General features: G+C 61.5%; 85 protein-coding genes and 1 pseudogene (1 of these 86 cut by a window edge). 43 read left to right on the plus strand and 43 right to left on the minus strand.

What is annotated here, in order from left to right; translation table 11 throughout:
* Both nadC and EC912_RS10475 read left to right on the plus strand, forming a co-directional pair.
* A protein-coding gene (gene nadC, locus EC912_RS10470) for a carboxylating nicotinate-nucleotide diphosphorylase (RefSeq protein WP_132143660.1) crosses the window boundary here: on the plus strand, nt 1-872 show its 3' portion. 4 nt of this gene lie to the left of the window's left edge; the window shows 872 of its 876 coding nt (coding positions 5-876); its start codon lies beyond the left edge, outside the window; its stop codon occupies nt 870-872.
* A gap of 49 nt (nt 873-921) precedes the next feature.
* Entirely contained in the window at nt 922-1329 is a 408-nt protein-coding gene (locus tag EC912_RS10475; RefSeq protein WP_132143662.1) for a DUF3301 domain-containing protein, read from the plus strand.
* A 265-nt stretch (nt 1330-1594) separates the two neighbouring features.
* On the opposite strand, the gene EC912_RS10480 is transcribed toward EC912_RS10475, so the two are convergent.
* The 5 genes from EC912_RS10480 to petA all read right to left on the minus strand — a co-directional run bounded on the left by EC912_RS10480 (nt 1595) and on the right by petA (nt 5518).
* Nucleotides 1595-2020, minus strand: coding sequence for a ClpXP protease specificity-enhancing factor (locus tag EC912_RS10480; RefSeq protein ID WP_132143879.1), 426 nt, complete (start codon nt 2018-2020; stop codon nt 1595-1597).
* 162 nt (nt 2021-2182) lie between these two features.
* Complete coding sequence (locus tag EC912_RS10485; protein WP_132143664.1) at nt 2183-2809, minus strand: glutathione S-transferase N-terminal domain-containing protein; 627 nt, start codon at nt 2807-2809, stop codon at nt 2183-2185.
* Nucleotides 2810-2878: 69 nt separating this feature from the next.
* Nucleotides 2879-3625, minus strand: coding sequence for a cytochrome c1 (locus EC912_RS10490; RefSeq protein WP_132143666.1), 747 nt, complete (start codon nt 3623-3625; stop codon nt 2879-2881).
* On the minus strand, nt 3618-4919 hold the full coding sequence (locus EC912_RS10495; RefSeq protein WP_132143668.1) for a cytochrome b: 1302 nt from the start codon (nt 4917-4919) through the stop codon (nt 3618-3620). Before EC912_RS10495 ends, EC912_RS10490 begins: the two co-directional genes overlap by 8 nt.
* The gene (gene petA, locus EC912_RS10500) at nt 4919-5518 is read right to left on the minus strand and encodes a ubiquinol-cytochrome c reductase iron-sulfur subunit (RefSeq protein ID WP_132143670.1); all 600 of its coding nucleotides are present in this window, start codon (nt 5516-5518) and stop codon (nt 4919-4921) included. Before petA ends, EC912_RS10495 begins: the two co-directional genes overlap by 1 nt.
* A 197-nt stretch (nt 5519-5715) precedes the next feature.
* Here petA and EC912_RS10505 point away from each other — a divergent pair, with 197 nt between their 5' ends.
* Nucleotides 5716-6885, plus strand: coding sequence for a S1C family serine protease (locus tag EC912_RS10505; RefSeq protein ID WP_132143881.1), 1170 nt, complete (start codon nt 5716-5718; stop codon nt 6883-6885).
* A gap of 182 nt (nt 6886-7067) precedes the next feature.
* Here EC912_RS10505 and EC912_RS10510 read toward each other — a convergent pair whose 3' ends face one another.
* Nucleotides 7068-8093 (minus strand): lytic transglycosylase domain-containing protein, encoded by a 1026-nt coding sequence (locus tag EC912_RS10510; protein WP_243649222.1) that lies wholly within the window; start codon nt 8091-8093, stop codon nt 7068-7070.
* Nucleotides 8094-8365: 272 nt separating this feature from the next.
* Here EC912_RS10510 and miaB point away from each other — a divergent pair, with 272 nt between their 5' ends.
* The 4 genes from miaB to ybeY are packed head-to-tail and all read left to right on the plus strand — an operon-like array spanning nt 8366 to nt 11653.
* On the plus strand, nt 8366-9718 hold the full coding sequence (gene miaB / locus EC912_RS10515) for a tRNA (N6-isopentenyl adenosine(37)-C2)-methylthiotransferase MiaB (protein ID WP_132143672.1): 1353 nt from the start codon (nt 8366-8368) through the stop codon (nt 9716-9718).
* Nucleotides 9715-10209 (plus strand): GNAT family N-acetyltransferase, encoded by a 495-nt coding sequence (locus EC912_RS10520; RefSeq protein WP_132143674.1) that lies wholly within the window; start codon nt 9715-9717, stop codon nt 10207-10209. Before miaB ends, EC912_RS10520 begins: the two co-directional genes overlap by 4 nt.
* Nucleotides 10206-11192 (plus strand): PhoH family protein, encoded by a 987-nt coding sequence (locus tag EC912_RS10525; RefSeq protein ID WP_132143676.1) that lies wholly within the window; start codon nt 10206-10208, stop codon nt 11190-11192. The genes EC912_RS10520 and EC912_RS10525 overlap by 4 nt, the downstream gene beginning before the upstream one ends.
* Nucleotides 11189-11653 (plus strand): rRNA maturation RNase YbeY, encoded by a 465-nt coding sequence (gene ybeY, locus EC912_RS10530; protein ID WP_132143678.1) that lies wholly within the window; start codon nt 11189-11191, stop codon nt 11651-11653. The genes EC912_RS10525 and ybeY overlap by 4 nt, the downstream gene beginning before the upstream one ends.
* An 86-nt stretch (nt 11654-11739) precedes the next feature.
* Here the strand turns inward: ybeY and EC912_RS10535 are convergent, their stop codons facing one another.
* On the minus strand, nt 11740-12525 hold the full coding sequence (locus EC912_RS10535; protein ID WP_207906815.1) for a class I SAM-dependent methyltransferase: 786 nt from the start codon (nt 12523-12525) through the stop codon (nt 11740-11742).
* 377 nt (nt 12526-12902) lie between these two features.
* Here EC912_RS10535 and EC912_RS10540 point away from each other — a divergent pair, with 377 nt between their 5' ends.
* The 5 genes from EC912_RS10540 to EC912_RS10560 all read left to right on the plus strand — a co-directional run bounded on the left by EC912_RS10540 (nt 12903) and on the right by EC912_RS10560 (nt 18033).
* Nucleotides 12903-13754, plus strand: coding sequence for an HlyC/CorC family transporter (locus tag EC912_RS10540; protein WP_132143680.1), 852 nt, complete (start codon nt 12903-12905; stop codon nt 13752-13754).
* Between the two features lie 11 nt (nt 13755-13765).
* A complete protein-coding gene (locus EC912_RS10545) occupies nt 13766-14965 on the plus strand; it encodes a DUF4105 domain-containing protein (RefSeq protein WP_132143682.1) in 1200 nt (399 codons plus the stop codon).
* Between the two features lie 54 nt (nt 14966-15019).
* The gene (locus EC912_RS10550; RefSeq protein WP_243649223.1) at nt 15020-16039 is read left to right on the plus strand and encodes a magnesium and cobalt transport protein CorA; all 1020 of its coding nucleotides are present in this window, start codon (nt 15020-15022) and stop codon (nt 16037-16039) included.
* Nucleotides 16040-16289: 250 nt separating this feature from the next.
* A complete protein-coding gene (locus tag EC912_RS10555) occupies nt 16290-17198 on the plus strand; it encodes a methylglyoxal synthase (protein WP_132143684.1) in 909 nt (302 codons plus the stop codon).
* Nucleotides 17199-17778: 580 nt separating this feature from the next.
* A complete protein-coding gene (locus EC912_RS10560) occupies nt 17779-18033 on the plus strand; it encodes a hypothetical protein (protein WP_132143686.1) in 255 nt (84 codons plus the stop codon).
* A 442-nt stretch (nt 18034-18475) separates the two neighbouring features.
* On the opposite strand, the gene EC912_RS10565 is transcribed toward EC912_RS10560, so the two are convergent.
* From EC912_RS10565 to EC912_RS10575, 3 genes are all read right to left on the minus strand, one after another.
* The gene (locus EC912_RS10565) at nt 18476-19162 is read right to left on the minus strand and encodes an RHS repeat-associated core domain-containing protein (RefSeq protein WP_165973566.1); all 687 of its coding nucleotides are present in this window, start codon (nt 19160-19162) and stop codon (nt 18476-18478) included.
* A gap of 695 nt (nt 19163-19857) precedes the next feature.
* Nucleotides 19858-24471, minus strand: a complete 4614-nt coding sequence (locus EC912_RS10570) for an RHS repeat-associated core domain-containing protein (RefSeq protein ID WP_132143690.1) — start codon at nt 24469-24471, stop codon at nt 19858-19860.
* 1125 nt (nt 24472-25596) lie between these two features.
* The gene (locus EC912_RS10575) at nt 25597-27684 is read right to left on the minus strand and encodes an alpha/beta hydrolase family protein (protein ID WP_132143692.1); all 2088 of its coding nucleotides are present in this window, start codon (nt 27682-27684) and stop codon (nt 25597-25599) included.
* A 115-nt stretch (nt 27685-27799) separates the two neighbouring features.
* Here EC912_RS10575 and EC912_RS10580 point away from each other — a divergent pair, with 115 nt between their 5' ends.
* The 14 genes from EC912_RS10580 (at nt 27800) to EC912_RS10645 (ending at nt 45654) form a co-directional block, all read left to right on the plus strand.
* The gene (locus tag EC912_RS10580; protein ID WP_132143694.1) at nt 27800-29617 is read left to right on the plus strand and encodes a peptide MFS transporter; all 1818 of its coding nucleotides are present in this window, start codon (nt 27800-27802) and stop codon (nt 29615-29617) included.
* A gap of 109 nt (nt 29618-29726) precedes the next feature.
* A complete protein-coding gene (locus EC912_RS10585; protein WP_132143696.1) occupies nt 29727-30167 on the plus strand; it encodes a pilin in 441 nt (146 codons plus the stop codon).
* Between the two features lie 296 nt (nt 30168-30463).
* Nucleotides 30464-30925: a pilin gene (locus EC912_RS10590; protein ID WP_132143698.1), complete on the plus strand. Its 462-nt coding sequence runs from the start codon at nt 30464-30466 to the stop codon at nt 30923-30925.
* Between the two features lie 69 nt (nt 30926-30994).
* A complete protein-coding gene (locus EC912_RS10595) occupies nt 30995-32959 on the plus strand; it encodes a tetratricopeptide repeat protein (protein ID WP_132143700.1) in 1965 nt (654 codons plus the stop codon).
* A complete protein-coding gene (locus tag EC912_RS10600; protein ID WP_343136950.1) occupies nt 32956-34911 on the plus strand; it encodes a hypothetical protein in 1956 nt (651 codons plus the stop codon). The genes EC912_RS10595 and EC912_RS10600 overlap by 4 nt, the downstream gene beginning before the upstream one ends.
* Nucleotides 34912-34959: 48 nt before the next feature.
* Complete coding sequence (locus tag EC912_RS10605) at nt 34960-36135, plus strand: DegT/DnrJ/EryC1/StrS family aminotransferase (RefSeq protein WP_132143702.1); 1176 nt, start codon at nt 34960-34962, stop codon at nt 36133-36135.
* Nucleotides 36132-36842: a WbqC family protein gene (locus EC912_RS10610; RefSeq protein ID WP_132143704.1), complete on the plus strand. Its 711-nt coding sequence runs from the start codon at nt 36132-36134 to the stop codon at nt 36840-36842. The genes EC912_RS10605 and EC912_RS10610 overlap by 4 nt, the downstream gene beginning before the upstream one ends.
* Nucleotides 36843-37892: 1050 nt before the next feature.
* A complete protein-coding gene (locus EC912_RS10615; RefSeq protein WP_132143891.1) occupies nt 37893-39158 on the plus strand; it encodes an ATP-grasp domain-containing protein in 1266 nt (421 codons plus the stop codon).
* Nucleotides 39155-39850, plus strand: a complete 696-nt coding sequence (locus EC912_RS10620; protein ID WP_132143706.1) for a class I SAM-dependent methyltransferase — start codon at nt 39155-39157, stop codon at nt 39848-39850. Before EC912_RS10615 ends, EC912_RS10620 begins: the two co-directional genes overlap by 4 nt.
* A 99-nt stretch (nt 39851-39949) precedes the next feature.
* The gene (locus tag EC912_RS10625; RefSeq protein ID WP_165973567.1) at nt 39950-41419 is read left to right on the plus strand and encodes a lipopolysaccharide biosynthesis protein; all 1470 of its coding nucleotides are present in this window, start codon (nt 39950-39952) and stop codon (nt 41417-41419) included.
* Nucleotides 41420-41478: 59 nt separating this feature from the next.
* Nucleotides 41479-42453, plus strand: a complete 975-nt coding sequence (locus tag EC912_RS10630) for a glycosyltransferase (RefSeq protein ID WP_279389026.1) — start codon at nt 41479-41481, stop codon at nt 42451-42453.
* Nucleotides 42450-43376 carry a glycosyltransferase gene (locus EC912_RS10635; protein ID WP_132143712.1) on the plus strand — a complete coding sequence of 309 codons (927 nt, stop codon included), beginning with the start codon at nt 42450-42452 and terminating at the stop codon, nt 43374-43376. The genes EC912_RS10630 and EC912_RS10635 overlap by 4 nt, the downstream gene beginning before the upstream one ends.
* Before the next feature lie 73 nt (nt 43377-43449).
* Nucleotides 43450-44541 (plus strand): UDP-galactopyranose mutase, encoded by a 1092-nt coding sequence (gene glf / locus EC912_RS10640; RefSeq protein WP_132143714.1) that lies wholly within the window; start codon nt 43450-43452, stop codon nt 44539-44541.
* 3 nt (nt 44542-44544) lie between these two features.
* Complete coding sequence (locus tag EC912_RS10645) at nt 44545-45654, plus strand: glycosyltransferase (protein WP_132143716.1); 1110 nt, start codon at nt 44545-44547, stop codon at nt 45652-45654.
* Here the strand turns inward: EC912_RS10645 and EC912_RS10650 are convergent.
* The 4 genes from EC912_RS10650 to EC912_RS10665 are packed head-to-tail and all read right to left on the minus strand — an operon-like array spanning nt 45651 to nt 49466.
* Entirely contained in the window at nt 45651-46385 is a 735-nt protein-coding gene (locus tag EC912_RS10650; RefSeq protein WP_132143718.1) for a class I SAM-dependent methyltransferase, read from the minus strand. The genes EC912_RS10645 and EC912_RS10650 overlap by 4 nt on opposite strands.
* A gap of 10 nt (nt 46386-46395) precedes the next feature.
* A complete protein-coding gene (gene galE / locus EC912_RS10655) occupies nt 46396-47367 on the minus strand; it encodes a UDP-glucose 4-epimerase GalE (protein WP_132143720.1) in 972 nt (323 codons plus the stop codon).
* Nucleotides 47364-48602: a glycosyltransferase gene (locus EC912_RS10660; protein ID WP_132143722.1), complete on the minus strand. Its 1239-nt coding sequence runs from the start codon at nt 48600-48602 to the stop codon at nt 47364-47366. The genes galE and EC912_RS10660 overlap by 4 nt, the downstream gene beginning before the upstream one ends.
* Before the next feature lie 9 nt (nt 48603-48611).
* A complete protein-coding gene (locus tag EC912_RS10665) occupies nt 48612-49466 on the minus strand; it encodes a glycosyltransferase family 2 protein (RefSeq protein WP_132143724.1) in 855 nt (284 codons plus the stop codon).
* A 171-nt stretch (nt 49467-49637) separates the two neighbouring features.
* Here EC912_RS10665 and pilB point away from each other — a divergent pair, with 171 nt between their 5' ends.
* The 4 genes from pilB to coaE all read left to right on the plus strand — a co-directional run bounded on the left by pilB (nt 49638) and on the right by coaE (nt 54327).
* Nucleotides 49638-51365, plus strand: coding sequence for a type IV-A pilus assembly ATPase PilB (pilB, locus tag EC912_RS10670; RefSeq protein WP_132143726.1), 1728 nt, complete (start codon nt 49638-49640; stop codon nt 51363-51365).
* Nucleotides 51366-51499: 134 nt separating this feature from the next.
* The gene (locus EC912_RS10675) at nt 51500-52765 is read left to right on the plus strand and encodes a type II secretion system F family protein (RefSeq protein ID WP_132143728.1); all 1266 of its coding nucleotides are present in this window, start codon (nt 51500-51502) and stop codon (nt 52763-52765) included.
* Between the two features lie 81 nt (nt 52766-52846).
* Nucleotides 52847-53716, plus strand: coding sequence for a prepilin peptidase (locus EC912_RS10680; RefSeq protein WP_132143730.1), 870 nt, complete (start codon nt 52847-52849; stop codon nt 53714-53716).
* Nucleotides 53713-54327, plus strand: a complete 615-nt coding sequence (coaE, locus tag EC912_RS10685) for a dephospho-CoA kinase (RefSeq protein ID WP_132143732.1) — start codon at nt 53713-53715, stop codon at nt 54325-54327. The genes EC912_RS10680 and coaE overlap by 4 nt, the downstream gene beginning before the upstream one ends.
* Nucleotides 54328-54495: 168 nt before the next feature.
* Here the strand turns inward: coaE and EC912_RS10690 are convergent, their stop codons facing one another.
* The 4 genes from EC912_RS10690 to lgt all read right to left on the minus strand — a co-directional run bounded on the left by EC912_RS10690 (nt 54496) and on the right by lgt (nt 57722).
* Entirely contained in the window at nt 54496-55452 is a 957-nt protein-coding gene (locus EC912_RS10690) for a Nudix family hydrolase (RefSeq protein WP_132143734.1), read from the minus strand.
* Nucleotides 55452-55940: a dihydrofolate reductase gene (locus EC912_RS10695; protein WP_132143736.1), complete on the minus strand. Its 489-nt coding sequence runs from the start codon at nt 55938-55940 to the stop codon at nt 55452-55454. The genes EC912_RS10690 and EC912_RS10695 overlap by 1 nt, the downstream gene beginning before the upstream one ends.
* Nucleotides 55941-56086: 146 nt before the next feature.
* On the minus strand, nt 56087-56881 hold the full coding sequence (locus EC912_RS10700) for a thymidylate synthase (protein WP_132143738.1): 795 nt from the start codon (nt 56879-56881) through the stop codon (nt 56087-56089).
* Between the two features lie 13 nt (nt 56882-56894).
* Nucleotides 56895-57722 (minus strand): prolipoprotein diacylglyceryl transferase, encoded by an 828-nt coding sequence (lgt, locus tag EC912_RS10705; RefSeq protein WP_132143740.1) that lies wholly within the window; start codon nt 57720-57722, stop codon nt 56895-56897.
* Nucleotides 57723-57884: 162 nt separating this feature from the next.
* Between lgt and EC912_RS10710 the strand changes: the two genes are divergently transcribed.
* From EC912_RS10710 to EC912_RS10720, 3 genes are all read left to right on the plus strand, one after another.
* On the plus strand, nt 57885-59855 hold the full coding sequence (locus EC912_RS10710) for an alpha/beta hydrolase family protein (RefSeq protein WP_132143742.1): 1971 nt from the start codon (nt 57885-57887) through the stop codon (nt 59853-59855).
* A 278-nt stretch (nt 59856-60133) separates the two neighbouring features.
* A complete protein-coding gene (locus EC912_RS10715; RefSeq protein WP_132143744.1) occupies nt 60134-63082 on the plus strand; it encodes a TonB-dependent receptor plug domain-containing protein in 2949 nt (982 codons plus the stop codon).
* 253 nt (nt 63083-63335) lie between these two features.
* Nucleotides 63336-66371: a TonB-dependent receptor gene (locus EC912_RS10720; RefSeq protein ID WP_132143746.1), complete on the plus strand. Its 3036-nt coding sequence runs from the start codon at nt 63336-63338 to the stop codon at nt 66369-66371.
* 484 nt (nt 66372-66855) lie between these two features.
* Here the strand turns inward: EC912_RS10720 and EC912_RS10725 are convergent, their stop codons facing one another.
* From EC912_RS10725 to EC912_RS10740, 4 genes are all read right to left on the minus strand, one after another.
* Nucleotides 66856-67356: a TPM domain-containing protein gene (locus EC912_RS10725; RefSeq protein WP_132143748.1), complete on the minus strand. Its 501-nt coding sequence runs from the start codon at nt 67354-67356 to the stop codon at nt 66856-66858.
* On the minus strand, nt 67356-68255 hold the full coding sequence (locus EC912_RS10730; protein ID WP_132143750.1) for a TPM domain-containing protein: 900 nt from the start codon (nt 68253-68255) through the stop codon (nt 67356-67358). Before EC912_RS10730 ends, EC912_RS10725 begins: the two co-directional genes overlap by 1 nt.
* Nucleotides 68255-68881, minus strand: coding sequence for a LemA family protein (locus tag EC912_RS10735; RefSeq protein WP_132143752.1), 627 nt, complete (start codon nt 68879-68881; stop codon nt 68255-68257). The genes EC912_RS10730 and EC912_RS10735 overlap by 1 nt, the downstream gene beginning before the upstream one ends.
* A gap of 85 nt (nt 68882-68966) precedes the next feature.
* Complete coding sequence (locus EC912_RS10740; RefSeq protein WP_132143754.1) at nt 68967-69338, minus strand: diacylglycerol kinase; 372 nt, start codon at nt 69336-69338, stop codon at nt 68967-68969.
* Nucleotides 69339-69664: 326 nt separating this feature from the next.
* Here EC912_RS10740 and EC912_RS10745 point away from each other — a divergent pair, with 326 nt between their 5' ends.
* The 5 genes from EC912_RS10745 (at nt 69665) to EC912_RS10765 (ending at nt 74833) form a co-directional block, all read left to right on the plus strand.
* Entirely contained in the window at nt 69665-71200 is a 1536-nt protein-coding gene (locus tag EC912_RS10745; protein ID WP_132143756.1) for a peptide MFS transporter, read from the plus strand.
* A gap of 165 nt (nt 71201-71365) precedes the next feature.
* A complete protein-coding gene (locus tag EC912_RS10750) occupies nt 71366-72541 on the plus strand; it encodes an ATP-binding protein (RefSeq protein ID WP_132143758.1) in 1176 nt (391 codons plus the stop codon).
* A complete protein-coding gene (locus EC912_RS10755; protein ID WP_132143760.1) occupies nt 72538-73119 on the plus strand; it encodes a response regulator transcription factor in 582 nt (193 codons plus the stop codon). The genes EC912_RS10750 and EC912_RS10755 overlap by 4 nt, the downstream gene beginning before the upstream one ends.
* A 5-nt stretch (nt 73120-73124) precedes the next feature.
* Complete coding sequence (locus EC912_RS10760) at nt 73125-74312, plus strand: sialidase family protein (protein ID WP_132143762.1); 1188 nt, start codon at nt 73125-73127, stop codon at nt 74310-74312.
* Between the two features lie 98 nt (nt 74313-74410).
* Nucleotides 74411-74833 (plus strand): redoxin domain-containing protein, encoded by a 423-nt coding sequence (locus EC912_RS10765; protein ID WP_243649225.1) that lies wholly within the window; start codon nt 74411-74413, stop codon nt 74831-74833.
* A gap of 182 nt (nt 74834-75015) precedes the next feature.
* Here EC912_RS10765 and EC912_RS19395 read toward each other — a convergent pair whose 3' ends face one another.
* The 5 genes from EC912_RS19395 to EC912_RS10785 form a co-directional block, all read right to left on the minus strand.
* Nucleotides 75016-75183 carry a hypothetical protein gene (locus EC912_RS19395; protein WP_165973569.1) on the minus strand — a complete coding sequence of 56 codons (168 nt, stop codon included), beginning with the start codon at nt 75181-75183 and terminating at the stop codon, nt 75016-75018.
* A 116-nt stretch (nt 75184-75299) separates the two neighbouring features.
* Complete coding sequence (locus EC912_RS10770) at nt 75300-76292, minus strand: isoaspartyl peptidase/L-asparaginase family protein (protein WP_132143893.1); 993 nt, start codon at nt 76290-76292, stop codon at nt 75300-75302.
* Nucleotides 76293-76367: 75 nt separating this feature from the next.
* Nucleotides 76368-77297 carry a sensor histidine kinase gene (locus EC912_RS10775; protein WP_243649226.1) on the minus strand — a complete coding sequence of 310 codons (930 nt, stop codon included), beginning with the start codon at nt 77295-77297 and terminating at the stop codon, nt 76368-76370.
* 89 nt (nt 77298-77386) lie between these two features.
* A complete protein-coding gene (locus EC912_RS10780) occupies nt 77387-78115 on the minus strand; it encodes a response regulator transcription factor (RefSeq protein WP_132143768.1) in 729 nt (242 codons plus the stop codon).
* Nucleotides 78116-78279: 164 nt separating this feature from the next.
* A complete protein-coding gene (locus tag EC912_RS10785; RefSeq protein ID WP_132143770.1) occupies nt 78280-78891 on the minus strand; it encodes an arylesterase in 612 nt (203 codons plus the stop codon).
* 109 nt (nt 78892-79000) lie between these two features.
* On the opposite strand from EC912_RS10785, the pseudogene EC912_RS10790 reads away from it, so the two are divergent.
* Nucleotides 79001-79576 (plus strand): annotated as a pseudogene (locus EC912_RS10790) (ABC transporter ATP-binding protein); the annotation flags it as partial.
* Nucleotides 79573-82053, plus strand: coding sequence for an ABC transporter permease (locus tag EC912_RS10795; RefSeq protein WP_132143774.1), 2481 nt, complete (start codon nt 79573-79575; stop codon nt 82051-82053). The pseudogene EC912_RS10790 and the gene EC912_RS10795, both read left to right, overlap by 4 nt.
* A gap of 402 nt (nt 82054-82455) precedes the next feature.
* Here the strand turns inward: EC912_RS10795 and rimI are convergent, their stop codons facing one another.
* From rimI to pssA, 3 genes are read right to left on the minus strand one after another with little or no spacing between them, the layout of a single operon-like run.
* Entirely contained in the window at nt 82456-82932 is a 477-nt protein-coding gene (rimI, locus tag EC912_RS10800; RefSeq protein ID WP_132143776.1) for a ribosomal protein S18-alanine N-acetyltransferase, read from the minus strand.
* A gap of 5 nt (nt 82933-82937) precedes the next feature.
* A complete protein-coding gene (locus EC912_RS19655; protein WP_243649227.1) occupies nt 82938-83420 on the minus strand; it encodes a hypothetical protein in 483 nt (160 codons plus the stop codon).
* Between the two features lie 3 nt (nt 83421-83423).
* A complete protein-coding gene (pssA, locus tag EC912_RS10810; protein ID WP_132143778.1) occupies nt 83424-84209 on the minus strand; it encodes a CDP-diacylglycerol--serine O-phosphatidyltransferase in 786 nt (261 codons plus the stop codon).
* 161 nt (nt 84210-84370) lie between these two features.
* Here pssA and EC912_RS10815 point away from each other — a divergent pair, with 161 nt between their 5' ends.
* The 3 genes from EC912_RS10815 to EC912_RS10825 all read left to right on the plus strand — a co-directional run bounded on the left by EC912_RS10815 (nt 84371) and on the right by EC912_RS10825 (nt 87103).
* The gene (locus tag EC912_RS10815) at nt 84371-84790 is read left to right on the plus strand and encodes a DUF4124 domain-containing protein (protein ID WP_132143780.1); all 420 of its coding nucleotides are present in this window, start codon (nt 84371-84373) and stop codon (nt 84788-84790) included.
* Nucleotides 84791-84891: 101 nt separating this feature from the next.
* Entirely contained in the window at nt 84892-86589 is a 1698-nt protein-coding gene (locus tag EC912_RS10820; RefSeq protein ID WP_132143782.1) for a proline--tRNA ligase, read from the plus strand.
* A gap of 193 nt (nt 86590-86782) precedes the next feature.
* The gene (locus tag EC912_RS10825; protein WP_132143784.1) at nt 86783-87103 is read left to right on the plus strand and encodes an H-NS family nucleoid-associated regulatory protein; all 321 of its coding nucleotides are present in this window, start codon (nt 86783-86785) and stop codon (nt 87101-87103) included.
* Nucleotides 87104-87171: 68 nt separating this feature from the next.
* Here EC912_RS10825 and EC912_RS10830 read toward each other — a convergent pair whose 3' ends face one another.
* The 13 genes from EC912_RS10830 to hemP all read right to left on the minus strand — a co-directional run bounded on the left by EC912_RS10830 (nt 87172) and on the right by hemP (nt 101028).
* Nucleotides 87172-88452 carry a threonine/serine ThrE exporter family protein gene (locus EC912_RS10830; protein ID WP_132143786.1) on the minus strand — a complete coding sequence of 427 codons (1281 nt, stop codon included), beginning with the start codon at nt 88450-88452 and terminating at the stop codon, nt 87172-87174.
* The gene (locus tag EC912_RS10835) at nt 88440-88892 is read right to left on the minus strand and encodes an NfeD family protein (protein WP_132143788.1); all 453 of its coding nucleotides are present in this window, start codon (nt 88890-88892) and stop codon (nt 88440-88442) included. The genes EC912_RS10830 and EC912_RS10835 overlap by 13 nt, the downstream gene beginning before the upstream one ends.
* Before the next feature lie 4 nt (nt 88893-88896).
* Nucleotides 88897-89871 carry an SPFH domain-containing protein gene (locus tag EC912_RS10840; protein WP_132143790.1) on the minus strand — a complete coding sequence of 325 codons (975 nt, stop codon included), beginning with the start codon at nt 89869-89871 and terminating at the stop codon, nt 88897-88899.
* Nucleotides 89872-89920: 49 nt separating this feature from the next.
* Nucleotides 89921-91291, minus strand: a complete 1371-nt coding sequence (locus EC912_RS10845) for a sensor histidine kinase (RefSeq protein ID WP_132143792.1) — start codon at nt 91289-91291, stop codon at nt 89921-89923.
* Nucleotides 91292-91336: 45 nt separating this feature from the next.
* On the minus strand, nt 91337-92671 hold the full coding sequence (locus EC912_RS10850) for a sigma-54-dependent transcriptional regulator (RefSeq protein ID WP_132143794.1): 1335 nt from the start codon (nt 92669-92671) through the stop codon (nt 91337-91339).
* 90 nt (nt 92672-92761) lie between these two features.
* The gene (locus EC912_RS10855; protein ID WP_132143796.1) at nt 92762-93979 is read right to left on the minus strand and encodes an ABC transporter permease; all 1218 of its coding nucleotides are present in this window, start codon (nt 93977-93979) and stop codon (nt 92762-92764) included.
* Between the two features lie 8 nt (nt 93980-93987).
* Nucleotides 93988-95292 (minus strand): ABC transporter permease, encoded by a 1305-nt coding sequence (locus tag EC912_RS10860; protein ID WP_132143798.1) that lies wholly within the window; start codon nt 95290-95292, stop codon nt 93988-93990.
* Between the two features lie 23 nt (nt 95293-95315).
* Nucleotides 95316-96542, minus strand: coding sequence for an ABC transporter permease (locus tag EC912_RS10865; RefSeq protein ID WP_132143800.1), 1227 nt, complete (start codon nt 96540-96542; stop codon nt 95316-95318).
* 11 nt (nt 96543-96553) lie between these two features.
* Nucleotides 96554-97861, minus strand: coding sequence for an ABC transporter permease (locus EC912_RS10870; protein ID WP_132143802.1), 1308 nt, complete (start codon nt 97859-97861; stop codon nt 96554-96556).
* Nucleotides 97862-97942: 81 nt separating this feature from the next.
* On the minus strand, nt 97943-98659 hold the full coding sequence (locus tag EC912_RS10875) for an ABC transporter ATP-binding protein (RefSeq protein ID WP_132143804.1): 717 nt from the start codon (nt 98657-98659) through the stop codon (nt 97943-97945).
* Nucleotides 98660-98721: 62 nt separating this feature from the next.
* On the minus strand, nt 98722-99993 hold the full coding sequence (locus EC912_RS10880; RefSeq protein WP_132143806.1) for an efflux RND transporter periplasmic adaptor subunit: 1272 nt from the start codon (nt 99991-99993) through the stop codon (nt 98722-98724).
* 161 nt (nt 99994-100154) lie between these two features.
* Nucleotides 100155-100715 (minus strand): hypothetical protein, encoded by a 561-nt coding sequence (locus EC912_RS10885; RefSeq protein WP_132143808.1) that lies wholly within the window; start codon nt 100713-100715, stop codon nt 100155-100157.
* 121 nt (nt 100716-100836) lie between these two features.
* Nucleotides 100837-101028, minus strand: coding sequence for a hemin uptake protein HemP (hemP, locus tag EC912_RS10890; protein WP_243649228.1), 192 nt, complete (start codon nt 101026-101028; stop codon nt 100837-100839).
* Between the last annotated feature and the right edge of the window lie 221 nt (nt 101029-101249).

Here is a 101249-nt window from a genome sequence, read left to right on the forward strand (position 1 = left end):
CCGTAAGCAATGTCTCCGCACTGGCGGACGCCCTGCCTTCCGCCGCGCAGATCCATGCCGACGTCGAGCGCGCCCTCGCCGAAGATATCGGTAGCGGCGACGCCACCGCCGACCTGCTGCCGGCCGATGGCCGCGCTACCGCCGTACTTACCTGCCGCGAAAACGCGGTGCTGGCCGGCACGGCTTGGTTCGATGCCTGCTTTCGTCAGCTGGACCCGTCCGTACGCATTACCTGGAACGCCGTCGATGGCGACCGCGTGCCTGCGGGGAGCCGCCTTTGCGAACTCCACGGACTGGCCCGTGCGCTGGTCACGGCCGAGCGCTCCGCCCTGAATTTCCTGCAACTGCTATCGGCGACGGCCACGGTGACGGCGCGTTACGTCGACGCCCTCGCCGGTACGCGCACCCGCATACTCGACACGCGCAAGACGCTGCCTGGCTTGCGTCTCGCACAGAAGTACGCCGTGCGCTGCGGCGGCGGCGTCAATCATCGCGTCGGCCTGTTCGATGCGATGCTGGTCAAGGAAAACCATATCGCCGCAGCGGGCGGCATCGCAGCCGCCGTGCGCATCGGCCGGCAGAAGCATCCCGGCCTGTTGCTGGAAGTGGAAGTCGAAAACCACGCGGAACTCGAAGAAGCGCTGGCCGCCGGCGTCGACCGCGTGATGCTGGACAACTTCACGCCGTCCCAGCTCATGGAGGCCGTGCGCTTCGTCGACGGACGCGTCTCGCTGGAGGTTTCCGGCAACGTGGAAATCGACACCATCCGCGCCATTGCCGACACGGGTGTCGATTTCATCTCCAGCGGCGCCCTGACCAAGCACGTCCGGGCCATCGATCTGTCGCTTCGACTCAGCATGGACGCTCAATAACGCGAGCTGTGCCCTTGCGACGCGTCGCCGGCGACCACACACTCGAGTCATGACTTCCTTCACCGATCTGTTCTGGCTACTGCTGCTCGGCGGCATCATCGGCGCGTGGATGAAACTCACCCGTGCCCGCGAGGTAGCCGCACGCGAGGCACAAGCGCTGTGTCAGCGCCACGGCCTGCAGTTGCTGGATCAGAGCGTCGGCCTGCGCGGCATCCGGCTACGGCGATTTGGCGACGGGCGTCGACTGGAACGCTGTTACGGCTTCGAAGTCAGCGGCGACGGGCAGACGCGCGAGGCTGCGCGGCTCTGGATGTCCCAGGGTGTCGTGACGGGCTTCAGCCTGCCCACGCGGGACGCCCGCGAGCTGGAATCGGTAGTGGCGACGCAGACGAGCCTCGGCGGGCCACAGGAGAGCAACGTGGTGTCGCTGGCCGACAGGCGCCAGACACGGCATTGAGACCGTAGATTCGAACGCCACAGATTTACAAGCGCGGTTCTTTTGCTCTCTGTGGGAGCGCGCCTGCGCGCGAAAGCCTACAGGGCGAGGACGCATCAGGCTCACATCGCGAGCTCACTATCTCAGTCGGAAATGCCACGTATGGCATCTACGCTCCGTAGGCTTTCGCGCGCAGGCGCGCTCCCACAGAGAGCTGGAGTAGAGCTGCGGCTAGAGCTAGAGAGCCGCGCCTCACCCGGAGACCGACGTAAGCCGGCTTGCCGGCTTACTTCACCACCCGCAAATGCGGCGCGCCGCGCTTCGGGCGATCGTCGTCGCCACCGGTCTGCGGCGGCTCGGCATCTTCGGAAGACTCCACGGCGCTGGCCGGAATCGGGTCCGCTTCGTCGGCCGGGAACATCATGCCCTGCCCGTTTTCCTGCGCATAGAGCGCGAGAACGGCCACGATGGGAATGCTGATGGACTGGCTGACGCCCGAGAAACGCGCCTGAAAACTTATGCGATCGTTGCCCAGGTCGAGGTTGGCCACCGCGCGCATGGCCAGATTCAGCACAACCTGCCCGTTCTTGATGACATGTGACGGCACCTTCACGCCCGGCTGCGCCGCATCGACCAGCACGTACGGGGTGAGGCCGTTATCGCTGATCCAGTCGTAGATGGCGCGCAGCAGGTAGGGGCGATTGGAGGTCATACCCGGGGTTTCGTTCGTATCCATGCTACCTGTCCTCGTCTTTCCCGCCGGTCGGTCGGGCGCACCCGTACCCCGGCAGGGCAAGGTTCTGGGACGAGAGTGTATGCGATACGCCGCACTGGGGCTACGAAAAGGGCCAGGGACGCCCTGAAAACAGCGTCCCTACAGGTCGCGCATCGTCCGCTCTTCGGCGGTCAGGCTGCGCGCGAAACCCTGGCTGTGGAACAACCTTTCGCCGTAATCCATGATGGGCTTGCCCTCTTTGCCCAGGTCGACCTTCAGCCATGGAAGCCGCCACACGACCGGCGCCACCAGGCAGTCGATCAGGCTCATTTCCGGGTTCAGGAAGAATTTCGACGCCTTGAACAACGGCAGCGCCATCAACAGGTGCTCACGCAGCCGCTTTCGGGCGGCGTCGGCCGGCTTGCCGCCCGCGCGGACGACATCGATCTCGGGCAGCCAGTCGCTTTCGATACGCAATGCCGCGATACGCAGGCGCGCCCGCGACAGGGGATCGATCGGCATCAGCGGCGGGTGCGGATAGCGCTCGTCGAGGTATTCACACACCACGGACGGGCCGTAGAGCGTGAGATCGCGATCCACCAGCGTCGGCAGCGTGCCATAGGGATTGAGGTCGAGCAGATCGGCCGGACGCTCGTCCGGAGTAACCACGATGCGATCGTAGGTAACGCCCTTAGCGGCGAGAACCAGACGCGTACGGTGACTCTGTACATCGTCTGCTGTGGTGTACAGCGCCAACACTGTACGCGAACGTGCGCTTTGAACCATGGCGTCGATCTCCCTCCCCAGCCGGCCGCACAAACGAAACGGGGCGGCATTGCGCCGCCCCGTGATCAATCAATGTACATCTTTCCAGTACTCATGCTTCAACAGATAAGCAAGGAAGGTAAAGCCCGCAAGGAAGAGCAGCACCCAGACGCCGATGGACTGGCGCTCCAGGGCCGCTGGCTCCGCGGCGTATTCGAGGAACGTCGTCAGGTCGCGTGTTGCTCCCCTGAACTGCTCCGGGGTCATGCGACCGGGCTGCGACAGCTCGAGCTTCTCGATCGAGGCGTCGTGACCGGGCGTGGCTTCGGAATGCACCGCGACCTGAATGCCCTGCAGTTCCCACAACGGGTTCGGCATGGATGCATTCGGGAACACCGTGTTGTTCCAGCCCACCGGCCGGGTCGGGTCCAGGTAGAACGAGTTGAGGTAGTTGTAGATCCAGTCCACGCCCTTGGCGCGAGCTTCCAGCGAAAGATCCGGCGGATCCTTGCCGAACCACGACTTCGCCGACTCGGCCGGCATATGCGAAATGACCGGCTCGCCGAACTTCGCGCCCGTGAAGTTGAGGTTGTTCATCACCTCGTCTTCGCTGAGGCCGAGGTCGCTGGCCATACGCGAATAGCGCACGTACTTCAGCGAATGGCAGCCCACGCAGTAGTTGAAGAACAACTTGGCGCCACGCTGCAGCGACGCTTTGTCGCTGACGTTGGTGCCGGCGGTCGGGAGTTCCGCGCCGCCTTCGTTGGCCAGAGCCGATACGGAGCCGACCAGGAGGCCGAACGCCAGGGCGATAGAGGAAAAATACCGCTTAGTCATGCGTCGTCACCCGTTCCGGAACCGGCTTCGTCTTTTCGAAACCGAAGTGCGTATACACCCACAGGAAGATAAAGAAGCCGAAGTAGCCCAGGACCATCAGGCGACCGAAGGCGTTCTCCCACGTTGTGACGTCGGCGCTCGGGAACCATTCCGGAATCAGTTCGGCCGTGACGCCCGCACCCACCATGCCCAAGGCAAGGAAGGAAACGACCAGCACACCGAGCGCGATACGGAAGCCCAGGCCGCGGTAACGCACCGAGCGCACTTCACCGCGGTCGAGCCACGGCAGCAGCGCCAGCAGCAGGATCGCGCCGAACATGCCCAGCACGCCCCAGATCGCCGTACCGAAATAGGACGGGATCATGCGCAGGATCGCGTAGAACGGCGTGAAGTACCACGACGGCTTGATGTGGCTTGGCGTAACGAGATTGTTCGCCGGCGTGAAGTTGTCGTGCTCGAGGAACCAGCCACCGAACGTCGGCGCGAAGAAGATGATGAACGCGGCGATCATCAGGAAGAAGCCGACGCCCACGAGATCCTTCACGGTGTAGTACGGGTGGAACGGGATGCCGTCGGCCGGCTTGTTCGCGTCCCAGCGATTGCCCTTCGGGCCATGCTTGACGTCGTTGCCGTCCGGGTTGTTCGAGCCCACTTCATGCAGCGCCGCGATGTGCAGCACCACCAGCAGAAGCAGCACGAGCGGCAGCGCGATGACGTGCAGTGCGAAGAAGCGGTTCAGCGTGGCATCGGCCGGCAGGAAGTCGCCCATGATCCATTCCACCAGCGCGTGGCCGATGTACGGGATGGTGCCGAACAGCGAGATGATGACCTTCGCGCCCCAGAAGGACATGTTGCCCCACGGCAGCACGTAGCCCATGAAGGCTTCCGCCATCAGGACCAGGAAGATCAACATGCCGAGGATCCACACGAGTTCGCGCGGACGCTTGAACGAGCCGTACATGATGCCGCGGAACATATGCAGGAACACGACGACGAAGAATAGCGACGCGCCCGTGGAGTGCATGTAGCGGATCAGCCAGCCCCATTCCACGTCACGCATGATGTACTCGACCGAGTTGAACGCTTCGAGCGCACTGGTCTTGTAATTCATCGTGAGGAAGATGCCGGTCACGATCTGGTTGACGAGAACCAGGATCGCCAGCGAACCGAAGTAGTACCAGAGGTTGAAGTTCTTCGGTGCGTAGTATTCGGTCATGTGCGCGCGGTACATGGGCATGAGGCCCGGTGCGCGCTCGGTGAACCAGTTGCCCAGACGGGCCATTGCCTTAGCCATCAGCCGGCCTCCTGCGGATCGACACCGATCTGGATGTGGGTGTCATCGACGAAGTGGTACGGCGGCACCGGCAGGTTCTTCGGCGCGGGAACGCCGCTGAACACACGGCCGGCCAGGTCGTAACGCGACTTGTGGCACGGGCAATAGAAACCGCCCTTCCAGTTGGCGTCGAACGGCTCCGGCTTGATGTCGGGCACGAAGTCGGGCACGCAACCCAGGTGGGTACACAGACCGATCACCACCAGCCACTCGGGCTTGAGGGAGCGGACTTCGTTCTGCGCGTACTTCGGCTGCTGGTCGGGGTCAGTCGACTTCGGGTCGAGGAGCCGGGGTTCGAGACCCGGCAGCTGGGCCAGCTGGTCCTTGGTACGGTTGACCACGAACACAGGCAGGCTGCGCCACGCGAAGGTCACCTTCTGGCCGGCCTCGATGGCACTGATGTCGACCGTGACTGGTGCACCCGCCGCCTTCGCCCGCGCACTGGGCTCCCACGACTTGATAAAAGGCACGACCGCCGCGACAACTCCCACACCACCAACCACTGCTGTGGTTGCTGTGAGGAAGCGACGGCGACCATGATCGACGACTTCGTTCGCCATCAGGCTCTCCGGAACTTATGCCATTGAGATGCGGAAGCACTCCCCTTCGCTTACCGCATGCGAATTCGGCTACCGCAAAAATCGCGTTAGTGTAGCGTCAGCCCCCGCGACGTACAATAAAACTGAACGTCACCCCCAGTCGACCGCGGCTCGTGCTGGCGCCGCGACTCGCGACCATGGACTCCAAAGCTTCCACGATGAATTACGCCGCCCGCACGCTAGCCTTCGTTGCCCGCTTCGTCGTCCTCGGACTGGCCGTCGCCTTCATCGTCGGACTTTTCTGGCCGGGCAGCGGCTCGATGCTTCGTTCGCACCTCGCTTCCGTACGCCCCCTGGCGGTGGCGCCCATGCCCGATGGCCCCGCGTCGTATGCCGACGCCGTGGCCAAGGCCGCGCCCTCGGTCGTCAACATCTATGCGAACAAAATGGTCACGGAGCAGCCGCGCGAGCTGTACTCCGACCCGGTCCTGCAACGCATCTTCAGCGTACCCACCGGCCCGGCACGTACGCGTCGCCAGCAGAACCTGGGCTCGGGCGTCATCGTCAAGGAGGATGGCTACGTCCTGACCAACAACCACGTCATCGCCAACGCCGACGATATCCAGGTTTTGCTCTATGACGGGCGCGTGGCCAAGGCGCAGGTGGTCGGATCGGACGAAGAAACCGATCTGGCGGTGCTGCGCGTCGATGCCGGCAACCTGCCGGCCATCCCTATGTCCGAGGAAGGCGTCAAGCCACGCGTGGGCGACGTCGTGCTCGCCATCGGCAATCCCTTCGGCATCGGCCAGACCGTAACCATGGGCATCGTCAGCGCCATTGGCCGGCAGCTGAACCTGTCGAGCCTGGAGAACTTCATCCAGACCGACGCGGCCATCAATTTCGGCAATTCGGGTGGCGCGCTGGTCAATGCGCACGGCGAACTGGTCGGGATCAATACGTCGCTGATCGGTCAGGCCGTTGGCGCGGAAGGTATCGGCTTCGCCATCCCGGTCAGCAGCGCCCGCGAAGTTCTCGACCAGATCGTGCAGACGGGCCATGTCGTCCGCGGATGGATCGGCGCCGACTATGGCGCCATCAGCATATCGGCGGACAGCGGCCTGCCTTCGGCGGCTCGAGGCGTCGTGGTCAACGAAGTGTCCCCGGGCGGCCCCGCCGCACGCGCCGGCATCCAGCCGCGCGACGTCCTGCTTAAGCTGGGAAGCGAAGACATCCTCGATGCGTCCGACCTGCGCCGCCACGAGGCCTCGCTGAAGCCGGGCACGGCCGTGGAGGTTTCCGGACTGCGCAATGGCGCTCATTTCACGGCCAGCATCACCCCGACCCAACGCCCGCCGACACCGATGCAGCCGCTGCGGAAGGTGCAGTAGAGCGGCACATCTCTGTGGGAGCGCGCCTGCGCGCGAAAGCCAACGGAGCGGCGATGCTGCGGGTGGCATCCGCAGCCCGTAGATCGGGCTCGCGGATGTGAGTATCCGGCTTCCTTGCCCTGTTGGCTTTCGCGCGCAGGCGCGCTCCCACAGAGAGCAGGACGTCCCCAAAATTGCCCTGTTCAGGCCCCGCGATCGGCCAACGGCACATTGCCGGTCGTCGGCTGCGAGGCCTTGATCGAATCGCCGTAGCGCTTGCGCAACTGCCCTACACGCTCGACGTAAACCCGGGTTTCGTCGTACGGCGGCACGCCGTTGTACTTCTGCACCGCCCCGGGTCCGGCGTTGTACGCTGCCGCTGCCAGCTTCTCGTTGCCGTTGAAGCTCTTCAGCAACAGCGCGAGATAACGCGCACCGCCGCGAATGTTCTGGCTGGCATCGAAGGCATCCATGACCCCCATATCCCGGGCAGTCCCCGGAATCAGCTGCATCAACCCCTGCGCGCCCTTGATCGACAGCGCACGCGGATTGAACGCGCTCTCGGCATGGATGATGGCCCGCAGCAGCGCCTCGTCCACGCCGAACTCGCCGCTGGCGGAATGGATGGCGTCGCCATAAGCCGTCAGATTCAGCGCGACGCTGTTCCAGTTGATCGGCGAGTGCAGGTCACAGGCCGCGCAGGTAGCGATATAGGTGAAGAGCATCGTGACCGCATGCCCCTTCACCCCACCCGGTTTGACGTTGGTGTATTCGACGCCGCCGTCCGCACGATCGACGCGGTAAACCGCGCCACGCAGGACCCGCGAGCCTTTCGCCGACAAGGATGCATCGGCCACGTCGGGCAACGGCGCCGCGCCGGCGGCGGATTCCTTGTAGTCCCACTGGCCTTTCCGCACGGGAGCCGCCGGTGCGGCCTCGGGCGTGTCGATCTTTGCGGTCGCCAGAACAGGTGTGGCAGCGGGAGCTTCGACGGAAGCCGTGACGCCGGTGAAACTCGCGACAATCGGAGTCTCGACGGAGGCCGTAACGCCGGCCAAACTTGCGACGGGCGCGGCAGCCATGGCAACCGGTTTTTTCGCGGGCCGGGCCGGGCCGGTACCGCCGATGCGCTTACAGTCCTTAAAACCGTCGACATGCCCGGTAAATACCGTTTCGCCGCTAGCTCCGGCGCAGCGATAGAGCGCCTCGGCCGAAACGGGCGCTGCCACGAGACCCGCCAGCAAGACACAGCCATACGCGGCCCTTATAAGGACCGTCGCGAGAATCGGGAAACAACGGGCATTGCGGCCGGCGCATTCCCCTGAGCGTGCGGCTTGGACCATGGGCGCGAGTGTGCCCGAGCCCCCTTCCCCTGCCAAGTGTTCCAGGTCGCAAAACAGAGCCCAAGTCATTGATTGGCCGAGGTGCCTGTGGTCAGCGTCCGGCAGCCGGCGTAAACTGCGCGGTTCGACGTGTCCCACGTATCCCGGTAAAAAAGCCCATGAGCGGCAAGCTTTTCATCAAGACCCACGGTTGCCAGATGAACGAGTACGACTCGGCCAAGATGGCCGACGTGCTCAAGGCGTCGCACGGCCTCGAACTCACGCAGGACGAGTCCGAAGCCGACGTCATCCTCATCAACACTTGCTCCATTCGCGAAAAGGCGCAGGAAAAGGTCTTCAGCCAGCTCGGTCGCTGGAAGGAACACAAGCGCGGCGGCAAGCCGGTGCTGATCGGCGTGGGCGGCTGCGTGGCGTCGCAGGAAGGCGAGTCCATCCTCAAGCGCGCGCCGTACGTGGACCTGGTGTTCGGCCCGCAGACGCTGCATCGCCTGCCCCAGATGATCGAAGCCAACCGTGCCAGCGGCAAGGCGCAGATCGATATCAGCTTTCCGGAAATCGAGAAGTTCGACCGTCTGCCCGAGCCGCGCGCCGAAGGCCCGACCGCTTTCGTCTCGATCATGGAAGGCTGCTCGAAGTACTGCTCGTACTGCGTCGTGCCTTATACGCGCGGCGAAGAACTCAGCCGTCCGTTCGACGACGTCATCGTGGAAGTGGCCCAGCTCGCCGAACAGGGCGTGCGCGAGGTCAACCTGCTGGGCCAGAACGTCAACGCGTATCGCGGCCCCATGCACGACGGCAGCATCGCCGACCTGGCCGTACTGATCCACGCCATCGCGCAGATCGACGGCATCGGCCGCATTCGCTTCACCACCTCGCATCCGCTGGAGTTCTCCGACTCGCTGATCGAGGCTTATGCCAACGTGCCTCAGCTGGCGAACTATCTGCACCTGCCCGTGCAGGCCGGATCGGACCGCATTCTTTCGGCGATGAAGCGCGGCTATACCGCGTTCGAATTCAAGCAGCGCATCCGCAAACTGCGCGCCGTGCGTCCGGACATCTGCGTCTCGTCCGACTTCATCGTGGGCTTCCCCGGCGAAACCGACGAGGATTTCGAAAAGACGATGAAGCTCATCGACGATGTCGGTTTCGACCAGAGCTTCTCTTTCATCTTCTCCTCGCGCCCCGGCACGCCGGCGGCGAATCTGCCCGACGAGACGACGGCCGAGGTCAAGCACGCACGACTGACGCGCCTGCAAGCCGCCATCAACGAGAACGCGCGCAAGATCAACGCAGCCATGGTCGGCACCGTGCAGCGCGTACTGGTCGAAAAACCCAGTCGCAAGGATCCGAACGAAATGACCGGGCGCACCGAAAACATGCGCTACGTGAATTTCCCGGGCCATGCACGCATGATCGGCCAGTTCGTGGACGTCGTGATTACCGAAGCGATGTCGAACTCGCTGCGCGGTCGCGTGCGGCTGGACGACGAGGTCATGGCGCAGGCTTCATGACCGACGCTACGGCGATTCGCGAAATCGGCGCGGACGAATTCGAACGCGCGTGGTCGATTTTTTCGACCATCATTGCCAGCGGCGACACGTATTCGTATCCACCGGACCTTAGCCTGGCGCAGGCACGAGACATGTGGACGACCGCACCGGCGCGCTGCTTCTTCGCCGAGCGCGGCGGCGACGTACTCGGCATCTACACCATCCGCCCCAACCAGATCGGCCTTGGCGATCATGTCGCCAACGGCAGTTACATGGTGTCGCCGGAAGCGCGCGGCATGGGCATCGCTTCGGCGATGTGCGAACACTCCCTGGAACAGGCGCGTCGCGCGGGCTTCACGGCGATGCAGTTCAACATCGTGGTCAGCACCAACCGCACCGCTGTGCGACTGTGGCAGAAACACGGCTTTACCATCGTGGGCACCGTGCCTGGCGCATTCCGCCACGCAACGCTGGGCCCGACCGACATCTATGTGATGCATCGATACCTATGACCACTAACGGCCTTTCGCAACGCGATTTCACTCTCGAGCCCGAAGACAACACCCGTCTGGCGAATCTCTGCGGCCCGTTCGACGAACACATCCGCCAGATCGAACTGCGCCTGGGTCTGGAAATCGATCATCGCGGCAACCTGTTCCGCGTCATCGCCGACGATGAAGCGGCCCGCGCCGGCGAGCGGGTCATCCGCGCGCTGTACGACGCCACGGAGAACGAAGCGCTGACCGGCGCCATCGTGAACCTGCATCTGGCCGAGTCCGGTATCGACGCACTGGTGGAGCAGGCCGCCGAATCCGCGCAGGACGTCTCGATCAAGGTGAAGCGCGGCGTGATCAAGGGCCGCGGCCCGAACCAGGCGCGCTACCTGCACGCCATCACCACGCACGACATCAACTTCGGCGTCGGCCCGGCCGGCACCGGCAAGACCTATCTGGCCGTCGCCAGTGCCGTCGAAGCGCTGGAAGCCAATCGCGTGCAGCGCGTGCTGCTGGTCCGCCCCGCGGTCGAAGCCGGCGAAAAGCTCGGCTTCCTGCCGGGCGATCTCAGCCAGAAAATCGATCCGTATCTGCGCCCGCTGTACGACGCGCTTTACGAAATGGTCGGCTTCGAAAAAGTCGCCAAGCTGATCGAGCGCAACGTCATCGAGATCGCGCCACTGGCCTATATGCGCGGCCGCACCCTCAACGACTCCTACGTCATCCTCGACGAGGCGCAGAACACCACCGTCGAGCAGATGAAGATGTTCCTGACTCGCATCGGCTTCGGCTCGGTCGCGGTGATCACGGGCGACGTCTCGCAGGTCGACCTGCCCCGGCATATTCGCTCGGGCCTGCGTCATGCCATCGAAGTACTGCGTGGCGTGGACGGCATCAGCTTCACCTTTTTCACCTCCCGCGACGTGGTCCGCCATCCGCTGGTCGCGAAGATCGTCCGCGCGTACGAAGCCTTCGAGCAGAGCGCCGAGGCGCAGAAGTGAGCGAGCCGGTCGTCGCCGTCGGCTACGCCGTTCCCCGCAAGGGCGTGCCCGCCCCCGCCAGCTTCCGCCGCTGGGTCGCGGCCGCCCTGACCGGCGCGCGTCGGCGCAAGCCGGCCGAGTTGGCCATCCGTATCGTGGACATCGAAGAAGGCCAGGCCCTCAACCTGCAATACCGGGGCCGGGACTACGCCACCAATGTGCTGTCCTTCCCCGCCGACCTGCCGCCGGGCCTCAACCTGCCGCTGATCGGCGACCTGGTCATCTGCGCCCCCGTCGTGGCCCGCGAAGCCGCCGAACAGGGCAAGCCCGAGGCCCACCACTGGGCGCACATGACCATCCATGGCGTACTGCACCTGCTCGGCCACGACCACATCGTGGAAGCCGAGGCCGAGAAAATGGAGGCGCTGGAAACACGCATCCTGGCAGGACTGGGTATCCCGGACCCCTACGAAGCCCCGTGATGAGCTAATGCTGCCAAGGTTTCCCGGCGCCTGTTCCGATGCCTTGCGGCAACGGCGGCGTGGCCTGATTTTTCAGGCGCTGCCATTCATGCCTTCGGCTTGCGGAACTTCAGTACGAACTGGTCCGTATGACCCCGAATTTCGGGAGCGAATACGAGCTGTTCGTGACTGTCCTTCGGGTTGCCGAGAAGGTCGCTGCGAGCCTCCAGAACAAAACCTGCCGCCTGTACCTGGGCGATGACCTTGGCCGGATCGATCCGGTGCAAGGTCTTTGCATCCTGCTCGCCCGAACCCGCCTTGGCGACGTGGTCGATCACCATATAGATGCCGCCGGGCTTCAACGCCTTGAATGCGGCGGCGTCCATTTTGGCTGTTTCTTCGGCACCGCTCGTGCCGGCAACGGCAAAGACGCTGACCGCGCCATAGACATCGTGGTAGTTCTGCGAGGTCCAGATGACGTCGAGCGGTTCGTCTCCGCCGATCCGATCGTAAGGGCGGATCACCAGTGTGGTGTTGCTGTATGCGGGATCGGCAATCAACGCCTTGATATCGTCGAGCTTCTTCGGAACAGCCTGGGCAAAGCTGTCCGGAAAGACAGCATAAACATGCCCCTTGGGTCCGACGACCTTGCTGAAGATGCGTGTGAAATAGCCGCCACCCGGGATCAGATCGGCCACCTTGTCGCCAGGCTTAATGCCCGCGAAGGCGATCAGTTCGGCCGGTTTGCGGTCCTGATCCCGCTTCGTATCGGCCGCCGGCCGCGCATGGTCCGCCACCGCCGCCAACACATAGGCCGGCGGCGCCTGCCCCTCAGCCAGCGCGAGCGTGGTGGTTCCAAGGAAGAGACAGCCAGCCAACAAAAGCTTGTTCATGATTGCGTTGCTCCGGAAGTGGGGGCGGGGTGGATTTGTCGTTGGCAGCGAAATCGCCTTACCCATTGGCGAGGGCTGATTGCGTATTTCAGTCGTTACAAAGTGACATGACCGTGTATTGGCGTTTGCTATTGCAAAGATGCCGGCAAAATCCTTGAGCGCCTCCTTTCGACGGCGCCGCAAGGCTTCCCGGACCTCCCATTTCGTCTATATCGCCCCAGAGAGCCCGCCTCCGCCCCACAGGGAGCCGATAAAGGCCCCCAAAGGTCGGACAATGGCTCCCCGCAACGGCGTCGCCGCCCCTTCGCCCCTGAACCGTCATCCAAATTCCGCTAGACTGGCCTCCCGCCCGGTTCCGGGCAGCGCATACAAGAGTAATGAACGAGGACCCTGGCAGTACCAGTGGCCCGACTCACCGTTCCTGGTGGGATCGACTGGGCCACATGTTTTCCGGCGAGCCACGCAACCGCGATGAACTGATCGAGGAACTGCGCGCCGCCCAGGCCAACGGCCTGCTTTCCAACGACACCCTGACCATGGTCGAGGGTGCGATCAAGGTGACCGAGCTCAGCGTCGACGATGTCATGGTGCCCCGGGCCCAGATCGTCATGCTTTCCGCCGACGCTCCCCTTTCCGACATCCTTCCCATCGTCGTCGAATCGGGCCACTCCCGCTTCCCCGTGCATGGCGACGACAAGGACGAAATCCTCGGCATCCTGCTTGCCAAGGACATCCTGAAGTACTTCGGCCAGAGCGAAGCCGGCGACGTCCGCGCCCTGCTCCGTCCGGCCGTGCTCATTCCCGAATCCATGCGCCTGAACGTGCTGCTGGCCGAGTTCCGGCTCACCCGCAACCACATGGCGCTGGTGGTCGACGAATACGGCGGCGTGGCTGGCCTGATCACGATCGAGGACGTTCTCGAACAGATCGTCGGCGAAATCGACGACGAGCACGACGACGAGGAAGAACCCATCCTGGTCCACACGCTGGACGACGGTGGCTTCGCCGTGAGCGCGCTCACGCCCATCGCCGACTTCAACGAACACGCTGGCGCCAGCTTCTCCGACGAGGAATTCGATACGGTAGGCGGCATGATCACCTCCGAATTCGGGCACCTGCCGGAAGCCGGCGAGGAAATCGCCGTGGGCGACTTCGTATTCCGCGTCACCGAAGCCGACGACCGCCGCGTGCAGCAGTTCCACGTGTCGCGCAAATCCAACGAGAGCTGAGCCACCGCCCGATGCGCCACTTCCTGATCGCCCTGTTGCTGCTGTGCCTTGTGCCGGCAGCCCGCGCCGGTATCGCCGACGCACCCGCCGCCCATCTGGAAGTGTCGCTGCTGACCTACGGGCCGGGCGCGATCTACTGGGAACGCTTCGGCCACGATGCCATCGAGCTGAAAGACACGGTCAGCGGCGAAGCCGTCGCGTTCAACTACGGCGTCTTCGACTTCGACGAATCGGGTTTCTTCGTCAACTTCGCGCGCGGCCGCATGAGCTACCGCATGGATGCGGAAAGCACCGAATCCGATGTGTCGTTCTATAGCGGCGAAGGGCGCAAGGTCACGCGTCAGCGCCTGAATCTGGACGATGCGCAGAAAACGAAACTGCGCCATTTCCTGTTCTGGAACATCCAGCCGGAAAACGCGCGCTACAACTACGACTACTACGCGGACAACTGCACCACGCGCGTCCGCGACGCATTGAATGATGCACTCGACGGCGCACTCGGTCCACCGCTGCACGAGCGTACGGGCGGCATGACGTATCGCGAGCAGACCGCCCGCCTGATGAGCAACGCCCCCGCGCTGATGCTGGCCATGGATCTCGGCCTTGGCCCCTACGCGGACCAGCCGATGAATGCGTGGAAAGAAAGCTTCCTGCCCATGGTGCTGGAAGACGAATTCCGCACGATCAAGCTACCGAACGGTCAGCCACTGGTGCAGGACGAACAGGTCCTGGCGCCCAACCGCCTCGATCCGCCGCCGGAGCAGGCGCCCGATCTGCGCTGGCCGCTGCTGCTCGCCGGCCTGCTGCTGGCCGTTCCGCTGATCCTTCCCGCCTTCACCCGCTCACGCGCCGCACGTATCGCCTTCGTCACGGCGGGCACGGTCTTCACCGTATTCACCGGCATCGCCGGTGTGGTGATGATCCTGCTATGGGCCGTCACCCTGCACCATTCGGCATGGGCCAATGCCAACCTGTTGCTGTACCAGCCGCTGGCCTTCCTGCTGCTGCCCGCGATCTGGCGCATGCGGCGTGTCGACGGCCGCGTGGGTTCGTTCGCGCGCCGCATCCTGCTGCTATCGGTCGCCGCAGCCGTCATCGCCTTGCTAGCGCACCTGATCCCGGGCTTCATCCAGCGCAACATGCCGTGGATCCTATTCGCCCTGCCCGGCTGGCTAGCGCTGTTCGTCTCGATGCGTCGCGAACCGGCCTGAACGGGTCTGCACGATACGATTGCCCTGTCACATGGGCAGCGTCATCATGCGCGTATGACCTATCCCAATGCGCTGTACGAAACCCAGCCTGCCACCGGCAACGGCATGGTCATCAACTGCGTCGCCTATAGCACCGGCGGTCGCCGCATCGGCGACATCAGCATCGACGACATCAGCGACGTACTGAAACAGCCCGACACCTTCGTCTGGATCGGCCTGCACGAACCCGACGAATCCCTGCTGCTGAAACTGCAGGAAGAATTCGACCTGCACGATCTGGCCATCGAAGATGCCCAGCACGCCCATCAGCGCACCAAGATCGAAGTCTACGGCGACTCGCTCTTCATCGTCGCGCAGACAGCCCAGGTCGTCGGCGGCAACATCGCCTTCGGTGAAACCCAGATCTTCGTCGGCCAACGCTACTTCGTCACCGTGCGCCACGGCGCGTCGCTGTCCTACGCACCCGCGCGCCGCAGCTGCGAACAATCGCCCGAACTGCTGGCCATGGGCCCGAGCTACGCGCTGTACGCCGTACTCGACTTCATCGTCGACAACTTCCTGCCCATCGTCCGCGACTTCAGGGAAGAACTGCACAAGCTGGAAAACGACATCTTCGCCGAGACATACAACCGGCAAACCATCAAACGCCTCTACGACATGCAGCGCGAACTGATGACCTTGCGTCTTGCCGTCGTACCGCTACAGGATATCGTCGCCCAGCTCGTCCGCCTGCACCCCCACCTCATCCACGACGAACTGCGCGCTTACTTCCGCGACATCTACGACCACGTCTTCCGCGTCAACGAATCCATCAACGCCATGCGCGAAATGATCGGCGCCGCCATCAGCGTCAATCTGGCGCTGGTGACCTTCGGTCAGAACGAAGTCATGAAAAAGCTTGCGGGCTGGGCCGCGATGCTCGCCGCACCGACGTTGATTACGAGCTGGTACGGCATGAACTTCGTGCACATGCCCGAGCTGGATAAGCCGTGGGCATATCCGGCGATTACATGTCTGGTGGCCTGCATTGTCGGCGGCATCTTCATGGCGCTGAAGCGGAATCGCTGGTTTTAGGCAATTCGGCGCATCGCCCTCCCTAACGCCGCATTCGCGGCGTCCCGCAAAAGCTCCCGGTGCATGCATGGCAAGGTTGACGAGACAACACCCGCCGGCACCGCCCTCCGACACGCCTAGCATCCAGCGGTGACGCCGCCCCAACACACACCTACAACCAAAGGTGTATTCCACGATGCCAACGATCAGCCTAGCGTTGAGCACATGCATAAAGGATGCGAAATAAACCGCGCATCAAAAGGTTGGGTCTATGCGCCTTGGCCTGGTAGCCAATCATCTGCATCACAGCCATCCGAAAGCGGCACTGTTTCGCTGGCTTCACCGCTGCGAAACAGGCATCCGCGAACTGAATCTTGGATTGCATACCGTCGGAGGCACGCACGACGCGATCGCCCGCGCCGGATGCCTGACCAACTACCCCGCACTACGTCGCTATCCCAGCGGCCATGAAGGCGGATTGGTAAAACTGGTAGCCGGCATAGTGGGAGCCGTCGCGTCCAACGAGGTACTGGACGGCGCGATCTATCTGGTCAATCCGGTCGATGGCTCGTCGCTCTTCCCCGAAGCACTCGCACTCAAACGCCAATGCATCGTTCACCAGAAACCCTTCCTCTCGACGGTAGCCTCAGCCTGCGACTGGGTGGAAATCGAGCGCATCCGCGCAGGCATGAAACCGGATGATGGCGCCGATCCGCTTCACGCCATGCCATCCCAAACGATAGCGATGATTGCCCACGATGCGATGAAAGCACCGATGATGGCCTTCGCCGACAAGCATTTCGACCTGCTATCCCGCTTCGCCTTCCGCGTCGCTACCGGCACTACCGGCAAGAGCCTCAATGAGTTGGCCCGGAAGCACGGTTGGCCAGAGGAAGCATCGTGGGTCACATGCTACGAGAGCGGCCCGATGGGTGGCGATGCACAGATCGCCAATCTCATATTCGAACGGCGCTGCCAACGCTTACTTTTTTTCGAAAACCCACACGTACCACACCAGCACGAGGCCGATATCCAGTTACTGGAACGTGCCGTGGCCGCCACGACCGACGATACGGTATGCATTACCTGCCCCGCCTCGGCCATCCGTTGGGCGGAGGCTGCCGAGCGACGTGCGAGGTTGCGTCCGTTACGGGTTGATTACGTCGCCGGCAAAGATTGAGTATCGGTTGTGGCAGGTATCCGGCTATAGAGTCAGAGTGATTTTTGACTCATCGTTTGGAGTCTGCGAGGACAAGTACCTCTAAAAAACATCTCTTCCCCTCCAATCGCATGGCGCCTCGCCCGATAAATCGCTACGCCTCAAACCCCTCACCGTCATTCCTGCGCAGGCAGGAATCCAGCGCGATGCATCCGGCTATCACACCAAAACAACATCGGCTCTTCGGGCACCATACGAACCACACACACGTCCGCATTGCGAACCCACCCAAACAACTCAGACTAATCTGAAAATCGCACCGAAATAACGAAACAGTATTGACCCACCACCCACACACACCGATCCTCACCACGTCGCCGCACAACGGCGACCGGGCAGAGCAGCCTGTGTTTCGCGGAAGGCGCGGAAAGGTGTCGTCTCAAACGATACTTTTCTGCGTCGCGTATCGTCACGCCGCTCCTTACGGCGGGCGTGTCGGGCAAGCTTCGGCTTGGCCGGGTTCCTTTCGCACCGGTACTGCTCTCTCGGCACGCCCGCCACCTCACGGTGGCGGGTCATCCCGAACTGAAAGGATGCAGACATGACAAGCGAAGAAACTACCGCCGCGCAAGCGAGCCACGAGGCAAGCACGACCATTCCCTGTCCGCTTTGTGCGGGCGCGCGTCGTATCGAGGCGTCCGACGTAGATCAAGCCATCGTCGACCGACTGGAAGCACTTCAGGGATTCAGCGATGTCGTCAGACAAGCCGCGCAGTTGATCGCTTCGACCGTGACCGAACTCGGGCTATTAAGCGCTACGCCCACGTTCGAAACGGCGCCACGTCGCGATCAATAGCGAAGCCCAAAATCGACAACGACAGAGCAATGAAACTAAAGTCCGCGCTGAAGACGGGATCAAGGAGGGGGTCCTACCAATCCCTTCCGGCTTAGCTCAAAAGACTCTTTTCTAACGAGCCCTGATGCTCAGCGAAGAATAATCCAGAGCACGGCTATAACGATGAGCACACCTGCCATGGATGCAAAAAAACTCACTACTCCACCTAGTACGTATTTTCTTGCTCTGATTCCTCGTTCGTTTAACAGTGATGGCGAGAAGATAACGTTCATAGGGTTCCATAGCGTACTTTTTGAGTACGCTTGTCTATCGTCGCGAAAGCTAAAAACCATTCGCATTGCGAAGAAAATTATCCACAAAATAGACAGCCCACCAACAATACACAGTGCGACAAAGACGTAAATGAGAAAATGAGAAAATATGTACAGGGCACAATCTCCAGTTAATGACACTTCGAGCCGAAGTGATCACTGAACCACCCTTCAGCATCCTGAAGTCCAAAATGTCCGCTTTGGGTCGTAGTCAAAGAAGCCCCAGCGAGCAACCCGAGCCCTAAACCGACCGAGCCACTGCCTGTCAGATTGGGATCAACAGCAACGCTACCGGTACATTGAAAGGTTCCACCACTTAGATTCGCATCTACAGTTTGACCGCTGAGATTGCTCGACGAGCCGGGAACATAGCCACCGCTTATGCCGACGCCAATATTGGCACCTATACCCCCTCCCACAGAACCGTAGACGCCTACATCGAAACCTCCAGCACCATAACTTACATAGAGACCGCCTCCGGCCGTGAATCCACCGCCGGCAATAGCGCTGACGTTCGCGCCAAGAGTCAAATTGGTCAGTTCGAGAGGGTCGATGCCAATTAGGGGGTTATTTATCACATACGCGTAGGTAGATTTTCCTCCGAACAAGCCCATTGGATCGCTCTGAACATACCGTCCCGACGCAGCCTCGTAGTCACGGTGGACGTTATATGCGAGGCCTGACTCCGCATCGAAGTACTGCCCGGGAAAGCGCAGATTGAGTGCGTAGGCATTGAGGGAGAGCGGTGCCGCTTCACAGAAAGAATCACTCGCGCAAGGCCATTGCCACTGTACTGCGCCTGTGACATTTGTGACCACGCGCGGAGAGCCGAGACCATCGGCACGTACATAGCTGACGGTAGCCAGCCGTGGTACCGCTGCGATTAGCTATAGGGTCAGAGTGATTTTTGACTCGCCGCCTGGAGCCTGCGAGGACAAGCACCTCTGAAAAATGACTCTGACCCCTTTGGTCCAGAGATCAGGCCGATGGCCCCAACGTTCATCGGCAGAGCTGTTCCCCATTCAGATCGGCAGGCAAGCATTGGTGACTGGACCGTATTAAGAACAGTAAGCCGGAGACGCCGTGTGATACGTCCACACAAGTCCCACGTGAGTCTGAGAGCCGGTGCCAGTAGGGCTCGATTCAACTGTCAAACTGGTCCCGTGCTTGCAAAAGACTGCGATCCTGCTTGATTTTTGGTCTTCCGAAAAAAGAGTCCACCCTAACTCCGGAGCGACACTTTTGTACCTATTTACCACTTGTTCGGGGGAGGCTGTGCTTTCGAGAAGGCCGGTTACCCCGATGGATGAACTGCGATCAAATTTTTTTATGTTGCCTATCAGATCAACCCCATACGGAAGTTTTTCCATCTCGAGGCTTAATGCCTCGACTGTCGGCCTTGGCCTTTCGATCGATTCAGTTTTCCCGCGCCACCACTGCCAAGCCTCGAGGCTCAAGACTGCAATGAACACAACAGCAAAAACAAGCTGTGCAATCAAGCGTGCCGTCGGATTCACCAGCTCAATCCCGTGCTCAATACCGGCACATTGTTCTCCACGGCCTGATAAGACCCTCCGGGTGTGCCAAAACCCGTTTCAAGAGACGACCCAGATGAATTGTACGAGATACCGCCCCCGAGACCATAGAAGCCCGAGGCTCCCGTTGATGCGCCATTGACGAAGTCATCCACCGCAGCCGCAGAATGGTCGCAGCCGGATAGCAGCCCGCTCGTAACAGACCCTCCGAACTTACCGCTTACCATGTTGGCTGCACCCGTATATGCGGCACCAAAACCGATATACAGAGCTCCACTTCGTGTCAGGGTCAGACTCAAGGTTCCCACGTACGTTCCTATGGACGCATGGTAATAGTCTGGTGCCGCAGGTGGAGGCCGCCCCCAGAATCCTGGGTTATACATCGCTGCACTATCGTCGAGCCCCAAGGGATCCATAGATACCAGTGGCGTATTGTGCGAATAGATGTATGTCCCCGGCCCTGCGGTGATGCCTATCGGGTCGCTCTGCAAGTATCTTCCGGATGCAGCATCGTAGTCACGATGGATGTTGTAGGCCATGCCGGATTCTGCGTCGAAGTACTGCCCCGGGAAGCGGAGGTTGAGCGTATAACTCGTCGCAGATACCGGTGTATTCTCTCCGAACGGATTGCTGGCGTAGGGCAACTGCCACAATGTGGCGCTTGACCCATTCGTGACCACCCGCGGAGACCCAAGACCATCGGCATAGACATAGTTGATACCAGTGACGGTACCGTCCTGATCAACAATGCTGACTGGCAGGTCGTCCATCCAGACGTAGTCCCGCGTGGTGGTGCCGACGCTTTCAGTAAGTAGGTGGCTTGCCTCGTCGTAGTCAAACCGGGTTGTGACACCACCGGCCGTCTTCTGGATGCGCTGACCCAGGGCATTGAGCACGTAGGTACCGACGGTAGTACCGCTGTTCTGAACGACCGTGAGGCGGTTACGCTGGTTGTAGCCATAACCGAACGCTCCGGAGGCCAGCACGTTGGCAGTCGTGTTGCCACGTGCGTCAACCTCGCGCGTGGTCGTGCCTACTCCTGTCAGACGGTGCGTGCCGCTTTGGTAGCTATACGTGCCGGCCAGCAGTCCCGGTGCGGTCTTCGACAACCGGTCACCGGTCTTGTTATAGGTGTATGCCTCAATGGCCGCTCCACTTCCGCTATTGACGTTGGTCAGGCGGTAAAGCGGGTCATAGACGTATGTCTCCGTGGCAGGGCTCGCTCTCACCGTGTCGCCCAGAGCGGTGACATTGCCCATGGTGTCCCGGGCAAGATGCAGGGAGAACGCCGTGCTTGCGATGTCGGTTAGCTGACCATTGGCATCGTAGGTACGCGTGACCGTCTGGCCGTTGCCGAGCACGTAGCTGGCAATCGAACCGAAGGGCCGATAAATAACATTGGATGCGACTGTGGTCGCTGTGCCGCCGGAGGGCGTGGCCGCAACCGTGGTAATGCGGCCATTCGCGTCGCGGGCATAGGTCACCACTGTGCCGTTAGAGGTGCTTGTCGAGCTGAGCCGGTTGCCAAGCGTCCAGGTGTAGCTGGTCGTGGTGGTCACGGTGCCGACGGTCTGCTGCTTCTTGATCACGTTCCCGCGTTGGTCGTAGCAGTAAATGATGCCGCCACTGCCTTCGATGACGCGGGTCAACCGTCCGTTACCCGCACTGCCCGTGCAACCGGTAACCGAGTCTGCTTCGTCGAATTTGTACGCAACGTTGAGCGTCGTGTCGGGGTAGGTAATCGCAGTCAAACGACCCACCGCGTCGAAGGTCGACGTCGTGGCGATGTTGGTCGCATCGACTGAACTGGTCGGGTTGCCGCCAATATCGAACCCGCGCGTAGTGGTTCCCGTATCGGGACTGTGCAGGCCGGTAACGTTGCCGAGCGCATCGATGTCGTATGTCGTGTTCAGGCCATCCGGATCACTGAATCCTGTCACCCGATCGAGGGCATCGAAGGTCCTCACCGATTGGCTGTTTGCCGTGGCGGTGTTCGTCCCCTGATAGTCCTTGAGGGTGCTGACCAGCCGGTTCAGACCATCGAAGACCTGCTTACGCTGGACGGACAGACCATCTTGGCTGTGCACAAGATTGCCGTTGCCATCAAAGCTGTCGGTAAAGCCGGCACTGAAAACGGTACGGTTCAAGCCATCGCTCAGCGTCATGAGCTGGCCGAGGGTATTGAACGTGCGGCCGAGCGAACGCGTCACGACGCCAGTTGGATCCTGCACCTGTTCACTCGTCCGATTGCCGCCGGCATCCAGCGTGTAGTGAATGCGATTGCCCAGCGCATCGGTGATATCGGTCAGGTGGTGAGCGGCGTCATACGTGTATGTCACGGTGACACCGTCTGCATCCCTGACCTGATGAACGGTGCCATCCGCGTTGTAGGTGACGGTGGTGATTGCATCTAATGCAGAAGCAGTACCCGATGCGTTTGCGCGCACGGTCGTCGTTGCCAGCCAACCACGCGGCGTATACGTAAAGTCGGTCAAGACTCCATTGGGGTCCTTGACGCGGGTAACTCGTCCGGCCTTGTCGTAAGAGATATAGGTCGTGACCAGACCCATACCGTCGGCGACGGACTTGAGGTCGCCAAGGTGATGGCAGGAGCCGCCGAGTGTCGCGCAACCTGATTCGTCTGTGGTGAGGTAGTAAGCGTAAGACAGCGTGTCGGTCACATCCGTGCGTGGCCCGTCGACCGTCAGCAGAAGGCCGAGGAGCGGGCAGGTCGTCGTGTCGACCAAGGAGCAGTAGGTCATCAGCGAGCGGCGGACGCTGGCCGGCGCGGTGCCCGAGGCCGAGCAGGTGTAGGAGGGAGCAGCGACCGGGTCGATGAGGCAGGCGGCCGTGGTCAGGCCACTTGCGTTGTAGTCCCAACCCTCTTTGCTGACCAGGTTACCGGCATTGTCTTTGACGGTGCGAAGAAGCGGCACACGCAGGGTGGTGTTCCATGTGGTGTCGATGGTGCGCTGGTCGGGCTTGCCTTGGGCGTCGACCTTCTGGGTCATCAATCCGTTGGCGTCATACGTCACCGCCGTGACGTTGCCATTGAAGTCGGTGTAGGTCGCCGGACGGCTGTTCGCATCATAAGTACGGGTTTGGAAAGGCTGGCCGCATTCGCCGCATGGCTTGTCGAGGGTCGCTACACGAGCAAGGCCCTGGACCATGGTGTAAGCCTGATGCGAGCCCCCTCCCAAGGGATAAGTCACGTCCGACGTACCATCGGCATTGTAAGTAATCGAGATCTTTCCGACCCCTGCCGAAAATTGCGTCGACGTGGCCCGCCCCAGGCTGTCGAACGCCGTGTCCTCATAACGAACACCGTTTTCGTCGACAATTCCGGTCATGGCCAACGGCAGGTTGCCACTGTTACTCAGTGCGAACTCGTTATAGAGATACTGGCGAGTCTTCCCATCGGGATACTGTACAAAAGTGAGATTGCCTGCGCTGTCGTACGTATACACCAAGGTGCCGCCGTCCGGCTCAGTGATCTGGCGAACGCGTGCATCGGAGTTATACGTGAGCGACAGTTGGCGACCATTCGGTGCCGTCACCGTAAGAAGCAGGCCGGGCTTGGGTGCCACGGTGGCGTCGGTTGATGCGTCGCTATAAGCGAGCGTTGCTACTTGTCCAGTCTGATCCTGGATAGTGAGGAGACGCCCATCGGCGCTGTAAGTCTCTGAATGATGTAGCGCAGCCACGCTCAACGTATAGCCGATAGCGTGGCCTTGGGAGTCATCGGTTTCGGTCAACAGGTCAGGGTTATTTGCCGTCGTGGTCCAAGTTGCACCACTCGTCTTTTGGAACGTCTCACGAACGCCATTAGGACGATTCACGACAAGCGTAGGCGCACCATCGCTATAGCGAGAAAGGCTGCGGTTGAAGGAGTGGCTCCAACGCGAGCCCATCGACGTGGAGATGCCTGACGGAGAACTATTGTAGAAGCGACGGAAGGTCAGCCATGGGTCCGGAGTGAAATCATCCTCCTGGATGTACTTGTTGCCAGTGGCTGTATTGATAGGATCACCGGCTTGCGGCAGTCCAAGCTCTGACGCACCTTGTGTTTGTTCGCAAGAGGGACTGCCGGCGCCACTCTTGCCGCCGTCGCCGTCGTGTCCCTCGCCACCGTCACAGCCCGCGCCTGGGCCATTGTTTTGTCCGGGTTCGTAGTCGCCAAACTGACATCCGTAAGAACCAGCGTGTGAAGGGTCCTCACCCCAGTGATAGCCGGCATCACACGTGTATATCGAATAAGAAGCGAAGTTCGTGTACAGCAGCTCGGGAGGCCAACCGGGAAGGGGAATAACACAATGCGCGTCTGCCACCATTTGGGTGGTATGCAACGGCGGATTGTATGAATCCCCCGAGGGATCTTCTCGCCAGTCGGCCAGCCAGCAGTACTCGGGTGACCCGACTGATGAAAAGTATGAGGTCCACGCGGCAGCCGTTGCGTTCTCCGTCCACGCCTGAGCGGTAGGGCCGTCCCACTGGCGCCGGGTTCCATCAAAGGTGCTTACGGCGTTGTAATTTTGTGCGTCAAGCAGAGGAGAAAGAAGGGACAACACGAGAAAAATCCATATCCTTTTCATCAGTGCGCTCCACCGTTAAATGCATGATTAGCGCTATGGCGACCGCCGTGGCTTCCGTAGCGCGCGTCGCCCAACAGCGGGATGTGATCAAAAAGTCTCGTGAGGTACCTGTGCCTACCCCTCCAAAAGGCAATCTGCGCGAGTACGGCGTCAGGACTGATCGGAGGCAGGACGTTGCAAAGCATTTTGTGCGGCATGCGGCGTCCAGACTCGAGTGATGGAGCGACGTTTACGTCGCAGCTCGGCCCAAATCCCCAATCGTCGGGCGCGCTCGCGGCGAACGATAGGTCGAGATCATCCGAAAGTCTGTAGGGGAAATCTTACAGCGTCCGATTCGTGATCGGTTTGGCGTTGCCAAAGACGACACCATCGCCGTGAAGCAACGGCATTCCAACGGTTCACTGCGAGAGAAGGTGGGGGACCCTGGCAACTGCGGAAATCGGGACGGAGGCTGAGATATCCCCACGTTTCATACAGGCAGAACAATCTACTGGAGCAGATTAGCCTCTGGATATCGCAATCGCCGCATGAGTTCTCGAAGGCCGGGAACGGCCACGACCTGACGAGAGCATCTCGTCCCAGCCGCATCGCAATGCAGACGCGCGGCATAGAAGCCGGAGCGACTGACCTCAAGCAGCTTGCACCAGCGGGCAATATCCGCCTCCTTCTGATCCTGATCGATCAGCCGATAGATCACTTCAGTTCCGGGGCGAAGAAGGCCGATGTTTTTTTAGCAGCACGTTGTCCTGGCGCAGCCGACGATTCTCCACTTCCAATTCGCGAATACGCTGCTGCTCAGCCGTCAACGGTTTGCCGAGCCCGCAGCCGCCACCTTACTCAGCATCGTATTGCATCAGCCAGCGGCGAACGGCGCTGTCAACCAGGTTCAGGTCACGGCACACTTGGCCTACGCCGACTCACTGGTCGCGAATCATCTTGACCACTTGCAGTTTGAAGGTGCTATCGAATGTACGTCGGGGGATTTCATGGCGTTCCGGTCTCGTGGGGAAATCATCCCCTGTCGAGGTGTCCGAAACTATTAGGCCAGGGCAAGCGCGCTCCTACAGGAGAGCTGCGGTTCCGATAGAAAAGCGGCGACCCATGGGTCGCCGCTTTTTGTCTTCTCTATTTAGCCGCTGGAGCCGTCCACTGCTTCAACCACGCATTCACCGTCTCATGCCACTGCACGCTGTTCTGCGGCTTCAACACCCAGTGATTTTCATCCGGGAAGTGCAGCAACTTGCTCGGAATACCGCGACGCTGTAGCGCCGTAAATGCACCAAGCCCCTGCGTATCGGGAATACGGAAGTCCTTGCCGCTGTGGATGACAAGCATCGGTACGCGCCAGTCCTTCACATGATTGATCGGATTGAAGCGCTCATAGTTCTCAGGATGGTCGTACTGCGTACCGCCGTTCTCTTTCTCTTCGAACCAGAGTTCTTCGGTGTCGTAGTACATGGCGCGTGCGTCGAAGACACCGTCGTGGTCGATGAGGCACTTCCACGGCTCGTTCCACACGCCGGCGATCCAGTAGACCATATAGCCGCCGTAGCTGGCGCCGAGCGCGCAGGCGCGGCTTCCATCGAGGAAGCTGTATTTACCTAGCGCCGCTTTCCAGCCCTGCTGCAGATCGATCAGCGGCTTGCCGCCCCAGTCGCCAGAGATGGCATCGGTGAATGCCTGGCCGTAGCCGGTGGAGCCATGGAAGTTGACGGTGACTACCGCGAAGCCCTGGCCCGCGTATGTCTGCGCGTTCCAGCGATAGCTCCAGCTATTGGTCATCGCGCCCTGCGGGCCGCCGTGGATGATGAAGGCGACCGGATAGGTCTTGCCGCGCTTGTAGCCAACCGGCTTGACCACGTAGCCCTGCACGGTTTCTTCGTTGGCACCCTTGAACGTGAAGAACTCAAAGTCGCCGGTCTGGGCGTTCTTCATGCGCTTCGCGTTGTAATGCGTCACCTGCTTCAGGCTCTTGCCACGAAGGTCGGCCGTATACAGATCGGCCGGATGCTTGAGATCGTCGCGCGACAGCAGCAGACGCGTTGCGCCGCTGGCGTCGAATGCACCAACCGAGCCTTCGGTGACCAGCGTCGTGACCTTACCCGTCGCCGTGTCGATAGCGAACAGCGGGTGCTGACCGTTGTCGTCGGCGGTGGTGTAAAGCGTCTTGCCGTCGCGCGAAATCTGCAACGCACCGGCAGAACGGTCCCAGTCGGGCGCGACTTCGCGCTTCGTGCCACTGGCGAGATCCAGCGCCATGATGCCGAAACGGTCGGCCTCGGAACCCGGCTCCTTCATCGCCGTGTAGTACAGCGTCTTGCCATCGGGCGAAGACAACGGGTTCGCGTCCCACGCCTCGTTCGCTTCGGTCAGGTTGACCGGCGCAGCAGAACCATCGACCGGCACGCTGAAGATGTCGAAGTTGGTCGACCACGGTTCCGTCTTGCCGGCGATGCGCGCGTCGAAGTAGACCGTGCGGCCATCGGGTGAGAACGAGAATTCGTCGTCGCCACCGAAGGGCTTGCTCGGCACGTCGCCGTCGATGCCGCGACTGAGCAGTACCGGCGGCGAACCGGCGGTGACGTCGGCGACGTAGAGCTGCGCGCGACGGCCATCGGCCCAGGTGTCCCAGTGGCGTACGAACAGCTTGTCGTACACAGTGCCGGTGGATTTGTCTTTCTCGCGACCGTCCAGACGCTCCTTGGTGCAGGCAAGGTCGGCGCAGTCGGTGAAGACGTCGAAGGTCAGCAGCAGCTTCGAGCCATCCGGCGAGAGCTTGTAGCTATTGACGTCGATGGGCGCGTCGGTGACGGCCTGACCGGCGCCAGCGGCGAGGTTCAGCCCCTTGCCCGAGGTTCCCAGCGTGCGACGCCAGACCTGGGCCACGCCATCCTTCGGCGCGGCATAGAACAGCGACTGGCCATCGGGCGCCCAGCGCGGCGACGAGCCCTTGTCCACGACCTTCACCGGTTGGCCGACCCTGTCCAGATCCAGCACGTAGATCGCCGTGACGCCCTTATTGGCGGCGTAATCGGTCGTGCGGACGGTATAGGCGGCGTAGTGGCCATCGGGCGACAGCTGCGGATCGCCCACGCGATCCATCATGACCAGATCGCGGATGGAGAACGGGTGCGGCGCGGCGGTATCGGTATCCGCGGCCCAGACCGGGCTGGCCGCGAGCGCGAGGGCTAGCGCGGCGAACAGAGGCTTCATAGGTTTTATCCCTTGAACTGAGGAAAGCTAGGCCAGCGACGGTAAGCGCCACGGCCGCGCGGCGCAAGTCGCCGGACTGGCATACTCCGCACACGCCGCCACAGACGGATACGGAATGAGCCCCACCGAAGCCAGCACCCTGCCCCGCAACGACGAACTTTTCGGCCACCCCAAGGGGCTGTACGTCTGCTTCTTCACAGAAATGTGGGAACGCTTCTCCTTCTATGGCATGAAGGCGCTGCTGCTCCTGTACCTGACCAAGTACCACCGCTACGCCGATGGCTCGGGCTACGACCTGATTGGCGCCTATGGCGGCCTGGTCTACTGCCTGCCGGTGATCGGCGGCGTGCTGGCCGACCGCTGGCTGGGCATGCGCAAGGCCGTGGTGTTCGGCGGATTGCTGCTGGTGGCGGGCCATGCCGGCATGGCCGTCGAAGGACACGCGGCGCAGCTGGTGAACGGCGTTGTCGTGCGGGACGAAGCTTCGCTACGGGTGTTCTTCCTCTCGCTTTCGCTGATCATCATGGGCGTGGGCTTCCTGAAGCCGAATGTATCGACCATCGTCGGCAAGCTGTATCCGAAGAACGATCCGCGCCGCGACTCGGGCTTCAGCCTGTTCTATGCCGGCATCAATCTCGGCGCTCTCTTCGCGTCGCTGGTCTGCGGCTACCTCGGTGAGACGCTGGGCTGGCGTTACGGCTTCGGCGCGGCAGGAATCGGCATGCTGCTGGGGCTGGCCATGTTCCTTTGGGGCAAGAAGTACCTGCAGGGTCATGCCGAGCCACCGGACCCGGCGAAACTGCGCGAACGCGTACTGGGCATGCCACGCGAATGGCTGATTTATCTTGGCGCGGTGGCCGGACTGGTGCCGATCGCGGCGCTTATGTGGGCCGCACTCAATGGTGCTTTCTCGCTGGGCGGCGATGTCTCGCTCGCGCTGATGCTGATGATCCTGGTGCTCGCCGTCGTACTCAGCTGGTTCGTGTGGTTCGTCACGACGCAGTGCACGCGCGTGCAGCGCCAGCAGATGATCGCGCTGATCACAATGATCTTTATGGCGCTGATCTTCTACACGCTGTACGAACAGACGTATGGCTCGTGGGTAACCTTTACCGACCGCCTGCTGACGAAGGACATCTTCCCGAGTCTGGTTCGCGTCCGTGAACCCATTGCGTGGACATCCAGCGCATGGACCAACCTCGGCCTGTTCTTTGGACAGGCACCGTGGTCGATCGTGTCGCTGGTACTGGCGCCGGCTTCGTTCGTGATATCGGCACGATTCTCTGATCGCCACGCGGCGTCGAAAGCGCCGCGAATCGTCGTCGGCGTGGTCTTCTCGCTGATGCTGGTGTTGCTGGTGCGCGATCTGGTGATCCTGCCGCAGACGGCGGGCTCACTGACCTATCTGGGCGCCCTCTTTCTTGTATTGCTAGCCCCGTTGTTTACGTTCTTGTGGGGCTGGCTCGGCAAGATGAATCGCGACCCGTCGAAGCCGGTCAAGAGTGCGGCAGGGCTTTTGTTCGCTGCGCTTAGCTTCGTGCCGTTGGCTTTTGCCGCGCAGCACGCCGGAGCAACGGGGGGACTCGCCAGTGTCTGGTGGCTGGTTATCGCGTATCTGATTCTGGAAGCGGGAGAGATGTGCCTGTCGCCGGTCGGGCTATCCGCCGTTACCGAGCTGTCGATGCCCAAGGTCGTCAGTCTGATGATGGGGACGTGGTTTTTGGCTACGGCGTTCTCGGAGGCATTGGCCGCATTGTTCGGGAAGCTGGCCGCGATCGATATCGTCGAGGGACAGGCCATGAACGTCGCCGAGGCTGCCGCCAAGTACGAGCATTTGTTCTGGTTGTTGATGTGGATCGGGCTTGGGTGTGCGGCTGTGGCGTTTGCCGCGGCGCCTTGGTTGAGGCGGTGGATGCATCGGGTGGAGCGATAAAAGCCTCCCTGTGCCAAGCGGATCACACTTTGAAATCGACGGTATCGAAACACATCGCCCTTGGTACAGAACGTGCTGGCTCTTGCTCGTTTCCAGGGGAACTCACGCAATGCCATCGAAGCGCTCGACAGCCGGCTTCACCTTGATCGAACTCATGATCGTGGTCGCGATTATTGCGATCCTGAGTGCAATTGCCATACCCGCTTATAAGGACTATCTGATCCGGGCTCAGGTATCTGAGGGCGTCACACTGGCAACCGGCGCCAAGGTGGCGGTGTGGGAATTCGTCACGAATAAGGGCGCCTTTCCTTCGTCCAACGAATCGGCAGGGCTTCCCACGCCTAGCTCCATCGCAGGGAAGTACGTATCGACGGTTGAAGTGAAGAGTAGTGGGACTATCGAGGTTGGATTCAACCAACCGGATACCAACGACTCGTTACAGAAAAGCATTCTGGTTCTGTCGCCGGTCAACAATGGGGGCAGTATCGGCTGGACGTGCAAAGGGAGTATCAATAGCCGCTACCTTCCCACCTCGTGCCGCCCAACATGACATTTAACGTCACTGTATGACGCGGTACGTCACATCACGATAATCCGTCAACTTCCTGAATCCACGAAATATTCCTGTTGCTTGCCAATCGTGACACCGGGCACAATCCGGCTACCCGCATTGTGCGGGAATACGCCAGCCGCGACGTGGCATGCACGATGCAAGCTTTGCGGCGAGCTTCCTGGTCGTTCCTGACCAAAGGCAAGTGAGGGAGTACCGGAGTCGTACGGCTTCGGAACTAGGGCTCAGGGGGCATCACTTTTTTTCGGTTAGCTAACCAAGTACGAGGAATCTCCATGAAGAACATCCAGAAGGGCTTCACGCTCATCGAACTGATGATCGTCGTCGCCATCATCGCGATCCTGGCTGCCATCGCCATCCCGCAGTACCAGAACTACATCATCCGCACCCAGGTGTCGGAAGGTATGAACCTCGCTGACGGTGCAAAGACGGCCGTTGCAGAGTTCTATAACAACAAGGGTAAATATCCGGCCAACAACGGTTCTGCCGGCCTCCCCGCGACTGCCGCGTCGATCAGCGGTAAATACGTGCAGGGCGTCACAAATACCTCTGGCGTGATCGTAGCGACGTTCGGCAATGAATCGAACTCGAAGCTGAACGGAAAGATCATTGCCCTTTCGCCGTACGACCTGGGTGGCTCCATCAGCTGGAACTGCAAGGCTGCGAGCACTGGCGCGGCCGCTGCGAAGGGAACCTACGTCGACGAAGCTTACCTGCCGACGTCCTGCCGCAAGTAATCTTGCCCGCATGATCGAAGAAGGGGCCGCTCGTCGGTCCCTTTTTTTTTACCAGGTATCCATGTGCGAATGCCGTATCTCTTCCGCTCATTTGCGATAGCCATCGCATTCTTGCTGTTGGCATCAATTACGGCCTTCGCTTATTGGCCCGGCCTGCGCGGCCCTTTTCTTTTCGATGATGCCGCCAACCTTCCATCACTCGGCGCCCAAGGCCCGATCGACAATTCCGCGGCACTATCCAGATACCTGACCTCAGGACGGGCAGATCCGACAGGCCGCCCAGTCTCGCTTCTGAGCTTTCTTGCCGATGCGCGTGATTGGCCGGCACAACCACGCCCATTCAAACTGACCAATGTCCTGCTTCACATCGTCAACGGCTTATTGCTCACCGTATTACTAGCCACTCTCGGTTCCGCGTTCGACCTTTCCGTCAGCCGCCGACTGATAGCCGCTGTGATCGGCGCAGCAATGTGGACGCTACACCCCCTGCTTGTGTCGACCGTTCTGTACGTCGTGCAACGCGAAGCGATGCTGCCCGCGACATTCACACTGCTCGCCATGCTGTGCTGGCTGCATGCACGAAAGCTCATGCTGCAAGGCCGCCGGGGTGGTCCCATATGGCTTCTATTGGGTGCGGGCACTTGCACCGTTCTGGCGGTGCTTTCAAAAGCCAACGGAATACTTGCCCCATTACTAATCTTGATAACCGCAGCAGTTGTCCCCGAAGACCGCAGCGAGTACAGCCGACGTGCACGTCGCTGGACACTCACCACGATGGGACCCATTGTGGCTATCGTTCTTGCACAACTGGCCTGGGCCGGCATCAACACCATAGGCGATGGACCGATCCCGATCCGGGGCTGGTCGGTTTCGCAACGCCTGTTCACAGAGCCCGGCATCCTCATCGACTACCTGAGGCAACTTTGGCTCTTGAAGCCCGTGGACAGCGGCCTGTTTCACGATCAGTACCGCGCAGCTAAAAGCCCGTGGGATCCGTGGTACACCGCCCCCGCCATAGTCGCCTGCCTTAGCGCCATCGCACTCGCATGGATTTTCAGACGTCGCTTTCCAGCAATAGCGCTGGCGATCCTGTTCTTCTTCGGCGGCCACCTGATGGAGTCGTCCTCGCTGGCACTAGAGCTTTACTTCGAGCACCGCAATTATCTGCCGTCGATGCTTATGTTCTGGCCTCTAGGATTAGTCGCAGCCCAGGTCGCATGGCGACGGGTAGCACTCCCGGTCGCTGGCGCAATCATTCTTGGCATGGCAGCTCTCACCCATGCCAGTGCACTCCTCTGGGGCAATCCACTCGCTCAGGCTACAGAGTGGGCGCTTAACCAGCCTGACTCGCCTCGCGCACAGGCGTACGCCGCACAGGTCGAAGCAGAAGCCGGTTACCACCGACAAGCCGTGTCGCGTATCGACGCCGCCAAAACACGTTTTGTCGATGAGCCACAGATCGCATTCAATCTGATCAATCTGCACTGTGCTGCCGGTCTTCTCAAGAAGAGCGATCTGGACTATGCAGCCACATCCCTGCGGATCGCCGGGCGGGAACCCGGCGCCTTGTTGAGCCAGTGGTTCAATGGTGCATTGGCACTCGCCCGCGCACGTCAATGCAATGGCCTCGACGAAGGAGCCCTCTCAACACTTCTGGATGCGGTGGCCTCCAACCCAAAGGTCGCTGCAATAGCGGGGCGTCGACAGGATATTGCGCACCTGCGAGGCCAGTTGGCGCTACAGGAGGGCGACCCTCAAGCCGCGCTCGATTGGTTCAACCAGGCCCTCGCTGAAGCGCCCACTCCGGAGGCAGCGCTCGCTCAGGCTGCCACCTTGGGCGCGAGCGGATATCCTTCGCTAGGAACCAGGCATCTGGAATACTTCGATTCTTTACCCAAGGCACCCGCACACGTGATTACCGATGGCATGCCCTGGCTGCACGACAAAGTGCTGGAAAGCCAGAATTACTGGCCTAATGAGCTGACCCACCTTCGCAGCGCACTTGCTAACGAAAGCATCAGGATTCGCCAGTGACCCGCACCTGGCCCATCGCTTTGCGCGCATGGTTGCTTCTCGCCTGCATGGTAACCCTAACGGTCGCTGTATATGCCCCAGGACTTGGAGGCGGCTTCGTCTTTGACGACTTTCCGAACATTGTGGACAACGACGGCGTAAAACCGCCTGACGCATCGATCGCAAGTCTCGTTCGGAGCGCCATGTCCTCGCCTTCCAGCGAGTTCAAACGTCCACTGGCGTCACTCAGCTTCGCCGCAAATTACCTTTCCACGGGCATGGATCCGTTTTGGATGAAAGCGACGAATGTCGTCATTCATCTGGCAAACGGGCTTCTTGTCTTCCTGCTGATGCGAGTACTCATTCGTGTCAGCGCCCGGAGCAATAAACTAACGACAACGCATGGGGATATCACCTCAGCCATTATTGCTGGCGCATGGCTGCTACTCCCCATCAACCTCACGGCCGTGCTTTACGTCGTCCAGCGGATGGAAAGCCTGGCGAACCTGTTTGTCCTGCTGGGTCTGCTCGGTTACGCGCTGGCGCGCGAGCGAATGCAGTCAAAAGACACGCGGGTAGCCGCTGTTGTCGCCGCGGCCAGCGTGATCGTTCCGACCCTGCTTGGGGCACTCGCCAAAGAAACCGCGATCATGCTCCCGCTCTACGCGTTGCTCGTGGAGGTCATCTTGTTCCGCAGTAAAACATCCGCAGGCGGCATTGACGATTCATCGCATAGCCCAAGACAAGACCTTCGTGTGTGGGCGTTTTTTGGTGTCGTTCTGGCACTTCCCATGATCGGCGGCCTGGCCTGGCTGATGCCTGGACTACTGCGGCCCAGCGGCTGGTCGACACGTGATTTCACCATGTCGACCAGGCTACTCAGCGAAGCGCGGGTGGTTGTCGACTACATCGGCTGGACCCTGTTACCCACTCCTGGCGCCCTTTCGTTTTATCACGATGACTTCGTCGTTTCGCGCAGCCTGTTTTCACCCTGGACGACAGCTTTCTGTATTGTCGTTCTGATCGGTCTTGTATGGATTGCCACTGCGATACGGCATAAGCACCCCCTCATCAGCCTTGGCATAGCCCTTTACCTTGGCTCGCACCTGCTCACGGGAACGATTCTGCCGCTCGAGCTCATTTACGAACATCGCAACTATTTCGCGAGCATGGGATTGCTGTTGGCATGTATTCCATTACTGACCGCACCTGATTCCGCAGTAGCAAACCGTTTTCTCGTGGCACGCTATGCGGCGCTCGCCGGGCTCATAGTTCTATGGACGGCGGTCACCGCCATCACGTCCCATGCATGGGGAGACCCGCTGCGGCTCGCGGAGGAGCTCGGAGGCCGAGCACCGAAATCGCCACGAGCCCAGTACGAGCTTGGTCGTACGTACATCATCTACTCGCACTACGATCCGACATCGCCCTTCACAAACATGGCCTATGCACCATTGGAGCACGCGGCATTGCTTCCGGGCTCAACCATTCTCCCAGAGCAAGCGCTCATTTTCATGAACGCTCGCATGCACCGGCCTATCGAAGATGCATGGTGGGACAGCCTCATCCGGAAACTCGGCACAAATAAGATAGGCGTTCAAGACGAAAGTTCTCTCAGCTCCCTGACACTATGTTCGCGCAAACAAGAATGCGACCTGCCAAAACAAAGAATGGTCGACGCATTCCTCGCGGCGCTCTCTCAGGGAACTCCGAGTGGCCGCTTGATGGCCATCTACGGCGACTACGCGTGGAACGTACTTGAAGACAAGGACCTCGGGCTACGCATGACTCAAAGTGCCTCAAAAGCTCTACCAGGTGAATCGGCATACCGGATCGCGCTCATACGCATGCTAGTGGTACAGGGTAGATATGCCGAGGCAAGAGAACAGATCGCCACGCTTGAGCATCAAAACGTCGCGGGAAGCCTCGATAGTGAAATCGAGCAACTCCGCGCACTGCCGCAGATGCGCTGATTTACGGCCCATTATCAAGCGCCACCCACCTTTGCCGCGACTACAGCCATGAAAACCATTCGCACCCCTCTGGACCTGGCCATCAACGGAGCCGCGCCGGCATTTGCCGAGCCGCTTCACGTAGGCCGCCCGAACGTCGGGAGTCGCGATACGTTCATGAAGCTCGCCGGCGAAATGTTCGATCGTCGGTGGTTCAGCAACAACGGCCCGCTACTTCAGGAATTCGAGAACCGTGTCGCCGCCTATCTTGGCGTGAAGCACTGCGTGGCCATGTGCAATGGGACCATTGCGCTGGAGATCGCCATCCGTGCGCTTGGACTGACTGGCGAAGTCATCGTGCCCTCATACACTTTCGTGGCAACTGCACACGCGCTGCATTGGCAGGGCATAACTCCTGTCTTCGCCGACATCGACCCTGCGACCCACAACATCGACCCTGCCGCCGTACGCCGTATGATTACACCGCGAACGACCGGAATCATCGGCGTACATCTTTGGGGAAGGCCTGCTCCCGTCGACGAACTTCAGGCAATCGCCAACGAGCACCGCCTACAACTGATGTTCGACGCAGCACATGCCTTCGGCTGCAGCCACAAGAACAGCATGATCGGACGTTTCGGTCGCTGCGAAGTATTGAGCTTTCATGCCACCAAATTCTTCAACACGTTCGAGGGCGGTGCTGTCGTTACCGAAGATGACGATCTGGCAGATGCCATGCGACTTATGCGCAACTTCGGCTTCGCCGGTTACGACAATGTCATTCATCCTGGAACGAACGGAAAAATGATAGAGGTTTGTGCGGCTATGGGCCTTGCCAACCTCGACCACATTGATACGGTAATCGCCGCAAATCAGCGAAATCACAATACGTACAAATTGCTTCTGGATGCCATCCCAGGATTGGAAGTTCTTGGATACAACAACAATGAGCACAATAACTTCCAATACGTCGTACTTGACGTTCAGGAAGCATGTCTGCGGACACGCGACGAACTCCTGGCCGTACTCGTCGCGGAGAATGTACTTGCCCGTAAATACTTCTGGCCGGGCGTGCATCGCATGCAGCCGTACCGCGATCTTTATCCGCATGCCGGGCTAATGCTTCCGGAGACAACGGAGCTGGCAAAGCGCATGATCGTCCTGCCCACGGGCACGACACTGCCCGACGATGCCGTTGAGACAATCGCTGCAATCCTTGAACAGGCCATAGTCGGATCGACATGAAAGTCGCGATCATGCAGCCATACTTTTTCCCGTATATCGGCTATTTCCAGCTGATGCATGCTGTCGAGAAATTCGTCATCTATGACGATGCGCAGTATATGAAAGGCGGCTGGATCAATCGCAACCGGATACTCCATACGGGAGCGCCGTTGTGGTGGTCTGCCCCGGTGACGCACGACTCTTTAAAACTGCCGATCAACCGCCGAACTTATTCTCCTGGAAAGGAACATAGAGACCGCCTGATCCGCCAGCTGGATGCGGCCTATCGTACTGCACCGCACTTTCATTCCGTACGTGACCTCGTCGTGGAGTGCCTTTCATTCAACAGCATCAACGTCGCCACATTCAACACCAACCTTCTGACGACTCTGGCCAGAGCGCTTGATCTGCCTTGCCAGCTACTGCTCTCATCCGACATCTCCGCCAGCGCAACCACTGGCGAGGAAAGAGTGCTCGACATATGCGAATCCCTTGGCGCTACGATCTACATCAACACGCCCGGAGGCAGAAAACTCTACAGCCATGAACATTTTTTGAGCCGCCATATCCGGCTTTGTTTTCTGTGCCCCGAGGTACCTGCATATACTCAACTGGGCCATCCTCCTATACCGGGCCTCTCGATCGTCGATTGCCTGATGTTCAACGGTTTAAAGAAAACCAGGACGCTGACGAGTCAATATACCGTTGAGAATGCCCATCATGAGTAACCAAGGTATCCGTGACGGCATTGGTGGATATATGTCTCTAGAGTGCGGGCAAGGCACTCCCTTAGCCTGGATGGAGGGCGCCTTGTCGTTTCAGTCGGCAAGAGATGCCATGGCGGCATACTTCGAGGCGATAGCGCCCCGCCGCATATGGATGCCGCACTTCATATGCGAGAGCGCAGTGGAAGCCGTGCTTGGTATCGCACCCATGGAGAGATACCCGCTTAACGAATCATTTGCTCCCGAATCGGACCTTGACGTAACGCCAGACGACGTCATTGTTATCGTTGATTACTTCGGCCTTTGCGGCTCCGCAGTAACACAAGCGGCGGCGGCCTATAGCCATGCCCACGTACTGATAGATGCTTCACAGTCGCTGTTTTTCCCGCCGATTCCCGGCATATCCCTGGTCACATCACCGCGAAAGTTCGTCGGCGTACCCGATGGAGGGTTCCTTCTTACAGAAACCACGGTCACCCCACCACTGAAAGCGGACGAACTAGCGTCAATCATGCGATGCCAACCGCTTCTGCTGCGAGCTGCCGGTCTTCGCGAAGAGGGATACGCCAGGTTCAGAGAAACAGAGCGGACGCTTGAAATCACTCAACCACACGCTATGTCGCAGCTAACCCATGGCCTCCTTGCCGGGATCGACTTTAATGCCGTCGCTCATCAACGACGTAGTAACTTCGATTTTCTTGCCGAGCAACTTGGACACCTTGTTCCAGCAGGCCTCATGCCAAATCGGTCGTCCGTGCCCCTCTGTTTTCCCGTGCACGCGAGAAACCCTGCCGGCACACGGGAGTCGCTAAGGTCTCAGGGCGTTTTTTCGCCCCACTATTGGCCCGGAGTAGCTATCCCTCCGAGGGATGCCTCTGGTGAGATGCTTGCACACGGCATAGTGTGCCTACCTTGCGATCAGCGATACGACAAAGAAGACATGATCAGCATTTGTCGCGCCTTTCTTGCGGAACCCTCCTCCCATGATTTCAGTAACGCTCACAGGGAAGGGAACCCACGTTGAACTCAGCCACGATATCTTCCGCAGAACGCATGCGCATACTTGTCTTCCCCTGCGGCGCAGAAAATGGGCTGGAGATCTACCACGCCCTTCGCTACTCAGTGCATACCGAGGTCTACGGCGCGTCAAGTGTGGACGACCATGGCAGACTGACCTTTCCTCGGTATGCCGGCGACCTGCCGAACATTGCGTCCCAGAATTTTCTCTATCGATTTCGTGAGTTGATTGAAGAATGGCGAATTGATGCCGTCTTCTCTACGCATGATTCGGTAAGCGAATTTCTCGCCGCGCATACCGATGACCTCCCTTGCCACGTCGTAAATGGCAACTCAGAAACAGCCGCCATCGCCAGGCGGAAGAGCCGCACATATAAATTATTCGCAGATTGCAAATGGGCGCCAGAGGTATATGCGAGCCCCCAGAACGTCGATACATGGCCGGCCATCGTTAAGCCCGATCAAGGCCAGGGCGGCAACGGCGTTCGCATCGTCGCTAACGCCGATGAAGCCGTACGTGCCATGGCGTCTACCGCCGAACCTGTTCTTATGCAATACCTGCCAGGCGATGAGGTGACCGTCGATTGCTTTACAGATCGCAACCGACAGCTCAAATTCGCAGGCCCACGAAGCCGCGAACGTGTTCGTGCGGGAATCGCGATGCGTAGCAGACTGCTCGCCCCCACGGATGAAATTACCAACATCGCTCTGGAAATAAACCGGCGATTAATTTTCCGTGGCCCCTGGTTTTTCCAGTTAAAACGGGACGCATCCGGTCACTGGAAACTACTTGAGATTGCCGCCCGGGTAGCTGGATCGATGGTCTCACATCGGGCACAGGGCATTAACCTTCCGCTCCTTACCGTGCTGGACATTAAGGGTTACGAAGTAAACGCGCGGGCCAATCCGGGGATCGAACTTGTCGATCGGTTCGTCGCCACTAAATTCGATTTCGGCATGGAGTTCGAGACCGCATACTTCGACCTCGACGATACATTGATTATTAATGGATCTGCCGTACCCGTCGCGATTGCATTCGTCTATCTGATGATCCAACAGGGAAAGCGGGTTGTGTTGATCACCAGACATGCTTTCGACCTGAACGAAACGCTTGCGCGCACCCGGATTTCAGCATCGCTATTCGACGAAATAATTCATATCACCGACGGGTCCTCGAAAGCGGATCATATTCAGGGACAATCGATCTTCATCGACAACCACTATCCAGAACGCTTGGCTGTCAGTCAGCGGCATGGCATCCCAGTCTTCGACGTCGACGCACTCGAGTTTTTCACAAGATGAGAACCAACGCGCACTATCAGCAACTAGAACTGGACCGAGTGATAAAACTGGCCGATCAATGGCGGAAAAAATTTGGTCCGAAGCTACGCATTCTGGATTTCGGTGCCGGCATGGGCAAATACACCAGCCTGTTCGCGGACCAAGGCTTCGATGTAACAGGTACGGACATCAACGAGAGGTACATATCCGACCTCCGTAGCAAAGGGCTTAAGGTTGCTGGAGTGAAAGAGGCCCTCGACGCCAAGGAAAGCCAACAAGTTGTCTTTCTCAGCCACATCGTGGAGCACATCAACCCGGACGACCTGGTTGAACTTGTGCCAAAACTCTGTGACGTACTGACCGACGACGGCCTTCTTGTCATTGTCACACCCGTACTAGGCGAGCGTTTTTATCACGACTTCAGTCATGTAAGACCATACTATCCGCAGAGCATCCGCCATGCCTTTGGTCAGATCGGTGCACCTATTTCCTATGGTTCCAGCAAACAGATCGAACTCACCGACATTTACTTCTTCAAAGATCCGTTTCGCACCAGAATGTGGCGATCCTTCTATGTAGGAACAGGGATCAAACGCGCTGCAATAAACCTATTGAACGCTACTTTCGATCTGTTATGGCGCCTATCCGGCGGCCGCTTCGGAGTTACGTCTTCCTGGCTTGGCGTATATCGGCTGTCCAGGCAACCAAAGTAGCGTTCTTGGAGCCTAAACAGAGGCTTTGGGGAATCGCGATGCAAGAACAACACATGTCATCGCAAAACCCCGCGCATCGAGCAGCCAGGGTGCCATCAGGTGAATACCTTCAAAACTAAGACGACGAACGCGGTCTGGTGGAGTACGCTCGAAATCGCTTCGAGATACGGCGCCCAGTTCATCGTTACGGCGGTTCTTGCAAGAGTTCTGGCGCCAAGCGATTTCGGCCTGATTGCGATGCTTCTCATATTCACCAGCATCGCGGCAATTCTCGTCGACTCCGGCCTTGGCACAGCGTTGATCCAGCGACAACGCCCTACCCCCGACGACGAGACAACCGTCTTCGCATTTGCTTTCGTGGCCAGCCTGGCGTTAGCGGGAGCACTGATCCTTCTTGCCCCGATGTTTGCTCAGTTCTTCCATCAGCCCGAACTTACCGGGTTGATCCGGTTCGTATCCAGCGTGCTTATTTTTGGCGGCCTGGCGACCGTTCCGGATGCGTTACTGACAATTCGACTGAACTTCAAAGCAAGAACACTTTCACAGACCGTATCCTCCGTTGGAGCGGGAATAGCCGGAATCGCCCTTGCCTATGCCGGGTGGGGCGTATGGAGTCTTGCATGGCAGATCGTTCTCGCCAGCGCATTACGGACCCTGATGCTATGGATCGCTTCAGGTTGGCTTCCGCGAGGTCGATTCTCGCCAAGTTCACTGAAGCATCTTGGAAGCTTCAGCGGCTACATGCTGCTATCCAGTTTGCTAGACACATTATTTACTCGCGTGCAATCGGTACTGGTGGGGAAGCTTTCGGATACCAAATCGCTTGGCTACTTCACCCTGGCTCAGAGTGCGCAGCAGGCGCCCGCCCTGTTCATAGGAGGAATATTGGGAAGGGTGGGCTTGCCCGTCTTCTCCCGGATTGCTAACGATCGGGATCGACTCACTGCCGCACTAGCGATCGCACTACGGGTTACCACGTTCGTTTTCATGCCCTGCATGATCGGCATAGCGTTAGCGGCACGGCCCATTATCGAGCTCCTGTATGGCCCCGGATGGGCGCCAGCGGCACCGATCCTTAGTGCCCTGGCCCTGGGCACCTCGCTCTGGCCTATCCACGTTCTGAATCTCTCCGCCATCACCGCCCAAGGCCGATCGGATCTTTTTTTCCGGCTGGAAGTAGTCAAAACATTAGTGGGGCTTACCTCCATCGCTGTTGGCAGCTATTGGGGAGCTATAGGCGTGGCCTGGGGCGTCACCATCGCGTCCGCACTGGGCGCTTACATCAACACCCGATACACGCACAGGCTGCTCGGCTATGGTGCAATCGCGCAACTTCGTCATCAGATTCCTACCATGTTGCTTACGTCGGCTGCAGCAATAGTCGGTTTCCTTTTCTTGCACTTCCTGCCCATGGGAACAGCCTCCACGATCCTCGCGCTATTCGGCGGGGCAACGACTTATATTGGACTGGCATCATTAGCCCGTCCGCAAGCGGTGATAGACACGCTGACCTTTGTAAGCGCAATTTTCCGCCGCGAAGCAGCGAATCAAGCGGACAGGACACGGTGATGTCGGACCAAGCTGAAACCATAGAAATATCGGACCCGACATCCCTACCCGCGGCTCCCATGGTTAGCGTCGTCATGGTTACCTACAACCATGCACGGTATATATCCGAAGCCATTGAAGGCATCGTGATGCAGCGCGCACGATTCCCTTTCGAGCTGATCATCGGAGAAGACCACTCGACCGACGACACGTTAGCCATCGTCAAGGAATACCAATTACGACGACCGGACCTTATCCGGGTTCTTACCGCCGATAAAAACGTCGGCATGCGAGAAAATGCCGACCGCTGCTTTCATGCCTGCCGAGGCAAGTACATCGCTTTTTGCGAAGGCGACGACTTCTGGACCGATCCTCTAAAACTGGATGTGCAGATCGATATGCTGGAACGCGATCCAGAGATGACGGCTTGTCATACGGACTACGATCGACAGACGCGTCGCGGAATCAGAGCAAACATGCATCGTCGGGAAGGGGCGTCGCATGTCGCTGTTGGCAAGGCTTACGAACAGTTACTCCAGGAATGGACGGCAATGAGCGCCACGGTTGTCTACCGTAAGGACGTTCTTGAAGACTTCGAGGATAGCCCCTTCAACAACAAGTCCTGGCCATTTGGCGACTACAACAGACTGCTCTATGCAAGCACTCGAGGTCGATTTGGCTACCTTCCGACATCGACGGCTGTATATCGTAAGATCCGCGGATCGGCGCTGAACGGGTCCGCCGCAAATGGCTTGAAGATGGTAAAAGCTGTCGCGGAATGCCGTGAATTGTTCCTGCGCAAGATTCCCGTAGCAACGGACATCGAAAATGCTTCTATGGCATCGGCCAGGATGATGATTTACCGGGCGGCGTTCTTTAGTGGCGACCGCGCTGCGTTCGAAGAAGCTTATCGGCAGTTGAGCGATCAGGGATACGCGCCTCAAGGGATTTCACACAAAATCCGTTCGTGGGCACTTTCCGCACGCCTACCGCTTGCCGCATACCGGACAATCAAGAATCTGATAGATCACTACGTGAGCGCACTACCACGATGAATACCGTCCGCACAACCGCAGTGGTAGTAGTTACCTTCAACCGCAGGGTATTGCTCGAAAAGTGCATTTCCGCACTGATGTCGCAATCGGCTGCGTTCGAACACCTGATTCTGATCGACAATGCTTCCACTGATGGAACTCGGGGATGGGTACGAGAAAGCGGCCTGACTGACGATCCGCGCGTCGACTACATATGCCTTGAGTCCAATAAAGGAGGGGCCGGTGGATTCGCGGCCGGGCTGGCGAAAGCCGTGGAACTCGGCGCCGACTGGGCCTGGATCATGGATGATGACGCCGAGCCGCATGCCAATGCTCTCGAGGAACTACTCTCCGTAGCTGTCGAACCCGGACATATATATGGATCGTTAGCGGTCAGTGGAGAAGAAACGTCCTGGACAACAACCCTGGTCGGCGAAACACGTCGTACAGTCGAACGTGCTGCTGACGTTCCTGCTTCGTCACAGGTACAGTCGTTGCCCTTCCTGGGCTTCATGATCCACCGGGAAACAATATCCAGGATCGGTCTACCCGATACGGGATACTTCATCGCGGCCGACGATATCGAGTACTGCCTGAGAGCCGAGCGTGCGGGCGTAAAGATTATAATTGCGGGCAAGAGCCGGATTGAGCACCCGAAATCTCAACGCTATCTTGCAAGGCTGCCGGGCAAACCGATGATCTGTCTTCAGCTTCCTCCCTGGAAACGATATTACGATACCCGCAACAGGCTACTGATCGCACGTAAGTACTACGGTTTTCGCCTGCTTACTCATACGATTCCCGGATCATTTGTGCGCCTGACGGCTGCTCTGCTCAGCGAGCCAAGGAAGCTTGCCCAACTCTGGGCATTTTCCGCAGGGTTTCTTGACGGCCTGCTCGGTCTGAAGGGGCGTCGGCATGCAAAATGGGGAATCTCCCAGTAAGCTCCCTCAACCCATTTAGAATGCCTGTGATCGACCCTCGGCTTAATCGGTCTCACAGGTGGAGAAGTGTTGCATGTCGGCAAGATATCTTGTGGTGGGTGCCGGCTTCGCCGGCAGCGTCATGGCTCGCGAGCTTGCCGAGGCCGGATATCGTGCGCACGTCATTGATCGCCGCCCCCACGTCGCCGGCAACGCGTTCGACGAGCACGACTCGAACGGCATTCTCGTCCATCGTTATGGCCCGCACATCTTCCATACCAATGGCGAACGGATCTTTGCCTATCTCTCGCGCTTCACCGAATGGCGTCCTTACGAACACAGGGTTCGCGGCGTGGTGGATGGCACGTCCTATCCTTTCCCGATAAACAGGGACACCCTCAATCAGCTATACGGCCTGGATCTCGATGAAGCTGGTGCGGCAGCCCTCTTCGAGCGTGTCCGCGAACCACGCGACCCAGTCGTAACAAGTGAAGACGTCGTCCTGAATAGCGTCGGGCGCGACCTGTACGAAAAATTCTTCCTCAACTACACCCGCAAGCAATGGGGCCTCGATCCGTCCGAGTTGAAGGCAGGAGTCGCCGCGCGCATCCCGGTACGCACCGACACCGACGACCGCTACTTCACCGACACCTTCCAGGCCATGCCGAAAGACGGATATACGCGAATGTTCGAACGCATGCTCGATCATCCGAACATTACGGTCGAGCTAGGCGTCGAATTCGACAACGTGCGCGCAGCGGAAGACTTCGACCACATCGTATACACGGGACCGATCGATGCGTTCTTCGGCTTCCGATTCGGCCACCTGCCCTATCGCTCGCTGCGCTTCGAACACGAATACCTACCCGATGTCGACCAGTATCAGGAAACGGGGACGATCAACTACCCGAACGATCATGCCTACACGCGAATCACGGAGTTCAAACACCTGACCGGCCAGGTCCATGCGGGTACGTCCATCGTTCGCGAATATCCGCAAGCTGAAGGCGATCCCTACTACCCGGTGCCGCGCGCGGAGAATGAAGCCCTTTTCAAACGATACGAAGCCCTGGCGAAGGAAGAATCCAACGTCACCTTCGTTGGTCGCCTCGCCCAGTATCGCTACTACAACATGGACCAGGTCGTGGGCGCTGCTCTGGCCGCAGCCCGGCAGCTGATCGACTAACACATGCGCATCGCATTCCTCTGTAAACGGCGCTACATGGGCAAGGACGTCATCGACGACCGGTACGCACGTCTGTATGAAATACCCCACCAGCTGGCACTCCTCGGCCACGACGTCATGGTTGAATGCGTCGGGTACCAGGGACAGGACGATGGCCTCTGGCAACATCCTACCGAGCAAGGTCGCTTGCGTTTCACGGCGACAGGTATACATCGCCCATGGATCACCGACGTTGCACGTTATCCCGCGCGCCTGTTGCGGCGTTTACGCACGTTCGCACCGGAGCTGGTCATTGGCGCGTCGGATATCCCCAATGTCGTTCTCGCTGCGTGGGTGGCGAAGAAGTTACGGGTACCCTACGCCGTCGACCTTTACGACAACTTCGAATCGTTCGGACAGGCTCGGATTCCGGGAATGGTTTCGGCGCTTCGTCGTGCGACGCGCACGGCTGCCGTGGTAACGACGACCAGTGAGCCGCTTGCACGGCTCGTCCGCGATGAATACCGCGCAAAAGGCATCGTCATCTCGATGCCGAGCACCATCGACAAAGCGGTGTTTCGGCCACTCGATAAGATGGTGTCTCGCGAAGCGCTAGGTTTGCCAAGCGATGGCATTCTCATCGGCACAGCGGGTGGGCTTCATCGAACAAAAGGCATCGGCGAGCTATTCGCTGCCTGGGATATCCTGTCCGCAGATCCCCTCATACATCTCGTGCTGGCTGGCCCTCTCGATGGCAGCATCGAGATACCGAAGGGCGATCGCGTCCACTATCTGGGACAACTACCGCACGACCGCGTCGCGACGTTCTTCAGCGCACTCGATGTAGCGACGATCTGCGTCCTCGATACACCATTCGGCCGTTACTGCTTTCCGCAGAAGGCTTACGAAATCCTGGCTACGGGAACACCTGTGGTTGCGTCCGCCGTTGGTGCGATGAACGACGTACTGGCTGAATGGCCGGAATTGCTCTACAAACCTGGCGATCCGGCATCGCTTGCAAGCCGGGTTACAGAACTCGTAGAACGACCGAGTACGGTCAACGTACCTATCGAAGACTGGGCCGAGTTGATCGCCAAGGTCGAACCCACACTGGTTGCGGCGATTCGCTCTTAACGGCGGACTGCGCTGGCAACCAGGCCATCGCCCAGGTCATAGCGGTAGAACAGCCGCTGTATCCAGCAGAATGGAACGAAAACATTGCCCCCGACGATCTTCAGCATGCGCTCGATGATCTTCGGCTTGACCTGAGCGCTTCGAACGCTGCGCTCTTCCGCGGACAATCCGTCGAAATCGCCAGCACCTTTGATCATACGATTGGACACGCGGCGGGTCAGTTCCGTTACGGGATAGCCGTAATTGATGATCTGGATGTCGTCGAACCCGGCACCTGCGAGCAAACGCTGCATCTCCGCACGCTCGTAACGACGCACATGTCCGACCATCGCATCCGATCGACCATATTTGCGCGCATGCGCCGGAACCGATATCAGAATACGTCCGCCATGCCGCAGCTTGCCAGCCCATGAGGCCAGCACTTCAGCGTCGTTCTCGATGTGCTCAAGAACCTCGAACGCGAGCAGGTAGTCGAATGATGCGTCGGCAAGTTCATCTACGGAATCGACTACCGTCATTCGTTCGCCATATGGTGCCAGGTTATCGCGTATAGCCTGCCGGCTCGACTCGCCAAGATCATGGCTGGCACCATGAAAACCTCGATCGAGGAAAATACGCGACATATGGCCAGTGCCCGCACCGGCCTCGAAGAACGAACCGGCGGCCCACCCCTTGGTAACGTCTGCAATACAGGACTCGCGCAGCACGAGCTTTGGTTGCTTCTTGGCCATGCGCGTTCCCTCAGTAAGTCCTGGTCCGATGCCACGCCCACGCCGAGTCGACCATCGTGCGAAGGTCGCTATAGCGTGGTTCCCAGCCGAGATACGACCTAGCGCGTTCGTTACTGGCGACCAGTCTCGCCGGGTCACCCTGCCGACGCGGTGAGACGCGATATTTAAGTGCGCATCCGGTCGCCTCACGCACCTTCCCTACGATCTGAAGCACGGAACAGCCCGTGCCTGTTCCAAGATTGAAGCGATGGGTGCCGGCGTTCTCGTCGAGATAGCCTGCGGCACGCAGGTGCGCATCCGCAAGGTCGACGACATGCACATAGTCCCGAATACACGTGCCATCCGGTGTCGCGTAGTCGGTTCCAAAAACGTCAAGCACCATTGATTCGTCCGCCGCACGTAACGCGTTTGGTATGAGATGAGTCTCCGGCTCGTGTGCCTCGCCTATATCGCTGTCCAGATCAGCACCCGCTGCATTGAAGTAACGCAGGCTCACGGAGCGAAGACCATACGCCAGCGCGGCATCTCCAAGCATGCGCTCTACCATCAGCTTCGTCGTACCGTAAGGATTGATGGGCTGAGTAACCTGCATCTCATCGATTGTTTCCACCACAGGCGTGCCGTAGACGGCTGCGCTGGATGAAAAAACGATCTTTCCGACGTCATGGTTTTGCATCGCCGACAACAAATTTAGCGAGCCAACCACATTGTTCCGGTAGTAATCGAAAGGCTGCGACATCGAGTCGCGCACCACCGACAACCCGGCGAAATGGAAGACGACATCGGGTCGGAACTCAGCAAGAACACCATCGACACGTGCGGCGTCGAGCAGATCGGCCTGCACGAAGTCACCCCACTTCACTGCGGCGCGATGTCCCGTCGACAGATTATCCAGCACCAGTACATCGTGCCCTTCGGCCGCCAGCGCCTTGCACATGTGCGAACCGATATAGCCCGCGCCCCCACTCACCAGTGCTCTCATGGCGTTCTTTTCTCCATCACATCCGTCAGCAGGTCGGCATATCGTCTTGCAATGGCGTCCCAGTCCAGGTGCGCCCTGACCTGTTCCCGGACCTGGCTTGCGACGGCGCCAGCCAAACCGGGATCGTCCAGACAGCGCATAACAGCAGCGGCAATTGCAGGAGGCGACGTAGCATCCACACGAAACGAATCGGCGGTACCACCCAGCAGATCGGATAAGCCCGCGACGTCACCCACGACGAATGGGCAACCCGTTCCCACCGCCTCCATGAGCGCGACAGGCAATCCCTCCTGATCTCCGCTGGCGTCACGGACGAACGGAGCGACAAATACCGATGCTCGACGATAGGCGTCGGGCAGATGCCTTTGTTCCATCGCCCCTTCAAATACTACGCTTGCTGCAATTCCAAGGTCAGCAACCTGCTGCTCAAGCGCTTCGCGTTCGGGGCCAAAACCGATCACCCGGAGAACCGTTTCCGGATACCGCTCGAGAATCGCCGGCATTGCTGCCATCAGATAACGCAGACCCTTTTTGGCTACAAGGCGACCGACGAACAGCAACTCCCGCAACGCGCGTGGCACCGACGGATCGGGTACGAAACGCGAAGTCAGATCAACCCCCATAGGAATGACCTCAATGCGTTCGACGGGAAGCGCAATGCGCATAGCCTCGTCACGCATCGCGCTGCTCACCACGCTCATGGCAGCGGCTCGCGACGCCACCCAACGTTTGATGCGCACGAACATGTTTCCGCGAAAGCCGAAGAGATCGCCACCATGCGAGGTAACCACGCAGGGCAATACCTTGTCGGCACCGACAAGCCAGCTAGCGACTACACCCGGCGAGATAAGCCAATGTGCGTGTACGGCATCGATCTGCTGCGCACGCGCTATACGTCGCGCCGCAATGAGCTGCATGAACACGAAGCCAGGTACGAGCAACCATTTCCATGGCGATCGTCGAAGGTTCGTCGCGATCCCGCCGTCGTTGACCAGCGTCTGCAACCGCCGCGGTGCATATCGATAGCGCACGATATGCACGCCATCCAAGTCGCCGGATTCGTCGGCATCCGGCGCGTCCGGCACCACGGCAATCACATGGAATCTGTCGATCAATCGACGCGACAACTCATGGACGAACCCGGGCTCATGGTCGTTGATCCAACGCGGATACGTAGAAGCAAGTACCAGTACGGTCGGCTTAGGAGTGGGTTGCGCACGAAACGACGCACTCATTCCCACGGCTCAATCGACGCGACGGTATGTCAGAGCCGTAATCTGCTCGGATATCAGTCCAATCAGAAACACGATTACCGCGGCGCTCCACATAAGCGTGCTCATATTCGTAAGCCGCCCTTCGTGAATGAATGTCCACGCGTAGTTAATGCAGCCGAGCAGGAAAAAGACCGCGCTAGCAGGTACAAACAGCTTCAACGGCGAATAAAGTGTCGCGATCTTGAAGATGATAAGCAGAAAACGAACGCCATCCTTCAGCGGCTTGATGTGACTCTTACCCACCCGCTGCGCCGCCTTGATCGGCTCATACGCCACACCATAAGCACTGCGAAAAAACGCCATCGTGCTGGTCGTCGGATACGAAAACCCATTCGGCAACAGATGCAAGAACTCGCGGAATTTCTCTGCCCGCGTAACGCGGAAGCCTGAGGTCAGGTCGGCGACGACATGGCCGGTGATGCGCGAGGCCAGCCAGTTGTAGAACGTATTGGCGACGCCGCGGCCTACGCCGGCCTGGCTGCCCCAGTCGCGTGCGCCGACGACCATGTCGTAGCCCTGCTCCAGCCGTGCGATCAGGCGTGCAATGTCGACCGGGTCGTGCTGGCCGTCGCCGTCCATGAAGACCAGGATGTCGCCGGTGGCCGCGCGGGCACCGCGCTTGATCGCCGCACCGTTGCCCATGGAGTACGGCGCCGACACGCAGCGGACCCCTGCCGCTGCGCAGACGTCGCGCGTGCTGTCCGTCGATCCGTCGTCCATGACGAGGATCTCCGCGCCGGGTTGGGCGGCGGTCAGGCGTGGCAGCAACTGGGCAAGCGCGGCTGCCTCGTTCTTCGCGGGCAGGATGATGCTGATAAGGCTCAAGATACGTCCCCTTTGATTCCCCGAATCATACGGGAAGGGCGCACTCCGAAACGAGGCCGAACGCACGGCATCGCATGGGCCGCGGACGACGGCTTCTTCACGCCCCCAAGGGTGACCGCACGGCCATTCTGGAGTAGATTCAGCCCCGTATCTCGGGGGATCGGGTCGACTATGGCTTCACAAATGCAGCAGCCCACCATGTCTGGCCTGACGGGCATGGCACGGCGTCTGGTCTCCGAGGGCGTGCTGCCCGAGGCCGACGTCCGCAAAGCCGTACAGGATGCCGCGGACAAGCGGATTTCGCTGTTCTCGTGGCTGGTCGACCAAAGCCTGGTGGAAAGCCCGCGCCTCAGCCAGGTGGCGTCCACCGAGTTCGGCATGCCGCTGATGGATCTCGGATCGATGGTCGCAGCCAATATGCCGCTGGACCTCGTCACCGAAGCGCTGATCACCAAGCATCAGGCGCTACCTCTGTTCAAGCGCGGCAAGCGGCTCTTCGTCGGCATCGCCGACCCGATGCAGTCGCATGCGCTCGACGAGATCAAGTTCCACTCGAACCACATGGTCGAGCCGGTGCTGATCGAACGGGGTCAGTTGCGCCGCGTGATCGAAGGCGCGCTGGCGAACATGAATTCCTCCGTGCCCGGGTTTGAAGACGCCGGGATGGAAGAGCTGAATCTGGAGTCCAGCGACGGCGACGAGGAAGCCACCACCGGCATCGACGCCAACGCCAACGACGACGCGCCGGTCGTCAAATTCGTCAACAAGATTCTCGTCGACGCGATCAAGCGCGGCGCGTCGGACATCCATTTCGAGCCCTTCGAATCCGTTTATCGCGTGCGTCTGCGCATGGACGGCATTCTGCGTATCGTGGCTTCCGCGCCGATCAAGCTCGGCAGCCGTATCGCGTCGCGCCTGAAGGTGATGAGCGGTCTGGACATCGCCGAGCGCCGCGTACCGCAGGACGGACGCATCAAGCTCAACCTGACCAAGACTCGCGCCATCGACTTCCGCGTCAGCACCCTGCCGACCCTGTTCGGCGAGAAGATCGTGCTGCGTATCCTCGACGGCTCGTCGGCGAAGCTGGGCATCGACAAGCTCGGTTACGAGGAAGCCCAGAAAAAACTGTACCTCGATGCCATCGAAAAACCCTACGGCATGGTGCTGGTTACCGGTCCCACCGGTTCGGGTAAGACGGTCTCGCTGTATACCGCGCTCAATATCCTCAACACCGACGGACGCAATATTTCCACGGTGGAAGACCCGGTCGAAATCCGCGTCGAAGGCATCAACCAGGTCCAGCAGAACACCAAGCGCGGCATGACCTTCGCCGCTGCGCTGCGTTCGTTCCTGCGCCAGGATCCGGACGTGATCATGGTCGGCGAAATCCGCGACCTGGAAACGGCCGAAATCGCTATCAAGGCTGCGCAGACGGGCCATATGGTGCTGTCCACGCTGCATACGAACGACGCCCCGCAGACCATTGCCCGACTGATGAACATGGGCATCGCGCCCTACAACATCACCTCGTCCGTGACCCTGATCATCGCCCAGCGCCTGGCCCGCCGCCTGCACGACTGCAAGAAACGCATCGAACTGCCGCCGGCCGCTCTGCTGGCCGAAGGTTTTACCCAGGCGGAAATCGACGCGGGCATCGAGATCTACGAAGCGGTAGGCTGCGACGGCTGCAACGAGGGCTATAAGGGACGCGTAGGCATTTACCAGGTCATGCCCATGCTCGACGAGATCCAGAAGATCATCCTTACGGGCGCCAACGCCATGCAGATCGCCGAGGTCGCCAAGGCGGCCGGAGTGAACGACCTTCGCGCCTCGGCCCTGCTGAAATGCCGGAACGGGGTGACCAGCCTGGCCGAAATCAACCGGGTGACCAAGGACTGACGGGCGCCGGGGCGTTTTAAAGATGTGCGCCAGGCAGCAGTTGCGGCCCGATAAAGCGTACACACTAGAGAGTAACCATGGTCCGCGCAGATGGCGGGCCATACGGGAAAGTCCATCGGGGGGAACACCGCGTCATGGCTATCGCCACCGCTAGTAAGAATGCGCGCGCCATCGGCACTGCTCGGGCCGAGGTAAGCAAGCTCGTCATGTACGACTGGGTCGCGCTCGATAAGCGCGGCAAGCGCATGAAGGGCGAACTGCAGGCCAAGAACGCGGCGCTGGTCAAGGCCGAGCTCCGCCGCCAGGGCATGAATCCCCAGACCGTCCGCGAGAAGGCCAAGCCGCTGTTCGGCGCGTCCGGCAGCACGGTCAAACCGCGCGACGTGGCGATCTTCAGCCGCCAGATCGCCACGATGATGGCGTCGGGCGTGCCCATGGTGCAGTCCTTCGAGATCATCGCGGGCGGCCAGAAGAACGTCCGCTTCAAGAACATGCTGACCGATGTGAAGAACAACATCGAAGGCGGCGCGTCCCTGCACGAGGCACTGGCCCTCTATCCGGTGCAGTTCGACGAGCTGTACCGCAACCTGGTCCACGCCGGCGAATCGGCGGGTGTGCTCGATACCGTGCTCGACACTGTCGCCACGTACAAAGAGCGCATGGAAAGCATCAAGTCCAAGATCAAAAAGGCCTTGTTCTATCCGATCATGGTGCTGGTCGTCGCCTTGCTGGTTAGCATGATCCTGCTGCTGTTCGTCGTTCCCGTCTTCCAGCAGACCTTCGCCGAAGCGAAAGCCGAACTGCCGGCACCGACGCAGTTCGTCGTGGCGGCATCGAAGTTCATGCAGTCGTACTGGTGGGCGGTTATCGGCGTCATCGTCGGCTCGGTGGTCGGCATCATCGCCCTGAAGAAACGCAGCCCGCCCTTTGCGCATTTCATGGATCGCGTATCGCTGCGCATTCCGGTTATCGGGGATCTGCTGCACAAGTCCGCTATCGCCCGCTTCGCACGTACGCTGGGCGTGACCTTCCACGCCGGCGTGCCATTGGTCGAAGCACTGGATGCGGTATCTGGCGCCACGGGCAGCATCGTCTACGGCAAGGCCGTAGCGCAGATGCGCGACGATATCGCCGTCGGTCACCAGCTGCAGTTGGCCATGCGGCAAACCAATCTGTTCCCGAACATGGTCGTGCAGATGACCGCTATCGGCGAAGAATCCGGCTCCCTCGATTCCATGCTGTTCAAGGTGGCGGAGTTCTACGAGGAAGAAGTGAATACCGCGGTGGACACGCTGAGCAGCCTGCTCGAGCCGTTCATCATGATCATCCTCGGCGTACTGGTCGGCGGCATGGTCATTTCGCTCTACCTCCCGATCTTCAAGCTGGCCGGTACCGTCTGACGACGGACGCCCCACGACCAAGGCACAATACGAACCCTTCCCTCTCGCGGGGGAAGGGTTTTTTATAACCGAAGGACGGCAATGCCCGAACTGCCCCTCGCCCTCTGGATCGCCTTCGCCGGCGTGCTCGGCCTGCTGGTCGGAAGCTTCCTCAATGTCGTCATCCTGCGCACGCCCGAGCGCATGCAGGCCGACTGGCGCCGCCAGGCGCGGGAAGTGCTGGAACTGCCGCCGGTCGACGAACCGAAGCCGCCCGGCCTCGTGTTCGAGCCGTCGCATTGCCCGAAGTGCAAGCATGCGCTGGCGGCCCGCGACAATATTCCGGTCTTCGGCTGGCTGCTGCTTCGCGGTCGTTGCCGTTACTGCAACGTGGCTATCTCGGCGCAGTACCCGCTGGTCGAACTGCTGACCGGCATCGCCAGCGCCGTCGTCGTCTGGCGCTTCGGACCTTCGGCCGCCGCGCTGGCTGGACTGGTTTTCACCTGGATGCTGGTGGCCTTGTCGGGTATCGATGCACGTACTCAGCTATTGCCCGATGAAATCAACTACCCGCTGCTGTGGATCGGTCTGGGACTGACGCTGATTCCGACCTGGCAACCGCATGCGGTCGCTCCGTCGTCCGCGATTCTCGCGGCGCTGATCGGTTACCTCAGCCTGTGGAGCGTCTACTGGCTGTTCAAGCTGCTCACGGGCAAGGAAGGCATGGGCCACGGCGACTTCAAGCTGTTGGCCGCGCTCGGCGCGTGGATGGGGCCGGTGGCGCTGCTGCCGGTGATCCTGCTGTCGTCGTTTATCGGTGCACTGGTCGGCGGCACGCTGATGCTGCTGCGTCGCCACCAGCGCGATATACCCATGCCGTTCGGTCCGTACATCGCCGCCGCTGGATGGGTATGGTTCCTTGCAGGCGACGAGCTGCTGGGCGCGTACATGCACCTGACGGGCATGCAATGAGCACGCATCGCTATGTCGTGGCGCTGACCGGTGGCGTGGCCTCCGGCAAGAGCGCCGTCGAAGCACGTTTTCGTGCTCTGGACATTCAGGCCTATGACGCCGACGTGGCGGCGCGTGCGGTCGTCGAGCCGGGCTCCGAAGGATTGGCCGCTATCGCGGCGACCTTCGGCAATGGCGCGCTGGATGCACAGGGGCAGCTCGATCGCGCGGCCATGCGGCGGCGGATTTTCGACGATCCGGGCGCACGCAAAACGCTGGAAGGCATCCTCCATCCGCTGATCCGCCGTTGGCTGCACGACGCCGTGGCGGCCGATACCGGGCCATACTGCATCGTTTCGATTCCCCTGCTCGTGGAGAACCGCGAGCACTACGCGTGGGTCGACCGGGTACTGGTCGTCGACACCCCCGTCGCCACCCAGATCGAGCGCCTGACACGCCGCGACGGTATCGACGAGGCACTGGCCATACGCATGATCCGCAACCAGTCGACGCGCGAGCAGCGGCTGGCCATAGCGGACGATGTGATCGTCAACGATGGCGACGAGGCCGATCTGGACCATGCGGTACAGGCGCAGCATGCGCGGTATCTGAAGCTGGCAAAGCTCCGATAATCGCTATTCTGTGGGAGCGCGCCTGCGCGCGATAGCCAACGGAGCGATGAAGATCGAGACTCAGATCGCGAGCAATATCTGCCGGCTACGAATATCGGGCACAGCATCGCCGCTTTGTTGGCTATCGCGCGCAGGCGCGCTCCCACAGAAAGCATAAGCCCCGTTCCACTACCGGAGTGCTTGCCAGTGCTCCCACAGCAGTCCAGTGATGCCCGCTATGCCCTGCCCCGATGCCTCGCGTGCACGACTCAACAGTGCCTGCGTCATCCCGCCCAACGCATACACCGGTAACGACGCCGACTCGGCGAGTTCGGCGAAACGTTTCCATCCCAACGTCGCCGCATCCGGATGACTCGCTGTCGGCAACACCGGCGACAGCGTCGCGAAATCCGCACCCAGGCGCACCGCATGCGCCAGCTCTGCTTCGTCGTGACACGATGCCCCCACAACACGGCCCAGCGGCAACGGCCGCGAAGTCAGCTCGCGCAACTGCGCCGAACGCAGATGCACGCCCACGCCGTCGCCAAGACGCCGTGCGCCATCGATATCGCCATTGAGCAGCAAGACGGCTTGCTTCGACCTTGCGCGCGGCAAAAGCTGCGCCGCCAGATCGCGAACGACATCGATAGGCAGCTCCGGCAGTCGCAACTGGATCAGAGTGTCGCCACGGTCGAGCGCGGCATTGACGGCCGCCTTCGCCGCGTCGATACCGGCATCGGCAGGCGTGATCGGGTAGCGCCCGGGAAGCCATGCCGCAGCGAGAATCGGCCGATCGGCCGGCGCCAGCAGCGCGGGATCGACAGCGCGCGGCGCATGCCAGGCGATGTCCTGCGCATCCAGTGCGCGAGCTTCGCCATGCCAGCGACGAACGACGATGGCTTCGAGCAGCATGGCGCGCTCGCCGTACTGCCACGGGATGCGTATCAGCGGTTCGGTGGCGGAAAGATCGACGTCGATACCCAGCTCTTCGTCGAGCTCGCGCCGCAACGCTTCCAGTGGCGTTTCGCCCGGCTCCAGCTTGCCGCCGGGAAACTCCCACATGCCCGCCAGATGCTTGCCCGGAGGACGCTGCGCCAGCAGGACTCTGCCGGCGGCGTCCACCAGAACGCCAGCAACGACGTGCATCACGTGTTGCGGATGTATTCGACCATGTCGAACGGGAACTGATGTTCCTTGTCCGCCTTGTGATGCACGCGCGACACTTCGGTCCACTGCTTGAAGTCGATGCCGGGGAAGAAGCAGTCGGCACCGTCGACGGCGGCGTAGATCCAGGTCAGATACAGACGGCGCGCAAGCGGGAGCGCTTCGCGAAACACTTCGCCACCGCCGATCACCATCAGCCCGGTGCCGCCGCATGTCGCCATGGCGTCATGCACGGAACGAACGGTGATCTGCCCCTTGTACGGTGCCTCGCCTTTGCGCGACATAACGAGATTGGTGCGACCCGGCAGCGGCTTGCCGATGGACTCGGCGGTCTTGCGTCCCATCAGGACGTATTTGTCCATCGTCAGCGCTTTGAAATAGCGCAGGTCGTCGGGAAGATGCCAGGGAAGACCGCCTTTTTTGCCGATGGCAAAGTTTTCATCGAGAGCGGCGACCAGCGAAACAGCCATGACGATTCCTTAATACGTTGCGGACACACGCAGCGGAAGACTTACCGCCACGCGTCCGTTCCGTGGCGGATATTAGTCTCAAGGCGCTACGCAGGAAACTAACGAATGTTTTAAGAAGCGCCCGCCCGACACGGCGAGCATACGACTCAGACCGCGACGGGCGCGCGAATGGCCGGGTGAGGTTCGTAACCGGCGATGGCGACGTCTTCGAAGCGGAAGTCGAAAACCGAGCGCACGTCGGGATTAAGCTCCAGTTTCGGCAGTGCCCGCGGTTCGCGCGCCAGCTGGGTACGCGCCTGTTCCACGTGATTGTTGTACAGGTGCGCATCGCCCAGCGTCAGCACGAAATCGCCGACTTCCAGGCCGGTAACCTGCGCGATCATGTGGGTAAGCAGCGCGTAACTGGCGATGTTGAAAGGGATGCCGAGGAAGATGTCGCCCGAGCGCTGATACAGCTGGCACGACAGCCGCCCGTTCGCCACGTAGAACTGAAACATCGTATGGCATGGCATCAACGCCATTTTCGGTAGTTCGCCGACGTTCCACGCCGAAACGATCAGGCGGCGCGAATCGGGATTGCGCGCGATCTCGTCGATCACCCATGAAATCTGGTCGACCACCCGGCCGTCGGCCGTGGGCCATGCGCGCCACTGGCGCCCATAGACGGGACCGAGGTCGCCGTTGGCATCGGCCCATTCGTTCCAGATGCTGACGCCGTTTTCCTTCAGGTACCCGATATTGGTGTCGCCCTGCAGGAACCAGATCAGCTCGTGCACGATCGAGCGGATGTGGAGCTTCTTCGTCGTCACCAGCGGGAAGCCGCGCGACAGGTCGTAGCGCATCTGCCAGCCGAACACGCTGCGCGTGCCGGTACCGGTGCGGTCCGCTTTTTCGGTACCGTGATCGAGAACGTGCCGGAGGAGATCGAGATAGGGCTGCATCGGACGGACGATATCAGGACTGGGGGGCGGCGGCTGCGGCGAGCGGCGCGTACGGCGCCCGGCGCGACATCGCCAGAAGCACCAGACCGACGACGATCAGCGGCAGGGAAAGGATCTGGCCCATCGTGACCCAACCGAAGGCCAGGTAACCGAGCTGCGGGTCGGGCAAGCGGACGAACTCGACCAGGAAGCGGAAGCTGCCGTACAGCAGCGCGAACAGGCCCGAGACCGCGTAACGGTGGCGCGGCTTCGCGGAATAGAGCCAGAGCACCGTGAACATGACGACGCCTTCCAGCGCGAATTCGTAAAGCTGGGACGGATGGCGGGGCAACGCGTCCGGCGCGTGCGGGAAGATCATGCCGATCGCCATATCGGTGGGCTTGCCCCACAGCTCGCCGTTGATGAAATTACCCAGCCGGCCCAGCCCAAGGCCGATCGGCACCACCGGCGCGACGAAATCCACCGTATCCATGAAATGAACGCGGTGCCGGCGCGACCACCACAGGCCAGCCACCAGCACACCCAACAGGCCGCCATGGAAGGACATGCCGCCATCCCAGATGCGGAAAATCGCCAGCGGGTCGGTCCATATCCAGCTGATGGAGGTATAGAAAAGCATGTAGCCGACGCGACCGCCCACCACCACGCCCATCATGGCGTAGAAGCACAGGTCGCCGAAGGCGTCGGCGGTCACCGGCAGGCGTCCCTGGCGACGGCGGTACTCGCCGAGGCCCCACGCCCCGAGGAAGCCAAGCAGGTACATCAGGCCGTACCAGTGGACCTGGACCGGGCCGAGGCTGAAGGCGACGGGATCGAGCGAGACGACGTAAGGGGTTGCCATAAGGGAGCCGGAAGAAACGCAGGCACCCAGTGTAGCGGGGGCGCGCGAACGGGGCGAATGCGGCGCTGGACTGCGCCCCGCGTTTGCCTATACTCGACCCGTCGCGACGTCGCCGGGGAGGCGATGCCGCAGGGAAGTACCAAACCAGGGGGAGAGCAATTCATGTCGCGTTATCGCGTGCGTGCCGTCGTGGCCGCGCTTTGTATGTTCGTACCTGTCGTTCAGTCCGCCGACCTCATTCCGGCCAGCGATTTCGCGCGTAAACCGGAATTGCTGAGCCCTCGCCTGTCGCCGGACGGCAAGCACATTTCCATCCAGGTCGACGATCCCGACGGCCGGTCGCACTCGCTTGCGATCTACGACGTGGACGACATGACTCACCCGGTCAGTCTGATCCGCATGCCGATGTACGAGGTGCCGGCGCAGGTGGTGTGGGTGAATTCGACGCGAATCGTCGTTGCCAAGGGCAAACAGTACGGCTCGGTCGAAAAACCGTTCATGACGGGCGAGCTGCTTGCCGTCGACGTCAACGGCAAGCGCCAGGATTATCTCTACGGCAGCGAAACCTTCGGACGCCGCTCGGCCACGCGATCCACCGACCGGGGCTGGGGCACGGTCGACGGCCTGCCGGTCAAGACCAACGGTCACTTCTACATGCGCGCGGTGGCCTGGGATAACCAGAACCGTACGTTGCTCTACGACGTCGACGCGGAAACGAGCGCCCGTCACCTGATGACCCAGTTCGACATGTCGGATGTCGACTTCATGGTCGGTGCGGACGGCAACGTACTTTTCGCCTGGGGCAAGGACAACGACTTCAACTACGTCGTATACCACCGCGAAAACAACAGCTGGGCGAAGTGGGGCCGCGACCAGTCGGGCGTATCGTTCTCGCCGATCCGGCAGGTGTCCGGCGGCACGCGGCTATGGGCGTTCTATAGCCCGGCGGGTGGCCCGGCGCAGTTGGTGGAGCAGGACGAATCGGGCGCCAACCGCAAGGTGCTGGCGAAAGACGACTTCGGCAGCGTGAGCACGTCCGGGCTCTGGACAGCCGCTCCCGAACAGCCATTCGGCGTACGCACACTCACGGGCGTTCCGAAGGTCACCTATCTCGATCCCCAGTTGCCCGCCGCGAAAATACACGCCGCGCTCAGCCAGAAATTTCCGGGCTATTTCGTGCACTTCGTGGACTTCAGCGAGGATGGCGGACAGCTCCTCGTCTACATTTCCAGCGACCGCGATCCGGGCCGCTACTTCATGATGGACATGCATACGCTGAAGGCGAAGGCACTGTTCGCTTCCGAACCCTGGGTCGATCCCGCGAAGATGGCGGAGCGTCGTCCGATTCGTTTCAAGGCCAGCGACGGCCGCGAAATCGAGGGCATCCTCACCTTGCCCAAGGGCAAAACCGAGGCCGGCTTACCGATGGTGCTGCTGCCGCATGGTGGCCCGCACGGTGTATCGGACGACTGGTTCTACGACAGCGACGCGCAGTTCCTCGCCAATCGCGGCTACCTCGTTCTGCAGGTCAACTACCGTGGATCGTCCGGCCGCGGCGCCGAGTTCGACCAGGCCGGTTACCTGAAGTGGGGTACACGCGTGCAGCAGGACATGATCGATGGCGTGAAATGGGCTATCGACCAGACCTATGCGGACCCGAAGCGGATTTGCGTCTACGGCGCGAGCTTCGGTGCGTACTCGGCGATGATGACGGTGGCGCGTGCACCGGGCATGTTCCGTTGTGCCATCGGCTACGCCGGCATCTACGACCTGAAAATGATGTACAGCAAGGGCGATATCCGTCAGCAGAAATACGGCCGTAGCTATCTGACGAACGTTATCGGTCGCGACGATGCCGATCTTGCCGCCAACTCCCCGACGATGCTGGCCGACAAGATCGATGTGCCGGTATTCCTCGTCCACGGCGAGGACGACCAGCGTGCACCGTTCGAGCAGGCCAAGGCGATGCGCGCGGCGCTGGACAAGGCCCATCGCAAGTACGAGTGGATGTCGGTCCCGGGCGAAGGCCACGGCTTCTACAAGTCGGAGAACGAGGAAGCGTTCCTGACGAAGATGGAAACCTTCCTCAAGGCCAACATCGGCGAAGGCGATACGCCGGCGGCGACGAAGTAAAACGCAAGCCGTCTATCTGTGTGGGAGCGCGCCTGCGCGCGAAAGCCAACGGAGCGAAGATGCCATGCGTGGCATCCGCGGCCCGGGAAACGGGCTCGGGGAGGTGAGCATCCGTCATCCTCGCCCTGTTGGCTTTCGCGCGCAGGCGCGCTCCCACAAGTAGAGCCGGCGTTTCCAATCAACCGGTTAGCGGCCTCCCCCTCCCTTCCCGGCGGCCAACTGCCGTAGAATCGACGTGGCCCCGCGACGTCCGCCGGGCCACGGGAGGCTTCACCAGCATGCAATCAGGTACCTCGCAGACGCGCCACCGCGCGTTTCGTCGCGCTGCGCTTGCCGCCGCACTCGGCACCTGTCTTGCGTCCGCTGCGCTGCATGCCCAGGACGCCGGGTCGACCGGCACGTCCCGGTCGCAGACGCTGGATGCCATCACCGTCACCGGCTCGCGTATCCGCGGAACCGACGTCGAGACGGCGCAGCCGGTCGTATTCATGGATCGCGAAGCCATTCGCGCAAGCGGCCTGACCCAGGTCGACGACATACTCGCGCTGATACCGTCCATCGGCACGGCGGACATCACACCCCAGGACAACCTCACGTCGGGCGGCGATACGGGCGGCCGCTATACCGATCTGCGCAACCTCGGTTCGCAACGCACGCTGGTGCTGGTCAACGGACGCCGGTGGAGCAGCAGCCTCAGCGGCCTGACCGATCTGTCGACGCTGCCCGTCTCGATCATCGAACGGATCGACGTGCTGAAGGACGGCGCATCGTCCATTTACGGTTCCGACGCCATCGGCGGCGTGGTCAACATCATCACGCGCGATCGCTTCGAAGGCGCCGAAGCCAACGTCTACTACGGCGTCAACGGCAAGGGCGACGGCGCGCAGAAGAACGGCGACTTCACATGGGGCCGCAGCACCGAAAACGCCTCCATCATTCTTGGCGCGTCGTATCAGGACAACGATCCGATGATGGCCTCGAAGCGCAGCCTCACGTCGTATCCGAATGGTCCACGGCATCCTGGCGATGGCCTGGGGCTCGGCGCGTATGGCGGCGTTGTCGATCCGCGCGCCGACGGCACCGCCGGTGCGGGCAGTTTCGCGCCCGACGGGACGTGGGTACCTAACAACTACGTCGTCAATCATCCGGGGGGCGTCGTCGGCAATACCGCCGATCTCGTGAATTACCATCCGTACGATGCCAACAGCAACGCGGACAAGTACAACACCCAGCGCGACACCACGTTCCGTTCGGGAAGCAAGCTGCGCAATCTGTTCGCCACCGGACGCTACAACGTTAGCGACAGCGTCGCGCTGCGCGGCATGGTCAGCTACAGCATGCGCGACAGCACGACCCAGGTCGCCGGCTATCCGCTGCAATCCGCCTCCGGACGCGGCGATGGCTTGGTCATCGATCCGAACAATGCATACAACCCCTTCCCCGGTTACGCCACGCCGTTCTTCCGGCGCACCGTGGAAATGCCGCGCGTCACCTGGTCGAAGAGCAAGCTCGCGCACATCGATTTCGGGGCCGAGGGCACGGTCGGCATCGCCGGTCGCGACTGGACCTGGGATGCTACCTACAACTACTCGGAAACGAAGAGCCGGCAGGTAGCCAACGGAAATATCTATCTGCCGAACGCCGAGAAAGCGCTGGGTCCGACCACCGTCATCGGCGGCCAGGTCGTCTGCGCCAATGCTGCCGATCGGGCGGCCGGCTGCGTGCCCTGGAACATTCTGGCAGGCCCTGGCGGCACGCCGCAGGCCGTCTGGAACTATATCGGCGCCACCGGCACCACGCGCCAGACCAGCCGCACGAACGACATCACGGCGAATATCACCGGCGGCATCGTCGACCTTCCCTGGCTTGCCGGTACCAATGGCGGCGGCACCGTGAACATCGCCGGCGGCATCGAACATCGCAAGGAAACCGGCACGTATCGACCGGACGGCAACGACGCCGCGGGCCTGACGACAAACCTCGCCAGCGCACCTACCGACGGCAGTTACACCGTCAACGAAGCGTATCTCGAACTCGACGTGCCCCTGCTTCGCGATCTTCCGTTCGCGCAGGAACTCGCCGTCAATGTGGCGACGCGCTATTCGCGCTACAGCAACTTCGGCAGCACGACGAACAACAAGTACAGCTTCCGCTGGAAACCGTTCGACGACCTGCTTTTACGTGGCACCTTCGCCCAGGGTTTCCGCGCGCCGACGATCAACGATCTTTACGCCGGCACCGCCGAGAGCTTCGAAACCTTCCTCGATCCCTGCGACTCGGCATTCGGCGCCTCGGTCACGAATGCCGATGTGAAAGCGCGCTGCGCCACCGCCGGTGTGCCGGCGAACTACCGTCAGGTCGATCTCTCGGGCAAACAGATTTCGTCCAATACGGGCGGCCAGTCGCCGATCCCGTTCCTGGCCGGCTCCAACCGCAACCTTCGTCCCGAAACGTCGATCACGCGTACGGCGGGACTCGTGTACAGCCCGTCCTATGTGTCGGGCATGGACATCACGCTCGACTATTACAAAGTCGACGTCGCGAACATCATCTCGACGGTACTCGCCAGCGATATCCTCAATTACTGCTACCTGCAGAACGATCCGACGTTCTGCGGCCGTTTCACGCGGGGCCCCGACGGGCGCATCACAGCGCTGAACGAAAGCCTCGCCAATCTCGGCCGTTTGCGGACCGACGGTTACGACCTCGGCCTGCACTATCGCCTGCCGGAAACGTCGATCGGTTCCTTCAGGGTCTCGTCGGACAGCTCGTACCTGTCGAGCTACGAACGCTCCAGCGGCCCGGGCATCGCATCCCACAACCTCGTCGGCTATATGGACGGGACGCAGGGACTTTATCGCGTCCGCTCGAACCTGCGGCTCGACTGGGACTATCGCCAGTTCGGCGCCAGCTGGACGCTGCGTTACTACTCGGGCCTGAAAGACGCCTGCTACACCAGCGATGTCGAGTGCAATCGCCCGAACGAGAAAAACGAACGCACGGGCGGTCTCGGCGTCAGCCAGAAAGGCTCCATTGCCTTCAACGATGCGCAGTTGCGCTACCGGGCCCGCTGGAACGGCAATTTCACGATCGGCGTCAACAACATCTTCAATCGGAAGGGACCGCTGTACTACAGCGTCACCGCCACCGGGAGCGGCAGCCCGCCGTATAACCCCGCTTTCGATATCGACCGTTATTTCTACGTCGGATACGACCAGAAATTCTGAGGCGGCGCCCCGCCGGGCGGCAAAACGTACGCATTCGTACGTTTTTACGAGTAAATGAGATTCTTTCTCAAAACCTTGCATGCATGTGACTGTCGCGTTATGTTCACGTTACGTCGCAATGCGCCTGGGGGTTTGGCGCGACGTGGAGATCCCCATCTCCGCACCCTCGTTACCCACAACGAGTGCCGTCCGTCGGCGCTAATTCCAAGCTGTTCAGCCTTGCCTTCGTGCAGGGCCAGGGAGATTTGACCTCATGACAAGCACCACCCTGCTCACGCGTTCGCGCGTGCTGAAGCGCACTGCGCTCGTGTCCGCTCTGGGCGCCTGCCTCGTTGCGGGCTCCGCCTTCGCTCAGAGCACCGTCGGCGACGTTTACGGTACCGCCACGGCTTCGCAGACCATCCAGATGCAGAACCTCGGCTCGGGCCAGACCCGCCAGGTCACCGTCGGCGAAGACGGCCGCTACCGCGTCTCGTCGCTGCCGGTCGGCAACTACCGCATCAACGTTCAGCAGAACGGCCAGACCGTCACCACGCGCGACATCAACGTCATCGCTGGCCAGTCGGCACAGATCAACTTCACCGCGCCGGCCGCTTCCGCCGATGCGAGCCCGCAGTCGCTGGACACCGTGACGGTGTCGGCCAATGCGCTCGCCTCCATCGACGTCGCGTCGGTCGAATCGCGCACCAGCTTCACGGCCGACCAGCTCGACAAGCTGCCGGTGCCGCGTAACGTCGTCGACGTCGCCGCGCTGACCCCGGGCACCACCAAGGGCGACACGCGCTTCGGCAACCTGCCGTCGTTCGGTGGCTCCTCGGTCGCCGAGAACAGCTACTACGTCAACGGCTTCAACGTCACCAACCTGTACAACAACCTGTCGTTCTCGGAAGTGCCGTTCCAGGCCATCCAGCAGCTCGACGTGCAGACCGGCGGCTACGGCGCGCAGTACGGCTTCTCCACCGGCGGCGTGACCTCGGTCATCACCAAGCGTGGTACCAACGAGTGGAAGGGCGGCGCCAGCTGGGTGTACACCCCGGCCTACGCCCGCGAGAACGAAGACACGACGTACCGCAAGAACGGCACGCTGTATCGCAACTACGACCGCAACTCCGACAACGACAATGTCTACTCGGCATGGATCGGCGGCGCGCTGGTCAAGGACAAGCTGTTCTTCTACGGCATCTTCCAGTCGCACCGCGAAACGGGTACCACCTACCCGACCGCTCCAGGCACCGGCAAGGGCCAGTCGTCGACGGCCGCCACGCGCGATACGTACAGCGACCCGTTCTACCTGATCAAGCTTGACTGGAACATCAACGACAGCAACATCCTCGAGTACACGAGGATGAACAACACCAAGCACACGACGAACAATTACTACTCGTCGGTCTATGGTGCCGACGGCACGCCTTACACCACGGATTACCGTGGCCAGCGCCAGGTGAAGACCGGTGGCGACGTCGATATCTTCAAGTACACCAGCTACCTGACCGACGACCTCACCCTGTCGGCTCAGTGGGGCAAGATGAAGAGCAAGAACTCTTCGCAGTACATTGCTCCCGATGGCACGACCACCAAGTACGACGGCAACATCAACGGCGCCAACAACGGTTGCCCGTACGTCATCGACAGCCGCGACAGCACGATCAACGGCATCACCCAGCCGTACAACTCCTGCTACACCTCCAGCACGATCGACATCTTCAACGGTGAAGATAAGCGCACCGCGTGGCGCATCGACCTTGACTGGAAGATCGGCGACCACGACATCGCCGGCGGTTTCAGCAAGGAAAAGTGGAGCTCGGATGCCGGCCAGAGCTACGCCGGTGGTTCGCTGTACTACTACCAGACCAACAAGGCTGGCCAGGATTTCGTCTCGCAGTACAACTACCGCACCGGTGGTTCGGTCTCGATCGACCAGAAGTCCTACTACCTGCAGGACAGCTGGCAGATCAACGATCGCTTCCTCGCCTACATCGGCGTGCGTAACGATTCGTTCGACAACATGAACGGCGCTGGCAAGACCTTCGTCAAGCAGAACAACATCTGGCAGCCGCGTCTGGGCCTGTCGTGGGATCTGTTCGGCGATTCGTCGACCAAGATCTTCGCCACCGCCGGCCGCTACTCGCTGCCGATCGCCGCGAACGTCGCCCTGCGCGCCGCTACGTCGTCGTACTACACGATCCAGGACTACAACTACTCTGGCGTCAACGCCCAGGGCGTGCCGACCCTCGGCGCCCCGATCGGCGACCTCCAGATCGTCAACGGCGAGAACGGCAGTACGCCGGACCCGCGTTCGGTGGCCTCGCGCGACCTGAAGCCGTACTCGCAGGATGAGTACATCCTCGGCTTCCAGCACCGCCTGACCAGCGACAACGAGTTCCTGAACGACTGGGTTGTCGGCGCCAAGGCGATCTACCGCAAGCTCAACAACGCCATCGACGACACCTGCGACTGGCGTCCGTTCTATGCCTACGGCCAGTCGATCGGCCTGAACATGGACGCGAACGGCGACAAGTTCACGCCGCCGTCGACCATGCCGGGTTGCTACATCTACAACCCGGGCAGCAAGCTGACCCTCGACCTCGATCTGGACGGCAGCGGCGTGCTCCGCAACGTCACGATCCCGGGCGACAAGCTTGGTCCGAAGGCGAAGCGTAGCTACCAGTCGGTCGTGCTGACCGCTGAGAAGGCTACCGACAAGTGGTACGTGAACGCGTCGTACACCTGGGCGAAGAACTACGGCAACACCGAAGGTCTGGTGAAGTCGGACAACGCCCAGACCGATACCGGCACGACCAGCGCATTCGATTACCCGGAAATCATGAACGGTTCGAACGGCTACCTGCCGAACGATCGTCGCCACAGCATCAAGGCTTACGGTGGCTACAAGTTCACGCCGGAATGGTCGGTTGGCCTGAACCTGCTGGTCGAGTCGGGTCGTCCGACGAGCTGCTTCGGCGGCGGCAACGGTATTCCTTACGGCATCCCGAGCTACCAGTCCGAGTACTTCTACTGCGAAGGCGAAGTCAACGAGCGCGGTCACCAGAAGCGTCTGCCGTGGAACTGGACGATCAGCCCGAACGTCGTCTACACCCCGGCTTACGTCAAGGGTCTGACGCTGCAGCTGGACGCGATCAACGTGTTCAACAACAGCAAGCCCATCGCGATCAGCGAGATCGGCGAGCGTGCGAACCAGACGTTCTACAACACGACGTACCGCGTGCCGACCTACTACCAGACGCCGCGTTACTTCCGTCTGATGGTCCAGTACGACTTCACCCTGTAATACCCGCACGGAGTCGCTAAGGCGACGAAGCGCAAGGAGGGCCGCCCGCAAGGGCGGCCCTTTTTTATGTCGTCAGCGTTTTTTTGTAGGAGCCCGCTTGCGGGCGAAAGCCAACATAGCGGAGATGATGTGCGTGACATCCGCAGCCCGTAGATCGGGCTCGCGGAGGTGAGTATCCGTCTTCATCGCCCTGTTGGCTTTCGCCCGCAAGCGGGCTCCTACAAAAAGGCAAAACCCGGCGGTCAGGAATTGAGCAGCGCAACGCAAGTGCGCGCCAGTAAAGGACGAACCCGACTTATCCACATGCTTATGCAGCAAGTGTCCACAGCGCCTGTGGATAACGCGGCGTCCATCGTTTTCTGTGGGAGCGCGCCTGCGCGCGAAAGGGTGCTCGCGATAACCGGTCGTATCGGCGAGCACCCTTTCGCGCGCAGGCGCGCTCCCACAGAAAACGGCCATCGGAATCGAAGCCGTACGCGGGACCTCAGAGGATCAGCGGGCGATCCGGCAGTTCATTGGTGCGCGGCGAGCCATCCGCGGGGAAGTGAAGTGCCAGCAGCGCATTCGCGGCGGCCACACCCGCCACCATACCTTCGCGCCACTGCCCGGCGGCGAACGCTTTGCGCATCTCAGTAGTGATGGTCTCCCACTCACCCTGCCCGACCCTGGCGACGATGCCGCGATCCGCGACGATCTCGATGTGATGCTCGGCAAGCAGCACGTACAGCAGCACGCCGCAGTTGTCGTGCGTGTCCCACACACGCAGGTGCGTGAACAGGTCCAGTGCATGGACGTGAGCCGTATAGCCCGCCATCACGGACCCGATCGGCAGACGCGATTCGATCACCACCCGCAATTCGCCGCGGTGTGTGCTTTCGCCTTCGCCGACGTCGTGTGCGATGGCGTCAAGTACATCGGACGGAAACTGCCGGTGCAGCTGGAACCATGCACCGAAAAGGTTGGCGAAAACGCGCTTCATATCCATTACCAGCTCCCCGATGAGCCGCCGCCACCAAAACTGCCGCCGCCACCGCTGAACCCGCCGCCTCCACCACCGCCGCCGAACCCGCCACCACCAAAACCGCCACCGCCGCCGAAGCCCCCGAAACCGCCCCAGCCGCCGCCACCGATCGAGCGCCCCGCTCCCGCAGGGATCAGCATGAATCCCGCGCCGAGGACGGCCGCGAGCGCGCCCACGCCGAGCGAGGCAAGCACGAGCCATACGATGCCGCCGGCGACGGCACCGCCGACGGGTGCGCGCACCCACCACGGCGACCTGCCGAGAAAGCCCTTAACGGCAAACACCACCACGATGAGAATAAAGAACCAGTTGCTGCCGCCGCGATGGCGCTCGTGATTTTCGTCGGGCGCCACGGGCGGCGGCAAAGCCTCGCCCTGCACAATCTGAGTGATCGCACCGACGGCATCGGCGATGCCGCCGTAGTAATCGTTCGTGCGGAATTTCGGCGCCAGGTATTCGCGAATGATGCGCGAAGCGATGGCATCGGGAAGCGCGCCCTCCAGGCCGTAACCGACCTCGATGCGAACGCGCCGGTCGCCCTTGGCGACCAGCAGCAGTACGCCGTCGTCGGGGCCTTTCCGCCCGACCTTGTTCGCCTCGGCGACCTTGAGCGAATAGCTCTCGATATCGTCGGGCTGGGTGCTGTCGACGACGAGGACGACGACCTGGGCACCCTTCGTTTTCTCCAGGGCGGTGAGCTTACCGTCCAGCTCATCCACCTGCTGAGGCGTCAACGTCCCGGTGAGATCCGTGACGTGACGCTTCAGCGTGGGTGCGGCCGGCTCGTCCGCGAAAGCGGATGTCGCCAGCGGCAGCAGGAGTGCCGCCAGCAGTACGAGCAGACGGCCCCGGAGGGATGACATCAGCGCGTAGCCGCGGGAGCCGGTGCGCTGTTCGGAGCGGTACCGAAGTCGACGGTGGGCGCGGTGGAAATCGCCTTCTCGTTCTCGACGCTGAAGTTCGGCTTCACCTTGTAACCCATCACCTTGGCGGTGAGGTTGTTCGGGAACGAACGGATCAGGGTGTTATAGGACTGCACCGACGCCACATAGCGATTGCGCGCCACGGTGATGCGGTTTTCGGTGCCTTCCAGCTGCGCCTGCAGGTCGCGGAACGAACCGTCGGCCTTCAGCTGCGGATAGTTTTCGCTGACCACCATCAGTCTCGACAGCGCACCGCTCAGCTGACCCTGGGCCGCCTGGAATTTGGCGAGCGCTTCGGGATCGTTGAGCAGTTCCGGCGTGACCTGGACGCTGCCGACCCTGGCGCGCGCATTGGTCACTTCGGTAAGGACGCGCTCTTCGTGCTGGGCGTAACCCTTCACGGTATTGACGAGGTTGGGCACCAGGTCGGCCCGGCGCTGGTACTGGTTGAGCACTTCGGACCAGGCAGCCTTGACGGCCTCGTCCTCGCGCTGGATAGAGTTGTACCCGCAACCGGACAGGGCGAGAACAAGCAACAGCGTTGCGGCGGCGCGCAGAAATTTCATGGCGAGGCTCCTTGCATGGGATGGCTATAGAAGCATCGCCAGCCCGCACGATGCAATGACCACGGCAGTTACCGGCACTGCCGGTTCAGAACCAGCGCGGCCCGAGGATCAGGGCCCAGGTCACCGCAACCATCGTCAACAGGATGAAAACGGCGGCGGAACCCATGTCCTTCGCCCGGCCAGCCAGCTCGTGGAATTCGGGGCTCACCTTGTCCACGACCGCCTCGATCGCCGAATTGAGCAATTCGGCCGACAGCACCAGCATCGGGAACAGGATCAGCAGGACCTTCTCGACGCCACCGTTACCCAGCCAGAGACCGAGCGGGACGACCACGACGGCGATCCAGACTTCGAGGCGGAACGAGGCTTCGTGACGAAAACAGGCCGCCAGACCCTTCATCGACCACTGGAAAGCAGCGAATATCTGGCGCGGGCCGCGCCCTTCGGTACTGGCCATGGGTTACAGGCCTCCCATCGTCGGAGCGCCTGCAGGCGCTCCTGCAAAAAACCGATCGGCGGCGCGGGCTTGGGAAAATATGTCGGGCATGCGGTCCGGCCGGGTCGTGATCACGAAGCCTCGCATGATGCCACAAGGCGCCCCCGGCGCCCTGAGACCGGCCCCTGCGGCGACATGCCGCGCCTCTGCCACAGCCCCATGACGGGACGATGGCACCGAAAGCGACCATTTGGGTTACGCTTGACCGGTTGTGGCCCGGTTCAGGCTCGCAACGCGGGAGACGGCCGACGGGCCGCCTCGTACCCGGTATCAGTACGGAAGACCCCATGGCAATCCAGAATCCACCCGTTTCACAGACCAAGTCATTCAGCACCGTATTCCTGATCGAAATGTGGGAGCGCTTCGGCTTCTACGGCATGCAGGTGCTGATGGTCACCTACATGGTAAAGAAGCTCGGCTTCGGAGACAGTGACGCAAACCTCGTATGGGGCGCGGCTGCCGCACTGATCTACGCCACCCCCGCGATCGGCGGCTGGGTCGGCGACAAGCTGCTCGGCACACGCCGCACCATGCTGACCGGCTCCGTGGTCCTGGCCCTGGGTTACGCCCTGCTCTGGATTCCGACGAACAACCCCTATTTCCTGTACATCGCACTCGGCGTGATCACCGTCGGCAACGGCATGTTCAAGCCCAACGCCGGCAACCTCGTACGCAAGATCTACGAGGGCGACGAAGTCCGCATCGACAGCGCGTTCACCATCTACTACATGGCCGTCAACATCGGCTCGACGGTATCGATGCTGCTGACGCCCTGGATTCGCGACTACGTCGGCGAACACTACGGCGATGCACTCGGCTGGCATACGGCCTTCGGCGTCTGCTCGATCGGCCTGGTCCTCGGCCTGATCAATTACGCGCTGATGCGTCGCACGCTCGCGCACATCGGCTCCGGTCCGGATGAGCGTCCCGTCAACTTCGGCCGCGCGGCCGCCGTATTCCTCGGCGGCATCGTCATGGTGCTGGTCGCGGCGTTCATCCTGCAGAACCAGGGTGTCGCGAAACTTTGCGTCTACGCCGCCGGCGTCGTGATCCTAGGCATCTTCGCGCACCTGATCCGTTCCAGCGAACCCAGCGAACGCGCCGGCCTGGTTGCCGCGCTGGTGCTGACGGTGCAGACGATTTTCTTCTTCATCTTCTATCAGCAGATGTCGACATCGCTGAACCTGTTCGCGCAGCGCAACGTCGATCTGTCGTTCAACCTGTTCGGCCTGCACATCTTCAACTGGATTCCGGAGCAGTTCCAGTCGCTCAATGCGATCTGGATCGTGATCCTTAGCCCGATACTGGTGCTGGTCTACAACAGCCTCGGCAAGACCGGCAAGGACCTGCCCGTCGCCGGCAAGTTCGCGCTCGGCTTCGCCGCCGTCGCGGCCGGCTTCTTCATCTACGGGCTCGGCGCGCATACCGCCGTGGCCGGCCAGATTTCGTCCTGGTACATGGTCTGGGGTTACGGCCTGTATTCGCTGGGCGAACTGCTGGTCAGCGGCCTGGGCCTGGCGATGATCGCCCGCTACGTGCCGGCCCGCATGGGCGGCTTCATGATGGGTGCCTATTACGTCGCCGTGGGCGTCGCCCAGTACATGGGCAGCGTGGTGGCGAACTACGCCAGCATCCCGAAGGATCTTCAGGATCCGATCCAGTCGCTCGACATCTATACCAGCCTGTTCAACAAGCTCGGCCTCACCGGCATCGTCTGCACGGCCATCGCCGTGGCGATGCTGCCGCTGATGAAAAAGCTTTCGATGAGCCACGCACTAAGCTTTATCCCGCCAGTGCCTCCGGTACATAACGAAGACCTGTAAAATCGAAGGCCGCCCCCTCAAGGGCGGCCTTCTTTCCATGGCCCCTCCCCAACCGCCGTGACCGACCAACGTAAATCGCTCCGCCCTCGTTCAGGCCCCTTCGCCCTCGCGCGAACCCTGGCCTGGCTACGCCTGTGCGCCATTGCCGGGCAAAGCGTCGCGATCATGTTCTCGACGACGGTCATGGGCGTCGAAGTACCGTTGCTGCCCCTGTTCATCGGCGTGGGCATGCTGGCGGTCTTCGCGGCGTACGCGTCGTGGCGCCTGCTCCAGCCCTGGCCGCTGAGCGAATGGGAGGCGGTGATCCATATCGCCGCCGATACCGTCGTCCTGGGTTATCTCCTTTACTTCACGGGCGGCGCCAGCAATCCGTTCGTGACGCTGCTGCTGGTGCCGATCGCGCTTGCCGCCGCGGCCCTCACGATCCGAGGCGTTTCCGCCGTGGCCGCGCTGGCCGGCATCGCCTATGTGCTGCTGGTGCCGTTCCACGTATCGCTGCCCACCAGCGGCAGCCAGGTCACGGATTTCGACCTGCACGTGGCGGGCATGGGCGTGAACTTCATCATCACCGCCATCCTGCTCGGCGTTTTCATCAGCAATCTGGCGCGCACACTGCGCGTGCAGCAGTCCGAGGTGCAGCGCGTACGCGAACGCGCGCTTCGCGACGAAGGCATTCTGGCTATCGCGACACAGGCGGCCGGCGCGGCGCATGAGCTCAACACGCCGTTGTCGACGATGCGTACCCTGCTTCCCGAACTGCGCCGCGAACACGCCGACGACACGGTGCTGGCCGAGGACCTCGAACTGCTCCAGGGACAGGTCGAACGTTGCCGCACGATCCTTCGCGAAATGGTGGCATTCGGTCAGGCGCAGCTTTCGCAGGTGCCCGAGCGCGTGACGCTGTCGGCGTTCCTGCATGGTTGTCTGGAACGCTTCCAGTTGCTTCGGCCCGAAGCCGATCTCGAAGTCACGCTCGACGATGCGGCGGGAGCGACCATGCTGCGCTCGCCGCCGGGTCTGCGGCATGCGCTGATCAACCTGCTCAACAACGCCGTCGACGCGTCCTCGATGAACGACAGCGCCGCCGTTGCGCTCGAAGCGCGGGTGGACGGCGCCTGGCTCGAACTGATCGTCCGCGATCACGGTCCCGGCTTCGACGAAAGCGACGACGATCTGGGCACGCTCGGTCTGTCGCGTAAAACCACCGGCCTGGGTCTCGGCCTCGCGCTGGCCGAAGCCACCGCCGAACGTCTCAACGGCGAGCTCGCCGCCATCAATACCGACCAAGGGGCGGAGATGCGTCTGCGCCTGCCTCTTGCGGTCATCGGAGAACCATCATGAGCGAACAAGCCGTTCCCGTCCCGGGACGTCCCCTGCTGATCGTCGACGACGATACGACCTTCGCGCGCGTCCTCACGCGCGCGCTCACATCGCGCGGATTCGAAGTCATATCGACGGACAACGCCGACGATGCCCGTGCGCTGACCCGCCGTCACCAGCCTCGCTACTGCGTACTCGACCTGAAGCTGGGCGATGAGAACGGCTTGCGGCTGATCCCGGAACTCCAGACGCTGGTGCCGGATATCCGGATCCTCCTGCTGACTGGCTACGCATCTATTGCCACGGCCGTCGAGGCGATCAAGCGCGGCGCTCACGATTACCTGGCCAAGCCGGTCGACGCCGATGCCGTCGTGCGCGCCCTGCTGGACGGCGATGCGGGCGGCGAGAGCGACGACCCGCTCGATGCCCCCGACGCCCCGCTGCCGCTGCGACGCCTGGAGTGGGAACACATCCAGCGCGTACTGACCGAGTGCGAAGGCAATATTTCCGAGACCGCGCGACGCCTCGGCATGCATCGGCGCACGCTGCAGCGCAAGCTCAGCAAGCATCCCGTACGCGAACGTCCCGAAGAAGGTTGAACACCATGTGGCGACGACTTCTGCTGCTTTGCCTCGTGCCTTTCGCGGTAGCCGCTCAGGCACACGAAGGCATGGCCATGGATCATGCCGCCATGGGCGGGCATACCTCGACGCTAGGCTTCGGTGCGGCACTCGAACCGGGCGGGCGACTGTGGGTCGTCGACGCAGCCGGTCAACACATCCGCGTCCGCCATTCCGACGACATGGGCCGTACCCTCAGCGATCCGGTCATCGTCAACCCGACGCCCGAGCCGATTTATGCCGAGGGCGAAAATCGCCCCAAGATCGTGCTGGGTCCGAAGGGCGAGATTTACGTCAGCTGGTCGCAGCCACGCGCGAAGCCGTATACCGGTTTCGTGCGGTTCTCGCGTTCGCTGGATGGCGGCGCGCATTTCGATGCCCCCGTAACGGTCCACACCGACCGTGCCGAAATCACGCATCGTTTCGATTCCATCGCCGTGGACGGCAAGGGCCGCGTCGTCGTCGCCTGGATCGACAAACGCGATCTGGAAGCGGCGACCGCATCGAACAAACCTTATCTGGGCGCCGCGACGTATTACACGTGGTCGGACGATCGCGGCGCCACGTTCCATCCCGAGAAAAAAATCACGGATCAGAGCTGCGAATGCTGCCGTATCGCGTTGGCCGCCACGCCGGACGGTAACATCGCCGCGTTCTTCCGCGCCATCTATGGCGACAACATCCGCGACCATGCGTACGCGCTATTGCAGACCGACAGCCCGCCCGTCAAAGCGCAGCGTGCGACGTTCACCCAGTGGCATATCGAAGGCTGTCCGCACCATGGTCCGTCGCTCGCGATCGCGCACGACGGCACGCGTCACGCCGTGTGGTTCAGTGCCGCCGACGGCAAGGCCACGATCTGGTACGGCCAGCTGGTGCCGGGTAAAGCGCCCGTACATACGCTGGAGGTAGCCGGTGCGGGTGCCGCACACGCCGATCTCGCGGTTGCAGGTACGCATGTCTGGATCGTTTATCACCAGCAGACCGCCGAAGGCTTATCGTTGATGCTGCGTGAGTCGACGGACGGTGGCGCGCATTTCACCGAAGCGCGGGAGATTGCGCGTACAGCCGGGAGTGCCGGATGGCCGCAGTTGCTGCTGCGGGATGGGCGTGCATTTGTCGCATGGAATACGACGGATGGGTTTCGGCTTGTTTTGACGGAGTTGCTTTGATGGGTTCCGGGATCACCAGGACATCCGCTTCATTTGCTTCGTTTGTCTTCTCGCTTCGCAGGGATCGCGCTCGGGTGCTTCTTTTTGTCGCTGGGGTTTTGTTTGCGCACAGTGCTTTCGCGGTGACGCCGCTGGCGGCGGATGGGGTTAAGGCGCTTGTCGCCGCGCCGGCGAAAGGCGAGCGTGTGATCGCGTTATGGTCGCTGGACTGTGCTTACTGCGAAGAGAACCTGACCGCGCTGGCGAAACTTCAGCGCGAGCATCGCGATATCGATCTGGTGATCGTCGCGACCGATAGCATCGAACAGCACGAAGCGATCGATGCGCGCCTGAAGCAGGCCGGACTCGCCGACGTACCGTCGCGCGCGTACGCCGATGCGACACCCGACCGGCTGAACTATCTCATCGACCCGGCCTGGGGCGGCGAAACGCCGCGTACGCTGGTGATTCGCGCCGATGGCACGCGCCAGGGTTACAGCGGTGCGCTGGATGCGAAGCGTCTCGCGAAGATCGCACTATAAGCATCGCGGAAGACCCTGAATCCCTCGTCTTCGATCCCTTCACAACCGGGGTCGATCGATATAAAAGAGCGATCCCTATCGACATCGTCGTACTCCAGCACGAAGCAGGCGATAGATAGCAACCGCTGCAGGTGCTCCGTAAGTTTCTCCAAGCCGGAGTCCGGGACGTTCGCGGGAGGTGGCTAAACGATATCGCCGAACTTGCCGTCGCTGAAGCGCGATAACCATGTGTCGATCGTCGCCTTGTCGGGCGCGGCTTCCTTGTACTTCGCCACGGTCGCGTCGTAAGTCGCTCTGGAGCCGTCCTCATCGAACGGGACCGGCTTCTGGTTTTTCCGCTCATGTTCCATGGCATACCTCTCCGGTTAATGAAGAGATATGCTCGGGCCGCGCGCAGCACAGAGGCCAGTCAGCCGTTCGACGTAGGCGTGGCGAAGGAACCCTTTGTCCGCTCGCGCGTTACGCGTCAGGGAGCCTTCGGTTCGACGCCATCGTCCTCGTCGCCATAAATGGCGACATGCGGCACGCCATCCGCACCGATCCACCCACGGAACATGCCATCGGTGTTGAACGGCATCGCGATATGTCCTTCGCTATCCAGCGCGATCGCACCGCCATTACCGCCGAGCGCGGGAATTTCCTGATTGATCACTTCCGCTGCCGCGCGCGCCAGCGGCACGCGCATCTGGGTTACGCGCATGCATAGTTCGTGCGCCGCGACGGTGCGGATATAGAACTCGCCCCAACCCGTGCCGGATACCGCGCAGCCATCGTTCGCATAGGTACCGGCACCGATCAGCGGCGAGTCGCCGATACGGCCCCATCGCTTGTCGGTCATGCCACCCGTGGACGTACCCGCTGCGAGATGACCGGCCGCATCGAGCGCGACGGCGCCCACCGTGCCGAAGTGCTTCGCGGTTTCTTCGTCGGCGTGAGCCGATTTCGTAGCGTCTTCCTTCAACGCTTTCTGCAACTGCTGCCATCGCTCGTCGGTACGGAAATAGGAAGGATCGACAAGTTCGATACCGTTTTCCTTCGCGAACGCTTCGGCCCCCGGACCGGCAAGCATGACGTGCGGCGAATGCTCCATCACCGCGCGAGCGAGCAGGATCGGATTCTTGACCCGCTGCACGCCGGCGACCGAACCGGCTTTCAGCGTGAAGCCGTCCATGATCGCGGCGTCGAGTTCGTTCTTCCCTTCGTGAGTGAAGACGGCACCCTTACCCGCATTGAAGTTGGGATCGTTTTCCAGCACCACGATCGCGGCGCTCACGGCATCGATCGACGCCTTGCCGGCTTTGAGTTCGGCGTAGCCTGCCGTCAGTGCCTGCGTCATGGCGGCGCGCACCGCCTTGTCCTTCGCGGGCGACATGTCGCGCTTGATCACACCCGCGCCGCCATGGATGACGAGTACGGGCGTCGCGGCGGTCGCGATACCAGCCGCACCGGCCGTGACCATCGCAAAGGCGAACGGAAAACAGAACTTCATGGCTACCCCTCCCAGGTGACACGGGGGAGTATAGCGAGGGATGCCCTAGGCTATCTGCGGATGAGGAAAACGTATGCTCGCGATGCGGTTCGCACCGGGAAGCGTCCGCAGTTCCAGCGGCCACTGGAACCGGTCGCTCAGGCGCCGCGCGATCGCCAGATCGAAACCGTGCCGGTCGACCGATGTATGCGCCTTTCGCGCACTCGGCGCCTCGACCGCGTCGACAGCGGGATTGATCACGCTGACGCTGCCGGGCATCACCGTGACCACGATCCTGCCCTGATCGGTCTGCTGCAAGGCGTGCCGTATCAGTTGTCCGCACAACACCGCGAAAACCCTTGGCGATGCATGCAGGGCGAAGGTGGCCGGTTCGTCCAGTATCAGTTCGACAGGACGTCCCGCGATCAGCTCGCGTGCGTATTCGACTTCCTGTCGCAGTACGTCGTTGACGATGAAATCTTCTTCGGCGAGGCCCTTGTCCGACTCTCGCGAAAGGATCAGGAACGCCTCTACAAGGGCTTCGAGTTCGCGTGCCGAACGACGGATGCGTTCCAGGGAACGATGACCGAATTCGCTGAGCAGCGGTTCGTCGGCGAGCATGTCCGAGGACATTTTGATCACCGTGAGCGGGCTGCGCAGTTCGTGACTCGCATCACGCGTGAAGTTGCGTTCGCGTTCGCCGTAGCTTTCGATGCGGGTGGCGAATCCGTGCAGGCTCTTCACCAGCGACACGACATCGCCATCGGACTTTCGCGACAGATGACCCGAACCGAAAACCTCCATGTCCGGACGGTTCGGATCCCATGTCTCCATCGCCCGTGCCAGCGCGGACACGGGCTTCCACTCCCGGGCGACGGCCATCCACGCCAGCCCGCCCGAACAGAGCACGACAGCGAGCACCGCCCACAGGGGGGCCACGTTGTTCATGCCCATGAAGGTTGCAATCAGCACGACCACGATCTGCAACGCAAACACGATAGCCAGTCGTCGACCAAACGTGCCACGCCTTATCGCTGCCTGTTGTTCCCTGCCATCCATTCTGTTTACACCGAAGCCATCCTGTCTTAAGCCGATTGCGAAGCCGCAACCTCGGAATCGAGATCGGCGAGGCGGTAGCCGGCCGAATGAATGGTATGCAGCAGCGGCCGGCCGAATGGCTTGTCGATGACGCGGCGCAGATTGTAAAGATGCGAGCGCAGCGTGTCCGAATCGGGCAACGTGTCGCCCCAGATTTCCCGCTCGATATCGCGCCGGCTGACCACGCGCGGCGATTCGCGCATCAGGATCGCCAGCAGCTTCAGACCGATGGGCGAAACCGTCAGTTCCTGACCTTCGCGGGTCAGCCGCAGCGTTGCCGTGTCCAGCGTCATGTCGCCGACATTGAGCACTTCGGACGACACCTGGCGACGGTCGCGGCGGATCAGGGCGCGCAAGCGCGCTTCCAGCTCGCGGACTTCGAACGGCTTGACGAGATAATCGTCCGCACCCGCCTCGAGGCCCACCAGCTTGTCGTCCAGCGTATCGCGCGCGGTCAGCATCAGCACCGGCGTGGATTTCTTGGCGTCTTTACGCAGTTTGCGGCAAAGGTCCAGACCATCCATACCGGGCAACATCAGATCCAGCACGACGACGTCGTAACTATTGCTCACGGCCAGATGGAGGCCGCTGACGCCATCGGCGGCATAGTCCACGGAGTACCCCTTGCGCTCAAGGAACTCGCCGACCATTTCGGCAATTCCCCGATTATCTTCAACCAGGAGAATCAGCCCACTCTGTTCGTCGTGTGCGCTCATCGACTTACTCCTCTGCTAATTCACAAATGTGAAGAGTTAACGGCCGGGCCGGTGAGAACAGCGTGAAGAGCCGCGATCGGTGTTCATCTTCGGGTAACCGATGTGGAGAAAACGTCGGGGGTGCGCGAAACCCCCTGCAGGAGCGCGCTCCTGCATAAGGGCAATCAAAGTAGCGGCTTCAGTGCCGGCCATACGTTTTCCGCCACACGCGGCTCGCCTTTGGCGGTGGGGTGCAATCCGTCGTCCTGCATCAGCGACGGGTCCGTCGCGACGCCATCGAGCAGGAACGGCAAGAGGGCGACGCGGTGCTTCGCGGCGGCATCGCGATACACCGCGCGCAGACCGTCGCGATACTGCGGCCCGTAGTTGATCGGCAGTTCGATGCCCAGCAACAACACCTTCGAGCCAGCTTTAACGCTGGCGGCAATCATCGCGTCCAGGTTTTCGCCCAGCTTCGCCAATGGCAGGCCACGCAGACCGTCGTTGGCGCCCAGCTCGATCACGACGACACCCGGCTTGTACTTCTCCAGCAGGGCCGGCAACCGGTTGCGGCCGCTCAGCGAGGTTTCTCCGCTGATGCTGGCATTGACGACCGCCCAGGCCGGCTCCATGTCCGAGGTACGCGCTTCCAGCAGGTGCACCCAGCCGGCTTCCACCGGAATGTTGTGCGCGGCCGATAGCGAGTCTCCGAGCACCAGGACAGTCCGTGGCGATGGCGAAGCCGCGGCGGCGCTGGCGCACCACAGGAACAGCAACAGGATCAGGCAACGACGCATGAGCGATTCTTCCCGTGTTCTTCTCGAAGTAGTCGATGTTAGCAAGTCGGTTTCAGGCCCGGAGGGCCGGCTGGATATCCTGAGTGGCGTGAACCTCGCGGTCGCGAAAGGCGAGAGCTTCGCCATCGTCGGTGCGTCGGGCTCGGGCAAGACTACCCTGCTCGGCCTGATCGCCGGCCTGGACACGCCGACCACCGGCAGCATCCGCCTCGATGGCGAGGCACTGGAAAAAATGGACGAAGAAGCGCGCGCGGCCGTACGCCGCCGCCTCGTCGGCTTCGTCTTCCAGTCGTTCCATCTGCTGCCAGCCCTGACCGCGGAAGAGAACGTCATGCTCCCGCTGGAACTGGAAGGCAACGACGATGCACGGGACCGCGCTCGCGAGGCGCTGGAATCGGTGGGCCTGGGCGCGCGACGCCGGCACTATCCCGCCCAGCTTTCCGGCGGCGAACAACAGCGCGTCGCGCTGGCGCGCGCGTTCGTGCACCGGCCGCGCGTACTGTTCGCCGACGAGCCCACCGGCAATCTGGATCAGCACACCGGCGAACACGTGGGCGACCTCCTTTTCGAACTCAATCGCGTCCACGCGACCACACTCATTCTCGTCACCCACGATCCGCATCTCGCCGGCCGTTGCACACGTAGCGCGGCACTTCACGACGGTCGACTGGGAGTCGTGGCGTGAATGTCCTCCGGCTGGCCTTGCGTACGCTCCGTCGCGAATGGCACCTGGTCGAACTGCGCACCCTCGCCGCGTCGCTGGTACTCGCCGTCGTCGCGCTTGGCGTCGTCGCCACGCTATCGACGCGTATCGAACGCGGCGTACTGGCCAGCGCCGCGGAACTGATTGGCGGCGACATGGGTATCTCCGCACCCTCGGCGCTGCCGGCGCCGCTGGTCGACGCCGCGCGCCAGCGCGGACTTTCCAGCACGCGCGGCGCGACCTTCCCCAGCGTCGCCTTTGTCGACCAGCGTAGCCAGCTGGTCGACGTCCTCGCGAGCGATGCGTCCTATCCCCTGCGCGGCACGCTGGAAATCCGCGGCATCGACGGTCAGGACCGTGTCGCGCATGCACCGCCGCCGGGCGAGGTCTATCTCGACCATCGCGCGATGGTGGGTCTCGGCATCCAGCCGGGCCAGACCGTGCAACTGGGTGGCCGCGACCTGAAAGTCACGGCCGAACTTATCCGCCTGCCCGATGGCGGCGAACTGTTCGCACTGGCGCCGCGCGCAATGATGAGTCTCGACGACGCAAACGCCGCCGGCCTGCTCGCCACCGGCAGCCGCGCGCGGCATCGTCTGCTGGTCGCAGGCACGCTCGCCGAGGTCGCCGACTGGCGACGTTTCGTCGAAACCCAGTCGTTGCCGCAGGGCGCCGAACTGATCACGCCGGAACAGACGCAGGAACGCATGCGCACCGCGTTCGACCGCGCCAGTTCGTTCCTGCGGCTAACCGCGCTGCTGTCCGCGCTGCTTGCCGGCGTCGCCATCGCGCTCGCGGCGTCGCGTTACGCGCGCCGGAAGACGAACGAAGTCGCCCTGCTCCGCGCCCTGGGCACACCGCGTCGCCGCGTCGCCGCCCTGCTGATCGCCACGCTGGCCGCGCTGGCCTTGCCCGCCGCGGCGATCGGCGTCGTGATTTCGCTCGCACTCGCACAAGGCGCCTGGTATTTCGCGAGCCAGATGTTCGCCGGCGTGCCGACAACCTTGCCGCTCAGCCCCGCCTTCGCCTCCGCTGCCGTGGGTCTGGCCGTACTGGCGGGCTTCGCGCTTCCGCCCCTGGTACGTCTGGCGGAAGTACCGCCTGTTGCCGTTTTCAGGGACAGCGTGAGCCGTAGCGTCCGTCGTTTCGACGCGCTCTACCTGGTACCGCTGGTCGTCGCGCTCGCACTGGTCTGGCTGCAAGCCGATTCGGCGAAACTCGCAGGCATCCTCGCCGTCAGCCTTACCGGTGTCGCGGTGGTGGCGGCCGGCCTCTCCGCCCTGCTCCTATGGATCGCGCGGCGTGTCGCGCCCGGCGCGCATCCGGCATTGCGCCTTGGCCTCGCGGCACTCGCCCGGCGTCGCGGACTCAGCCTCATCCAGGCAACGGCCCTATCGTTGGGACTGTGCGCTTTGCTCCTGCTCGCGGTCATCGCGCCCGCATTGCTCGACGGCTGGCGTCGCGAACTTCCCGCCGACACACCCAACTGGTTCGCACTCAACCTGCAGGACGACCAGCGCGCCGACTTCGAACATCGACTCGCCGGCCTCGGCGCCAACAAACTCAACATGCTCCCGCTCGCGGTCGGCAAACTCACCGCCATCAACGACAAGCCCATCGCCCAGCTCACCTTCAAGGACGAACGCGCGAAAGACTGGTCCGACCGGCAGTTACGTCTGTCCTGGAGCGGCGACCTGCCTCCGTCGAACGTGCTCGTCGGCGGCCAGTGGTCCGGCGAACGGCCGGCGCAGGCGGAGGTATCCATCGATACAACGTGGCGCGATATGTTCGGTCTGAAAATCGGCGATCGCATGCGCTTCGTCATCGGCGAAGGCGAAGTGGAAGCGCGCGTGGCAAGCGTCCGCCAGGTCGACTGGAGTTCGTTCCGCGTCAACTTCTTCCTGCTCCTCGATCCCGCCCACGCAGCCGATCTGCCGCACACCTGGCTGGCCAGTTTCTACCTGCCGCGCGGACACGCCGACGACCTAGCGAGGCTATCGCGCGATTACGGCAACCTCAGTCTGGTCGATGTCGATGCACTGCTCGACCGGGTCAGGGAAATCGTCGATCGCGTCGGCTCCGCCGTGCGCTGGGTACTCGGCTTCAGTCTGCTAGCCGGCGCACTCGTCCTTGCCGCCGCGCTGGCTGCAAGCGCGCAGGAACGCCGCCACGAAGCCGCGCTGCTGCGCACGCTGGGTGCAAGACGCGGTCAGCTACGTGCGGCGGCCGCTTGCGAATTCGCATTGCTGGGATTGGTCGCCGGACTCACCGCGGCACTGGGCGCTACCGGTGCGGGTATCTGGCTGGGGAATGCGATCTTCCATATCGAAGGCTTCGTGCCGCCGCTGTGGCCATTGATCGGTGCCGCCGCACTCGCTGCGTTCGTTGTCATGGCCATCGGATTGTTCGGTACACGGAAGGTGTTGCGAACGTCGCCCATGGAGTTGTTGCGGGAGTAAAACATCGCAACAAAAGATCCTGTCGCCCCGTTACACCCTCACCGTCGCTCCTGCCCAGGCAGGAGCGACGGTGAGGGGTGAGGCGGCGCGAGAGGACGTCAGCGATTCGCTTTAGCTCGTCACACTCATTGCCTCACCGCTCGGTGGAACCAGCCGTCCCCCTCGCCGGGCCCGGTAGGAGGGTGAGGGTGGACTGGCGGATAAGGCCCCCGAAGGGGGGAAGGGGCAGGACGCCCCTTCCTCGGTGCGCGGGCAGGAAGCCCGCTCACCGAGCCCCGCCAGTCCACCCGCGTCGCGCAGCGACCGCCCGACGTGGGCCCGGCGAGGGGGACGGCTGGTTCCATGCGACGACGCCCCGAATGACGGTGCTCTTCTAGCAACACGCCGCAAAGCAAACCACGACTACAAAGCGGGCGAAACCATATCCAACGCCATGACAATCGCATCCTCACGCCCAGACTTAGCCGGGTAATACCCCGGCCGCCGCCCGATCTGCGCAAACCCCAGCGACTCGTACAACCCCTTGGCCACAGGATTGGAAGGTCGCACTTCGAGGAATACGCGCTCGGTGCCATACCAGCGCGCCAGATCCAGCAAGCGCCCCATCATCCGCCGGCCATACCCCAATCCCCGGTGCTGATTCGCAATGCAGATATTCAGCACATGCGCCTCGCCGGCAGCCACCGACAAGATGCCGTAACCGGCGATTTCCCCGTCGTGCACGATTACCCAGCAGTTATGTCCCACCTGCAGACAGTCGCGAAAAATACCGGCGGTCCAGGGAAAGTCGTACGACTCCTGCTCGATCGCGACCACGGCGTCCAGATCCTCGCGATGCATCGCGCGAACTTCCGTCGAGGGTCGGGCAACCGCAACCATTCCGGTCAGCTCGTGGCCAGTGCGCGCCTCAGGGCGCGCAGGCCATTCCACAAACGCCGCTTGGCGGCGGGATCGGCCAGGACGGCCGCAGGCGTATCGACCAGGACGATGTGCGCCGCGCTCATCACGGCCGCGGGAAGATCGTGTCCCAGCGCACGGGCCTGACCTTCGCCAAACACTAGATAGGAGCGCGCCACCGGCACCGGTCCAAGCCCCTGCGCGCCGACTTCCAGCCGCGCCGCACGGGCCACGACCGAACCCGAAGCACGCAAGGCGCGGCCCAGCAGATCGAGTTCGCGTTCGCTGCAACCGGCCGGAATGACGACCACACAGACCGCATCGACACCCATGACCGAACCGCCGGCATCATGCGCGGAGTCGTCGACAGCGACGCCCGGCGACGTCCGCAGACGCCATGGCGTGACGCCCATGACGCGAAGCAGGCGTGCGCGCCTGCGTGGATCGGCGATGGCGGCAACAGCGGCCACCGGTCAGTCCTGCGCCCGCGCGTGCCGACGCGCGCGCCGACGATGGGTCGCACGACCCCAAAGTGTCATCACCGGACCGGACACCACGTAGATGACGGCCACGGCGAAAAGAACGCGTGCCGTGTCGATCAGCAGCGCCACCACGATCAGCACCGCGGCAATCAGCCAGATAAACGACACGCGGTCGCCCTTCGGCCAGGCCTTGAAGCTGTAATAGCGCACGTTGCTGACCATCAGAAGGCCGGCAAGAATGGCCAGCGGCATGGCGAAGAACGCCACCGACGGCCCCGGAATATCGAATTTTTCCATGGTCCAGACGAAGGACATGCACAGCCCCGCGGCCGCCGGGCTGGCAAGACCCTGGAAATAGCGCTTATCGGCGACGCCCACCTGGGTGTTGAACCGCGCGAGGCGAAGCGCCGCGCAGACCGCATAGATGAAGGCGGCCGCCCAGCCGATCTTGCCCCAGACCCGGCCGTAGTCGGCCAGGGACGAGAGCGCCCAGGTGTACATGACCAGCGCGGGCGCCAGGCCAAAGCTGACCAGGTCGGACAGGGAGTCGTACTGGACGCCGAATTCGCTCTGCGTATTGGTCATACGCGCCACGCGCCCGTCCATGCCGTCCAGCACGCCAGCGACGAACACGGCGAATGCCGCCGTCGCGTAGTGCCCGTTGATGGCGGACACAATGGCGTAGAAGCCCGAAAACATGGCTCCCGTGGTGAACAGGTTCGGCAGAAGGTAGATGCCGCGATGGCGCGGCGCCCGAGCGGGAGTCGGATCGGTCATGGTCCATTCCGGGACGGTGGGCAATCAGTTTAATGGACTGGGACGATGCGTGCGTAGACCGCCTGCCGCGTGTCCTGGGTCACATTGCGGGACGGGCCGCTTGTATGCGCCCGCCACGGATGATAACTGTACCCGCGCCATCACCCACTGGATTCCGCTCCATGCGCCGTTACCTGGTCGTCGCTCTGCTCGTTTCGGTTGCCACCATGGCCCACGGCCAGGCGCAGTTCTATAAGTGGAAGGACGCGCAAGGCGTCACCCACTACACCGATGCTCCGCCGACCACCGGCACGAAGTTCGACAAGGTCCATACCAACGGGACCGCCGAGGCTCCGGGGCCCGTTCCCGTGCCCGCGCCAGCCCCGGCGGCCGCGAACAAGGCTCCGGCCGGGACTACCGCCGACACGCCGGACAACCGGAAGAAGCTCTGCACGCAGCTGAAAGCCAACATCGACCTGCTGGCGTCGAGCCAGCCCGTCTCGGCCGACGACGGCAAAGGCGGCCAGACACAGCTGGATGCCAACGGCCGCAAGCAGCAGCAGGAAGCGGCTCAGACGCAATACCAGACTTACTGCAAGTAATCGGCCGACGGCCCTGAGCCGGATTCCGCGCCGCCCCGGACGGGCGCGTGGCCATGGTGCACGCCTATAATCTCCTTCTTTACCCCCGGATCTTCAGACTCATGCGTCTCAGCCAGTTCCACCTCGCCACCGTCAAGGAAGTACCCGCCGACGCCGAAGTCGCCAGCCACAAGCTGATGCTGCGCGCCGGGATGATTCGCAAGCTCGCCTCGGGCCTGTACACCTGGTCGCCGCTGGGCCTGCGCGTGCTGCGCAAGGTGGAAAACGTGGTCCGCGAGGAAATGAACCGTGCTGGCGCCATCGAAATACTGATGCCGTCGGTACAGCCGCGCGAGCTCTGGGAAGAAACCGGTCGCTGGGAGAAATTCGGCAACCAGCTGCTGAAGATCAAGGATCGCAAGGAGCAGGACTTCTGCTATGGCCCGACGCACGAGGAAGTCATTACCGATTTCGCGCGCAACGAGCTGAAAAGCTATAAGCAGCTGCCGCTCAATTTCTTCCAGATCCAGACCAAGTTCCGCGACGAAATCCGCCCGCGTTTCGGCGTGATGCGCGCGCGCGAATTCCTGATGAAGGACGCCTATTCGTTCCATCTGACGCACGAATCGCTCGCTGAAACCTACAAGGTGATGTACGACGCCTATTCGCGCATCTTCACCCGTCTGGGACTGACGTTCCGCGCGGTGGACGCCGATACCGGCGCGATCGGCGGCAGCGCCAGCAATGAATTCCAGGTACTGGCCGATTCGGGCGAAGACGCCATCGCCTTCTCGGACGGTTCCAGCTACGCCGCCAATATCGAACTGGCCGAAGCCCGCGCGCCGACAGGCGAGCGCCCTGCTCCGTCCGCCGACCTGATCCGGGTTCCGACGCCCACCCAGCGCAGCATCGATGAAGTCTCCGCTGCACTCGGCGTGTCGCCGGCACAGTGCATCAAGACGATCATCGTGCGCGGCCGCGAAGGCCTCGTGGCGTTGTGCGTGCGCGGCGACCACGAACTCAACGAAGTGAAGGCGGCCCACCTGCCCGAACTGCCGGATGAGTCCGAGCTCGCCAGCGAAGAGGAAATTATCGCCGCCATCGGCACGCGCCCCGGTTTCATCGGCCCGGTCGGTCTGCCCGAAAGCATTCCGGTCATCGTCGATCGCAACGCGGCCATGCTGGCGGACTTCGTCTGCGGCGGCAATCAGGACGGCACCCACTACACGGGAGCCAACTGGCAGCGCGACGCCCGCATCGACCGCGTGGTCGATCTGCGCAAAGTTGTCGAAGGCGATGCCTCGCCGGACGGCCACGGCACGCTGCACCTGGCACGCGGTATCGAAGTGGGCCATATCTTCCAGCTTGGCCAGAAGTACGCCGAAGCCATGGGAGCCAATGTCCTCGACGACCAGGGCAAGCTCGCCACCATGTACATGGGTTGCTACGGCATCGGCGTCAGCCGCATCGTCGCCGCCGCCATCGAGCAGCGTCATGACGACGCGGGCATGATCTGGACGGACGCCATGGCCCCGTGGCGTGTCGCGGTGTGCGTGATCAATCCGAAGAACTCGCCGGAAGTCAGCGAAGCGGCCGAATCGCTCTATCGGGAACTGTCGCAGGCCGGCATCGAAACGGTGCTGGACGATCGGGGCCTGCGCGCTGGCTCGATGTTCGCCGATATGGAACTGATAGGCATTCCGCATCGCGTCGTCGTCAGCGAGCGCGGCCTCGCCGCCGGCACCCTGGAATACCGCCAGCGCACCGAAACCGAAGCTCGCGCCATTACCCGCGACGACCTGCTGGCACTTCTCGCCTGAGGTTTTCAGATTAATCGTATTAGCGCTTATTAATCGCACGCGGCGATTTCATGAAAAGCCGGGCTTTAGCCCGGCTTTTTTGCATTTAGCGTACGCGTGGGAGAGAATCGGTAAGTAATTCACCATGAGCATTCCCGCGAACGACTCATGGTGCGGGGCAATAGAGTTCAACCAAAAAAATGCGGAGTTTCCCATGGCGGTCGATATCAAAAATCTCAATCACAATCAGCTAAACGATCTGATCACGAAGGCACAATCGCGTCAGACCGAATTGCGCAAGGACAAAGTCGTGAAGCTGCGTGAGAAAATCCACGCGCTGATCAAGGCCGAAGGCTTCGTATTCGACGACGTATTCGGTGCACGCGGCAAGGTAAAGCGCGTCGGCGGCACCGTCGCTCCGAAATATCGCAATCCCGCCAGTCCCGAACAGACCTGGTCCGGTCGCGGCAAACGCCCGCGCTGGTTCAACGAAGCGCTGAAGGCCGGTAAGAAGGAAAAAGACCTCCTGGTCTGATTCCGGCTCATTGACCATAAAAAAACGCCGGCGCAATGCCGGCGTTTTTTATGGTCGATCGCGGACGATTAAAGCGAGCGGCGTGGTGCCACCAGCAAATCGCCGAACAGAAGGCCCGCGACCAGCGACACCAGCAAGGTGATGCCGAGCAATCCGGTATCCATGCCCAGCGAGGCGTCCCGATCCAGTAAATAGGACACGCTGCGAAAACTCACGCTTCCCGGCACAAGAAGAATAATCCCCGGCTCGCGTACTACCGCTCCGGGCTGGTGCGCGAACCGCGCATATACATTGCTCAATGCGCCGAGCAGCACCCCGCCAATGAATACGCCGACCGGCGCGCCGGGCAACGAACCGGAAATCGAGCCGCCCCAGCGTGTGGCCAGATAACCAAGAATCACCGACCCCATCACAACCAGCCAGTCGCGCCGCGCTGCGCGAAACAGGATGGCGAAGGCGAAGGAACCCAGAACCAGCGACGGCCAGTCGGCCCAGGCGGGCAATGGCGGCACGACGTAATCGTGGGTCTGGATGCCGATGGCCTCGCAAACCTGGCTGGCCGCGACGGCGCCGAACGTGAGTTTGAGCAACGTGGCGACGGCGCCGCCCATCCGCGCGACACCCGCCACGAGATGTCCGCTGGATATCTCGCGTACGGCGGTCGTCAGCGCCATGCCGGGAAGCAGCACGATGAGGCTGCCGAGAATGACCGACTTCAACGCCAGCGGCACGATATACGCGCTGACGACGGTAGCGATGACGGTCGCCACCATGGCGCTGATGGCTTCGCTGGCGACGGCGAGACGCGGACGGGTAGCGGACGCGACGGTAATGCTGCCGATGACGATGCCGATGAAGCCCGCCGTGATCAGATCCACCCACGAACTGTGCAGCAGCAGCGCGACGACCGTGGCGGCGGCCAGACCGTAGCTGGCGATCAGACCGGCCTGCGCACGCCGGGTATCCGGGGCGCCCAGCGCACGCAGCGACTGGAAGCCCTCGCGCAGACCCATCTGCCCATCGATGACCGCGTCCGCGATGCGATCCGCCTCGCACAGACGCGCAAGGTTCACATCCCCGGGCGGCAAGCGCATGACCTGGGTGACCTGCGCCACGCCTTCGTCGCCCTGCGCCTGGTCGGCGAAGGAGACGATGATCGCGGTGGGACTGGACCAGACATCGGCGACCAGGCCAAGACGCTGCGCCACGCTGGACATGGCTCCTTCCAGTCGCGGCGCCGTAGTGCCGTACTGATGGAGTCGCCGGGCCAGTTCGACGAGGAACGCGATCCGCGTGTTGATCGCCGTGGTGGCGAACGAGGTGGGGACGTGGGTTCCTACGACGCCCATGCCTTTACCTGCAGCGTCGTGCCATCCACACCGGTGACTTCCACCTTCGTGCCCACGGGCAGGTCGGGTCCACTGACCAGCCACATGCCATCGCCGACGCGCGCTTTGCCGCGACCGTTGACGATGGGCTCGATCAGCTCGTAACGCTGACCGATCATCTGCTCGCCACGACGATTGAGCCGTTCGTTGCCCGCCGGAATGCGCTCGATGCGCGGCCGGACCAGTTTCCAGTAAACGAAGCAGGAAACGAAGGCGAAGGCGGCGAAAATCACCGCCTGCGCGATCGGCCCGAGATCGGGCGCGGCCAGCAGCACGATGCCCATCGCCGCCGCGGCAATGCCAATCCACAACATGAAGTAGCCAGGCAGGATGACCTCGCCACCGATAAGGACGAGAGCGACGATCCACCAGAGATAATGCAATGCCACGTCGGCTCCCATGTCGTCAGCGAATCGGCGGCGGTGTACGTACGTCCGCGTTCGCATTGTTCTGCGTCGCGCGAGCTTGTTGCTGGGAACTGAGCGAGTCCTTCGCCAGCTCGGCGATGCCCGCCAGCGAACCCAGGATGCCGGTGACCTCGATCGGTAGCAGCAGCATCTTCTGATTGGGCGACTTCGCCATTTCCTTCAGCGCCTCGACGTAGTTGTTGGCCACGAAGTAATTGAGCGCATTGACGTCGCCGCCAGCGATCGCCGTGGACACCATGGTCGTTGCCTTCGCCTCGGCTTCGGCTTTGCGCTCGCGGGCTTCCGCTTCGCGGAACGCAGCCTCTTTCTTGCCTTCGGCTTCGAGAATGGCGGACTGCTTTTCGCCTTCCGCCTTGAGGATGGCCGCCTGCCGGTAACCCTCGGCATCGAGGATGTTCGCGCGCTTCTCGCGCTCGGCCTTCATCTGGCGCGCCATGGCGTCGACGAGGTCGCGCGGCGGCGAAATATCCTTGATCTCGATGCGGGTAACCTTGACGCCCCACGGATGCGTCGCTTCGTCGATCACGCCAAGCAACTTGGCGTTGATCGCATCGCGCTGGCTCAGGCTTTCGTCCAGGTCCATCGAACCGAGCACGGTACGGATATTGGTCATGATCAGCGCGAGTGCCGCGCCTTCGAGGTTGGCGACTTCATACGCAGCCTTGGCTGCGTCGAGCACCTGATAGAACACCACGCCGTCGACTCGCACGACGGCATTGTCCTTGGTGATGACATCCTGCGACGGAACGTCCAGCACCTGTTCCATCATGTTCATTTTCCGGCCGATGCCATAGGCGAACGGAATAAGGAAATGCAGGCCCGGTGTGAGGGTGCCCGTGTACTTGCCGAACAGCTCGACGGTCCATTCATAGCCCTGCGGCACGATACGGATCAGTTTGGCGAGGACGACAACCACGACCATGACGACAACCAGCGCGACGATACTTCCCATTCCCTCTACTCCGGTTCCTGTGGATAAGGGGGAGTATAGGTGAACGTCGTCAGGGCAGCGGCAACAGCAGGCTTACGCGCAAACCGCCGCCTTCGCGGTTGGCCAGCGCGATGCGGCCGCCATGCGCTTCCGCGATCTCGCGCGCCAGCGCCAGGCCCAGGCCGGTGCCGGAGCGCTTGGTCGAATAAAACGGCAGCAACGCTTGTGCCAGCACCATTTCGTTCATTCCGGGGCCACGATCGGCGACCTCGATCCGAAGCTCGCGGCCGACGACGTGGATATCCAGGGTGACCTCCTCCGGCGCGCCTCCGGCCTCGTGCGCGTTCTTGATCAGGTTGATCAGCACCTGTTCGATCTGGACCGCGTCGAACCGCCCGGGCTGCTCGGGTGCGTCGGACTGCAACCGGAACTCGCTATGGAGCGCCAACGCGTCGAGGAACGGCTTCCACTCGATGGATTGCGGCTGGGGGCTCGGAAGTTTCGCAAAACTCGCATATCCGGCGATGAAGCCATGCAGGTGTCGCGCACGATCGCCAATGGAGGCGAACACGCCGGGCAGCCGTTCCAGATCGCCCCGCCGCACCAGCTCGGCACCGGAATGCGACAGCGAGGAAATCGGCGCGAGGGAATTGTTGAGTTCGTGGCTGATCACGCGGATCACCCGTTTCCACGTCGCCACTTCCTGTCTCGACAGCTCGCGCGTCATGCGGCGATACAGCTGAAGGCGATGCGGCCGGCCCTGCAACCGGAAATTGCGCTGCGAAAGGTGGAAGGTTTCTTCTCCCCCATCCATCTCGACGGTCAGCAAGGCGTCCTCGCCCCCCTGCGCCGCCTTGCGCAGGGCTTCGGGCATCGTGACCAACATATCTTCGAAATTCAGCCCGGCCAATGTGCGGCCTTCGTTGAACAGATGACGCGCCGCGATATTGGCGTAGGTCACCTTGCCCTGTGCATCGGTCAGCACCAGCGCAACGGGTGTGTTCTGCACCACGGTATCGAGCATGAGCTCCCGCTGGGCAAGATGCTGACGCTGGTCGCGCAGGGTCTGGCCCAGCGCGTTGTGCATGTGGATCAGATCGCCCAGCTCGTCGCTACGCGACGAGGCGATGGAAACGCTGAAGTCGCCATCGCGATAACTGGCCACGGCGCTTTGCAACGCGCGCATCAGGCTGCGCAGCGGCTGCATGACCGCATGCGCCAGCCATGCCGACAACGGCAGCAGCACCAGCACGCTGAGCGTGAGCGCGCCCCAGGGGCCGATCGGCTCCGAAGCCGCGGCCGGATGCTTCGGCGAACTGCCCATCCAGCTGATCAGCTGCGGCAGCGGCCATTCGGTAACGGAGGCGAAGACAAGCGCACCGACCAGCGCGGAGCTTCCGATCAGGATCGTCATCCGTCCTTCGAGGGACATCTTTCTCATGCACGCACTCCCCTATCCCCCGGCGACCGTCGCAACGCTACCAGATCACGTCGCCAGGCCGTAGCGCTCCATGCGACGGTACAGCGCCTGCCGGGACAACCCGAGCGAATTCGCCGCGCGACTGATGACGCCACCGGCCGAAGCCAGCGCCGCCTCGACGGATTCGCGTGTCGGTTCGTCCAGATTGCGCCCCGCGAGGGAGACCGCGACCGGAAGGTTCAGATGCGTCGCCTCGATACGGCCCTGTGGCGCAAGCAACGCCGCACGCATGATCGCGTTCTTCAGTTCCCGCACGTTGCCTGGCCAGCTATGCGCCAGCAGCGCTTCGCGAGCCTCTTCCGTCAGCATCGCGCGCTCTTCGAGGAAGTGCTCGGCCAGCGGCAGGATATCGTCGGTGCGTTCGGCGAGCGGCGGCAGGTTCACTTCGATGACGTTGAGCCGGTAATAAAGATCTTCGCGGAACGTCCCCGCACGGATCATGCTCTTCAGATCCGCGTTGGTCGCGCTGATGACGCGTACCTTCGCCTGACGCGTGCGTCCGGACCCCAGCCGTTCGAACTGTCCCGTTTCCAGTACGCGCAGTAGCTTCATCTGCCCGGGAAGCGGCAGGTTGCCGATCTCGTCGAGGAACAGCGTGCCGCCGTCGGCCATTTCGAAACGGCCTTCGCGCGCCTTGTTCGCGCCGGTATAGGCTCCGGCATCGGCGCCGAACAGTTCGGCTTCGATCAACTCGCCGGGTAACGCACCGCAGTTCACCGCGATGAACGGGCCGCGACGGACCGGCGAGTTGGCATGCACGATAGCCGCGATGCGTTCCTTGCCGGCACCGTTGGGACCGGTCACCAGCACGGGAATGTCGGACCGGGCGACCTGGCAGGCCAGTTCGATGGTGCGGCCCATGCCTTCGGAGGCGAAGACCAGACCATCGAGTTCGTATTTGTTTTGCAGTGCCTCGCGACGCTTGCGCCGTTCGATCCGCGCACGCGTGACTTCGCGTGTCGACTCGGACAGCTCCAGCAGGTTCTCCACCGTCTGGAGCAGCTTGGCGTCGTCCCAGGGCTTGGCGAGATAGTCGGCGGCGCCGGCCTTCACCAGTTCGACGGCGCTTTCCAGATGCGTCCAGGCGGTCAGCAGGATCACGGGCAGGTCCGTATGCCGCGAGCGTATCTCCCTGAACAGCGCAGAGCCTTCCTCGCCCGACGTGGTGTCGGCCGTGAAGTTCATGTCCTGGATGACGACGTCGACCTGCTCGCGCGCCAGGATGTCGAGCCCTTCCTCGGGGGTATGCGCTACCAGCGCACGGATATCCCGCAGGGAGAGCGCAAGAGAAAGCGCCTCGCCCACTGCGGGGTTGTCATCGATAATCAGTACGGAACGCATGATGTCCTTTCGCATGCAACGATGGATGCCGCCGCCGACGAAAAGGTTGCAACCCCGTCGACCCCCATCGGCATTATGCCCGGCCCGGGATCATCCGCGGGTCGCTACGACGGGGGGAACGGAAGCGGCCCGCAACGCCGGGCCGAGAACGGCGACCTGACCCAGCAGCCACAACAGTACCGCGCCCACCGGAAAATAGATCGCCGGCAATCGCGGCAGTTCGTAATGCGCCATCAACAGCAGATTGATGCCGAACGCCATCACCATGCCAATGACGATGCCAATCGTGGCCAGCAGGAAGTTCTCGGTCTGGAAGTATCGCAGGATGTCCTTGCGTCGTGCGCCGAGCGCACGACGGACACCGATCTGCCGGCGGCGCTGGGCAACCCAGAAGCTGCCCAGACCAACGATTCCCAGCGCGGTAACGATCATCAGAGCGACACAGACGCCGATAAGCAGGCCGGTCATCGCACGGTCGCTGGCGAAATAAGCCTTGCGTACATCGTCGAAGGTTCGCTTCTCCGTGATGACGCGACGGTTGTCCATCGCCTTGAGCTTGGTCACCGCGGCAGCCAGTACGCGTTCGCGTTCGGCCGGCTGCGTGCGGATGATGAAGCTGGCTCCCATCGACATCGTCATACGGATCGGCAGAAGCATGCTGTAACCGGCTGTCGAATAATCCATGATCGACGGGCGGGTCAGCCTCTTCACCACGCCGACGATCCGCACTTCGTTCGTTCCGGTGACGATCGTCTTCCCGACCGCGTTACCGTCCGGAAAGAGTTTTCGCGCCAGGGCGTCGGAGATGATGGCAATCTTCGGGAACGTGGCATTGCCGCTCTTGGCGGCGTCGTCGAACCAGGTGTAATCGTTTGTCTGGAACGCGCGTCCGGCAATGATTTCCACGCCGAATACTTTCGGTATGTCCTCACCGTAATACACCGTGACACTCTGTACCGTCGGGCGCTTCTGATCGAGGCTAAGCTTGATCGACGAGTTCCACGACGAAGAACCGAACGGTACCTGGTTCGCCATCGTGACCGAATCAACGCCGGAAATCTGCCGTAAACCCGCCAGATCGGCGGTGATGCGGGCATGGGCATCGGGCTGGTCGCCGATGCCGTTCGCCGTGATCTGCAGCAATTCGTTCTCGACGATTCCGCTTGGCGTGCTGATGTTGTCCAGACGCTGGCCGACAAGGAACACGGCGTTGCACACGATCGCGCAGGTGAGTGCGATCTCGAGGATCACCAGTGCCGCCGTGACCTTGTGCCTGCGCAGCGTGGAAAGTATAGGAAGGATGTCCATCGTCGCCCTCACTGGGATTTGAGCTGGAGAGCCGGCGCGACCTGGCACGCCCGCCATGCGGGCAACACGCCTGCCAGAAGCGTCGTGCAGATTGCGAGCACGATAGTGAACGCGAGCATCGGAAGGTCCAGATGGGCAAGCGTTGCGTATCCGTCCGGCTGCTTTCGTACCAGCCAGAGACCCAGCAGGGCGAGGGCCAGTCCCCCGACACCCCCGACCAGGCCGATGATGCCCGCCTCGGTCAGCAACTGCGCGAATACCGCGCGACGGGACGCGCCAAGGGCACGACGTACGCCAATCTCACCCGCACGACGCATGAACTTGGCCAGCATCAAACCCACCGTGTTAACCAGACAGACCACGAGAAATCCAAAGGCCAACCACGTCTGCAATTTCACGTCGCTGGGAACGACCTTTTTGTAATCGAGCCACCCCATAAGATTGAGGAGAGCTACATTCGGCGACCGCTCGAAACGGCCCAATACTTTCTGCTCTTGCGAATAGTGAACCAGGAAGTCGCGATAAGCCCCCGCCTTGGCGGGTGTGTCGAGCTGCACCCAGAACTGCAACCAGATGCAAGACTCCGTCTCCAGCGCTTCCTCGGCATCGCTGCCATTGCCCCAGCAGCTGATCGAACCACTACGCGACATTTTCAGGTCGCGCGACGTAGCCAGTGGAAGGTAGACATCTTCCGACTTCGCATAGTCACCCATGTTCAGGTCGTAGAAATGCGGATTGGGACTCCAGTCGCCAATGACGCCGATGACCCTGAGATCCGCTCCATTCGCACGGATAGTACGTCCGGTACTGTCCTCGCCCTTGAACAGCTTCTCGTTGAGCTTCGCCGAAATCACCGCCACACGCGCCTTGGCATCGTCGTCTTCGCCACGCCATGCGTGACCGTAGAGCATCGGCACCTCGAACATCGGGAAAAAATCGGCCGTCGTGTAGCGCGCCTTGGTGTAGAACGGATCGATCGCCGCATTGTCCGGCTGAATGGGTACGGCACCGCCTGTCATCAACGCCTGGCGATCGGCGCGTTTCGCGCGCAGCAGATTCATCCCGTCGATCCAGGTCATCTGGTCCAGCGGTTCGTCGTCAGGTGTCTTGCTGTCCGCTCCCTGGGGGTCGATCTGCGGCGCATACAATTGCTGGCTGTGTCCCGGCATCGGATCGCCCGAGAGCACATGCAGCACCGTAAGCGTTGTCATGCTCGTACCGATGCCGAGCGCGACGGCGAGAATCATCAGTGCCGTCAGCATCCGATTGCGCTTCAGACTGCGCATCGCCAGATCGAGGTAATAACCGAACATCTGTGTCTCCGTATGGATTCGCGTCAGACCGTACGTGTCGCTTCAACCGGCGATACACGCGATGCGCGCAACGCCGGTGCCAGCACCGCCGCCTGCCCCAGGGCAAGCAACGCCACGACACCCACCGCAACATATGTCAGCGAAAGCCGCTCCATTTCGAACCGGGTGAACAGCCACTGATTCATGCCGACCGCGAGCAGGGAACCTACAATGACGCCACCCAGCGCGATAAGGAAGTTCTCGGTCATGAAGTAACTGAGGATGTCGTTTTTCGTAGCACCAAGCGCCCGGCGAACACCGATCTGCTTGCGCCGTTGACCGACCCAGAAACTGGACAGGCCCACGATGCCTGCCGCCGTAATCGCCAGCAGCACGGCACAGACGATACCCATCAGGATCGCCATGCCGCGATCGGTTTCGTACGCTCGTGCGCGGACCTGCTCGAACGTGCGGATACCTGTTTCCTCGGGAATGACGCGCATGCGGCTGGTGGCGTACAGCGTCTTGGGAAGCGCTTTCAGCATCGCTTCCTGCTGTCCTGGCCGCGTGCGGACCACGAAATTCTGATAGTTGCTGTCGAGAATAGCCGGAAGCATGGCCGCGTTCTGGTCGAACTTGCCCGCCCACGTACCGACCCAGGGCACCTGCAGCTTCTCGACCACACCGATAACGGTAGAAGGTTTGCCTTCCTGCGAGAGATAGATCGTCTTGCCCAGCGCCTTGCCATCCTCGAACAACTTCTGCGCGAGAGCCTTGGTAATGATGACCTGCGGCAAAGACGTCGAATTGCGCGGATCCAGCGAAATGACTTCGCCCGCGTTGAAATTGCGACCTTCGATCAGTTTCACGCCAAGCGTCTTCAGCGCATGGTCGTCGATGAAGTACAGCGTCGTCGAAGTGATTTCCTTTTTCGCATCGGGCTTCAGACGCACGCCCATCGACCAGCCGCCGTTGCGCAGCGGATAGGAGTTCGTCGCGTACGCATCTTCCACGCCCGCCAGGTTACGAATGGCGGCGAGGTCCGTTTTCACCGTGGGCGTGAAGCTCGTGCCCGGCCCGACATATCGATTGGCGATCGCGATGACATTGGTTTCGTCCATGCCCGTGGTGCGCGACAGCCGCGAGACGCGCTGCTCGATGATGAACAGCGCGTTGCACACGATCGCCAGGGTCAGCGCGATCTGCAGCGCGATAAGGATGGTGCCTGACTTGTGCCGGCGAAGTGCGGCGAGAATCGGTTTGATCTGCATGACACCGCCCCTTAGTTGGATTTGAGCTGCCACGCCGGCTGCACCTGAGCGGCGCGCCACGTGGGATAGAAGGCCGCGATCAACGAGGCTGCGACAGCCACCACCAGCGTCAGAAGAATCAACGTGGGGTCCAGCGTCGCCAGACGGGCGATGTCCTTGGGAAACACCAACCCGACACCCAGCACGCCGACACCCGTCAGGATCAGTCCCAGCAAACCGCCCGCAAGACCCACGGTGCCGGCTTCGATAAGGAACTGTGCATAGATGGTGCGACGGGATGCGCCGAGCGCCCGACGTACGCCGATCTCCGGTGCGCGCCGCATGAACTTGGCAAGCAGCAGGCCCACCGTATTCACGAGACAGATCACGAGGAAGCCCAGGGATACGGCCAGCGAAATCTGCGATTCGGGCGGAACGACATGCTGCACGTCGAGCCATTCCATGACATTGCGCAGCCGCACATTCGGCGCCCAGCTGAAGCGCCCCGCGCGCTGCTGTTCCGCCGCGTACCCTTCGAGGTAGCGCTTGTATGCCACGGCATCGGCCTTGCTGGGAAGCTCGACCCAGAACCCGTTCCAGATGCACTCGGAACGAATGTAGTTGTCCCAGCCTTCTCCCGGGTCCTTCGCGCAGTTGTTATTGCCGTTGGTCGGCAACTGCAGGTCGACAGCGCGGCTGTAGGGAATATAGAGCCCCGGCGGATCGTCGAAGCCACCGGTATTAACGACGTCGAAGAAGCGCGGCTGCGGATTCCATTCGTCGATGACGCCCGCCACCCGGAACAGACGGCCATCCAGATTCACCTGTTTGCCAACGCTCTGACCACCGTTGAACAGTTTGTCGTTGAGCTTGCGATCGATGACGATCACGCTGGCGTGCTTATCGTCGTCCTCAGTCGTCCACGGGCCGCCCTGGAGGAACGGCGCCTCGAACATGGGGAAGAAGTCCGCCCCGACCGCATAAGCCCCCTGACGCATCGGAAGACGCGAAGGGTCGTCCGGAATGACCGACGGGCCAATCGGATAGATCGCCGTCTGCCGGTGCGCCTGCTTCGCACGTCCGAGGGCCACCGCATCGATATAAGTCAATGCGTCCGGCGGCTCGCCCTTCTCGGTATTTTCCGGCCCCCAGTTGTCGACCTGCACCATGTAGAGCACGTCGGATTTCTGCGGAATCGGATTGCGCGATGTCGCGCGAAACACCGAGTAAGTGGTCATGGACGCGGCCACGCCGAATCCGATCGCCATGACCATCAGCGCGGTAAGCATTGGATTCCGGCGCAGACTGCGCAGGCCGAGTTGCAGGTAATAGGCGAACATGGTTATCGATCCCCAGCGTGATGCGGCGTTAACCGCCTTTGCGCGGCAAACGCCGCGCCCCTCCCCGAACAACTTGCTGGCTTACGAATTCGCACCGACAAGATGCGCATTCGCATGGAAGCGCGGGTCTTCGGCAAGATCGACCACCTGGCCATCGATCACGTGCACGTTGCGCTGCGCGCGCGCAGCCAGCTCCGGATCATGGGTCACCATGACGATGGTCGCGCCTTCGCGATGGATCTCTTCCAGCAGTTCCAGCACGCTGCGAGCCATCTGCGTATCGAGGTTACCGGTCGGCTCATCGGCCAGAAGCAGGCGCGGCGAACCGGCGAGCGCACGGGCAATCGCCACGCGCTGCTGCTGACCGCCGGACAGCTCGGCCGGATAGTGCTTGGCACGCGAGGCCAGGCCCACGCGCTCCAGCGCATCCATGATCCGCTGCTTGCGTTCGGCGGACTTCATGCCGCGATAGCGCAACGGAACTTCCACGTTGTCGAACACGTTCAGGTCGGGAATCAGGTTGAACGCCTGAAAGATGAAGCCGATCTTCTCGTTGCGAATACGCGAACGGGCGTTATCGTCCAGCTTGCTGACCTCCACGCCGTCGAGGTGATACTCGCCGCCCGTGAACGTTTCCAGCAGACCCGCGATGGTCAGGAAGGTCGTTTTGCCCGAGCCGGACGGACCGGTCACGGCGACGAATTCGCCTTCCTTGACGTTGATATTGAAATCGCGCAGCGCATAGGTTTCGACGACTTCGGTGCGATAGACCTTGGCCAGGTGAGTCATTTTCAGCATGTCGGTTCCCTCTTCGGTAATAGGTAGTTAACGGGGCACAACGGAGCACATGACGTTGCGGATCATCGACTGATCGCTACGTGCGCGGCGCCGTTGAAACCGTCGGTGCCGGAAATCACGATCTTGTCGCCGGCCTTCAGGCCGTCGAGGATCTCAACTTTGTCGATGCTGTTCGCACCGACGCGAATCTCGCGCTTGTCGGCAATGCCGTCGTGCACGACATAGGCATAGCGGCCGCCGCTTTCGTCCACGAACGAACCGCGGGCCACCGTGAGTACGTTGTCGCGCTTGTCCAGGAGGATGCGCACCGACAAACGCTGGTTCTGGCGAAGCTGCTGCGGCGTCTCGCCGTCGAAGCGCAGACGCGCCGACACTTCGCCGTTGACCACTTCGGGCGAAATCGCACTGACCTTGCCCTGCCAGACCTTGCCGTTACCCGTGATCTCGCCCGGCATGCCGATGCCCAGATCGCGTGCGAAGCTTTCCGGCACCTTCATTTCCACTTCCAGCGCCGAGAGATCGATGACGCTGAGCAACTGTGCGTCCTTCGCAACCGTGGCGCGTTCGGCGATGAAGAGCTGACCGACCTGACCGTCGACGGGCGACTTCACGTCGAGGTCCGCGACCTGCCGTTCGAGGTCCTGCACCAGCAGCACCTGCCGGTCGTGGGCCAGGCGCTTGGATTTCACGTCGAAGGTCAGGCTGTCGTTGTCCAGGCTGCGGTCGGACTCCGCATGCTTGGTCGTGATGACGGCCTTCTCGACCGTCGACTTGGCCTTATCGACGTCCATGCTGGGCACGGCGCCCTTGCCGAAGGCCTTTTCGTAACGATCCTGGTCGCGCTCGGCCGACCGCTGGTCGATGACCGCGTTGTCGTAGGCTTTCTGCAATTCCAGCTGCTTCTTGCGCGCATCGATCTGCGCACGCAGGAAATCGACTTCCATCGCATTGGCGGCGGATGTTTCCTGTGCAAGCTTGCTGGTCAGTTCCGGGCTGGTGATCGAAGCCAGTACCTGGCCCTTCTTCACAACGTCGCCGGCATGAATTTTCAGAACGACCGCGCCTGGCGATGTCGCATACAGCGTCGGACTGACCGCGGCGACCACTTTTCCTTCGGCAGCGATATCGCGCACGAACGGACCGCGCTCTACGGTCGCGAAGCTCAGACGAGATCCGCTGACCGATGCATCGGCAGAAAACATTGTCATGACTTTCGGTGCGGCGAATACGCACAACGCGACGACGGCAACGCCGGCGCCCGCAAGCATGAGCTTGCGCTTATGGTTCGGACGAACTTCGACGAGACGGTCCTGTGCGGAGGTGTCGCGGATCATTGCAGATTCCCTGGCCACGGACAGCGTGGTTACGAGGGGTATTCAGCAAAGATCGTGCCATGATGAAGGACGGCAAAAATCGCTGACAAGTCAGCAGGTTATAAATGCAGCGTTTTGAGCGACCGGTGTCCGCGGACACCGGACACGGACACCGGGGACAACTAGCCGGACATCGCAACCGATTCGGACAACGCGATATCGCGCGCGACACCCTGCCCCAGAATGGAGATGCTCACGGGACGCGAACCGAGTACGTCCAGCTCCGCGACACGGTGCCGGGTGAAGCGCAGGACACGTGCCCGGGCCATGCCGCAAATGTCGGTGGCTTTGCCCCAGCGGGCGGGAACATCGACGGGAATGCCGCCCACGAAGAGACCGTCCCAGGCGAGATAGTCGGTGTCCGGAAGCAGATAGATGCGCGCCAGCAATCGGCCGGCATCGTCGGCACACTCGATCCACTCGCGCGGACCTTCCGACGTAACCGCGCAGGTAAGACCGACATAACGCGTGCACAACAGCGGAGCGAGTTCGGCATGCTCCACCAGACATCCAGCGAGAGGGACGTCATCCGTCGATTCGCGTCGTGGAAGAGCGAGATAAAGCACGCCGCCAAGCTGTGCGAGCCTCTCGATCAGCGGACGCGGCGCCACGGCAAGCCACTGTGTAACGGGAGTGGAACGGGCGCGCGCATGCACGCCAAAGGTAGCGAGCCAGCCGAACATAACGTCTCCATGAGACTTCCGAACGATGGATAGCCCGGCTGGCCGTCCATCCACTGGACATGAGCTGGCGATAGGCTCGGGGGAGGAACGAACGCGCGGAAGGCCAACCGCCCTGCCCGCTTTACTTGGTGAGGATGAGCTTGTCGTTACGCGTCAGGCGCAGGTGATATTCACTGCCCTGATGCTCGATCACCAGCTCGCGCGAGCCTTCCAGCAGGTTCTTGCTGGCGACGCGGCGTGCGGTCGCGGACGGTCCACGCAACGCGACGATTTTATCGCGCGCCGGTGCTTCGGTCAGGGGAAGCGCTCTCATCAACATGGTCAGCTCCGCATGGGGTAGGTACGAAGTTGATGATAGTGATTCTCATTTGCATGTCAATAGGCCGATGAGGCGTTTGCGATCGGCATCGTTGTTTTTTGTAGGAGCTCTCTCTCGAGCGCGCGGTCTTTATGGAGCTTGTCGCTTATGTTGGTGAGGTAAAGCGTCGCAACGTAGGTGGTGAGGCAGAGGAAGCCGGGGCCACCCATGTCGCG

Source organism: Luteibacter rhizovicinus (assembly GCF_004342265.1).
Lineage (GTDB): Bacteria > Pseudomonadota > Gammaproteobacteria > Xanthomonadales > Rhodanobacteraceae > Luteibacter > Luteibacter rhizovicinus_B.

Excerpts from the sequence above, each read along its gene's own strand:
- EC912_RS10480 (WP_132143879.1), bottom strand. The coding sequence starts at position 2,020 with ATGACCTCCAATCGCCCCTACCTGCTGCGCGCCATCTACGACTGGATC.
- lgt (WP_132143740.1), bottom strand. The coding sequence starts at position 57,722 with ATGGCAACCCCTTACGTCGTCTCGCTCGATCCCGTCGCCTTCAGCCTC.
- EC912_RS10610 (WP_132143704.1), top strand. The coding sequence starts at position 36,132 with ATGAAAGTCGCGATCATGCAGCCATACTTTTTCCCGTATATCGGCTAT.
- hemP (WP_243649228.1), bottom strand. The coding sequence starts at position 101,028 with ATGAGAGCGCTTCCCCTGACCGAAGCACCGGCGCGCGATAAAATCGTC.
- EC912_RS10690 (WP_132143734.1), bottom strand. The coding sequence starts at position 55,452 with ATGCACGTCGTTGCTGGCGTTCTGGTGGACGCCGCCGGCAGAGTCCTG.
- EC912_RS10545 (WP_132143682.1), top strand. The coding sequence starts at position 13,766 with ATGCGCCACTTCCTGATCGCCCTGTTGCTGCTGTGCCTTGTGCCGGCA.
- EC912_RS10785 (WP_132143770.1), bottom strand. The coding sequence starts at position 78,891 with ATGCGTCGTTGCCTGATCCTGTTGCTGTTCCTGTGGTGCGCCAGCGCC.
- EC912_RS10540 (WP_132143680.1), top strand. The coding sequence starts at position 12,903 with ATGAACGAGGACCCTGGCAGTACCAGTGGCCCGACTCACCGTTCCTGG.
- EC912_RS10815 (WP_132143780.1), top strand. The coding sequence starts at position 84,371 with ATGCGCCGTTACCTGGTCGTCGCTCTGCTCGTTTCGGTTGCCACCATG.
- EC912_RS10485 (WP_132143664.1), bottom strand. The coding sequence starts at position 2,809 with ATGGTTCAAAGCGCACGTTCGCGTACAGTGTTGGCGCTGTACACCACA.
- EC912_RS10735 (WP_132143752.1), bottom strand. The coding sequence starts at position 68,881 with ATGAAATTTCTGCGCGCCGCCGCAACGCTGTTGCTTGTTCTCGCCCTG.
- EC912_RS10660 (WP_132143722.1), bottom strand. The coding sequence starts at position 48,602 with ATGAGTGCGTCGTTTCGTGCGCAACCCACTCCTAAGCCGACCGTACTG.
- pilB (WP_132143726.1), top strand. The coding sequence starts at position 49,638 with ATGGCTTCACAAATGCAGCAGCCCACCATGTCTGGCCTGACGGGCATG.
- EC912_RS10725 (WP_132143748.1), bottom strand. The coding sequence starts at position 67,356 with ATGGATATGAAGCGCGTTTTCGCCAACCTTTTCGGTGCATGGTTCCAG.
- EC912_RS10885 (WP_132143808.1), bottom strand. The coding sequence starts at position 100,715 with ATGTTCGGCTGGCTCGCTACCTTTGGCGTGCATGCGCGCGCCCGTTCC.
- EC912_RS10780 (WP_132143768.1), bottom strand. The coding sequence starts at position 78,115 with ATGAGCGCACACGACGAACAGAGTGGGCTGATTCTCCTGGTTGAAGAT.
- EC912_RS10560 (WP_132143686.1), top strand. The coding sequence starts at position 17,779 with ATGACAAGCGAAGAAACTACCGCCGCGCAAGCGAGCCACGAGGCAAGC.
- EC912_RS10770 (WP_132143893.1), bottom strand. The coding sequence starts at position 76,292 with ATGGTCACGGCCGGTGCGGCTGGTATCGCGACCGCCGCGACGCCCGTA.
- EC912_RS10490 (WP_132143666.1), bottom strand. The coding sequence starts at position 3,625 with ATGACTAAGCGGTATTTTTCCTCTATCGCCCTGGCGTTCGGCCTCCTG.
- EC912_RS10575 (WP_132143692.1), bottom strand. The coding sequence starts at position 27,684 with ATGAAGCCTCTGTTCGCCGCGCTAGCCCTCGCGCTCGCGGCCAGCCCG.
- EC912_RS10520 (WP_132143674.1), top strand. The coding sequence starts at position 9,715 with ATGACCGACGCTACGGCGATTCGCGAAATCGGCGCGGACGAATTCGAA.
- miaB (WP_132143672.1), top strand. The coding sequence starts at position 8,366 with ATGAGCGGCAAGCTTTTCATCAAGACCCACGGTTGCCAGATGAACGAG.
- EC912_RS10585 (WP_132143696.1), top strand. The coding sequence starts at position 29,727 with ATGCCATCGAAGCGCTCGACAGCCGGCTTCACCTTGATCGAACTCATG.
- EC912_RS10550 (WP_243649223.1), top strand. The coding sequence starts at position 15,020 with ATGACCTATCCCAATGCGCTGTACGAAACCCAGCCTGCCACCGGCAAC.
- galE (WP_132143720.1), bottom strand. The coding sequence starts at position 47,367 with ATGAGAGCACTGGTGAGTGGGGGCGCGGGCTATATCGGTTCGCACATG.
- EC912_RS10740 (WP_132143754.1), bottom strand. The coding sequence starts at position 69,338 with ATGGCCAGTACCGAAGGGCGCGGCCCGCGCCAGATATTCGCTGCTTTC.
- EC912_RS10820 (WP_132143782.1), top strand. The coding sequence starts at position 84,892 with ATGCGTCTCAGCCAGTTCCACCTCGCCACCGTCAAGGAAGTACCCGCC.
- EC912_RS10495 (WP_132143668.1), bottom strand. The coding sequence starts at position 4,919 with ATGGCTAAGGCAATGGCCCGTCTGGGCAACTGGTTCACCGAGCGCGCA.
- EC912_RS10760 (WP_132143762.1), top strand. The coding sequence starts at position 73,125 with ATGTGGCGACGACTTCTGCTGCTTTGCCTCGTGCCTTTCGCGGTAGCC.
- EC912_RS10580 (WP_132143694.1), top strand. The coding sequence starts at position 27,800 with ATGAGCCCCACCGAAGCCAGCACCCTGCCCCGCAACGACGAACTTTTC.
- EC912_RS10710 (WP_132143742.1), top strand. The coding sequence starts at position 57,885 with ATGTCGCGTTATCGCGTGCGTGCCGTCGTGGCCGCGCTTTGTATGTTC.
- EC912_RS10875 (WP_132143804.1), bottom strand. The coding sequence starts at position 98,659 with ATGCTGAAAATGACTCACCTGGCCAAGGTCTATCGCACCGAAGTCGTC.
- EC912_RS10715 (WP_132143744.1), top strand. The coding sequence starts at position 60,134 with ATGCAATCAGGTACCTCGCAGACGCGCCACCGCGCGTTTCGTCGCGCT.
- EC912_RS10630 (WP_279389026.1), top strand. The coding sequence starts at position 41,479 with ATGGTTAGCGTCGTCATGGTTACCTACAACCATGCACGGTATATATCC.
- EC912_RS10535 (WP_207906815.1), bottom strand. The coding sequence starts at position 12,525 with ATGAACAAGCTTTTGTTGGCTGGCTGTCTCTTCCTTGGAACCACCACG.
- EC912_RS10825 (WP_132143784.1), top strand. The coding sequence starts at position 86,783 with ATGGCGGTCGATATCAAAAATCTCAATCACAATCAGCTAAACGATCTG.
- EC912_RS10750 (WP_132143758.1), top strand. The coding sequence starts at position 71,366 with ATGTTCTCGACGACGGTCATGGGCGTCGAAGTACCGTTGCTGCCCCTG.
- EC912_RS10595 (WP_132143700.1), top strand. The coding sequence starts at position 30,995 with ATGCCGTATCTCTTCCGCTCATTTGCGATAGCCATCGCATTCTTGCTG.
- EC912_RS10570 (WP_132143690.1), bottom strand. The coding sequence starts at position 24,471 with ATGAAAAGGATATGGATTTTTCTCGTGTTGTCCCTTCTTTCTCCTCTG.
- EC912_RS10525 (WP_132143676.1), top strand. The coding sequence starts at position 10,206 with ATGACCACTAACGGCCTTTCGCAACGCGATTTCACTCTCGAGCCCGAA.
- EC912_RS10845 (WP_132143792.1), bottom strand. The coding sequence starts at position 91,291 with ATGAGAAAGATGTCCCTCGAAGGACGGATGACGATCCTGATCGGAAGC.
- EC912_RS10830 (WP_132143786.1), bottom strand. The coding sequence starts at position 88,452 with ATGGGCGTCGTAGGAACCCACGTCCCCACCTCGTTCGCCACCACGGCG.
- EC912_RS10605 (WP_132143702.1), top strand. The coding sequence starts at position 34,960 with ATGAAAACCATTCGCACCCCTCTGGACCTGGCCATCAACGGAGCCGCG.
- petA (WP_132143670.1), bottom strand. The coding sequence starts at position 5,518 with ATGGCGAACGAAGTCGTCGATCATGGTCGCCGTCGCTTCCTCACAGCA.
- EC912_RS10865 (WP_132143800.1), bottom strand. The coding sequence starts at position 96,542 with ATGCAGATCAAACCGATTCTCGCCGCACTTCGCCGGCACAAGTCAGGC.
- glf (WP_132143714.1), top strand. The coding sequence starts at position 43,450 with ATGTCGGCAAGATATCTTGTGGTGGGTGCCGGCTTCGCCGGCAGCGTC.
- EC912_RS10700 (WP_132143738.1), bottom strand. The coding sequence starts at position 56,881 with ATGCAGCCCTATCTCGATCTCCTCCGGCACGTTCTCGATCACGGTACC.
- EC912_RS10475 (WP_132143662.1), top strand. The coding sequence starts at position 922 with ATGACTTCCTTCACCGATCTGTTCTGGCTACTGCTGCTCGGCGGCATC.
- EC912_RS10680 (WP_132143730.1), top strand. The coding sequence starts at position 52,847 with ATGCCCGAACTGCCCCTCGCCCTCTGGATCGCCTTCGCCGGCGTGCTC.
- EC912_RS10645 (WP_132143716.1), top strand. The coding sequence starts at position 44,545 with ATGCGCATCGCATTCCTCTGTAAACGGCGCTACATGGGCAAGGACGTC.
- EC912_RS10720 (WP_132143746.1), top strand. The coding sequence starts at position 63,336 with ATGACAAGCACCACCCTGCTCACGCGTTCGCGCGTGCTGAAGCGCACT.
- EC912_RS10615 (WP_132143891.1), top strand. The coding sequence starts at position 37,893 with ATGCGCATACTTGTCTTCCCCTGCGGCGCAGAAAATGGGCTGGAGATC.
- EC912_RS10880 (WP_132143806.1), bottom strand. The coding sequence starts at position 99,993 with ATGATCCGCGACACCTCCGCACAGGACCGTCTCGTCGAAGTTCGTCCG.
- EC912_RS10650 (WP_132143718.1), bottom strand. The coding sequence starts at position 46,385 with ATGGCCAAGAAGCAACCAAAGCTCGTGCTGCGCGAGTCCTGTATTGCA.
- EC912_RS10695 (WP_132143736.1), bottom strand. The coding sequence starts at position 55,940 with ATGGCTGTTTCGCTGGTCGCCGCTCTCGATGAAAACTTTGCCATCGGC.
- EC912_RS10755 (WP_132143760.1), top strand. The coding sequence starts at position 72,538 with ATGAGCGAACAAGCCGTTCCCGTCCCGGGACGTCCCCTGCTGATCGTC.
- coaE (WP_132143732.1), top strand. The coding sequence starts at position 53,713 with ATGAGCACGCATCGCTATGTCGTGGCGCTGACCGGTGGCGTGGCCTCC.
- EC912_RS10850 (WP_132143794.1), bottom strand. The coding sequence starts at position 92,671 with ATGCGTTCCGTACTGATTATCGATGACAACCCCGCAGTGGGCGAGGCG.
- EC912_RS10860 (WP_132143798.1), bottom strand. The coding sequence starts at position 95,292 with ATGTTCGGTTATTACCTCGATCTGGCGATGCGCAGTCTGAAGCGCAAT.
- EC912_RS10505 (WP_132143881.1), top strand. The coding sequence starts at position 5,716 with ATGAATTACGCCGCCCGCACGCTAGCCTTCGTTGCCCGCTTCGTCGTC.
- EC912_RS10590 (WP_132143698.1), top strand. The coding sequence starts at position 30,464 with ATGAAGAACATCCAGAAGGGCTTCACGCTCATCGAACTGATGATCGTC.
- EC912_RS10855 (WP_132143796.1), bottom strand. The coding sequence starts at position 93,979 with ATGGACATCCTTCCTATACTTTCCACGCTGCGCAGGCACAAGGTCACG.
- EC912_RS10840 (WP_132143790.1), bottom strand. The coding sequence starts at position 89,871 with ATGGGAAGTATCGTCGCGCTGGTTGTCGTCATGGTCGTGGTTGTCGTC.
- EC912_RS10555 (WP_132143684.1), top strand. The coding sequence starts at position 16,290 with ATGCGCCTTGGCCTGGTAGCCAATCATCTGCATCACAGCCATCCGAAA.
- EC912_RS10635 (WP_132143712.1), top strand. The coding sequence starts at position 42,450 with ATGAATACCGTCCGCACAACCGCAGTGGTAGTAGTTACCTTCAACCGC.
- pssA (WP_132143778.1), bottom strand. The coding sequence starts at position 84,209 with ATGACCGATCCGACTCCCGCTCGGGCGCCGCGCCATCGCGGCATCTAC.
- EC912_RS10620 (WP_132143706.1), top strand. The coding sequence starts at position 39,155 with ATGAGAACCAACGCGCACTATCAGCAACTAGAACTGGACCGAGTGATA.
- rimI (WP_132143776.1), bottom strand. The coding sequence starts at position 82,932 with ATGGTTGCGGTTGCCCGACCCTCGACGGAAGTTCGCGCGATGCATCGC.
- EC912_RS10870 (WP_132143802.1), bottom strand. The coding sequence starts at position 97,861 with ATGTTCGCCTATTACCTGCAACTCGGCCTGCGCAGTCTGCGCCGGAAT.
- EC912_RS19395 (WP_165973569.1), bottom strand. The coding sequence starts at position 75,183 with ATGGAACATGAGCGGAAAAACCAGAAGCCGGTCCCGTTCGATGAGGAC.
- EC912_RS10730 (WP_132143750.1), bottom strand. The coding sequence starts at position 68,255 with ATGTCATCCCTCCGGGGCCGTCTGCTCGTACTGCTGGCGGCACTCCTG.
- EC912_RS10675 (WP_132143728.1), top strand. The coding sequence starts at position 51,500 with ATGGCTATCGCCACCGCTAGTAAGAATGCGCGCGCCATCGGCACTGCT.
- EC912_RS10745 (WP_132143756.1), top strand. The coding sequence starts at position 69,665 with ATGGCAATCCAGAATCCACCCGTTTCACAGACCAAGTCATTCAGCACC.
- EC912_RS10835 (WP_132143788.1), bottom strand. The coding sequence starts at position 88,892 with ATGGGAGCCGACGTGGCATTGCATTATCTCTGGTGGATCGTCGCTCTC.